Raw genomic sequence first — 111452 nt, forward strand, 5'->3', positions numbered from 1 at the left:
GTGTCGGTGGTCGCGTCGGACTTCTTCTTCGGTGCCGCCGGTGTCTGCCCACCCTGCGAGCCGCCTTCCAGCTGCTGGAAGCGGAACTCGTTGTCCTCCTGCTGCTTTCGGATCTGCTCCTGCATCTGCAGGACCTGGAAATTGAGTTCCTCGATCTTGCCGTTCATCTGCCGCAGTTGGTCTTCCAGGCTGGTGACGGCGGTGCCATCGGACTGCGCCATCCGAACCTGATCCGGTTTCTTCTTTTCCCCGAAAAGCTTGGGCAATTCGATGCTGGGCAGATGGAAGGAAAAGCCGCTGTCGGTTGATTGCCCTGTGCTGCTCGCCCCCACGCCGCTCGCCAGAGCGGTGAAGCCTGATAGGAGCAGCGCCGCAAGCGTGCCGCTCAGAACCGATCTCAAATGCATGTGCCTCTCGCCGTGTGTCGTTAGTCTGTTCGCGCCTTCCAACCAGAGTGGGACCAGCCAAGCGCCCTCGGCTCATAGCAGGGCGCGAGACTTCGGCCAAATTTTGTTTCGGGCATCCGGATATGAAAAAGGCGGCCCGAAGGCCGCCTTTCGCAAAGCTGTGTTGTATTTTTGTCGCTCGACTGTGGCGCGTTCTTGCAACGCGCCGGTCGGCTGTATCCGACTTAGGAACCAGCGCCGCTGAGCGTGGTGACGGCGCGGCGGTTCTGCGACCAGCAGGAGATGTCGTCGCAGACCGCGACCGGACGTTCCTTGCCGTAGGAGATGGTCTTCAGGCGGCTGGAGGCGACGCCCTTGGAAACCAGGAAGTCGCGGGCGGCGGCGGCGCGGCGGGCACCAAGCGCCAGATTGTATTCGCGCGTGCCGCGTTCGTCGGCGTGACCTTCGACGACGATGGCATACTGCTTGTATTGGTTCAGCCACTGCGCCTGGCGGGCAAGCGTCTGCTGTGCGTCAGCCCGGATCGAGGTCGAGTCCGTATCGAAGAAGATGCGGTCACCGATGTTGACGGTAAAGTCCTGTGCCGAGCCAGGTGTTGCGGCACCCGCGCCGTTGAGGCCAAGGTCAGCAGCGTTGTTCGGGGTCTTCTTGGAGGCGCAACCGGTGATGGCGAGCATCGCCACCAGCGCGATCATGACCGGGTTTGTGGTAAGTGCTGCGATACGGCCCATGCCGCCTCTCCTTCGTATTGCGAGTGATCATATTCGAGTGATTTCGTTGATCACCCAGTAACCACGTTTGGGTTAACCGGCATTCAAGAAACACGGTTAAAAATTGGTTTAGCTGCCCGTCCGCAACCTGTTTGATCCGGGCCACAGTTGGCGCGGACCCTAGGCGGAAATGCGGCCAAAACGCGACCAATGCATGGAAAAGGGGCCGAAACGGCCCCTTTCCATCATGTGTGGCAATTCAGCCGACTCTTATTCCAGCAGCGGCGACCAGGCCGGGTCGGACGCGAAGTTCGCGGTCGGGATAGGCTGTTCGTTGCGGCCGGTAAGATCGACCGAAACCAGTTTCGGTCCGCCATTGGCGTCGCGGAAGAACATCAAGACGCGGCCATTCGGCGCCCAGGTCGGCCCTTCCTGCTGGAAGCCGGACGACAGGATGCGCTCGCCCGAACCATCGGTCTTCATGACACCGATCTGGAACTCGCCGCCGGTCTGCTTGGTGAAGGCGATGAGATCGCCGCGCGGCGACCACACCGGCGTCGAGTAGACGCCATCGCCGAAGGAGATGCGGGTCTGGCCCGAGCCATCGGCACCCATCACATAGATCTGCGCGCGACCGCCACGGTCGGAGGTGAACACCACCTTGCTGCCGTCGGGCGAATAGGAGGGTGAGGTGTCGATGGCGGTCGAGTTGGTCAGCCGCGTCGTCGAGCGGCTGCGCAGGTCCATGGCGAAGATGTTGGAATTGCCGTCGTCGCGCAGCAGGCTCATGATCACCTTCTGGCCGTCGGGCGAGAAGCGCGGCGCAAACGTCATGCCGGGGAAATTGCCGACCAGTTCGCGCTGCCCGGTCTCTATCTGCAGGAGATAGACGCGAGGCTGGCCGCTTTCGTAGGACATATAGGTGATTTCCTGCCGGTTCGGCGAGAAACGCGGCGTCAGCACGATCGACTTGCCATCCGAGAGATAGCGGACATTGGCGCCGTCCTGGTCCATGATGGCGAGGCGCTTCTTGCGCGCGTTCTTGGCGCCGGATTCGTCGATGAACACCACACGCGTGTCGAAATAGCCCTTCTCGCCGGTCAGCCGCTCGTAGATGGCGTCGGCGATGATGTGGGCGACGCGGCGCTGGTTGGCGTCATTGGCGAAGAACTGCTCGCCTGCCATCTGCTGGCCGGCGAAAGTGTCCCAAAGCCGGTACTGGGCGCGAATACGGCCGTCGGCTTCCTTGCTGACGCTGCCGGTGACCAGCGCCTGCGCGTTGATCACCTTCCAGTCATCGAAGCGGGGGGCGGCATCCGGGTTGGTGATCTTCTCGATGAAGGCGCTCTTGTCGATCGGCGCGAACAGGCCGGAACGCTTCAGGTCGGCGGTAACGATCTGGGAGATCTGGGCGCCAAGCGCATCGCCGCCCTGGAAATCGGTGATCGCGATCGGCAGCGGCTCGACATTGCCCTTGTTGACGTTGAGCTCGACGAGCGCCAGCGCCGGCAGCGTGCCGGCTGCCGTCATGCCGATGGCCATGGCTGCTATCATCAGGAGCGGCTTGAGGATTGATTTCATGTCTTCTCGCTTCTCATACTGATTTTTTCGGATGTCAGGGCCTAAAGGCCCAGCATCTCCCTTGGATCGAACGTGACGCGGATGTCGTTCCAGATGTCTTGCTTGCCGGCGGGAACCTGCAGGCCGGCCACGTCGCATTTCTGAACCGCGCGAACCGCGCTTTCATCGAACTGCCGGTTGCCGCTCGACTTCTCGACCGATGGGCGACCGTCAAGCTTGCCGGAGTTGTCCAGGGTGAAGCGCACGACGACGACGAAATTCTCCGAGCCTTCCAGCCCGACCGGCAATGTCCAGCAACCACCCAACTGGCTTTCCAGGGCGCCTTGCTCCGACTTCGACAGCTTCTGGCCCTGATCCTTGTCGCCGCCGAGCGAGGCCTGCTGCGTCGAGCGCTTGGCGCCGCCGCCGGATGGCTTCTGCTTGTCGAGCAGGGCGGAGATCTCGTTGGCATTGAACTGCTTGTCGTCGGATTTCGGTTTCGACGAGGCTTCCTTGACCGGCTTGTCGGCATTCTTGCGATCTGGCGCCTTGGCGCTTTCAGCCGGTGCCGGCTGCGGCTTCGGCCGCGCTTCCGGCGCCGGCGCCGAGCTCGGCAATTGCGTCTCTTCGGTGGGCGGATCCTTGGCTATGGCCTCGGCGACGGCATCCGGCTTGACCACGGGCGTCGGGTCGATGGCGGCGGTCTTGTCCTGCGGCGGCGGGGTCGGTGCCGGCTTGGCCGGCGTCGGCTTGGGCTCCGTCTGCTTGACCGGCTCGGGCTTCACCTCTTCCTTGGGCTGCGGCGCCGGCGCCACTTCCGTCGCCGGAGTGGGTTTGGGCTTTTCCTGCGGCTTCGGCACGTCCTCGGTCTTCGGGATTTCCTTCGGCGTCGGCGCGGGCGGCGGAGCCGAGGTCGTGTCGACGGGCTTCGGCTTGGCCTCCGGCGTTATCGGCTTGTCGGTGTCGACGCTGTTTTCGCCGACTTTCTGCGAAGCCGGCACGATGTCCGGACGCTGCGTCGGCAGCGGCGCCGGCTTTTCATGCATCACGGCCTTCTTGTCGCCCTGCAAGGTCTGCGCAATGGCTTCCATCGGCACGATGTCGACCGCGACCGACTCGACATCGGCGGACGGCAGCGCGGCCGGCGCCGACAGGGTGAACAGGCCGAAGGCCAGCACCGCCGTATGCAAGATCACCGATGTGGTGAGGCCGGTCTTCATCTTGCGTCTATTGATCCTGTTCCTGCAGCGAAACCAGGCCGATATTCTTGTAGCCGGCAGCCGAAATACGGGCCATCACCTTCATCGCCGTGCCATAGTCGGTGGCCTTGTCGCCACGGATGAAGATGCGTTCCTCGTAGCCGGTCTTGGAGATCGCCTGCAGCTTGGCCACCAGTTCCTCGATCGGGATCTCGGTTTCCTGGAGATAGATCTGGCCGGCGGCATTGATCGAGACGGTGATCGGCTGCGTGTCGGCATTCATGGCCTTGGCCTGGGTGTCGGGCAGGTCGATCGGCACGCCGACCGTCAGCATCGGCGCCGCGACCATGAAGATGATCAGAAGCACCAGCATGACGTCCACCATCGGCGTGACGTTGATCTCCGACATCAGCCCATGGTGACGGCCGCGCCGCCTGTGGCCGCGCCCGCCGCGTCCCGACATGCCTACGGACATACCCATCAGTTACTCCTCAGGCCTTCGGCGCGACTTTTTCATCGATTTGGCGCGAGAGTATGGCGGAGAACTCATCGGAGAACCCTTCCATGCGCACCGCGAGCTTGCTCGCGTCGGATGACAGCTTGTTGTAGGCGATGACCGCCGGGATGGCGGCGAGCAGGCCGATCGCCGTCGCCAGCAGCGCCTCGGCGATGCCGGGCGCAACCACCGCAAGGCTGGTGTTCTTGGAGCCGGCAATGGCCTGGAACGAGGTCATGATGCCGATGACGGTACCGAACAGGCCGATGAAGGGGGCGGCCGAACCGGTGGTGGCGAGGAAGCCGAGGCGGCCCTCCAGCTTCTCCATCTCGCGGGTCAGTGCCAGGTCCATCGCCTTGTCGATGCGGGTCTGCAGGCCGAGCGGCGTCTTGGCGCCCTTCTCGAAGCTCTTCTTCCACTCGCGCATGGCGGCGACGAAAATGGCGCCCATGCCTGACGTCTTGCGGTCGGCGAGCGTGCGGTAGAGTTCCTCCAGCGACTGCCCGGACCAGAAGACCTGCTCGAAGCGGTTCAGCGCCAGCCGCATGCGGCCATAGGCAACCAGCTTGTCGATGATGATCGCCCAGGTCCAGACCGAGGCGCAAAGCAGGCCGATCATGACCAGCTTGACCACCCAGCTGGCCTGCATGAACAGCGCCCAAATCGACAATTGCGCGCCCGGATCGGCGAGTGCGATATTTTCCATCGTTACGTCCTTAAGATTTTCCGGGCGAAGCTGGCGGCTGGCCCATGGCATCCCTTGTGGTCGGTTCGCACGCAGCTACCGGACACCCCAAACCGTGCCGTTGTCGGCCTTTTCAGGGCAAATATTGGTGAAAGGAAGGCGCCGGATTGCGCCAATCTTCACCAATCTCTTCATGAACCGTTATGGTTAAGGATGGGTTAGTGAATAAGGCGCGGCGCATTGCCGCGCCCAGCGGCGCAGCCGACGCACTTCCACAGGCTAGGAGTCCGTTTCGTCCACGTGGGTGGGATAATCCTGCCCGCCATAGAGGACACGCAGGATGAGAACCTGCTCTTCGTGAACCCGGAACAGGATCGACGCGCGCCTTTCAAAGCCGACGACGCGGATTCCGGGTCCGATGGCGTCGCGAACGATGCCACGTTCCGGGAACGTGGACAGCGCCATGCACGCCGCCTCGATGCGGTCGATATAGCCACCGGCACGCGCGGCACCGCTTTCCTTTTCGATGTAGTTGTAAATGGCAAAGAGGTCGGAGCGCGCCGAGGGTCTGAAAACGACCCTATGCGTCACGCTTGGCAACCTTCATGCGGTCTGCATGGTGCTCGCGCAATGCCTTGAACACATCCTCGGCGGGGATATCCGGGCGCGGATCGTCGAGAGCTTCCTGCACCTTGGCTCGCATGATGGCGGTGATGACCTGCTCCTCGCGGTCAAGGGCGCGAAGCGCGGCACGCATGACTTCGCTCGCAGAATCGTACGCTCCCGACGCCAGGCGGGCGTCGAGGCTGCTCTGCTGGCGTCCGAGCGTCACGCTTATGGGTTTGCTGGTTCTCATGGCGAATGTCTTCCTTGTGTTACCCTTGTAGCACAATGTGTGACACTGTCATACTATTCAATCAGCCGAAGCAGGGGACCTGGGCATGAAGGCCGCTACCCATTCCTTGGGAAAGCGCCGCGGCCGGCCATTCTCGCCGATGATCGCTGCCTCGACCTTGGCTTCGACCAGCACCTCGTCGCCGCGCTTGAGCTGCTGCGCCATGAAGATGCGCGCGCCGGAAATGGTGTCGGTGCGAGTGTCGACGGTCAGGATGTCGTCGATGCGGGCGGGGATGCGGAAGTCGATCTCCATGCGACGCACCACCCAGACGATCTTCTCGCCATGCTTGCCGTCGGCGAGTTCCGTGTGATGCACGCCGGTGAGCCTGAGATAGTCGGAGCGGCCGCGCTCGAGGAATTCGAGATAGCGCGCGTGATAGACGACGCCCGAGAAATCGGTGTCGGCATAATAGACCCGCGCCATCAGCCGGTGGCCAAACGCCGTCAGCGCGCCGGAAAGGCCGGCCAGCAGCGTCGCCGATTCACCATGATCGCCCATTGCGCTTCCTTTTTCAGTCGCGGCGAGGCACCAGTTTCGCGCGTGACCTCGGACAAACGGTTTCCGTTTGTCCAGAGACCATGCTCCAGAAAGAAATGGAACAGGAAGACGGTTCAACCAAACGTCATCCTGATCTGACATCGGATGGCACTGTTGACGGCGATGATCAAGAGTTTGATGGCGGCGCTGCTGGTGCTGGCGGCCTTGGCGGTGCCCGGCCAGGCCGCGACCTTCTCGATGAAGCGCGGCATTAATCTCGACCAGTGGGTCGCCTGGCCGGGCGAGGACCAGTGGAGCGAGGCCAAGGCCATACTGCCCTATCCGGAATGGCGCAAATTCCTTCAGGAGGACGATCTCAAGGCGCTCAAGGAGGCGGGCTTCGATTTCCTGCGCATGCCGGTCGACCCGTCGCCTTTCCTGTCCGACCAGACAACGGCGCTGCGCGACGACCTCTATGCCAGCGTGCTGGACTCGGTGCGCATGATCAATCGAGCCGGCCTCAAGGTGATCGTCGACATGCACCTGATCCCGGCCGGCGGCAGCCGCAAGATAGGCATGGCCGAGGTGATGGACGATCCGCGGACCTTCGACCGCTACGTCGATATGATACGCAAGATGGGCCGCACCTTGGCCGGGGAGGATCCTGAAAAGGTTGCCTTCGAGCTGATGAACGAACCGATCGTCGATTGCGACAGCGACGGCACCAGCCTGTGGCCGGACCGCCAACAGAAACTGTTCGCCGCGGCGCGATCGTCGGCGACGAAGCTGACCCTGGTGCTGACCGGCTCTTGCTATTCCGCCGCCTCGTCCCTGGAGAAGATCGATCCGAAGGCGATTCCCGACGACAACGTCATCTGGACCTTCCATTCCTATGATCCATTCCTGCTCACCCACCAGGGCGCGACCTGGGCCGGCGACTTCATCCCCTATGTGACCGGCCTGCCCTATCCGCTGACGTCAGTGCCCAAGGCGCAGCTCGACGTTACGCTGGACACGATCCGCGCCCGGATCAAGGCCGAGGCGCCGTGGACACGGCAAAGCGGCCTGCTTGCCTATCTCGACGAGCAGGTCGCCAGCATGGACAGTCCCGCTAAGCTGCTTGGCCTGATGGACGCGCCCTTCAACAAGGTCGAGGCGTGGGCCAAGGCCAACGGCATCAAGCCGGAAAACATCACGATGGGCGAGTTCGGCATGATCCGCCAGGAATACGGCAATGCCTATGTGATGCCGGCCGAATACCGCGCCGCCTATGTCAAGGACATGATCGCGCGCGCCGAGGCGCATGGCTTCTCATGGTCGGTGTGGAGTTATGGCGGCGCCTTCGGCATCGTCGACGCCTTCAACGGCGACAAGGCCGAGCCGGACGTGATGGATGTGATCCGGTCGCTTCACTAAAGGTGTGAAACGGTTTCCCTTGGGAATTGCGTCAAAACAAAGAGCTGTATTCAAATCAACCGAGGTCGATCTGCAGGATTTCCGGCCTCATGCCGAAACGCACCGGCAGGATGCTGAAGCCGAGCCCGCCCGAGACGATCAGATTGCGGTCGTTCTCGACGACGTGGCCATAGGCATAGCGATTGCCGAAGCGCGAGGGCACGACGGGTGAATAGCCGAACAGCCGCACCTGCCCGCCATGGGTATGGCCCGAAAGGGTCAGCGAAACGCGCCATGGCACGGTCGGAAAAATATCAGGCTCATGGGCGAGCAGGATGATCGGCGCGCTGTCACCGACCTTGGCCAGCGTGCCGTCGAGATCGTCGAGCCCCTTGCACGGGTCACCCCTCCTGGCCGGCAACAGCGCCAGCTGGTCGGCCAGGCCGGCGATCCAGACGCCATGGCCATCCTTCTCCAGGCGCACGGCATCATTCTCCAGCACCGGGATGCCGACCTTCTCCAGGGCCTTGCGTGCTATGATCGGCCCGGCTCCGGCGCGCTGTGCGAAGCCATCGCTCCACCAATCGTGATTGCCAAGGATCGACAGCACCCCGAGCGGCGCCTTGAGGCCCGACAGCGCGGATGCCCATTGCGACGGCGTAACCGGCCCCGTCACCAGCGGCATGCCCGCAATATAGTCGCCAAGCAGCACGATCAGGTCGGGCTGCAAAGCGTTCGCATCGTCGACGAGCGAGGCAATTCGTTCCTGCGTCATCCATGGCCGGCAGGCATGGATGTCTGCAAATGCCACGACCCGCAGCTTCAGGCCATCAGGCCAGTGCGGCGGCGTCAGCGCGTAGCGCTTCACATGCGCCAGCAGCATCGGCTCGATGCCGACCGCATAGGCACCAAGCGCGACAGCCGTCAGGAAAGACCCGCCGATGAAGCGCAGGAACCCGCGTCTGCTTATCATTCCGTGGCTCCGGCACATGGATCGCGGCGGCATGCCGCGAGACAGTGCCGATAAAATCCACGATTGCGCCGGCAAATCGGCAAAGGCGAGCAGATTTTGCGCATTCACGCATGCTTGATCACTGGTCCGGTAACCAGCGCCCGATCACCTGCGTCCCTATTCTTCCTGGAACAGGTTGATCTGCTGCTGCGCCAGGTCCTTCGGCGCGTCGAGGCCGAGATGGCGCCAGGCATTGGCCGTCAGCATGCGGCCGCGCGGCGTGCGCTGGATGAAGCCCTGCTGGATCAGATAGGGCTCGATGATGTCCTCGATGGCGTCGCGCGGCTCCGACAGGCCGGCCGCGATCGTCTCGATGCCGACCGGCCCGCCGCCGAAATTGCGTGCGATCATGGAGAGGTAGCGGCGGTCGAGCGCGTCGAGGCCGAGCGCGTCGACTTCCAGCCGTGTCAGCGCCTCGTCGGCGATCAGGCGATCGACGTGACCATCACCGGCGACCGAGGCGAAATCGCGCACGCGGCGCAACAGCCGGCCGGCGATGCGGGGCGTGCCGCGCGCACGCCGCGCGATCTCAAGCGCGCCATCGTCGCCGAGCGGCATCTGCAGGATGCGGGCGCCGCGCCGCACGATCTGCTCCAGCTCTTCGACCGTGTAGAAGTTGAGCCGCACCGGAATGCCGAACCGGTCGCGCAGCGGATTGGTGAGCAGGCCAAGCCGGGTGGTGGCGGCGACCAGGGTGAAACGGGCAAGGTCGATCTTGACCGAACGCGCCGCCGGGCCCTCGCCGATGATCAGGTCGAGCTGGAAATCCTCCATCGCCGGATAGAGGATTTCCTCCACCGCCGGGTTCAGCCGGTGGATCTCGTCGATGAACAGCACGTCGCCTTCCTCGAGATTGGTAAGCAGCGCGGCAAGATCGCCGGCCTTGGCGATGACCGGACCGGAGGTCGAGCGGAAATTGACGCCGAGTTCGCGCGCCATGATCTGTGCCAGCGTCGTCTTGCCCAGCCCCGGCGGCCCGACGAACAACACATGGTCAAGCGCCTCGTTGCGGCCCTTGGCGGCCTCGATGAAGACCTTGAGATTGGCCCGCACCGCCGCCTGGCCGACAAAGTCGGCAAGCGTTTGCGGCCGCAAGGTCTGGTCGGCATCCTCGCCGCGTTTTTCCGGAGCAATGAGACGAGGCGACAGGCTCATGCTGCCTTCCTCGCATAAGGCAGAGGACCGGACAAGCGAGCCCTCACCGCGCCAGTTCCTTCAGCCCAAAGCGGATCAGCTTCGAGGCGTCTGCGTCCTCGCCCGCCGTCTTCAGCGCCGCGGCAACCGCATTGGCAGCGGTGTCGCGCGAGTAGCCGAGATTGACCAGTGCCGAAACCGCGTCGGTGATCGGCGCGGCTGCCACACCTTCGCCGAGCTCCTGCTTCAGGCCGATCGTCCCGGAAGCCGAACCCGCATAGGCCGGCGCCTTGTTCTTCAATTCGGTGACGATGCGCTCGGCCACCTTCTTGCCGACGCCTGGGGCGCGGGAAACCATGGCGATGTCGCGCAGCGCGATCGCATTGGCGAGGTCGGCCGGCGCCAATGTCGACAGGATGGCCAGCGCCACCTTGGCTCCTACGCCCTGCACATTGCTCATCAAAAGCCGGAACCATTCGCGCTCCAGCGCCGACTGGAAGCCGTAAAGCCGGATCATGTCCTCGCGCACATAGGTCTCGATGAACAGCACCACCGCCTCGCCGGGCGAAGGCAGCGCGGCCAGCGTGCGCGCCGAGCAATAGGCGACGTAGCCGACGCCATGCACATCGACGATGCAATGATCCTCATCGATCTCGTCCAGCGTGCCCTTGAGCTTGCCGATCATTTCCAACAGCCTCTCATGACGCAAGCGCCATCCGATAGGCGGCGCTCTGCCGGTGATGTGCGTGGCAAATCGCGATGGCCAGCGCGTCGGCGGCATGTTCGGTATCGAAGGTCGCCTTCGGCAGCAGCACCTTCACCATCATGTGGATCTGCTTCTTGTCGCCATGGCCGACACCGATCACCGCCTTCTTGACAGCATTGGGCGCGTATTCGGCGACGACGAGGCCGGCCCGTGCCGGCACCAGCATGGCGATGCCGCGCGCCTGGCCGAGCTTCAGCGTCGCCACGGCATCCTTGTTGACGAAGGTCTGTTCGACGGCCGCCTCATGCGGCATTGCCGCATGCAGGACTTCGGCGAGCCCGTCATGCAATTGGCAGAGCCGCGTCGCCAGCGCCGCCTTGTCCTCGGAGCGCACGGTGCCCGAGGCGACGAAGCGCAACGAATTGCCGAGGCTCTCGACGATGCCCCAGCCGGTGCGCCTGAGCCCCGGATCGATGCCAATGATGCGAATCGCGTCCCCCATACGGTAACTTTACCCCCTGGGCGGACAGCGATGCCAGCGAAATGTGAACAAACCGGAAACAGTGACCTGTCGAGCCGGAAATTTCCGAAGTCGCCTAGTTGCGGGCGAACGCCGTATTGAGCAGGCTGATCTGATCCGAAACCGGATTGGGTCGGCGGCTCAACGGCTGCATGTCGACCACGGCGCCGTCGCCGTAGATTTCGTCATCCATGCGGCGCACCAGTGCCTGCAGGCGAAGCGAGCGGTTGACGAGGTCGAGGAAATCCTCGGGCAGTTCGGCCCAGCCGGCGGCTTCGTCATGCGCGGAAGCGGTATCGAGGCGCACCTTGGACTTTTCCGACGCGACCTGGTCGCGGGTCATTTCGCCGGAATTGGCCGCGCGCTGCAAAAGCAGCCAGGACGCAACCTGCATCAGCCTGGTGGTCAGCCGCATCGATTCGGCCGCGTAGAGCGTGGCCGCCAGCCGAGACAGTTTCTTGGCCTCGGCGCGGCCCTTGCCATCGAGATATTCCGCCGCCTGTTCGACCAGCCCCATGCCTTCCTGGTAAAGCGGTTTGAAGGAGTGCGAAAAAACCCGGCGTTCCGCCAGCTTCACGGTTTTCGCACTGCCCTTCGAAGGCTCGTTCATTGATACGCCCCTGCACTTGCGACCGGCCGATTCGGTTCACTGCCGATACACCCGGCACCCTATATAACTGAAGCTTGAAAATGCGCTTCGGCGGGAGTGAAGGCAAGCACATGTTTAACAGAAGGTTAACAGCCATCCGCCGCGCGGGGTGCCGCCGGAATGCGGACAAAAAAAGAGCCGCGGATAAGGCGGCTCTCAGGAGTTTAACAGGGAGGCGTCAAACAAAGTGGCTCCAACCACTCGGTAAGAATCCAGATCACTGGATGCACATAGTAAACGCCTGTAAAGCTTAATGAACCTTTAATGGCACCGAAGTTTTTTGATCGAACACCCCATTCCTGTGCCGTAACAGCACAGGCCGGAAGTCAGTTTCCCGCTCTGCTCAGGCCTTCTTCCAGACCACCGGCAAGGAGATGAAGGCAAACAGAAGCATGCCTGCATAGAAGCCGATCGAAGCGATCCCCAGCAGCGGTTCGATTGCCGGATTGCCGGCAAGCAGGATGTAGAGGCCGATCATGAGCCCGATCCCGCTGATTGCCGTCAGCCAGAAGTGAACGACGGCGATCATCTTTTGCCCGACAGCCGGAAACAGATGATAGAAGAAGGCAAAGACCGCCGACATCAGCCAGCCGGCCACCATCGTATGGGCATGGGTCGGCATCTGGCCGTGGTCTTCGCTGATGGCCATGTGAATGCCGAGCGCCATGCCGAACAGCGAATAGATGACGGCCAGCGTAAAGAAATTCCGTGCTACCCCTTGCATGCTTGTCCCCTCGAATTGCCTTTTCCCGTTTTCGGGAATGGGTTGATCGTCAGGCGATTTCTGTCGCCACCGGGCTTCCGGCTCGGCGCACTAGCATCGGCAAATGTTTCTGGACGATGTCGCGCCGCCCCCTTCCCGCACTTCTCACGATAGCAGAAAATGCAGCCGCGCATCGGTAGATGTTGAGAACCGGCGCAAGCCGAAAACCGCCGAAACAAAGGCTGTTTTTTCGCGACATCGTTCCGAAACAGGCGCCACGCTAAACGCCCGCTCCTCTGACGGCTGGCGCATCTCCGCTCCGCCGCAAAACCACCAGAAATACCCAGGAGCTACCGATGGATTGGTATTCGATCGTCAAATTTCTCCACATCGTCTCGGCCATTTTGTGGGTCGGAGGCGGCTTCGTGCTGTTCCTGCTCGGCGTGCTTGCCGAGCGCGCCGGCAACATCGCGGACAAGCTTCAGGCGATGCGCGCCAGCGGGCAGTTGGGCGGGTGTTTCTTCGCGCCGATGTCGATGCTCACCCTGATCTTCGGCCTCATCATGTGCGGCTTCTGGGTCGGCTTCTCCGACCTGTGGATCGTCATCGGCCTGGTCGGCTACGCCACGACCTTCTCGATCGGCATGTTCATCTTCAAGCCAACCGGCGAGCGCATGGGCGCGATGATCGCCAAGGAGGGCGTCACGCCGGCTGTGCTTGCCATTGGTCAGCGCATGATGAGCGCGGCGCGCTTCGACTATGCGGTGATGCTGGTGATCGTGGCCGACATGGTGCTCAAGCCGACCACGCATGACATCGGCATCCTCGCCGGCATGGCGCTGGTCATCGCGGTGGGCGCCACGCTGGCCCTTGGCGGCAACCGTCGCCTCGTGCCCAGCGCCGCCTGATCCCTCTGACGGTGAGCGGCTGGGCAGCCGCCTCGCCCGCTACATCAGGCCGGCAAGGCCGTCCCACAGCAGCTTGACCGCCACGACGGCCACGGTCGCGTAGGTGAAGGGATAAAAGACCTCCGGCCGCATGCGCCGCACCAGCCAGGCGCCGGCGATGGTCGACAGTGGCGCGAGCGGCATCAGCACGGCGGATGCCGTCAGATTGGCGGTGTCGAACTGGCCGAGCGCGAAATAGGGGATGAGCTTCAACGCATTGGTCGCGGCAAAGAAGATCGCGGCCGTGCCCGACAGCACCTTGGGGTCGAGGCGGATCGGCAGCGCATAAACCTGGAAAGGCGGGCCACCGACATGGGCGACGAAGCTGGTGAAACCGGCGACCGTGCCCCAGATGGCGGCGGCCACGCGGTTGGGTTCGGCGGCGTGGTCGGAGCCGTGGCGGAACTGCAGGTAAAGCCAGCGCAGCACGAAGATGATGGCGACGGCGCCGACGATGAGCCGCACCGCCTCCTCGGTGACAAGTGCCGCCGTCAGCCAGCCGAGGCCGATGCCGATGACGGCGCCCGGCATCATGTCGACCAGCATCTTGCGGTCGTAAACGCCCCACCATGTCCACACCGAGACGATGTCCATCAGGCACAGGATCGGCAGCAGGATGGCGGCCGCCTGCACAGGCGGTATGGTCAGCGCCATCAGCGGCACGCCGACGAAACCGACAGCGCCGCCGAAACCGCCCTTGGACAGGCCGACCAGAATGACCGCCGGAACGGCGGCCGCGTAGAACCACGGATCGAGAAGCAGGCCTGACATGGGAGGGACTGGTCTGGAGGGAAAGTGCGTCACCGCCTGAATAGCCCAGAATTCTGAGCGGAGCGACAGCAAATCCAGGCAGGGCGCGTCTGGCCAATGACGCCCTTGTCGTCTCGACTATCCTATCGACGCGCCGAGACCAGCAGGAACATCGGCCGCTCGAGTTCTTCAGCCAGTTCGGGCTTGGCCGCGACCTGCGCATCCGTGGGACGGAATTCCTCGACATGCCCGATCGTGAAGCCGGACTTGATCAGCGCGTTGAGCGTCGTGCCGATGGTGCGGTGGTGTTTCACCACGCCCTTGGCCAGCCAGTCTGTTTTGCGCGGACCTTCCACCAGATAGCGATCGACAGGCCATGTCCGGCGGCCTTCGGCATCGACCACCCAGCCCGGCCTGGTCGGGGACATGTAGATCGGATGTTCGGTGGAGAAGACGAAATGCCCGCCGGGCGACAGGGCCTGATGCACCGTCCTGAACAGGCGCGCGACATCCTCGACATAGTGCAGGGCAAGCGAGCTGTAGGCGAGATCGAATCCGCCCGCCGGCAGGCTGAGATGGTCGAGGTCGGCCCGCCCATAGGTGATGCCGGTGTCCGGGCCGGCGGCTCTTGCCCGGGCCAGCATCTTCTCCGACAGGTCCAGCCCAAGGACGTGGCTCGCTCCATTGTCATGCGCCCAGCGGCAGAACCAGCCGAAACCGCAGCCGAGGTCGACGATCCGCAGGCCGCCGACATCGGGCAGCATCGCGCGCAGCGCCGGCCATTCGGCGGCACCGTCCAGGCCTTCGATCGACCGGCCAAGCTGGCTGTAGCCCGCGAAGAACTCCGGCTGGTCGTAGATATTTTGCGCCATGTTTTCTTCCTCGTCTCTCAGCCAATCCTCTGGCGGGAGACCGACATTCGGTGGACAGGCCGCGCATTTCCACCCCAGCCCTTGCGGAGTCAAGACGATCAGGCCGGCGCCCCGAGCGGTGGCGGCCGCCGCCGGATCGGCTGCGCCTTGATGATGGCGGTGCTGGTCTCGGCCTTGTCGGCAATGCGGTCGAGAATGCCGTCGAGGTCGCCGATCGAGCGCACGAACAGACGGGCGACGAAACAGTCGTCGCCCGTCACCTTGTCGCATTCCGCGAACTCGGCAATCTCTTCGATCAGCTTCTGGACGATGTGCAGCTTGCCCGGCAACGGCTTGATGCGCACGATCGCCTGCAGCGTATAGCCGAGCGCCAGGGGATCGATCTCGACGGTGAACGCCCGGATGACACCGCGCTCCTCGAGCCGCCGTAGCCGCTCCGAAACGCTCGGCGACGACAGCCCGACCTGGGCGGCCAGCTCCTTCAGCGAGGTCCGTGCATCCCTCACCAGGATTTCGAGGAGATTTCGGTCGAGATCATCAAGCATTTCAGATTTCTCACAGATTCGCAGCAGTAGCCTAATATAATTAGGCTATCCTTGAATATGACCTTTTCCGCAAGATGGAAAGCCGACACCTCGCATGAGAATATGACGCCTCAACGGGTTAGAGGCTCATCATGAACGATACGGTACGCGGCACGGTCGAGATGTCGGCCGCAATGGCGATCCTGGGCACGATCGGATGGTTCGTCATCATGTCCGGCCAGCCGATCATGGATGTCGTATTCTGGCGCTGCGCGTTCGGCGCGGCGACACTGCTTGTCATCTGCACATCGCTCGGCTTGCTGCGCGACAAGCTGCCCCTGCGCGTCATCGGCCTGGCCGCGCTTGGCGGCGCGGCCATCGTCATCAACTGGCTGCTTCTGTTCAGCGCCTTCTCGCGCGCGTCGATCTCGATCGCCACCGCCGTCTACAACACCCAGCCCTTCATGCTGGTCGGGTTCGGCGCGCTCTTCTTCGCCGAACGGCTGACACTGACCAAGCTGACCTGGCTGGCAATAGCCTTCGCCGGCATGGTGCTGATCGTCGAGGCCGCCCCAGACGCCGGCGATGTCGGCACCAACTATTTTGCCGGCATCCTGATGGCGCTGGCCGCGGCCTTCTTCTGGGCCGTCGCGGCCATCGTCACCAAGAAGCTCAAGGGCACGCCGCCGCATCTGATCGCGCTGATCCAGGTCTGCGTCGGCGTCGTCATGCTGGCCCCCTTCGCTGATCTTTCGCATCTTCCCGCCGACCCGTGGAGCTGGGCCATGCTGGCGACGCTCGGCATCGTCCACACCGGCCTGATGTACATCCTGATGTATGGTGCCATCCAGAAGCTGCCGACGCATCTGCAGGGATCGCTGTCCTTCATCTATCCGGTCGTCGCCATCCTGGTCGATGTCGTGGCCTTCGGCCACCGGCTGCATCTGAGCCAGGTCGTCGGCGCCGCCGCCATCCTGATCGCCGCGGCCGGCATGAATCTCGGCTGGTCCTTGTGGAAGCCGAAACCGTCCGTCACGAGCCCCCAGCCGATCGAGTAGGATCCGCCCGCCGGCAGCCCGCCGGCAAAAATCGCCATCCCGGCTGCCCGCCTGTTCAAAGCGGGCAGTTTGCTCTATGCCGCAATCCAACCATCTTCGCCCGGCATAGGCGAAACCCGGGATCGAAGAACCATGAACGACGCCACACCCCCAAATCGTTGCCGCATCGTGTTGATCGCGCCGCCCGGCGTGCCGGCCGCCCGCATCGCCAACGCATTCGACGGCGGCGACGTCGCCTCGCTGATCCTGCCCGAGAACGGCATGGACGAGGCCTCCTTCCAGGCTTTTGCCGAACAGATCGTGCCGACGGCCCAGGCCGCGGGCGTGGCCGTGATCATCGCCGGCGACACCCGCATCGCGGGCCGTGTCCAGGCCGACGGCATCCATGTCGAGGCGTCCAAGGCCGAACTCGCCGAAACGATCGAACATTTCCAGGCGAAGATGATGGTCGGCGCCGGGGGCGCCAAGAAGCGGGACGACGCACTCGAACTCGGTGAGGTCAGGCCGGACTACATCTTCTTCGGCCGCTTCGGCTACGACAACAAGCCGGAGCCGCATCCGCGCAATCTGTCACTGGGCGAGTGGTGGGCGCAAATGATCCAGATCCCCTGCATCGTCATGGCCGGATCCGATCTGGCTTCCGTCGTGGAAGTGGCCGCCACCGGTGCCGAGTTCGTCGCGCTGTCGAGCGCGGTGTTCGCCGATGGCGTCGATCCGCAAGCGGCAATAGGCCGGGCCAATGCGCTGCTCGACGAAACCGCGCCGCGCTTCGAGGACTGATGTGGCTCCGGTGAGGCTTCCCCTTCAGGCCTTGCTTGCAGCGGTCATGATCCAGGCCGCCGCCGCCGAAACGATTCCCTTGCCGCAGCCCAAGCCCGAAGTCGGCGTGCACACCGACAAGCCGATCGAAAAGCAGCTGCCGCAACCCGCCACCACGGCGGAGCCGGCGCCACTGCCCTCGGCCGACAGCATCAATCCCGACCGCTTCGGGGCCAAGCCGGCGGACGCGGCCTACGGCGCCTTCCAGCGCGGGCTCTACAAGACGGCCTACAACCTTGCGCTGGTCCGCGCGAAAAATGGCGACCCGGCGGCGCAGACATTGGTGGCCGAGATCCTGTCGCGCGGGCTGGGCGTACCCCTCAATACAGCCGAGGCCGCCAAATGGTACGCCGCCGCCGCCGAACAGGGCGTGCCGGAATCACAGTTCCAGTACGCGCTGATGCTACTTGACGGCCGCTACGTCAAGAAGGACACGAAAGAGGCCTATGCCTTGATGCAGGCCGCGGCTGAAGCCGGCAACCAGCTGGCGCAGTTCAATTTCGCGCAGATGCTGGTCCAGCAGGATCCCGGTGACGCCGGCCTGGCCAAAGCGGTCTCCTATTATGAGCGCGCCGCCGCGACCGGCCTCCCCGACGCGCAGTACGCCATGTCCCAGATCTATGCCAATGGCGTCGGCGGCAAGCCGCGCGACGATGCGCAGGCAAGGCGCTTCCTGGCGCAGGCCGCACGGCAGAACTATGACACCGCGCAGATCGATCTCGCCGCCTGGATGATCGAGGGGCGCGGCGGCGCCCGTGACCTGAAATCGGCTTTCGGCTGGACGAAGCAGGCCGCCGAGGGCGGCAATGTCGCCGCCCAGAACCGCTTGGCGAAACTCTATATGCAAGGCATCGGCACCGACCCGGACCTCGTGCTCGCCGGCGCCTGGTACATCGTCGCCCGCCGCGCCGGTCTCATCGACCCCGACATGGACGACTTCCTGCAAGGGCTGAGCGACGACCAGACCAAGCAGGCCCTGCAGAAGGCAAACCGCCTGCCGTGATGGCGCTCGTGCAATCGCCCGGCGCCGGCCCATTGCTGATCGCTCCCTTGCCTCTCCGGACGATTTGTGGTCTTGGGAGCCCCTAAATCGCTTGTCCCGGCGAAAATCTCATTCCGGATCCCATCATCATGGCCAAGATCAATGGCAACGAAATCCGTCCCGGCTACGTCATCGAGCACGATGGCGGCCTGTGGGTGGCGGTCAGGACCAACACCGTCAAGCCCGGCAAAGGCGGCGCCTACAACCAGGTCGAACTGAAGAACCTGATCAACGGCACAAAGCTCAACGAGCGCTTCCGCTCGGCCGAGACGGTCGAACAGATCCGCCTCGACCTGAAGGATTTTTCCTTCCTCTATGAGCAGGACGACGCGCTGGTGTTCATGGACACCCAGAGCTACGAACAGCTCGAACTGAACAAGGATTTCGTCGGCGACCGCGCCGCGTTCCTGCAGGACGGCATGATGGTGACGGTCCAGCTCTATGAGGAGAGGCCGATCGGCATCTCGCTACCCGACTATGTGACCTTGACCATCACCGAGGCCGATCCGGTGGTGAAGGGCCAGACGGCGGCATCCTCGTACAAGCCGGCGGTGCTGGAGAACGGCATTCGCGTGCTGGTGCCGCCCTTCATCGGCGCCGGCGAACGCATCATCGTCGACACCAACGAAATCACGTACGTGCGCCGCGCCGACTAGAGCATGATCCCGAAAAGTTGCAAACTTTTCGGACAAGATCATGCGTGCAAAGACAAGCAGATGAAGCGGGGTCGCGATCCAATTTGAGTTGATCCGCCCCAGGCTTTTGGAGTTTCAACGATATGGCACGCTCAGCCCTTCTCAACGTCATGGTCCAGGCCGCAATGAAGGCCGGCCGCTCGCTGTCGCGCGACTTCGGCGAAGTCCAGAACCTGCAGGTCTCGATGAAGGGTCCGGGCGACTATGTCAGCCAGGCCGACCGCAAGGCCGAGGACATCGTCTTCGCCGAATTGTCGAAGGCGCGCCCGGGCTACGGCTTCCTGATGGAAGAGCGCGGCGCGGTCGCCGGCGACGACAGCCAGCACCGCTGGATCATCGATCCGCTCGACGGCACCACCAATTTCCTGCACGGCATTCCGCTTTTCGCCGTCTCGATCGCGCTGGAGCGTCAGGGCCAGATCGTTGCCGGCGTGATCTACAATCCGGCCATGGACGAGCTCTATACGACCGAGCGCGGCGGTGGCGCCTTCCTGAACGACCGCCGCCTGCGCGTCGCCGGCCGCACCAAGCTCGTCGACGCCGTCATCGGTTGCGGCGTACCGCATCTGGGGCGCGGCCAGCACGGTAATTTCCTGATCGAGTTGCGCCATGTCATGGCCGAGGTTTCCGGCATCAGGCGCCTTGGCTCGGCCTCGCTCGACCTTGCCTATGTCGCCGCCGGCCGCATGGACGGTTTCTGGGAAATCGGCCTGTCGGCCTGGGACATCGCCGCCGGCCTGCTGCTGATCCGCGAAGCCGGCGGTTTCGTCTCGGACATGGATGGCGGGCAGGACATGCTGGACAACGGCTCCGTCGTCGCCGGCAACGAGGTCATCCAGCGCGCGCTGCTGAAGACGGTGAAGAAGCCCCTCGCACCCCGGTAAGGCCTTCCGCCGCGCTGAACGGCCGCAGTCGCAAAACCGCCATCTAAGCTTGAAATACTGTCCGGCGGTTGCCCAGATATGGGGTGACGCAGGACGATCGATGGCAGACACACCGCCGCAACTCGAAATCCCCTTTGTCGGGCGCTGGCACTACTCCCGCGCGGAGATGATCGCCGACGGCATTGTCCATGCTGTCGGCATCGTGCTGGCGATCGCGGCCGGTTCGGCGCTGCTGGCGCTGGCGGCGTTTCGGGTCGGACCCGGCGAGTACGTTGCCGCCGCCTTCTATGTCGTTTCGCTGCTCACCGTGCTCTCGGTCTCGCTGGCCTACAATTTGTGGCCGGTATCGTCACCGGCCAAATGGGTTTTGCGACGCTTCGATCACGCCGCGATCTATCTTCTCATCGCCGCCACCTACACGCCTTTTCTGGCCCAGCTCGACGGCTCACCGCTGGCCCACTGGATGATCGCGCTGGTCTGGATCGCGGCGGCGACAGGCATCGCCATCAAGGTCTTCTTTCCCGGCCGTTTCGACCGGCTGGCGATCGTCTTCTATCTCGCCATCGGCTGGAGCGGCATTATCCTGGTCAAGCCGCTCGTCGCGACACTGCCGACGACCTCGATCGTGCTCATCGTCGCCGGTGGCGTCGTCTATTCCTGCGGCGTCATCTTCTTCGCCTGGAAGGGGCTGCGTTTCCACAACGCGCTGTGGCACGGCTTCGTGGTCACTGGAGCGGGCCTGCATCTGGCGGCCATGGTCGACTGCCTGGTGATTAACCGCTTCTGATCCCCTCGCGGCAATATTGCCAAGCGCCATTCAATTTGGTCACAATTCCGTTTAGAGTCGCCAACTACGTGATCGGCGGCGCTGGACCAATTCCAGGGAAAGTGTGAGCGGTTTCCCGTTCGGAATTGCGTAAAGGCAAATAGAGCATCGGAAACGGGGCACGGATGGCTTTTCTCAGATCCTTCGGCATGGGCAGGCGCTCCGACGTACTGATCTACGATCCGCATAAACTGTCGAGTCCGCAGGTGTTCCTGCTGACCATGGTCATCTTCCTGGCCATCGTCGCCTTCATTGCCGCCATCCTGACCCGCCAGATCTCGACGGCTTTCGTCACCAATCCCGGCCTCAACGGCCTGATCATCGGCGTGCTGGTGGTCGGCATCCTGCTCGCCTTCGCCCAGGTCGGAAGGCTGTTTCGCGAGGTGCGCTGGGTCAACTCCTTCCGCGCCGGCTCGGAAACCATCGAACCGGTGCTGCTGGCGCCGATGAAAGCCATGATCGGCCGTTCCTCGACCATGGCCTTCTCGACCTCTTCGATGCGCACAATGCTGGATTCCATCGCCACGCGCCTCGACGAAAGCCGCGACACCTCGCGCTACCTGGTCGGCCTTCTGGTGTTCCTCGGCCTGCTCGGCACCTTCTGGGGCTTGTTGAACACGATCGGCTCGATCCGCGAGACCATCGAATCGCTCGACCCCGGCACGGGTGATGCCGCCGCGGTGCTCGATTCCCTGAAGCAGGGCCTGTCGGCACCGCTGGCCGGCATGGGCACGGCCTTCTCATCCTCGCTGTTCGGCCTGTCCGGCTCGCTGGTGCTTGGCTTCCTCGATTTGCAGGCGGGCCGCGCCCAGACGCGCTTCTACACCGAGCTTGAAAACTGGCTGTCCTCGGTCACTGATCTCTCTTCCGACATCGTCGTCTCCGATCCGGCCAAGTCCGAACCGTCGGACGAAATCCGACTGTTGTCGGAGCGGCTGCGCAGCATGCAGGAGAATGGCGGCGGCTCCAATCCTCGTGTCGCCACCGCCATGGCCAATCTCGCCGACGGCATTTCCGGCCTGGTCAAGAACATGCGCTCCGAGCAGCAGATCATGCGCGACTGGGTCGAGGCCCAGTCCGATGAACAGAAGGCGATGCGCAACACGCTGGAAAAGATCGCCGACGCCCTGAAGAAGCCCGGGGTGCACTGACATGGCGCTTGCCAGGGGCCGGCGTACCGATCGCCGCATCGACTACTGGCCGGGCTTTGTCGACGCTTTGTCGACGCTGCTGCTCGCCATCATGTTCCTGCTCACCGTTTTCGTGTTGGCGCAGTTCCTGCTCGGCCGTGAAATCTCCGGCAAGGACACGGTGCTCAATCGCCTCAACTCGCAGATCAACGAACTGACCCAGCTTCTGGCCCTGGAGCGCTCGACGGCGCAGGACAAGGAGGATTCGCTCGCCAACCTGCAGGCGTCGCTGTCGGCGGCGGAGGCGGAAAAGAGCCGGCTCGAACAATTGCTGGCGCAAGGAGCCGGCGCCGGCGACGCGGCCAACCAGCGTGCCGCGGAACTGGGCGGCGAACTCGACAGCCAGCGCCAGATCAGCCAGCAGGCACTGAGCCAGGTCGAGATCCTCAACCAGCAGATCGCCGCACTTCGCAAGCAGATCGGAGCACTCGAGGACGCGCTCAACGTTTCGGAGGCCCGCGACCGCGATTCCAACACCAAGATCGCCGATCTCGGCCGCCGCCTCAACGTCGCCCTGGCGCAGCGCGTGCAGGAATTGAACCGCTACCGCTCCGACTTCTTCGGACGTCTGCGCGAGATCCTCGCCGACCGCGAGAACATCCGCATTGTCGGCGACCGTTTTGTCTTCCAGTCGGAAGTGCTGTTCCCGACCGGCTCCGAGGTCATCAACGATGCCGGCAAGGTCGAGATGAAGAAGCTCGCCGACGCCATCATCGAGTTGCAGAAGGAGATTCCGCCGGAGATCAACTGGGTGCTGCGTGTCGATGGCCACACCGACAACAAGCCGCTCTCCGGCACCGGCCGCTACCGCGACAATTGGGAGCTGTCGACGGCGCGTTCGACTTCGGTGGTCAAGTTCCTGATCGAGAACGGCGTGCCGGCCAACCGGCTGGTCGCCGCCGGCTTTGGCGAGTTCCAGCCGCTGGACCCCGCCGATACCGACGAGGCGCGCAACAAGAACCGCCGCATTGAACTGAAGCTCACCGAACGTTGAACCATCATCACGCGATGTCACGCGAATTTGTTCGACGGCTCAACTCTAGGGCGCAGACGGGTGCCGGCAAGGCCTGAAAAGATTATCTTTTTTTAATTACACTTCCCGCCGGAGCGCTCCTAGCCTGCCGCCCAGGGCCGAGAACCGCCGGCGATGCCTCCCATCGCGACGCGACGGAACCCGACGGCCCGCGGCTGGAAGGTAGACGAAAGAACCGCTGCCTTCCTCTTCTGGAGGAGACGCGACGATGCGCTCTTTTAACCCCACGCTCAGAACTGCAGCATTGACCGCATTCTTTATCGCCATTCCGCTCGCCGGCGCCTATGCCGCGGGCCATCACAAGGGTGCTCTCGACGCGACCGCCCCGACCGACTTGACGGGTCCGCGTGTCGAAGCCCTCATTGAGCAGGCTCAAGGCGTCCGCCAGGGCATCATCGACGCCAGGCAAGCCAACAACATCACCCCGGCCGTGGCGGAACACCTGGAAATGCGCACCAACCAGATCAGCCAGGCCGCCGAGAAGATAGCCGCATCGGATCATGGCAGGATACCGGCCGCGCAGTATCGTGATCTGCTGCATCATCTCGACAATGTCGACCAGCGGCTGAGGGTCGACACCGGCAGCGGCTTCCTGATGGGCGATGGTTCCGACGGCGGAAACTATCCGAACGGCTGAGCCCTCCGGAACGGTCCAAGAGGAAGGGACCACCTGGCGCCTTCGGGACCCCAATCCCGCGGGCGTCCTTTTTCCTCGCCGGCCCAGTCTACCTACCAACCAAGCCTGCCTACCAACCAAGCCAGAGCGCGACCAGGGCGACCACCGCCGGCACGGTCTGGATGAACAGTATCTTGCGGCCGACCGTCGCCGCGCCGTAGAGGCCGGCAATGGCCACGCACAACAGGAAGAAGACCTTGACCTGAAACCCGGCGGCGCCGAGGTAAAGCCCCCAGATCAGACCGGCGGCGAGAAATCCGTTGTAGAGGCCCTGATTGGCGGCGAGCACCTTCGAGGCCTTGGCGAATTCGGGCGTCAGGCGGAATGTCTTGTGCCCGCTCGGCGTGTCCCAAAGCACCATCTCGAGATAGACGATGTAGACATGGATCAAGGCCACCAGCCCGACCAGGATGTTGCCGACCATTTGCTCCCCCTGCACGCGTCGCCCGCAGCATTTCATGTGTGGCATCGCCTGCGCAAGGTGCATCTGCCGGGAGGTATCTGAGGGTTGCCAACGCTTTTGCGTTGGTGTCTTTTCGCGCCGTCCTCAATCACGGAAGTCGCCATGTCCTTTCAGAAACTCGACGACCTCGGCCACAAGCTCGAAGCGCTTGAGCATGCACTGGCCATCCTCGGCGCTGACGAAGCGACGCATATGGCCGTCGGCGGCGGCGAGAAGCGTGCCGAGGCGATGGCGGCACTGGCCGGCATGTACCACACCAGGGCGACAGCACCGGAGATATCGGACTGGATCGCCGCCGCCGAAGCCGAGGCGCTCGACGACGAGCAGCGCGCGGCGCTCGGCGAATTGCGGCGGCAATACACCAACCTGACCTGCCTGCCTGTCGAATTCGTCGAACGCCAGACGACGGCGCGCATGCGTTGCGAGCAGCTGTGGCGCGACCTGCGCGCCAAGAACGATTGGGCCGGTTTCCAGCCGGCGCTCGAGGGCGTGGTGGCGCTGGTGCGCGAAGAGGCGGCTCTGCGCTCCGACGTGCTGGACCTCGCCCCCTACGATGCGCTGATGGAGCAATTCGACCCAGGCAACCGCACCGCGGACATCACCCCGGTCTTCGCCGACCTGAAAGCCTTCCTCAAGGGATTCGTACCGGAGGCACTGGCGATCCAGGAGGCGCGGCTGCGCAAGCATCCGCTGAAGCCGCTTTCGGGTACCTATGCGATCGACAAGCAGCGCGAACTCGGTCTTGCCATGATGGCCGCGGTCGGTTTCGACCTGACGCACGGCTCGCTGTCGGTGTCGCACCATCCCTTCTGCGGCGGCGTGCCCAGCGACGTGCGCATCACCACCCGCTACAAGACATCCGATTTCCTGTCGGCGCTGATGGGTGTGCTGCACGAGACCGGCCACGCGCTCTATGAACAGAACCTGCCGAAGGCATGGTCGCACTGGCCGCTGGGCAAGGCGCGCGGCATGGCCGTGCATGAAAGCCAGAGCCTGTTCGTCGAAAAGCAGATCGGCCGCAATCCCTCCTTCTGGCGCTGGGCGCTGCCGGTGGTGGAGAAGCATCTCGGCGAGGCCTGGTCGCTCGACGATCTCCTGCCGCATGTGCATCGCGTCGAGCGCGGCCTGATCCGCGTCGACGCCGACGAGGTGACCTATCCCCTGCATGTCATCCTGCGCTACGAGTTGGAGCAGGAGCTGGTCTCGGGCAGGCTTGAGGTGGCTGACCTCCCCGAAGCCTGGGATGCCAAGATGCGCGACTATCTCGGCCTCTCCACGATTGACAATCCGGCCGACGGGCCGATGCAGGACGTGCATTGGCCGGGCGCCGCCTTCGGCTACTTCCCGTCCTACACGCTGGGCGCGATGATGGCGGCGCAGCAATGGGCCACGCTGACCCGGGAACACCCTTCCGCCGATGACGACCTGGCGAAAGGGAATTTCGCTGCCATCAACGACTGGCGCCGCGAGAAGATATGGTCGCAGGGGTCGCGCTGGTCGACACCGGACCTGCTCGAGCGCGCCACCGGCGAAAAGCTCAATGCCGTGTATTTCGTCAATCACCTGAAGCAGCGCTACGGCGGATGAAATCGGCCATCGTGGCATCCGGATTCGGCAGACGGTAACAGTCCGCCGTAACCTACTCCGCCGCGCCCCTGAAGGCGCTGGCGCCGGTCTCGAACTGCAGCTTGGCCAGCCTGGCATAAATGCCGCCCTTGGCCACCAGACTCTGATGCGTGCCTTCCTCGACGATACGGCCGCCATCCATGACCAGGATCCTGTCGGCCTTCAGCACAGTTGCCAGCCGGTGGGCGATGACGATGGTGGTGCGGCCCTGCATCAGCCGCTCCAGCGCCGTCTGCACCAGCGTCTCGCTTTCGGCGTCGAGCGCCGACGTCGCTTCGTCGAGCAGCAGGATCGGTGCGTCGCGCAGGATGGCGCGGGCGATCGCCACGCGTTGGCGCTGGCCGCCGGACAGCGTGACGCCGCGCTCGCCGACCTGGCTGTCATAGCCGTTCTCAAGCTTGAGGATGAATTCATCGGCCAGCGCGTCCTTTGCGGCCGCCTCGATTTCGGCATTGCCCGCGCCCGGCCGGCCGAAGCCGATATTTTCGCGCGCGCTCGCCGCGAAGATGGTGACGTCCTGCGGCACGATGGCGATGCGCTCGCGAACAGCGACTGGATCGGCCTCGCGCACGTCGACGCCGTCGATCAGGATCTTGCCGGTTTCGGGATCGTAGAAACGCAGGATCAGCGAAAACACCGTGCTCTTGCCGGCCCCCGAAGGACCGACGATGGCCACCGTCTCGCCGGGCATGACCTGAAAACTCAAGCCATGGACGGCGGCGCGGTCGGGCCTTGCCGGATAGGAGAAGGAGACGTCGTCGAAGACGATCGCGCCCTTGGCAACCGACGGCAGCGGCTTCGGATCGGCCGGCGCCTGGATCGCCGGCTTCTCGGCGAGGATCTCGGTCAGCCGTTCGGCCGCACCAGCAGCCTGGGCAAGTTCGCCCCAGACTTCCGACAGCGCGCCGAGCGCACCGGCGGCGAACACCGAATAGAGCAGGAACTGGCCGAGCGTGCCTGGCGACAGATTGCCGTCGAGCACATCGCGCGAGCCGAACCACAGCACCGCCACGACAGACGAGAAGATGGTGAAGATGGCAAAGAAGGTGAGGAAGGAGCGTGCGAAGATCGAGGCGCGTGCAGCCTCGAAGGCAGCCTCCACCGCGCCCGAAAACCGCCCGGTGACCAGCTTCTCATTGGTGAAGGCCTGCAGCGTGCGCACCGCGCCGATCTGCTCGCTGGCATAGGCTGTCGCCTCGGCAAGCGTGTCCTGCGCCTGCCTTGACTTGCGCCGCACCGAGCGGCCGAAGGCGACCAGGGGCAGCACGATGATGGGAATGGCTGCGATGACCAGGCCGGACAGTTTCGGGCTGGTGATGACCATCATTCCCACCGCGCCGAGGCCGAGGATGACGTTGCGCAGCGCGACCGAGGCCGTGGCGCCGACCGCCGATTTGACCTGCGTGGTATCGGCGGCGAGCCGCGAGACGATCTCGCCCGACTGCGCGGTGTCGAAGAAGGCAGGCGACAGCGTCGTCACATGGGCAAAGACATCGCGCCTGATATTGGCGACGACGCGTTCACCCAGCGTGATGACGAAATAATAGCGGCAGGCCGATGCCGCCGCCAGCATGGCGGCCATCGCCACCAGCGCGGCAAAGTATTCGGCGATGAAGGTGGTGCTGGATGACGAAAAACCGTGGTCGATCATGCGCCGTACGGCCAGCGGCAGCGCCAATGTCGTTGCCGCCGCGATGGCCAGCGAGATGAGGGCGCCGACGACCAGCGTGCGATATTGCGTGATATAGGGGAACAGGCGTCGGAGCGGCTTGAGCGAGCGTCGGCGCTCGTCTGCGCTGCTTGATTGCGCCATCTCGGTGTTTCCTCTAGCCGCTTCAACTCTAGGCGTCGCAATATGCGCTTGCCGCGGCCTTGTGATTCAATTCCGCCTGATGTATAGGCTCGCCGACCGTTTTAGAAGCCGTGGCTCCTCAATAGCTGCGGCTTCGAGTTTTAAAAAGAGGCGCATCGACGCAGGCTTATGCCCGTCAGCCGCGCCGGCAAGCCAGGAACCGAGCCATGAAGAGCGCTATCCATCCCGACTACCACACCATCAAGGTCGTCATGACCGACGGCACCGAATACACGACCCGTTCGACCTGGGGCAAGGAAGGCGATACGATGAACCTCGATATCGACCCGACCACCCACCCGGCCTGGACCGGCGGCCAGCAGACCCTGCTCGACCGCGGCGGCCGCCTGTCGAAGTTCAAGAAGCGCTTCGAAGGTTTCGGCCTCTAAGCCAAGCAAGGCTTGCAGATCAAAAACCCGCCCTTGTGGCGGGTTTTTTGTTGTCGCTGGCGGTTTCGCTACCTGTCAACGATGCAGCAAAACGCCAAGGTCGTCTCTCTATTCGCTCAGCAGTTCCCTGAGCGCCATGCACTTGTAGGCGGCGACCAGCCTGTCGCCCTCCTGTCGCTCGACCGAGATGGCCAGCCGCACCGCGGCCTCGCCCATTTGCCAGACTAGAAACGCCGTGGTTTCCAGGGCGACAGGGTCGGCGCCGGGACGCAAGCGCTTCAGCACCGCCACAAGGAACTCCGCATTGGCCCGGCTGTCGGCGAGTTCGAGTTGGCGCAGCGCCTTGTCGGCCTGCGTGCCCGACCAGATGTCGCGCATCACCGGTTCGGCCAGGAACAGCCCGTAGTAGATATCGACCAGGTCCGAGAAAGCCCGCCGCAGGCCTTCGGCATCACCGACATTGGCGAGTGCCGCTGAAATGCAGGCCTGGCTTTCGGCCGTGTAGCGCTCGGCCAGCGCCCAGATGATCGCCCGCTTGTCGGGAAAGAACTGGTAGAGCGAGCCGATCGACACCCCTGCCCGCTCCGCCACCTCGCCCATGCGCATGGCGTCGCTGCCTTGCTCGGTGATCAGCGCCGAGGCCGCGGCCAGCATGCGCTCCACCCGCTCGCGGCTGCGCTGCTGGCTTGGCGCCCGCCGTGGCGAAGCGATCTGCTCGTTGGCCGGCGTGCCTTCCATGGACTGTCTCCAATAACGCATTCGGCACAATCGCCGGGGAAATGGCTTGACTCGCAAAATACGAGGGTTTATCACGTTTTGCAAATGTGAGGATTACTCATGTTTTGAAACGGAGGAAAACCACCATGACCGACACCAAACCAATCCTGATCCTCGGCGGCACCGGCAAGACCGGCCGCCGTCTTGCCGAACGGCTGACGGCGCGCGGCATTCCGGTACGGATCGGCTCCCGTTCCGGCACGCCGCGCTTCGACTGGGAAGCTCCGGCAAGCTGGGCTCCCGCACTCGAGGGCGTCAGCGCGGTCTACATCAGCTACTATCCCGACATTGCCGTGCCGGGTGCCGCCGAAGTGATCGGTGCCTTCACCCGCCTTGCCGTGGAGCATGGCGTTCGCCGGCTGGTGCTGTTGTCGGGCCGCGGCGAAACGGAAGCCCAGCGCGCCGAAGAGATGCTGAAGGCTTCCGGGGCTGATTGGACGATCCTGCGCTGCGCCTGGTTCTCGCAGAATTTCAGCGAAGGCTTTCTCGTCGAGCCGCTGCTGGCGGGCGAGGTGGCACTGCCGGTCGGACCTGTCGGCGAACCCTTTGTCGATGTCGACGACATCGCCGACGCCGCCGAAGCGGTGCTGACCAAGCCCGGTCATATCGGCCAGCTCTATGAGCTCACGGGGCCGCGGCTTTTGAGCTTCGCCGACGCGGTCGCCGAAATTGCCAAGGCGGCGGGACGCGACATCCGCTTTGTCAGAATTTCGCATGACGAGTTCACCACCGCTGTCGCCTCGCATGAACTGCCACCCGAATTCGTCTGGCTGCTCGATGAACTGTTCACCCAGGTGCTCGATGGCCGCAACGAGTCGCTCACCGACGGTATCCAGCGCGTGCTCGGCCGCGCGCCGAAAGACTTTTCCGCCTACGCAACCGAAACCGCCGCTAGCCTGGTCTGGAGCAACTGAGATGATCAAGCTTCTTCCCGCCCTCACCATCATTGCCGCGATCGGCTCGGGCCTCGTCGCTGGCGTGTTCTTCGCCTTCTCCAATTTCGTCATGGCAGCACTTGCCCGGCTGCCTGTCCCGCAAGGCATCGCGGCGATGAATTCGATCAACGTCACGGTGATCACGCCGACTTTCATGACGGCGCTTTTCGGTACCGGCCTGCTTTGTCTGGTGCTTATCGCTGCCGCCATCATGGGCTGGGCCCAGTCCGGCTCGTACTGGCTGTTCGCCGGCGCGGTGATCTACGTGATCGGCAACCCGATCGTGACCATGGTCTTCAACGTGCCGCTCAACGATGCGCTTGCCGCCGTCGACCCGGCCAGCAGCAACGGCGCCGCCGTGTGGGCGAACCATCTGAGCCAATGGGTGATGTGGAACCACGTCCGCACCATCACCGCCATCGTGGCGATGGCCTGCTTTATCTTCGCATTGCTCTGAACGAGACGCTTACGAAACACACTCGGACCCCGTCTCAGGCGGGGCCTTTTTGCGCATGTCCCTTCGACGTGTGGCCCTTGCGATCGGAATGACCGAGATCGCGATCCGGGTCGATCACGTCGCGCACCAGCTGCTTGAGCTTTGCCGCATCCGGAAAACCGCCATCGCGCTTGCGGTCCCAGACCAGCACGTCGTTGCAGGAGACGGTGAAGACGCCGCCTGTGCCGGGCACCAGCGTCACCTCGCCGAGATCGGTGCCGAAGGTGGAGAGCAGCTCCTGCGCCATCCAGCCGGCGCGCAGCAGCCACTGGCACTGCGTGCAATAGGTGATGCGGATGGCGGGCAACGGCTTCTCGCTCCCGCCGCTCACGCCGCGCTGAGCTTGGCCAAGGTCTCGTCGTCGACCTCGAAGTTGGCGTAGACGCTTTGCACGTCGTCGTCGTCCTCGAGCGTGGCGACCAGCTTCATCAGCGACTGTGCCCGTTCCTCATCGACCGGGACATTGGTCTGCGGCCGCCAGATCAGCTTCACCGATTCCGCCTCGCCGAGCGCGGTTTCCAGCGCCTTCGACACCTCGCCGAGATTCTCGAAGGCGCAATAGATCGTGTGGCCTTCCTCGTCCGACTCGACATCGTCGGCGCCGGCTTCGATCGCCGCTTCCATGACCTTGTCGGCGCTGCCGGCCGATGCCGGATAGTAGATCTCGCCGACACGGTCCCACATGAAGGACACCGAGCCGGTTTCGCCCATCGCGCCGCCGGCCTTGGTGAAGGCAGCGCGCACATTCGACGCAGAGCGGTTGCGGTTGTCGGTCAAGGCCTCGACGATGACGGCGACGCCACCTGGGCCATAGCCTTCATAGCGCACAGCCTCGTAGTTCTCGGCATCGCCCATCGAGGCCTTGTTGATGGCGCGCTGGATATTGTCCTTCGGCATCGACACGGCCTTGGCGTTCTGGATCGCCAGCCGCAGGCGTGGATTCATCGATGGATCAGGCGTGCCGCTCTTGGCGGCAACGGTTATTTCGCGTGCCAGCTTGGAAAACATTTTCGAGCGCACCGCGTCCTGACGGCCCTTGCGGTGCATGATGTTCTTGAACTGTGAATGGCCAGCCATGGCACCCCTGTCGTCTTCTCGGCTAGAGCATCCTGCAGCCAGGTGGATCACCTTGCCCTTCGCAAAAATGCTCGAATTCAAAATTTCAGAGCGTCCCAGGTGCAACCCACGGAAGCACGGCGTTCTCTGTCGGAATGGCCGGCTTATAGATAAATCGGCTCAATTCGTCCAGCGCGCCGTGTTGCGGCGATCCCCTGCAACGCCTTATGCCTCCAGATCGGACTTCAGCCGGTCGATGATGCTGAGTGCATGGCCGGCATACTGGCTGATCCAGCGGTCATGGATCTGCTTGATCGGCAGGGAATTGAGATGGTTCCAGCGTTCGCGTCCGTCACGGCGCGCAACGATCAGCCCGGCCTCCTCCAGCACCTTGAGATGCAGCATGACGGTACAGCGGTCGATGTCGGGAAAGGCATCGCACAGCATGCCGGTGGTCTTCGGCTCGTCCTTCAGCTGATCCAGCATTTCGCGCCGGCGTGGATGCGCCAGCGCCTTGAAAACATTGTCATCTTGCGATCGGCTTGACATGTTATGTTTATATAACATATCCTTGAACCGATCAAGCAAGGAGCTGTGGATATGTCCCTTGGATTCCGGGTTTCAGGACGCATTGGCAGGCCGGTCGCCGAAGTCTTCGACGCTGTCGTCAATCCGAAGAAGCTGAGCGGCTATTTCACCACCATCGGCGGCGCCAGCGCGCCGCTGGAAACCGGCATTGGCGTCGTCTGGTGGGGCAAGGTGCCAGTCGAGGTCGACGAGGTGGTCAAGGACAGCCGCATCGTGCTGCGCTGGGACGCCACCGATGCCGACGGCAAGCCGGCCTACAAGACCCGCATCGAGATGAATTTCGAACCGCTGGACGATGGCGGCACCTTCGTCACCATTGCCGAGAGCGGCTGGCAGGAAGGCGCGGTCGGCTTGAAGAAATCCTACCTCAACTGCGAGGGCTGGTCGCAAATGCTGGCCTGCATGAAGGCCTATGTCGAATACGGCATCAATCTGCGTGACGGCTACTACCGCAGCGAGATGAAGGGCGAACCCGCCAACGAGACCAATGTTTGAGCAACGGAGCCAGCAATGACTGCAAAAATCAGCGGAGGCATCAACATCGCCATGAAGGTGCCGCCGCACCAGTACCAGGCAACAATCGCCTTCTACCGCGACGTCATCGGCCTGACGCCGTTTACCGCCAAGACACCGGCCATCGGCTTCGAGCTCGGTCCGAACCGGCTGTGGATCGATGAAGCGCCAATGTCGAGTCAGGCCGAGGTCTGGCTGGAACTGTTCACCAGTGACTTTTCAGTCGCCGCCGCCCAGCTCGCCGAGGCTGGTGTCGTGCGGTGCGATGCCATCGAGCCCCTGGGCGAGGGCTTTCGTGGCGGCTGGATCACCAATCCTGCCAACATCGTTCACATGGTTCGCGAACCCGACGCCTGGTAAGCGCAAAGCCCACGGCGGACCAGCCTCAATGCCCGTCGCCGGATTTCGCTTTCCTGCGCCGCCGTGCCAGCATGTTGAGCCCCTCGACCAGCGCCGAGAAACCCATCGCCGCGTAGATGTAGCCCTTCGGCACATGGTAGCCCATGCCGTCGGCGATCAGCGTCATGCCGATCATCAACAGGAAGCCCAGCGCCAGCATGACGATGCTGGGGTTCCGGGCGATGAAGTTGGCCAGCGGCCCCGCCGCCAGCATCATCACGGTGACGGCCACGATCACCGCGATGTACATGATGGCGATCTCGTCGGTCATGCCGACGGCGGTGATGATGGAATCGATCGAGAAGACCAGGTCGAGCAGCAGGATCTGGAAGATCGCGCCGGCCAGCGAGATCTTGAGCGTCTCGCCCAGCATCGTGTCCTGATGGTCGTCCGGATCGACGGTATGATGGATTTCCTTCGTCGCCTTCCACACCAGGAACAGGCCGCCGGCAATCAGGATCAGGTCGCGCCAGGAGAAGCCATGGTCGAATGCCGTGAACACCGGCGTCGTCAGCTGGACGATGACCGAAATGGTGGCCAGCAGCACCAGCCGCATGACCAGTGCCGCCGAGATGCCGAGCCGGCGGGCGCGGGCCCGTTGCGCCTCAGGCAGCTTGTTGGTCAGGATCGAGATGAAGATCAGATTGTCGATGCCGAGCACGATCTCCAGCACCACCAGCGTCAGCAACGCGACCCAGGCCGTTGGATCGGATACAAAGTGAAAATGCGGCGCCAGGAACTCAATGAGCTGCATGGAGGTCGTCCCCTCTACGATCTAGAGCAGTGTCGCCGGCAGTTAGGTACTACAAACCTCTATATCAATGTCACGACCAGAAAGACGGAGCCGTTTCTTCAAGTCTCGGCCCGCGACGAAACGGCGCGATCTTTTCGGTCAGGCCCGTGCGGTCGGAAATAGTCACGCCGACACCGCACAATGTTGCAGGTCCAGTCGCAGCCTCGAAGCGGCCTTTCGGCACTTTCGACAGGAACCGGTTGAGCGGCTCCTCCTTGTCCATGCCGAGCGAGGAATCATAATCGCCGCACATGCCGGCGTCGGAAATGTAACCCGTGCCCCCGTTGAGGATCTGATGATCGCCGGTCGGCTGGTGGGTATGGGTGCCGACGACGAGGCTGGCGCGGCCGTCGACGAAATGCGCGAAGCACATCTTCTCCGAGGTCGCTTCGGCGTGGAAGTCGATGACCACCGCATCGGCCTGCTCGCCGAGCGGACAGGCGGCCAGCTCGCGCTCACCAGCCTGGAACGGATCGTCGAGCTCCGGATGCATGAACACCCGGCCCATGATGTTGGCGACCAGGACCCTGGCCCCGCTCCTGGCGATATAAACGCCCGATCCGCGCCCGGGCGTGCCCCTGGGAAAATTGGAGGGGCGAAGGAAGCGCTCCTCACGCGGCGCGAAGGCGAGCGCGTCGCGCTGGTCCCAGACATGGTTGCCCGTGGTCACGACGTCGGCGCCCGCCGCGATCGTCTCGCGAAAGATCTCCTCGGTGATGCCGAAACCGCCGGCGGCGTTCTCGCCATTGACGATGACGAAGTCGAGTTTGAAATCCGAGATCAGGCCAGGCAGTTGTTCCCACACCGCCGTGCGTCCCGTTTTTCCAACCATGTCTCCGAGGAAGAGAAGTCTCATATGATCCCGCACCGAAAGTCAGCGAAGCAAAAGCTGCATGACTCCAGCGAAAAGATCATGCCTCCATTATCTACAATTTCGGCGTGAAGCGGCGCAACCCGTTCTCTGTGAGTATTTCCGGGATGACGACGTCGTGGGGCTCATCCGGAACCTGCGGAACTTCCTGGCAGTCGAAGGCGATGCCGATCAGCCGGGGCGCATGCCCCTTGTCGACGAGCTTCGCGATGGCGCGGTCGTAATAGCCGGCGCCATAGCCGATGCGGTGGCCGCGCGCATCGAACGCGGCGAGCGGCACCAGCATCACCTCGGGATCAAGCACCTCGGCCTCTTCATGGGGCCCAACCGTGCCGAAACCCATGTCCACCATCGGCGCCCCGCGAACCAGCTCGCGAAAGACGATCGTGGTCTTGTCGAGAATGGCCGGCAGGCAAAGTCTCGCGCCCTTTTCGCGCAGGGCGAACATCAACGGCCTGACGTCGACTTCCGAACGCATCGGCCAGAAGCCGGATACGATCTGACCGGGCTCGATAGCGAGATGATCGCGCGCCGTCTCGGCCATTTCGAGCGCGGCCTCGACCCGCCAGAATTCATCGAGCGCATCACGGCGTCCAAGCGCTTCGCGCCGCAGCTGTTTTTTCAGGTCTTTGAGAGATGTCATGCGCGGACGATAGAAAAGGCCGGATAGGGATGGCGTTTTAGGAGCGACGTTTTCTACCGCACCATCCACCGGAATGCATGGGCGCATGCAAGAAGTGACGATCCACGCGACCGGTGGAGAGAGCGATCCCGGGAACCTACAAAGTAGGTGGGCGCCGTGTGAGAAAACCCACGGGTCTTCCCAGGGACAGCTCCCTAAGGATCGTTAAGGCCCCGGGGAAAATGTTCTCCTGCCGGGAAGCGCAGACCGTCTCCCCCAATATAGGCCGATGGTCCCCCGAGCGCCAGAGAGTTGCCATTCTTTCCGTGCCGGGCTCGCGACGTCGCATCGCCGCCCCACTCTTGCGCCGGCCGGGCCGCCTCCTTACGGTCGCCCGGAATGAATGAAGGAGCAAAAATGCGTTTCGAAGGCACGGCGGCCTATGTCGCCGACAAGGACCTGATGGTGGCCGTCAACGCGGCGATCGCGCTGGAACGGCCCCTGCTGGTCAAGGGCGAGCCCGGCACCGGCAAGACCGAGCTTGCGCGCCAGGTGGCGGCGGCCCTCGGCCTCGAGCTCATCGAATGGCACGTCAAATCGACGACGCGGGCGCAGCAAGGCCTTTACGAATATGACGCCGTGTCGCGGCTGCGCGACAGCCAGCTCGGCGATGCCAGGTTCAACGACATCAAGAACTACATCAAGCGCGGCAAGCTGTGGGAGGCGTTCGCGGCCGGCAAGAAGGTCGTGCTTTTGATCGACGAGATCGACAAGGCCGACATCGAATTCCCCAACGACCTCCTGCAGGAACTCGATCGAATGGAGTTCTTCGTCTACGAGACCGGCGAGACCATACGCGCCGCCGTGCGCCCCATCGTCATCATCACCTCCAACAACGAGAAGGAGCTGCCGGACGCTTTCCTGCGCCGCTGCTTCTTCCACTACATCCGTTTTCCCGACGTCGACACGCTGCACAGAATTGTCGACGTCCACTATCCCGGCATCAAGCAGAACCTGGTGCGGGCGGCCCTCACCCAGTTCTACGAAATCCGTGACGTACCCGGGCTGAAGAAGAAGCCTTCGACCTCCGAGGCGCTCGACTGGATCCGCCTGCTGGTCGCCGACGACATCGCGCCCGAGGATCTGCGCGCCGACCCCAAGAACGCGCTGCCCAAGCTGCACGGCGCGCTGCTGAAGAACGAACAGGACGTCCATCTGTTCGAGCGGCTGGCCTTCATGGCGCGGCGGCAGCAATAGGCAGGCAGCGATAGCGCTTTCCCCTTCTGTGGACCGTTGCTGCCGGCAAGACAGGAAGGCAGCTTCGGCCAGAACCCTTCGGAGGAATGAAATGTCTGAGATTATCGTCCGCCCGCTCGCGCAGTCCGACCACGCTGACTGGAAACGTCTGTGGACCGACTACCTCACCTTCTACGAAACCAAGCTGCCGGAAGAGGTCTACGCCGTCACCTGGAAACGGCTGTTCACGGAAGGCGAGTTCGAGCCGAAGGGCTTTATCGCCACGCTCGACGGCAAGGCGGTCGGCCTCACCCACTATCTCTACCATCGCTCAGGCTGGTCGGAGAAAAACAACTGCTATCTGCAGGACCTGTTCGCCGACCCGGACGTGCGCGGCAAGGGCATCGGCGCGGCGCTTATCAAGGCAGTGAAGGACACGGCGGAAAAAATCGGCGTCAAGAATGTCTACTGGATGACGCACGAAACCAACACCACCGCGCGCAAGCTCTACGACCATGTCGCGCGTCGCACCGGCTTCATCGAGTATGATCTGCTATAGATAGAAGATGTTCATACCCTTCTTCCTCGAACTGAAGGCAGCACGCGTTCCCGTCTCGCTGCGGGAATATCTGTCGCTGCTGGAAGGATTGGAAGCCGGGCTGGTCGACTATGACGTCGAGGGTTTTTATTACCTTGCCCGCGCCGCTCTGGTGAAGGACGAACGCCACATCGACCGCTTCGACCAGGTGTTCGCGCATGTCTTCAAGGGCATCGAGGCGCTGGGCGGACCGGATGCGGTCGACGTCGCCAACATTCCCGAGGAATGGCTGCGCCGGCTCGCCGAAAAACACCTGACCGAGGAAGAGAAAAAGCTGGTCGAGGCGCTCGGGGGATTCGAAAAGCTGATGGAGACCTTGAAGCAAAGGCTCGAGGAGCAGAAGGGCCGCCACCAGGGCGGCTCGAAATGGATCGGCACCGGCGGCACCTCACCCTTCGGCGCCGATGGCTATAATCCCGAGGGCGTGCGCATCGGCCAGCACGAAAGCCGCAACCGCCGCGCGGTGAAGGTGTGGGACAAGCGCGAGTTCCGCAATTTCGACGATGCCGTCGAACTCGGCACCCGCAACATCAAGATCGCGCTGAAGCGGCTGCGCCGCTGGGTGCGCGAGGGCGCAGAGGAGGAGTTCGACCTGCCCGGCACCATCCACGCCACCGCCGAGCACGGCTATCTCGACGTGCAGACGCGGCCCGAGCGGCGCAATGCCGTGAAACTGCTGATGTTCTTCGATGTCGGCGGCTCGATGGACGACCATATCAAGAGCGTGGAGGAGCTGTTTTCGGCGGCACGAGCCGAATTCCGCCAGCTCGAATATTTCTATTTCCACAACTGCCTCTACGAAGGCGTGTGGAAGGACAACCGGCGCCGCCATGCCGAGGTGATTTCGACCTTCGACCTCCTCCACAAATACGGCCCTGACTACAAGGTGATCGTCGTCGGCGACGCCTCGATGAGCCCTTATGAAATCGCCCACCCCGGCGGTTCGGTCGAGCACTGGAACCCGGAGGCCGGAGCCGTCTGGCTCGGCCGCGTGCTGCAGCAATGGCCGAACGCGGTATGGCTCAATCCGGAAAACCAGAAGAACTGGGGCTATACCCATTCGATCGCGATGATCCGCGACATCTTCGGCGGCCGCATGTTCCCGCTGACGCTGGCCGGGCTTGAAGCCGCCACGAAGCAGCTTTCTCGGAAACATTGATCTTGTCGAAGGTCCGCCGCTGGGCGAACCTGTAACAAATGCCTATGTTCATGCGAATATGAGTTGCAACCAATAACGAGCCGCCAAGGCTGAGGAGATCAAATGGACACCCACACCTACCCCGTCACCCGCACCGATGCCGAATGGCGTGCCCGGCTGACGCCGGAGCAGTATGCGGTCATGCGCGGCCACGGCACCGAGCGGCCGGGAAGCTGCGCCCTGCTCTATGAGAAGCGCGCAGGCACCTTTTCCTGCGTCGGCTGCGACCAGCCGCTGTTCGAATCCAAGCTGAAGTTCGAGAGCGGCACCGGCTGGCCGAGCTTCAACGATCCGGTGCCGGGTTCGATCGAGACCACGGTCGACCGCAGCTACGGCATGGTCCGCACCGAATGCCACTGTGCTCGCTGCGGCAGCCATCTCGGCCATGTCTTCGAGGACGGCCCGCCGCCGACCGGCCTGCGCTACTGCATCAACGGCGTGGCGCTGACATTCGAGCCCGCGGCCTGATCGGTATCCTTTAGCTTTCGGCAAAGGGCGGCTTCGGCCGCCCTTTTTCGTACGCGCTCAACTGACTATCGCCTCAGACGACAACGGTCGCGATGAGCCAGAGCGCCGAGCCCAGCATCATCAACAATGCCTTGGCGCCTGATGTCTCGGCCGTCCGCCAGACCGCGATGGTGAGAAAGATGTTGTAGGGCACCGGTGCGAAATGCACCGCCAGCACGAGGCCGAGCGGCATCTTCAGCCCAAGCAGGATCAGCGCTGCCACGGACGATGCGATGCTGATCCCCGTCCCGACCAGCAGCATGTCGCGCCAGAACAGCCGATCGATCGGCGCCAAGCCAAGCCAACGCGAGCGGAAGAAGGACCTGACGCCTTCCCGGGACACCGGCGCCCTACCCCTGCCCGAGCACTTCGGTGACGGCGCGCTCGACACGCGAGCATTCGGTCACCAGCCAGTCGGTCATCGCCGGCCAGTTATCCTCGGCAAAGCAATTGACCCGCCACATCGAATTGATGCCGAGGCCCTCGCAGCTTTGTTCCGGCCGGAGCTTGAGCCGGTCCTCTATCTCTGGCTGGAACGGCTTCAGGCGCGACCAGCTTTGCGTCGCGCCGAACTTCTCGTTGCGGCCGAAGAAGACGCCGACATGGTTCTGCGCCGGCGCGACATACATGGAGATGACCAGGGCGAAGTCAGGCAACCCGCGCTGCCAGAACCAGGGTCCGCGCCGTGCCAGCCGGGCTCTTTCTTCCGGATGCCGCTCAGCGAACAGCGTCCAGAAACCGCGATGGCGGAATTCCGAGGCGCGACGGCCGCCGAAGTCGAATTCGCTCATGGTTCAAACCGTATCTCCCGCAACCGTATCGGGCACCGGGCGGTCAAAGCAATTCCAGGAAATGTGTGAAACGCTTTCCCTTGGGAATTGCGTCAACAAAGAGATAGGGCAGTTCGCCGTTTGCGTGAAACGGAGAACGCTCTGGTCCTACTCCATGCCGAGCGCGGCCATGTACAGATCGAGGATGGCGTCCTCTTCCTGGCGTTCGGCCTGGTCCTTCTTGCGCAGACGGATGATGGTGCGTATCGCCTTGGTGTCGAAGCCGGTGCCCTTGGCCTCGGCGAACACTTCCTTGATGTCGTCGGCGATCGTCTTCTTTTCTTCCTCGAGCCGCTCGATGCGCTCGATGAGGGCACGCAGCTGGCCGGCGGCAACAGTCTGGCTGGTCTCGGTGATATCGTCGGCCATGTTCTTCTCCAAGGATTGTTTCTGCGCCGCGACTCGCAAAGTTGCCGGCAGCGAATTTCAGCGGTTCGATGCCCGACCGGGCGCGGCGGGTCAAGCCGTTATCGAACAGCTCACCAAGGGCTGCCGACAGAAGCCGACAGCCTGCCCGCGCTTTCAGTTGAAGGCGATCAGCAGATCCTTGGCATCGATCTGGTCGCCGGCCTTGACCAGCACCTCGGCGACGGTACCGTCGCGCTCTGCATGCAGAGCCGTCTCCATCTTCATGGCTTCGATGGAGAGCAGCACGTCACCCGCCTTCACCGCCTGGCCGGTCGTGACGGAAAGGGCGGAGACCACGCCCGGCATCGGCGCGCCGACATGTGCCTCGTTGCCCGGCTCGGCCTTGCGGCGGGCCTTGGCGGCGGAAGCGCCATGCGCCCGGTCAGGCACCTTCACGCGACGCGGCTGGCCGTTGAGTTCGAAGAACACGGTGACCATGCCCTTCTCGTCGACATCGCCGATGGCGAGGCAACGCACGACCAGCGTCTTGCCTTTCTCGATGTCGATGAAGATCTCGTCTTCGGACTTCATGCCGTAGAAATAGGTCGGCGTCGGCAGGACGCTGACCGGGCCGTAGGTCTCTTGCGCACTGGCAAAGTCGGTGAACACCTTCGGATACATCAGCCATGAGGCGAACTCGTATTCCGAGAGTTTGCGCTCGAGCTTCTCCTCGATTTCCTTGCGGTTGGCCTGGAGGTCGGCCGGCTTGAGCAGCGATCCGGGCCGCGCCGTGATCGGCTTGTCGCCCTTCAGCGCCTTCTTCTGTAGCGCCGCCGGCCAGCCGCCCGGCGATTGGCCGAGATCGCCGCGCAGCATCGAGACGACCGAGTCCGGAAAGGCGATGTCCCTGCCCGGATTCTCGACATCGGCGACAGTCAGGTCCTGGCTCACCATCATCAGCGCCATGTCGCCGACGACCTTGGACGACGGCGTCACCTTGACGATGTCGCCGAACATCAGGTTGACGTCATGATAGGTCTGCGCCACCTCGTGCCAGCGCGTCTCCAGCCCGAGCGAGCGCGCCTGTTCCTTGAGATTGGTGAACTGTCCACCCGGCATTTCGTGCAGGTAGACTTCCGAAGCAGGCCCTTTCAGGTCGCTTTCGAAAGCGGCGTACTGGTTGCGCACCGCTTCCCAATAGAACGAGATCTTGCGGATCCATTGCGGGTCGAGGCCCGGGTCACGTTCGGTGCCCTTCAGCGCCTCGACGATCGACCCCAGGCAAGGCTGCGATGTGTTGCCGGAGAAAGCGTCCATCGCCGCGTCGATGGCGTCGACGCCGCTCTCCACCGCCGCCAGCACGGTCGCCGCCGACAGGCCCGACGTGTCATGGGTGTGGAAATGGATCGGCAGGTCGGTCGCCTCGCGCAGCGCCTTGAACAGCACGCGCGCCGCCGCCGGCTTCAGCAGCCCGGCCATGTCCTTGACGGCGATGATGTGGGCGCCGGCGGCCTGCAGTTCGCTCGCCAGCCCGACATAATATTTCAGATCGTACTTGGCCCGCGCCGGGTCGAGAATATCGCCGGTGTAGCACATCGCCGCTTCGATCAGCTTGCCCTCGGCGCCGACGGCGTCCATGGCGACGCGCATGTTCTCGACCCAGTTCAAGCAATCGAAGACGCGGAACAGATCGATACCGCCGCTCGCCGCCTGCTTGACGAAATGCTGCACGACATTGTCGGGATAGTTGGTGTAGCCGACGCCGTTGGCGCCGCGCAGCAGCATCTGCAGCAACAAATTGGGGGCCGCCTCGCGCACCAGCGAGAGCCGCTCCCACGGATCCTCGGTGAGAAAGCGCATGGCGACGTCGAAGGTCGCACCGCCCCAGCATTCGAGCGACAGAAGCTGCGGCAGGGCGCGTGCATAGGTGCCGGCGATGCCGGCGATGTCGTGTGTGCGCACGCGCGTGGCCAGCAGCGACTGGTGGCCGTCACGCATCGTCGTGTCGGTGACCAGAACCTCTTTCTGTTCGCGCATCCAGGCGGCGAATTTCTCCGGCCCGAGCACGTCGAGCTTCTGCTTGCTGCCGCCGGGCACATTGCCGTTGAGGTAGGGCACGACCGGTGCGGCCGCATCGGCCTTCGGCATCGGCCGGCCGCGCGTCTCGGGATGGCCATTGACGCTGACATCGGCCAGGTAGTTGAGCAGCTTGGTCGCGCGGTCCTGGCGCTTGACCTGTTGGAACAGTTCCGGCGTCGTGTCGATGAACTTGGTCGTATAGGAATTGTCCGCGAAGCTCGGGTGGTTGATGATCGCTTCGAGGAAGGTGAGGTTGGTGGCGACGCCGCGGATGCGGAATTCGCGCAGCGCGCGGTTCATGCGGGCAATCGTCTCGGCCGGTGTTGGCGCCCACGCCGTCACCTTTTCCAGCAGCGGATCGTAGAAGCGGGTGATGACCGCGCCTGAATAGGCGGTGCCGCCATCGAGGCGGATGCCGAAGCCGGTGGCGCCGCGATAGGCGGTGATGCGGCCATAGTCCGGAATGAAATTGTGCTCGGGATCCTCGGTGGTGATGCGGCACTGCAAGGCATGGCCATTCAGCCTGATGTCCCTCTGCGCCGGCACGCCCGACTGCGGCGTGCCGATGGCGAAGCCGTCGAGGATATGGATCTGCGCCTTGACGATGTCGATGCCGGTCACCTGCTCGGTGACGGTATGCTCGACCTGGATGCGCGGATTGACCTCGATGAAATAGAATTTTCCGGTATCGGCATCCTGCAGGAACTCGACCGTGCCGGCACCTATATAACTGGTTTCGCGCGCGATCTTCAGCGCATGGCCGCAAAGCTCCTCGCGCTGCGACATTTCGAGATAGGGAGCGGGCGCACGTTCGACGACCTTCTGGTTGCGGCGCTGGATCGAGCAGTCGCGCTCGAACAGGTGCACGACATTGCCGTGCGTGTCGCCAAGCACCTGCACCTCGACATGGCGGGCGCGCTCGATCAGCTTTTCGAGATAGACCTCGTCCTTGCCGAAGGCGGCCTTGGCCTCGCGCTTGCCTTCCGTGACTTCGCGGGCCAGATCGGCCTCGGACCGGATGGCGCGCATGCCGCGTCCACCGCCGCCCCAAGAGGCCTTCAGCATCACCGGATAGCCAATCTCCTTGGCCAGTGTCTTGACCACCTCCATATCGTCCGGCAACGGGTCCGTGGCTGGGATCACCGGCACGCCGACCTCGATGGCGAGGTTGCGCGCCGCGACCTTGTTGCCAAGGCGGCGCATCGTGTCCGGCTTCGGGCCGATGAAGGTGATGCCGGCTTGCGCGCAGGCTTCGGCGAATTCGGGGCTTTCGGACAGCAGCCCGTAGCCCGGATGGATGGCATCGGCGCCTGAAAGCCTGGCGACGCGGATCACTTCCTCGATCGACAGATAACTCTCGATCGGCCCCATGTCCTTGTTGAGATGCGGGCCGCGCCCGACCTGGTAGCTTTCGTCGGCCTTGAAGCGGTGCAGCGAATATTTGTCTTCCTCGGCCCAGATCGCCACGGTTTTGAGGCCCAGTTCGTTGGCCGCGCGAAAGACGCGGATGGCGATTTCTGACCGGTTGGCGACGAGGATCTTCGTGATTGCCAAGGACTGGGCTCCAGCAGCGGAAGGGACGGGAAATCGGTGCAATGATTAGCGTGAAAATGCTGCAGTGCAAACAAAATCAATACTGCTTTAAACCGATTTAAATCAATTATCCGGCCAACACTCGCACGCCTTGGCCCGAACCGGCGGAACAAGGGCGACAATTCCAATCCTGGATGCGCTCTTGCCCGGCCAGGAAGAAGGTCATCGGCCGCCGCGGAACGCCAAAGAAAATGCCCGGCGCAACGCGCCGGGCATCATGGATATCAGACCTGCTGGAGCAGCTTATTTCGGGAACCAGGAATACTTTCCGTCGTCCTTCTTCTTCCACTCGTACATGATGTAGCCCGGCAGCTTCGGGTCGCCCTTGGCGTCATAGGCGAGATCGCCCAGAACGGTCGGGTACGGTCCGTTTTCATGCAGTGCCTTGGCAACAGCCTGCGGGTCGTTCGACTTGGCGTTGGTGGCCGCCTCGGCGATCGCCTGCACGGCGGCATAGGCGTAGAGCGTGTAGGCTTCGGGCTCGAAGCCCTGCGCGCGGAACTTCTCGACGAGTTCCTTGTTGGCAGGGATCAGGCGCGGGTCGGGACCGAACGTGTTGAGCGTGCCGGCGACAGCGTCGCCCGCGATCGCGGCAAGTTCGTCGGTGACGATGCCGTCACCCGACATCAGCGTTGCCTTGAGGCCCTGGTCCGCCGACTGGCGGATGATCAGGCCGGCTTCGGTGTGCAGGCCGCCCCAGTAGATCAGGGTGACGCCGGCTTCCTTCATCTTGGCGATCAGCGCCGAGAAGTCCTTGTCGCCGACATTGACGCCTTCATACATCACTTCCGTGACGCCGGCGGCATTCATCGCCTTCTTGGTTTCATCGGCAAGGCCCTGGCCGTAAGGCGTCTTGTCGTGCACGACGGCGACCTTGGCATCCTTGAAATTCGCGGCGATATAGGCGCCGGCGATGCCGCCCTGCTGGTCGTCGCGTCCGCAGGTACGGAACACGTTCCACAGGCCACGCTCGGTGAACTTCGGATTGGTCGCGGCCGGCGTGACTTCGACGATGTTGTTTTCAGCGTAGACTTCCGAGGCCGGGATCGACACGCCCGAGTTGAAGTGGCCGACCACGAACTTGACGCCGTCGCCGACGAACTTGTTGGCGACCGAGATGCCCTGCTTCGGATCGGAGACGTCGTCGCCGACTTCGAGCTTGATCTGCTCGCCGTTGATGCCGCCCTTGGCATTGATCTCGGCGACGGCCGCCTCGGCGCCCTTCTGCAGCTGTGCGCCGAACGCCGCGTTCGGGCCGGTGATCGGGCCGGCAACGCCGAACATTACATCAGCCCACGCGTTGCCGCCGAACGCGACGAGCGCGGTCAGGGCCACGGCGGACAAAAGTGACTTTTTCATTTAAACGCTCCCATTAACGGAGTGGGCGTGGATGAAGCTTTCATGCGATGCCCACCCTTATCGCAGAAAGCATAGTTTGCCGATTTTCAGGCACTTGTCACGCCGATTCATCCCTGACGCGGCGTTAATGATGAGCCTCAACCTTTGGGTTTCCAGCTCAAGATTGAAGCTCTTTCGTAGAGCCAATTATACTGTGTGACCATCTGGTTGGTTCGTGTGTATTGATAGCCGACGAAGCCCAGTATCATCAGTACGATGGTGTCGACGATATAGTAATGCAGCGAGAACATCGTGCCGTTGAACAGCGCATGGTGGATGAAGCGGATGCCGATGCCGAGCCCGATCAGATAAGCGAACAGCTGGATGAAGCTGCGCCATGTCTGGGCGCTGGCCTTGCCGGTCATCCAGGCTGCCCAGCCGCCGAGCAGGCAGGTGACGAAGAAGAACTGCCAGATTGACGGTTCTTCGTAGAGAATGCCTTGCATGGTGAGGACTCCTGAACTCAGTGATGTCCGCCTTCGAGATAGGCGGCGCGCACTTCCGGATTGGCGAGCAGTTCCTTGCCGGTGCCGCTCATCGTCACATTGCCGTTGACCATGACATAGCCGCGCGTGGCGAGCTTCAGCGCGCCGAAGGCGTTCTGCTCGACCAGGAACACGGTCAGCCCTTGCGTGCGGTTCAATTCGCGGATGGCATCGAAGATCTGCTTGACGATCAGCGGCGCCAGCCCCAGCGACGGCTCGTCGAGCAGAAGCAGTTTCGGCCGCGCCATCAGCGCGCGTCCGATCGACAGCATTTGCTGCTCGCCGCCCGACAGCGTGCCGCCGCGCTGGGCGATGCGCTCCTTCAGCCGAGGGAACAGCGTGAACACCTTCTCGACGTCCTCGTCATAGTGCTTGAGGTTGTCGAGGCTGGCGCCCATCTGCAGGTTTTCCATCACCGTCATGCGCGGGAAGATGCGCCGGCCTTCGGGTGATTGCGCGATGCGCATGCGCGCGATTTCGTGCGTCGGCAATTGGGTGATGTCGGTGCCGGCGAAGGTGATGGTGCCCGTGCGGGCGCGCGGAGCCCCGAAAATGGTCATCATCAGCGTCGACTTGCCGGCGCCGTTGGCGCCGATCAGCGCCACGATCTCGCCCTCGTTGACGGAGACATCGACGCCGTTCAGCGCCCGGATGTTGCCGTAGTAGGTCTCAACGCCCTTGATATCGAGCAGCCTTGTCCCGGCCATTATTTGCCCCCTCCACGCTTGCTCGACACAGGTTTGGCCGCAGCCTTCCCCGAAGCCGCACTTGCGGTCTTCGATGCCGCACTGGCACTCTTTGCCGAAGCATGGCTGGTCGCCACCTTGCCCGCGTCGACACGGCGCGAGAATTCCGTATCCTTGCCCTGACCGAGCAGCTTGGCCTGCTTGACCCACTCCTCGCGCGCGATGCGCCCGTCGAAGGCGAGATAGGCTTCGGCCGCCTCGACATCGGCCTTCTTCCAGGCGCCGATCTGGTCGAAGTGGAAGATGCCGTGTTCGTTGAGCTTCTTCTCGTTGACCGTGCCGATGCCCTTGATGCGGGTCAGATTGTCCGCCTTGCCGCCACGAGGAGCGGCGAGGCGGTTCGAAACGCCTTCGGCCTTTGCCGCGGGCGCCTTGGTGGCGGTTTTCTTCGGTGCGGCCTTCGCCGCTCCGACCTTCGCGGCCGGCCTTGATGGTGTCCCGACGGGTTTGCTCGCCACGGTGGCCGCGCGGGCATCGACCTGCGCCGCTTTCGAGGCGCCCTTCGACACAGTAACGCGCTCGCCATCGCTGTGTCCGACGGTGTCGGTCACCGGTCCTGCCAGGTAGGACGACGATGTCCCCGGGCCATGCGCGGCATCCGGCCCGATGTCGAGCTGTTCAATGACGTCCTCATCGCCGACCTCGGTCAGCACGGTCTCGACCTCCTCGTCGTCGACGCCGAGATAGGCGGCGATGACGCGCGGATCGGTGCGCACCGACTGCGGATTGCCGTCGGAGATCTTGCGGCCGTATTCCAGCACCACGACGTGGTCGGAAATCTGCATGACCACCGACATGTCGTGCTCGATCAGGAGGATTGAGGTGCCGGTCGTATGCTTGATGTCCATCAAGAGTTCGTTGAGTGCAGCCGATTCCTTCGGATTGAGGCCGGCCGCCGGCTCGTCGAGGCACAGAAGCTCGGGCCCGGTGCACATGGCACGCGCGATCTCGAGACGCCGCTGCGCGCCATAGGGCAGGTCGCCGGCCGGATCGTCGGCCCGGTCGACGAGATCGGCCTTCTCGAGCCAGTGCCTGGCCAGGTCCACCGATTCAGCCGAGGCCTTGCGGTAGCCGCTGAAGCCGAACAGACCCAGGATCGTATAGCCCGATGCCTTCATCAGCTTGTTGTGCTGGGCTACCAAAAGGTTCTCCAGCAGCGTCATGCCCGAGAACAGGCGGATGTTCTGGAAGGTACGCGCCACCTTGGCGCGCGCCGGGATCTCATGGTTGGGCAACCGTTCGAGCAGATAGCTCGAACCGTCGGCACGGTTGAGCGTGATCATGCCTTCCGACGGCTTGTAGAAGCCGGTGATGCAGTTGAACACGGTGGTCTTGCCGGCGCCGTTGGGGCCGATCAGCGCCGTGATCTCGCCGCGCCTGGCGGTGAAGGACAGGTCGCCGATGGCGACCAGGCCGCCGAACTTCATCGACAGATGATCGACCTGCAGGATGGATTCTTTCATTTGCGTGGTCGCATTCATCAGCCGTGGCCCTCCTTGGTGAAGGAGCTTGAGACAGCTCTTCGCTCCTTGAGGAAGGCGGTTGGTTCACGACTGCCGACGAAACCGCGCGGCTTCCACAGCATGACGATGACCATGGCCATGCCGAACAGAAGCATGCGGTAGAGTTCCGGCGTGAAATCAGGCCCGAAGACCTGCTTGAGGAAGTCGAGTTCGCGCAGCGCCTCGGTGCCCCCGATCATCACCATCGCGGCGACCGCGATGCCGACCAGCGACCCCATGCCGCCGAGCACGACGATGGCCAGGATGATGGCCGATTCCAGGAAGACGAAGGATTCGGGGCTGACGAAACCCTGCCGCGCGGCGAAGAACGAGCCGGCGAACCCGCCGAACATGGCGCCGGTGGCAAACGCCGTCAGCTTGGTCGTCGTCGTGTTGATGCCGAGCGAGCGGCAGGCGATCTCGTCCTCGCGCAGCGCTTCCCATGCACGGCCGACTGGCATGCGCCGCAGCCGGATCGTGACGAAGGCGGTGAGCAGCGCCAGCCCCAGGATCAGGTAGTAGAGGAAGATCTTGTAGTAGGCGCTCGAGGTCGCGAGGTGCAGAACCTTGGCAATGTAGTTGGGGTCCGAAACGTTGAAGGTCATCAGGCCGAAGAAGGTGACTTTCGGAATGCCTGAGATGCCGGCCGAGCCGTTGGTCACGTCGCGCCAGTTGATCAGCACCAGGCGGATGATCTCACCGAAGGCCAGCGTCACGATCGCCAGGTAGTCGCCGCGCAGGCGCAGCACGGGGAAGCCGAGCAGCACCCCCCACAGCGCCGCCATGGCGCCCGCGGCCGGCAGCAGGATCCAGAACGACAGGCCGAAATGGGTGGCGAGAAGCGCGTAGGCGTAGGCGCCGACTGCGTAGAAGGCGACGTAGCCGAGGTCGAGCAGGCCGGCGAGGCCGACGACGATGTTCAGTCCCCAGGCCAGCATCACATAGATCAGGATCTGGATGCCGAAATTGTCGACCCATTTCAGCGAGCCCTGCAGCCCGGTGGCGACAGACCACGACATGAGCGACAGCACGACGACGACAAGAATCGGATAGAGCACCAGCGCGGCAATGCCTAGCTTGGTGAAGTTGGCATGGATGAAGCCACGGAAATAGTAGATCACGCAGGCCAGCGCATAGATCACCGCCAGGGCGCGCAGGAATTGCAGGTAGCCGGCCGGTTCCGCTCCCACCCATCCGGCGAGCGAGCTGTTGAACACGAACAACAGCACCGCCGCGACAATGGCCCCGATGAAGGCCGGCAGCGTGAAGAAACGCGACGCCACACTGGCCGGCAAAAGGCCGGTGGCTACGTTGGCGACCTTCTGGTTGGCCATGAAGGGTTGGCCGTAGGCGACGTAGAGGAAGCGTCCGACCGCGGTCGCGATGACCACGGCGGCGAGCAGGCCCCAGCGCTGCACGACGACCAGTTCGTTGGACATGTTCTGGTCGGTTCTGAGCCCGATGAACAGCACGAACAGGCCAAGCGCGATGGCGCCGGCATAGAACGCCTCGCGCAATGCGCGCGAAAAGGGGTTGGCGACGGTGTCGCGGTCGGGAGAAACGGTCACGGCCATGGTCTCATACCTTTTCGACTTCTGGCCGGCCCAATATGCCGGAAGGCAGGAAGATCAGCACGATGGCCAGGATCGAGAATGCCGCCACGTCCTTGTAGTCGATCGAGAAATAGGCCGACCACATGCTCTCGATGAAGCCGATCAGCAGCCCGCCGAGCACGGCACCGGGAAGCGAGCCGATGCCGCCAAGCACCGCCGCGGTGAACGCCTTCACCCCTGGGACGAAGCCGTCGGAGAAGGCGATGACGCCGTAATACATCAGGAACAGCGTGCCGGCGACGGCGGCAAGGGCCGCGCCCATGATGAAGGTGATCGAGATTGTCCGGTCGACATCGATGCCGAGCAGCGCGGCCATCTTGCGGTCCTGCTCGCAGGCGCGCTGGGCGCGGCCAAGCGAGGTCCTGTTGACCAGGTACCAGAACAGCGCCAGAAGCAGCGCCGTGACGACGACGATGATGATCTGCTTGAGCGACACGCTGACGCCGTTGATGTTGTAGACTTGGCTGACCATCGGCGGGATCGGCTTGTTGCGCGGGCCTTGCGTGACCTGGACGAAGTTCGACAGCGCGATCGACATGCCGATGGCTGTGATCAGCGGCGCCAGCCGGAACGAACCGCGCAGCGGCCTGTAGGCCACCTTCTCGATCGTCCAGTTATAAAGGCTGGTGAGCAGCATCGCCACGATCATCATGACCAGCAGCGCGATGACCACGGGCACGGAATAAAACAGCGCGCCGAGGATGAGGAAGACGATCAGCGCCGTGAAGGCGCCCACCATGAAAATGTCGCCATGGGCGAAGTTGATCATGCCAATGATGCCGTAGACCATCGTGTAGCCGATCGCGATCAGCCCATAGATCGATCCCAGCGTCAGCCCGTTGATAAGCTGCTGGACAAAGTACTGCATGTGTACATGGCTCCCCTGGAATGTCGCCCATGCAGACGCATCCCTTTTCGTATTTCCCCTAGTCGTAAAGTTTCGAGCCCGGATTGCAACGTGATTTTTTTGATCGCCCCGCGTGTTTCCGATTCACGTCGTTCCGACCGCCCATTCTTTGCACCCGACCCTGGACTATCGCGGACCCTATCATTGGCATAACGCAATGTCCTTGATGATTCAGACGTATAATGCGCTCCGTTTCGAAGAAACTGCCGTCAAAATTAGGTGATGGGACGAATCGTTGCGTTCCCGGCAGGGTTCATTCTTTTGCCGCATACCTTTCCGCAAGGGCAGGATTCCTCCTACTTGACAACAAAACCATGCGCGAACGGATCGCGGTCATCGATGAAGATCGTGTTCAGTCCGGTCATCCGTGCCCAGCCTCCGATCGAGGGAATGATCGCCGGCTTGCCAGCCACGGTGACCTCCTTTTCGACCTTGCCCTTGAACAGCGAACCGATGATCGATTCATGCACGAAGGCATCGCCGGCCTTCAGCTTGCCCTTGGCATGAAGCTGCGCCATGCGCGCCGAGGTGCCGGTGCCGCACGGTGAGCGATCGATCGCCTTTTCGCCGTAGAAGACGGCATTGCGGGCATCGGCCCCTTCCACTGTCGGCTCGCCCGTCCACAGCATGTGCGAGAGTCGGTTGATGCCGGGGTTTTCCGGATGCACGAAGGTGTATTTCTCGTTGAGCCGCTGCCGCACCACCGGGCTCCAGGCGATAAGGTCGCCGGCCGAATAATCCGCCATGTCGCGAAAGTTCTTCTGCGGCTCCACGATGGCGTAGAAATTGCCGCCATAGGCGACATCGACGGTGATCTCGCCGAGCCCGGGGCATTCGACCGTCAGGCCTTCGGCATGGAGGAACGACGGTACGTTGGTGATGCGCACCTCTTCGACATATTCGCCGACCTGTTTGTATTCGGCGATGACCAGGCCGGCTGGCGTGTCGAGCCTCAGCACACCTGGCGTCTTCGGCTTGATCAGCCCGTGTTCGATCGCCATCGTGACCGTGCCTATGGTGCCGTGGCCGCACATCGGCAGGCAGCCGGAGGTTTCGATGAACAGGATCGCGATGTCGCAATCCTCGCGCGTCGGCGGATAGAGGATCGAACCCGACATCACGTCATGGCCGCGCGGCTCGAACATCAGGCCGGTGCGGATCCAGTCATATTCAGCGAGGAAGTGCGCGCGCCTTTCCATCATGGTCGAGCCGGCAAGCAGCGGGCCGCCGCCGGCGACCAGCCGCACCGGATTGCCGCAAGTGTGGCCGTCGATGCAGAAGAAGGATTTCTTGGCCATGTCGCTCCTCGAAAATCAAAACCGTTGTGGGCTGAAAGGGGCCAGATCAACCGGCGGAGTCTGCCCCAGGACGAGTTCCCGGATCAACCGCCCGGTCGCCGCCGCCTGGGTCAGGCCGAGATGGCCATGGCCGAAAGCATAGACAACCGACCGGCTTGCCGGTGCCTTGCCGATGACAGGCACCGAATCCGGCAGTGAGGGCCGGAACCCCATCCATTCGCGGCCGCCGGACGGGTCGAGCCCCGGCAGGAATTGCTGCGCCTTCCGCAACAGCGCCTTCGACCGGTTGAAATTGGGCGGCCGCTCGATACCGCCGAGTTCGACCGCACCGCCGACGCGCAGGCCGGTTTCGAGCGGCGTGATGACGAAGCCATGGCCTGAGAAGATCAGTTGCCGCCTCACGTCGAAGGCGCTCCGCGGCAAGGTCGTATTGTAGCCGCGCTCGGTCTCCAGCGGGATGCGGTCGCCGAGCTGCCGCGCCAAGAGATGCGACCAGGCGCCGGCCGCGACCACGAGCTGCCTGGCTTGCCGGCTCGTGCCGTCGGCCAGTGTCAGCGTCGCGCCATTCTGGTCCGTCGCCACCCGGTCGATGCGGGCCATTTCAAAGCGGGCACCCTTGGCCTCGGCGTAAGCCCATATCGCCTTGCCGAGCAGCTTGGGATCGGCGACCGTCTTCCAGCCCGGCACGAAGGTGCCCTTGATGAAGCGCGGTGAAAGGCCCGGCTGCAGATCCGCCAGACTTTCGCCCTCGACATGGCGGAAGCCGATGCCGAAACGTTCGCGCGCCGCCCAGCCCGGCAACGAGGCGCGGAACTCGGCTTCGCTTTCATAGAATTCGAGCGAGCCGTCCTCGCGCAGCATGCGCCTTGTACCGGAACGATCGAGCAGGCCCATCCATTCCGCTTCGGCGAGCTTCATCATGCCGGCCTGGGCGGCGAGGCTGGCCTCGTATTTCGCCGGTGCGCCGGCGCGCCAGAAGCGGATCAGCCAAGGCAGCAGCTTCGGCAGGTAGGCGGGTGGAATGCTGAGTGGGCCGAGCGGATCGGCCAGCCATTTCGGCAGATTCTTGATCATGCCCTTGTGCGCCAGCGGCAGCACGTCGGAGAAGGCAAAGGCGGCGGCATTGCCGGAGCTCGTTTCCTCGCAGATGCCGGTTCGGTCGAAGACCGTTACGTTTCGCCCCGCCTCGGCAAGGAAGGCCGCCGCGCAGATACCGATGATGCCGCCGCCGATGATGGCGATGTCTTCCCCTTCCCCCCGTTCACGGGGAGAAGGTGCCCGAAGGGCCGATGAGGGGCGGCGCCCCCCGTCTGGAGATTTGGAATTTCCCTGCACGTCGATGCTGCCTCTCCCCTGACCGCGACCATGTTCTCCCGGTGAACAGGGAGAAGAAAGCCCTCAGAACTGCGGCAGCTTCGGACGAACCGCCAGAGCGTCCTTGACGATCTTCTCGACCGCCTTGCGGCGCTCGCCCGACAGGGGCTGGCGCGGCATGCGCACACGGTCGTTGGTGTTGATGGCGAAGACTTCCGCGAGCTTGATGTTCTGCACCAGATAGGTCGAGACGTCGAGGTCGAGCAGCGGCCGGAACCAGCGGTAGATTGCGAGTGCCTCCTCGCGGCGGCCCTGCTTCATCAGCTGATAGATGGCGACGGTCTCGCGCGGGAAGGCGGTGACCAGGCCGGCCACCCAGCCGATGGCGCCGACCGACAGCGCCTCGAAGGCCAGATTGTCGACACCGGTGAACAGGTCGTAGCGGCTGCCCAGACGGTTGATGATCTCGGTCGAGCGGCGGATGTCGTCGGAGGATTCCTTGATGGCGACGAAGCGCTTGTCCGACGCCAGCTCCTCCATCTGATCGACGGTGACGTCGACACGGTAGGCAAGCCGGTTGGAATAGATCATGACCGGCAGGTCGCCGGCTTCGGCGACGGCGCGCAGCGCCGCGACCGTCTCTTCCGCGTTGGTGTGGTAGATCGGGCTTGGCACCACCATGAGGCCGTTGGCGCCTTCCTTGGCGGCGCGCTTGGCGATGCTGGCCGCCTCGCGGGTACCCGCCTCGTTGACCGTCAGCAGCACCGGCTTCTTGCCGGCGACTTTCTGCGCGGTCTTCAGCACCTCGATCTTCTCGTCATGCGACAGCATCGGCCCTTCGCCGAGCGAGCCGCAGACGATGATGCCGTCGCAGCCGGCCTCCATCTGCAGGTTGAAGCAGCGCTCCATCTCGGCGTGATCAAGGCGATCGTCGGCGGTGAACTTGGTCGTGACTGCAGGGAAAACTCCGGTCCACATAGCTATCTCTCCATCTGATATATCAGTCGTATATCTATTAAGAAAGCCGCTGTCAATGCGGAATCTGTTATGATATATTCTAGATATATCAGGAGACCGCCTTTGATATCCATCGAACCAGGATCGACATCCGAGCCGGCCGCGACCAAGGCCTACCGCGTGCTCGAGCACATGATCGTCACATTGGAGCTGGCGCCGGCGAGCTTTGTCACCGAGGGTGCGCTCATCGAAAGGCTGGCGCTCGGCCGCACGCCGGTGCGCGAGGCGATCCAGCGGCTGGCCTGGGAAGGGCTGCTCGACGTCAGGCCACGCGCCGGCATCGCGATCGCGCCGCTGCATCCCGGCGACTGGCTGCGCGTTCTCGACGCCCGGCGCGGCGTCGAGGTGGTGCTTGCCCGCTCGGCCGCCCGCTTCGTCACCCGCGAGGCCGCCGACCTGTTTCACGAGGCGGCGCTGGCCATGCAGAAGGCGGTCATCTCAGGCAATGTGCTTGCCTTCATCCAGGCCGACAAGGCGCTCGACGAAGCCCTGGCGCTGGCCGCCGACAACCCGTTCGCCGCCCGGCTGGCAGCGCCCCTGCAGACCCACAGCCGACGCTTCTGGTTCCGCTACAAGGCCGATACGGGCCTGGCCGAGTCAGCCGAGCATCACGTCGCGCTGATCCGCTCGATCCTGGACGGCGACGAGGAGGCCGCGGCCAAGGATGCCAAGCGGCTGATGGCGCTGCTGCGCGGTCATGCCGAGACGGCAGCGACGCGCTGAACGGGCGATCAGATCCCTTGCGCGGCGGCGATGGCGGTGTTCTCCCATCCATCACCGGTCGCGAAGATGCAGCTTCGGCCCTTCACATCGGTCACCAGCATGGACCAGGTCCCGCTCGCCGAAACATAGATCTCGACAATGGCGGCTTGGCCGACAACACCGTAGCCGATCTGCTTCTGTTGAAAGGCCCGCTCCAGTCCCGCGACGATGTCGCTGCGGCCGCCGCAGATAAACTGCGCCTGCGCCGATAGCGTCGACAGCGCCAGCGCGGCGCCGATCACAGCTATCCTGATCCATCGAAACGAAAATTTGTGTGCCATTTGGCACCTCCTTCGCCTTGGCGTTCCGGCAAAGGGAGGCACATGGGGCAGCCTCAATACACCGGAACGCTCCAGGCCGGGTTCGACGTCTTCATCACGTCACTCCTTCTGGTTTCCGGTCTGTCGTCAGGGAACTTTATCATTCCCTGGAATCGATATGGTGAGGTCCCGATCCGAAAACAAGCGTCATTTCTGAGCTCGCGGCGCGATGCAGACGACGACCCCCGTCAAGCTTCCTCGGGGTCGCGGAGTGCCGCCCATTTCAACAAGGCGTCGAGGGCCGGGCACAGGGCCTGGCCCCAATCGGTCAGGCAGTACTCGACCTTGGGCGGCACCTGGTGATGCACGATACGGCGCACGATGCCGTCGCTCTCCATCTGCCGCAGCTGCTGGATCAGCATTTTCTGCGAGATCGCCGGGATCGCCCGTTCGAGGTCGGAAAAGCGCAGTACCTTGCCGCCGAACAGGTGAAACAGGATCACCAGCTTCCAGCGGCCCTCGAGGATACGCAGCACATTCTCGACGCCGCTCGCCGCCGACAACGGCGTCAGTGTCTCGGACTTGCTTTCGGGTCCAACCTTACTTTCGGGTAAGTACCTTACTTTTTCGTCGGTTCTTGTCATTTCACCAGCATATCTCATTTTAGAAGCCGGACAAGCGCCGCCGGCCTCCGCCGGCGGCGACAACCCGCACCGGAGACGACACCATGACCGCAAACCTTCCGCAGCCGCTGGCCAACTATTTCGCCGCCAAGAACAGGCATGACATCGACGCCATGCTGGCGCCCTTCGCGTCGGACGCCACGGTCAAGGACGAAGGCAAAACCCATCGGGGTCCGGCCGCCATCCGCGGCTGGATGGAGGAGACGACACGCAAATACCGGGTGACCGTCGAGGTCGCCGACGCGACGGTCCATGGCGATGCATGGCGGATCGCCGGCATCGTGTCAGGGAATTTCCCCGGCAGCCCCGCGACGCTCCACTACGTCTTCACGCTGGCCGGCGACCGGATCGCGCGGCTGGAGATCGGCGCATGACCATCGTCCAGAAATTTGCGTTCGACGACCGGGAATTTGCCGGCAAGCGCGTTCTGGTCACCGGCGGCACCAAGGGCGCCGGCGAAGCCATCGTGCGCAGGCTTTCGGCGGCAGGCGCGATCGTTCTCACCACTGCCCGTTCAGCGACCGAAGCATCATCGCAAGAGCTGTTCGTGCAGGCCGATGTGAGCACTTTGGCGGGTACCGAGACAGTGGCCGCGGCCATAATGAAGCAGCTTGGTGGCATCGACATCGTCGTACACAGCGTCGGCGGTTCGAAAAGCCCCGGCGGCGGATTTGCCGGACTGACCGATCAGCTCTGGCAGGACGAACTCAGCCTCAATCTGCTGGCGGCGGTGCGGCTCGATCGCTTGCTGATTCCCGGCATGATCGAGCAGGGCGCAGGCGTGATCATCCACATATCGTCGATCCAGCGCCGCCTGCCGCTGCACGAATCCACCATCGCCTATGCGGCGGCCAAGGCAGCCCTTTCAACCTACAGCAAGGCGCTGTCCAAGGAACTTGGCCCGAAGGGCATCCGGGTCAACAGCGTGGCGCCGGGCTGGATCCACACCAGCGCATCGGAAGCCATGGTGAAGCGGCTGGCATCCCACTCGGGCTCGGATGAGGCAACCGCCCGCCAGGGCATCATGGATGCGCTGGGCGGCATCCCGATCGGCCGGCCGGCATGGCCGCAAGAGGTCGCGGAACTTGTGGCATTTCTTGTCTCGGACCGCGCTGCGGCAATCCACGGCGCCGAATACGTCATCGACGGCGGCACGATTCCAACGGTGTGACGTCATGCAAAAGAAAAGGGCACGACAAAAGCCGCGCCCTGATCGTGAAACAGATATCGGACTTAGTTCATCGTCGGGATGACGAATTCCACACCGTCCTTGATGCCCGCCGCGCGCCCCGCAGCCGAAGGCGAGGACGCGCAAACAAAAAACCGTCCGGCTAGTTCATCGTCGGGATGACGAACTCCGCACCGTCCTTGATGCCCGCCGCGCGCCCCGGAGCCGAAGGCGAGGACGCGCAAACGAAAAACCGTCCGGCTAGTTCATCGTCGGGATGACGAACTCGGCACCGTCCTTGATGCCGGACGGCCAGCGCGAGGTCACCGTCTTGGTCTTGGTGTAGAAACGGAAGGCATCGGCACCATGCTGATTGAGGTCGCCGAAGGAAGACGCCTTCCAGCCGCCGAACGTGTAATAGGCGATCGGCACCGGGATCGGCACGTTGACGCCGACCATGCCGACCTGGACACGGCTTGCGAAGTCACGCGCGGCGTCGCCGTCGCGGGTGAAGATGGCGACGCCATTGCCCATTTCGTGGTCGTTGGCGAGCTTGATCGCGCTCTCATAGGTCGGGGCGCGCACCACCGAGAGCACCGGCCCGAAGATCTCTTCCTTGTAGATGCGCATGTCTGCCGTGACGTTGTCGAACAGGCAGCCGCCCATATAGTAGCCGTTCTCGTAGCCCTGCATCTTGAAGCCGCGGCCGTCGACGACCAGCTTGGCGCCTTCCTTGACGCCGGTGTCGACGTAACCCTTCACGCGCTCCAGCGCCTGCGCCGTCACCAGCGGGCCGAAATCGGCGGCCGAATCCGTCGACGGGCCGACCTTCAGGCTCTCGACACGCGGAACCAGCTTCTCCATCAGCCGGTTGGCGGTGTCGTTGCCGACCGGAACCGCCACCGAGATCGCCATGCAGCGTTCGCCGGCCGAGCCGTAGCCGGCGCCGATCAGCGCGTCGACGGTCTGGTCCATGTCGGCGTCGGGCATGATGATCATGTGATTCTTGGCGCCGCCGAAGCACTGCACGCGCTTGCCGGCGGCCGTGCCGCGCGAATAGATGTAGTGGGCGATCGGCGTCGAGCCGACGAAGCCGACGGCCTTGATGTCGGGATCGTCGAGGATGGCGTCAACGACTTCCTTGTCGCCGTTGACGACGTTGAGGATGCCTGCCGGCAGGCCAGCCTCGAGGAACAATTCGGCGATGCGGATCGGCACGCCCGGGTCACGCTCGGACGGCTTCAGGATGAAGGCATTGCCGCATGCAATCGCAGGCGCGATCTTCCACAGCGGGATCATCGCCGGGAAGTTGAACGGCGTGATGCCGGCGACGACGCCGAGCGGCTGGCGCATTGAGTAGACATCGATGCCGGGACCGGCGCCGTCGGTGAACTCGCCCTTCATCATATGCGGGGCGCCGATGCAGACCTCCACCACTTCGAGGCCGCGCTGGATGTCGCCCTTGGCGTCGGCGATCGTCTTGCCGTGCTCGCGCGCCAGTATGTCGGCCAGTTCGTCATAGTCGCGGGCGACCAGTTCGAGGAATTTCATCAGTACGCGCACGCGGCGCTGCGGGTTGGTGGCGGCCCATTTCGGTTGCGCCGCCTTGGCATTCTCTACCGCCGCGCGCAGTTCCGCCTGCGAGGCCAGCGCCACCGTGCCGCGCACGGAACCATCCATCGGCTGCATGACATCTTGCTTGCGGCCGCTGGTGCCGGCGACACGCTTGCCGCCGATGAAATGACCGTATTCGATCATGATTTCTCTCCCTGGGTTTGTGATGCTGCATTGTCCGCCTTTGCGGGGTCGAAGGCAACGCGAGGGAGAACGCAACCGTTGTGCGAAAATTAGATATCGATTGACGAGCGCGCATCAATTCTCGCAAATAGCGGCCACAACATATCTCCTGGGGGATTCCCATGAACTGGGATGACGTCCGCATCTTCCTCGCCGTCGCCCGCGCCGGCCAGATCCTTGGCGCCGCCAGGCGGCTGGAGCTCAACCACGCCACCGTGTCGCGCCGCATCGCCGCGCTCGAAGACGCGCTGCGTACGAAACTCTTTCGCCGGCTGACCACCGGCAGCGAACTGACGCCCGCCGGCGAGCGCTTCCTCGATATTGCCGAGCGCATGGAGGGCGACATGATCGCCGCGCGTTCGACCATTGCCGGCGAGGACGACGTTTCGGGCACGGTGCGCATCGGAGCACCCGACGGCTTCGGCGTCGCCTTCCTGGCCAGGCGTCTCGGCGAACTGACCGCACTGCATCGCGAGCTGACGATCCAGCTCGTGCCGGTGCCGCGCTCCTTCTCCCTGTCCCGGCGCGAGGCCGATATCGCCATCACCGTCGAGCGGCCGACGGAAGGCCGGCTGGTGGCCGGAAAGCTGGTCGACTATTCGCTCGGCCTGTTTGCGTCGCGGACCTATGCCGATGCCAATGGTCTGCCCAAGACCGCCGCCGAACTCGGCCAGCACACGCTCATCGGTTATGTTCCGGATCTTATCGTCAGCCCATCGCTCGACTACGCGGCCGAGTTCAGCACCGACTGGCGCACCAGCTTCGCCATTTCCTCCGCGCTCGGCCAGGCCGAAGCGGTGCGCGCGGGCGCCGGCATCGGCATCCTGCACACCTTCGTCGCGCGTTCGATGCCGGAACTGGTCGCGGTCGACGTGGTAGCGCCCATCCGCCGCGCCTACTGGCTGGTCTATCACGAATCGGTCAGGCCGCTGCGCCGCATCCAGATTGTCGCCAGCTTCATCACCAAGGCGGTTGAGCGGGAAAGAAGCCTCTTCCTGTGAAACAATTCCAGGGAAAGCGTGAAACGGTTTTCCCGGGAAAAGCGCGTAGCGCTTTCCCTGGGGAATTGCGTCAAATCAGAAATCCGCAGCGGCTCGGCGTTTCCCTGAAACGATGAACGCCGTGGAAGCGCCGTCAGGGGCCATCGAGAATGAATGAGCCCGCCACCCGTTCGGCCTCATCGGCCAGCGGTGCCCATTTCTGCTTGGTTTGCTCGACCGTGTCGCCTGTGAGCCCACACGTCACGAGGCCGAAGCGCATACCGCGGATCGAAAGCACGACCTTGGCATGGCCAGGGAAACCGGCGTTGCCGTCGTCGATCCGGAAATCCATGTCGGCCATGCGTGCCGGATAGCCATCCGGGAACCGTATCAGCTTGTCGCTGCTGAAAACGGCAGAGGCGAAGGCGGCTCCGACCATCTCCTGCCAGGCTTCCACTGACCAGTCCGTTTCCATGAATGCCTTGGGATCGGCCGGCGAACCGGACGCCCGCGGGTCGTAGCGGCCGACCGATACCCGGCAGGTAAGGCCCTGGTCGCCGGATTTTACCTTCAGACGCATCGTCTCGCCGGAAGGCGGCTCGTTGGTCCATTCCTCCGGAAAGGTCAGCGAGAACCCGTTGTCGTGGTCGTGGACGGTCTTGTCGGCGGCATTGGCCGCCGAGGCGCAGAACAGCAACGCGATAGCCATGGCCGGAAAGCCGATACGCATCACTGGTGCTCGCTGGATACCATGACGAGATTTGTGCCCTGACAAAGGCAGCTATGCCGCCGCGACGATAACACGGCAAGGTGAAACACGCCGCCTTTTCCTTGCCATAAAACCGGCCAGTGTGGCATCAGGCATGCGGTCGCCGGCCACGAGGCAGGGCCACCGGGTGGGGAAAATCGTTCAGAAAGCTGGCGCGGATAAAAATGCGAGCCGTTCTTGCCATCCTGCCGCTGCTTTTGGTTTCCGCATGCGCCAATCCGTGGGCGAAGGTGCCGGAAGCCGAATTGCCCAAACCGATCCGCTACGCCATGGCCCGCCCCTCGCCTTTCGTCATCGGCAATTACTGCGGCCCCGGCACCCGCACCGGCGATCTGTCGGCCCGGCCGGTCGACCGCCTCGATGCGGTGTGCCAGACCCATGACGCCTGCTACATCGCCCGCCACAATCATTGCGACTGCGACGGCGCGCTTGTCGCCTCGGCCAGGGCAATCCGCGATGACAAGACGGCGCCGCGAAAAATGCGAGGCGAGGCGGAACTGCTGATCGCCACTTTCGCCATCCCGGTCTGCAAGGTTTTTCCGCAAGGCTTCATGCCGCCGCGCGACCCGGCGCAGTTGAGCGCCATGAAGGCCGGGGCCACCGGGTGAACCGCCGCGCATCCGCCATCCCTGCCGTGTTCGGACTGGTGCTCATCGCCCTTGCCGGCTGCGCCGGCGCAAGCCGCGATGCCTGCGACCTCCTGCCTGGCCAGCAGGCCTGCACACGGCCCTCGCTGTCGGCCAGCACGCCCGGGCCGCAGGTGGCAGCGTCGCAGTATTTTGGCGATACCGGCACCAACGACTATGAAAGACGGTTCCTGGCACTGCTCGCCCACAACCAGCTTGGCGCCATGGATCGGGCCAACGGCACCGGCCCTTTTGGGCGCGACCGCCGCGATGTCCAAAATAGCAACTTCCAGGCGACCTATTCGACGCTGCAGCAGCTGGCCGGACCGGTCGCCAAGGCGCATCTGCCCCCAGCCGGTGGCGGCAGCGGCGAGGGCCATTTCGCCGCACGCTGGCGGGTCTCGCGGCAGACGCTCTACATCGATGCGGCCGCGCGCGCCTCGGCACCCAAGACTTTCGATTTCTCCGGCCTGCAGGCACGCAGCACCGAGATCGTCGTGCGCCAGGCCGGCAGGCAGCCTGCCGACATCGAGGGCACCTGCGACGGCGCATTGGCGATCCGGGCCGCCGGAGCGTCCCGCACCATCGCCGCCGGCACAACATTCCGCTTTCGCCTGTCGGGCGAGAACGATGCGGTCAGCCTGTTTCCCGGCGACAGCCTGAGCCGCTGCACGGCGAGGATCCGTTCCAGCCTTGACCCGGCAGGCGCTCCGCTAACCATCCGGCGCGAAGAGACCGCCGATCCGGCACTCGCCAGCTTCGACAGCCGCTACCAGCGTTGCCCGGTTCCCGACGGCGCCGGCCTCGATGCGCTTGAGCGCGCCTTCTATGCCAGCCGCTGGCTGTCGCAGACCTGCGCCATGCCGATCGGCGCGCCCAGGCTCCTGCGCAAGTCGCGCGAGGGCTTCAACGCCAAGGTCGAGGCGCTGATGGGCGCGCCGCTGTCCGATGCGGCAATAGACAAGGGCGACCCGGAACTGCCGCTCGATTTCTCCCGGGCGCCAAGGCTGAAGCTGATCTATCTGTCCTCGCTGGAATTCAAGGCGGACTTTTCCGGCCGCATCATCGAACGGCTGATCCGCCATCATGCGGCCCTTGGCACCGAGGTGCGCATCATGGTCACCGATGTGCTGGAGCGCGACAAGGACGACGCCATGCTGCACCGGCTGGCGGCCGAGTTCCCCAATGTCCAGTTGCAGGAATACCGCTGGCGCGCCGATCATGGCGCGCCGATCGACGAGCAGATATCGCAACTGCACAAGACCCATCATATCAAGATGCTGGCGACGCTGGCGCAGGATCCCGCGCGCTCGCGCGTCATCATCGGCGGCCGCAACATCCATGACGGCTTCCTGTTCCACCAGCCGATCGATCTGTCGCGCTATCCGGACCTGCAGCAATACGGCAAGACCGACGGCTTTTCGCTGAACTACTATTCGAACTGGAGCGACTTCGACATCGAGTTCGCCGACAGGCCGACGGTCGAGACGCTCGCCGCACATCTGTCGACAATATGGCTGCGCGACGCCGACACCAATCTGGCGCGCCCCTTCTCCATCCCGGTTCGCGCCGATGGCCGCCCCTTGGGTAACGCCCGGCACTTCATTTCCGTGCCCTACGAGGACGACCATGCGCTGGAAGGCTATTTCGTCGAGCTGGTCGACGCCGCCCAGCACCATATCCAGATCGTCAATCCCTATCTCAATCTGACACCGAGCCTCGCCCAGGCCTTTGACCGGGCGCTCGCACGCGGCGTCAAGATCGACATTGTCGGCCGCATCGATCTCAAGGGCGATATCGGCGGCAAGTTCCTCACCGCGCTCAACAAGCTGTTCGTCGAGAAATATGGCGACCGCATCGACATCCGCGAGTTCAAGGCGCCCGACGTAGTGCTGCATTCCAAGATCATGATGATCGACGAAAGGCTGGTCGCCATCTCCTCGGTCAACCTCAACAACCGCAGTTTCTTCCACGATTCAGAGAACGGCATGATGGTGCTGGATCCCGCCTTCTATGTCAGGATGAAGCCCATCTATGACGACTATTTCGCCCACTCGAACCCGGTTTCCACCGAGGTGACGATCCCCTGGGCCTACCGGTTGCTGTTCGATGAGACCTGGGTCAGGCAGGCGTTCTGATGCAATTCCAGGAAAAGTGTGAAGCGGTTTTCCGTCCGGAATTGCATCCACCCAAGGAAGCCCGTCCCTATTTCAGGTAGCGTTCCTGCGCCAGGGCACGGGCGTCGATATCGGGCACCCGGTTCGACATGATGTCGGCAAGCACCTTGGCCGAGCCGCAGGCCATGGTCCAGCCGAGCGTGCCATGGCCGGTGTTGAGAAAGAGATTGGAAAGCTCGGTGCGGCCGATCAGCGGTGGCCCATCCGGCGTCATCGGTCGCAGGCCGCACCAGAAGGTCGCCTCGCGCATGGCGCCGGCGCCTGGAAAGAGATCGCCGACCGAATGTTCGAGCGTGCGGCGCCGCGATTCATGCAGCCTGAGGTCGAAGCCGGAGATCTCGGCCGTGCCGCCGACGCGGATGCGGTCGCCAAGCCGAGTGATCGCCACCTTGTAGGTTTCGTCCATCACCGTCGACACGGGTGCGAGGGCCGCATCCTTGATCGGCACGGTGATCGAATAGCCCTTGACCGGATAGACCGGGATCGACCGCTTCATGCGGCGCATGAAGCCCGCCGAGTAGCTGCCCAGCGCCATCACATAGGCGTCGGAGGCCTTGAACCCCTTGCTCGTGCTGAGGTTGGCGATGCGGTTACGGCTGCGGATGACGCGGTATATCGTCGTGTCGTACTCGAACTTCACGCCCCGCGCCACGCAGAGTTCCGTCAATTTGTCGGTGAACATCTTGCAGTCGCCGGTCTCGTCATGCGGCAGCCGCAGCCCTCCGACGAATTTCTCGCGCACGCCGGCCAGCGCCGGTTCCGCCGCGATGCAGCCGGCCGGGTCGAGGATCTCGTAGGGCACGGCATATTTCTTCAGCACATCGACATCGCCAGCGGTGCCATCAAGCTGCTTTTGCGTGCGGAACAGTTGCAGCGTGCCCTGGGTCCGCTCGTCGTAAGTGATGCCGGTCGCCTCGCGCAGCGCCTTCAGCGTGTCGCGGCTGTATTCGGCCAGCGGCACCATGCGCGACTTGTTGACCGCATAGCGCTGCGCCGTGCAGTTGCGCAGCATCTTGACCAGCCATGTCCACATATGCGGATCGAAAGCCGGCCGGACCACCAGCGGACCATGCTTCATCAACAGCCATTTGATTGCCTTGAGCGGAATGCCGGGCCCGGCCCAGGGCGAGGCATAGCCGGGCGAAATCTCGCCGGCATTGGCAAAGCTGGTTTCCAGTGCCGGGCCCTTCTGGCGATCGATCACCGTCACCTCATGGCCGGCCTCGGCGAGATAGTAGGCCGTGGTCACCCCGATGACGCCACTGCCCAGCACCATGATCTTCATCGTTCACTCCTTGCGCGCCGCGCGTCCCCAGGACGCCCGTGGTCGCGACCGCATTTCTCGATTTGCGCATGATCCCGTGTGAAAATCGATGCCGATTTTCGAGTATCATGCGCTGTGGCCCATTCACGCCGCCGAGGGACCGGGGTCGTCGTCTTCTGTCTGCCGCATTCGGGCCGTCTCGCCAAGAGGCCGCCAGTCGGCTTCGGCGCTATAGACGAGAGTGAGCCCGTGCGGTCGCCGCCCTTCAGCCCGGTCTTTCTGCCTGACCGCGCGTCGGGCAGCCTCCGGCTGGTAAAGCACGGCCTTGATCAGGATCGACTCCCGTCGGCCATCGGCGTGTTCGATCGAAGCCGTTTGGCCCTGCGTCATGCCAAGCATGCAGAGACCGCGCCTGGTTGCCACCGACAGGCTCGAGCCGACCGGTCCGCGCACCTCGTTCTGCACCAGGGTGCGCGTCTCGGCGTGACCGGCATCAATGCTGAACACCACCCTGCTGTTCAGCGTAACGATATCGGGGCCGACCGAATCGATCGGGACGACATCGGCGCTTGAAAGCTTGTGTTCGAGTATGTGCGCGATCGGATCCGCGAATGCCCGCCGGCGTTCCAGCATGACTTCGAGGACGGCGAAGTCCTTCGTCGTCAGGCAGCAATTCGTGCTCGTCATCACCGCCTCCACGATCAGCGCCGCTGCTGGCCAGAGGCCGGCGAGTCGACGGCTTCGATGGTCACCGACAGTTCCCGGCCGCCACGACTGCTCCAGCACACCGTCTGCCCGATCGCCGCTCCGATGAGCGCCGTTCCCATCGGCGTCAGCACCGAAATCCTGTTTTCGGCAATGTCGGCTTCGCCGGGATAGACCAGCATGATGCGCTGGGTATCGCCGCCCTCGGCGCGGACCGTCACGATCGAACCCATGCGCACCACGCCGGCCGGCATCGCCGCCGCGTCCGTGATGACGGCCCGGTCCATTTCCGAAAGCAGTTCCTCGGCCGTCTCGGGGGCACGGTCGAGCGAGGCTCTCGCCAGGCCGGTCAACCTGTCATGGTCGGTGTCGCTGATCAGTATCTGGCTGCTTGGGCGCAGTCCTGTTGCATGTTGCATGGCAAACCTCATGGATCGGCGCGTCGAACGAATGCGCGCTTGCCGCCGCACTGGCGGCGCTACGAAAAGCCGCCAGCGGCAAAAGGCTGGACGGCTTGATGGCGATTTTGGATGTATGGATGCCCCGGTACGGACGGACGCCAAAAGGCGGCCGCGCCGGGGCTACGATCCCGCGATCGGGCAGACCCTGAACAAGGTTCTGATGTAAGCGAGGTTGCTCATGCCCCGAACCTTGCCGACAGGCGCCCGCTTGTCAAGCGTGGCCAAACCGCTCAACCGCCGACATAGTGCCGATGAAAGCGGGGACCAAGACTGGCCAGGATTTCATAGCCGATGGTGCCGGCATGGCCGGCGGCATCGTCGACGCTCTGCGAAGGACCCAGCAACTCGACGAGATCACCCTCGCGCAATCTGCCGGGCGGCAGGGCGGAAATGTCGAGAATGATCGAATCCATCGACACGCGCCCAAGGAAAGGCAGGCGTATTCCTTCGAACCAGGCTGCCGAAGCGGAACGTCGCAGCCAGCCATCCGCATAGCCGAACGAAATCGTCGCCAGGCTCAACGGACCGTCCGCGTAGTAGGTGTGACCATAGCCGATACCGGTGCCTTTTTCGACCCGGCGCGTCTGCGCCACCTTGGCCCGCAGCCGCACCACGGGCAGCATTGGATTGGGCGCGCCTGGCGTCGGGTTGATGCCGTAGAGCGCCGCCCCCGGCCGGGCGAGACCATAGTGATAGCTCTGACCAAGAAAGATGCCGGAGGAGTTGGCAAGCGAAGCAGGCACCTCGGGCAGCATGGCGCGCAGCCGCTCGAAAGCCAGCCGCTGCTCTTCGTTGGCCGGATGGCGCGGTTCGTCGGCGCAAGCCAGATGGCTCATCACATATCTGACGTCGATTCCATCGAGCGCGCTGGTATCCTTTGCGAGCGCCTCGACCTCGGCTGGTGCCATGCCAAGCCGTGACATGCCGCTGTCGACCTGGATGGCGGCCGGGAGCCGGCGCCTGGCGTCACGCGCCGCCGCGCTCCAGGCTTTCAGCTGCGCACCGCTGTTGATCACCGCGCACAGGCCGGCCACCACCGCTTCCGGCTCGGAACCCGGCGGCAACCCATTAAGCACGTAGATTTCCGGTTCGCTCCCAACCACCTCGCGAAGCGCAATGCCTTCGGCCAGCAGCGCGACGAAGAAGATGTCGCAGCCTTCCTTCATCAAGGCCGATGCCACCCGCGCGGCACCGAGGCCATAGGCGTCGGCCTTGGCCACGCCGGCGCAGCGCACGCCGCCCAGCCTTGTCTTCAGTCGCCGGTAGTTTTCGCGGATCGCATCGAGATCGATGGTCAGGATTGCTCCGGCCGCCGCTTCACTTATGGCAACAACGTCCTCGGGCAGCAATTTTATGGGGGCGTCGTTCATGGCGACCCTCCTTGTGGCGCATAAGCATCAATAGGACCGCTGGGCCGGCGCGGCAACTGCGGCCCTTCGAACCACGGCCGCCACCCGTCCAGCTATGGCACGAGGTGCTGGAATGCCGCCACCACGTCTTCATAGACCTTGCGCTTGAACGGCACGATCAGGTCGGGCAGGTCCCGCATCGGCCGCCACGACCATTTGTCGAATTCGGCGGTGTGGCCGCCCGGCGGCGGATTGATCTGGATCTCGCTGACATCGCCATGGAAGCGGAAGGCGAACCATTTCTGCGTCTGGCCGCGATAGCGCCCTTTGAAGGCGATGCCGACCAGGTGGTCCGGCAGATCATAATTGATCCATCCCGGGGCCTCGGCGAGCAGCGAGACGCCGCGCATGCCGGTTTCCTCATAGAGCTCCCGCTCCGCTGCCTGCAGCGGCTCCTCGCCCTTGTCGATGCCGCCTTGAGGCATCTGCCAGAGCTGCGTCGTGCCGGCAAACTCGCTGTCGGGCTCAGCGATGCGATGCCCGACCCAGACCAGGCCCTCGCCATTGAGGATCATCAGCCCGACACAGGGACGGTAGGGTAGCGTTTCGCGGTCGACCTTTTTCGTCTTCGCCATTATCTGTGCTCCGAGGGGTTCGCGGCCAGGCGTGGCTAGCCTTTTTGCGGGTCTATGGCCACCGCCGAAATCGGCACGATCTCGATGCCGCGCTTCTTGGCCTCGGCAATCCATGACGAAACGGTGTCGACGGTCAGGTCGAAGGCCGAGCCGATGCCGACTGCGGTGCCCTTGGCCCGCGCGGTGGCTTCGAGACTGTCCAGCTTCTTCAGGATGGCGCCGCGATCCTGCACCGCGTCGATCGCGGTGTCGCCGGCGACGAAGGGCACGCCGTCCTTCAGCGCGAGGTCGGGCGCCAGGCTGCGCGCCGACGAGCCATCGTCGACATAGGCAAGCCCCCGTTTGCCGAGTTCGGCCATGAACGGCTCCATCGCCGTCGAGTCAGCGGAAAAGCGGGCGCCCATATAGTTCATGACACCGGTATAGTTCGTCGTCCGCGACAGCGCCCAGTGCAGGTTCTTCAGGTTCTCCTCGGCGCTCGCCGCCACCGTCAGCGTGTTGCGCCCGGGGTTGACGTTGGGATAGTCGAACGGTTCGAGCGGCACCTGCATGACAATCTCGTGGCCGCTCTGTCGGGCGGCCTGCATCCAGCGGCCGATGCTGTTGCCCTGCGGCGCGAAGGCCAGCGTCACTTCCGGCGGCAGCTTGGCGATCGCCGCCTGGGTGCCGGTCTGCGACACAGCAAGTCCGCCGATGACGATGGCCACCCGCGCTCCGCGTGCGCCGGACCATGGCCGCGCATAGACATCGAACGGCCGCCTTCCATCGGTGGAGCGTATCGGCAAGGGTCCGGTATCGCTGGCTTCGATCAGCGCCTTGTCGGGAAGGTGCGCGATCTTCAGGTTCTGCCCGATGCTCGAAGGGTCGCGAATGACGATGGCTGCCTGCGGAGGACCATCGCCCTCCTCCTTCTGCACATGGATGATCTGCGGTCCACCGGTCTTGGCCGGCGTTTCAACCTTTGGCGCCGCGACCGGGGCCAAGGCGGATGGCGCGGCGGCGGGCTCGGCCGCCGTCACTTTCGGCGTCGAAACGGCGACCTCTTGCGGCTTGCGAAACGGCTTTTCCCGCAGCGCGATCGCGGCCGAAACGCCGACCACCGCCAGCACGACAACACTCGCCGCGACAATGCCCGCGCTGACCTTGCCGGCGGCGCGCGGCGCCCGGACGGTCTGTCCAAGCGGGCGTTCGATGTCCTTGCCGATATCAGCCAAGCCCTGTCCCCGGAGCGCACGGCGCCGAAGGCGACCCCTTCGGCAGGACATGCGCAAATTCATCAACCCCGGCGCACCCCTGGCGCCATATCTGGAGGCCTCGCCTTGCCCCCGAATCAAACTGCCGGAACCTTTCGGCCCCGGCAGCATCGCATTGCTTGGTTCAGGCGGCCAGACCGTTGCTGGCCGCGAATTTTACTGGTTGAGCACGGCCTTTTCCGGATTGGGCGGGAAGGCCGGATCGGTCTTCTCGCCGCGCAGCAGCTGCTCGGCGAAGATCAGCTGCAGATCGTCCTTCGGATCCGGCGGCACATAGGCCGCCGAGCCCGAGCCAGTCGAGCTCTCGTCGGCGCCCTTGATATGGCCCTTGAGGTCGGACTCGCCGCGCGTCAGGTCCCTGCCCTGCAGTTCCGGCGGCAGAGGCTGGTCGACCTTGATGTCGGGCGTGATGCCCTTGCCCTGGATCGACTTGCCCGACGGCGTGTAATAGAGCGCTGTCGTCAGCCGGAGCGCGCCATTCTCGCCGAGCGGAATGATGGTCTGCACCGAACCCTTGCCGAAGGACTGCGTGCCGACCACGGTGACGCGGCGCAGATCCTGCAGCGCGCCGGCAACGATTTCGGAAGCGCTGGCCGAGCCGCCATTGACGAGCACGATCATCGGCTTGCCGTTGATGTCGTCGGTCTGCTTCGGCTTGGCGTCGAAGCGGGTGACGTCCTTGGGATCGCGACCCCGCGTCGAGACGATCTCGCCGCGCTTCAGGAAGGCGTCGGATACGCTCACCGCCTGGTCGAGCAGACCACCCGGATTGAGGCGCAGGTCGAGCACATAGCCCTTCAGCTTGTCGTCCGGCACCTGCTTCTTGATGGTGTCGATGGCGTTCTCGAGGTCGTCATAGGTCTTTTCGGTGAAGGAGGTGATCTTCATGTAGCCGATGTCGTTCTCGACCCGGAACTTGACCGCCTTGACCTTGATGATGTCGCGCACCACCGTCAGCTCGATCGGCTTGTCGGCGCCCTGGCGCAGGATGGTGAGCTTGATCGGCGTGTTGACCAGGCCGCGCATCTTCTCGACCGCGTCGTTGAGCGTCAGGCCGCGGACTTCTTCGCCGTCGATCTTGGCGATGTAGTCACCGGCCAGCACGCCGGCCTTGGCGGCAGGCGTGTCGTCGATCGGCGTGATCACCTTGACCAGGTCGTTCTCCATGGTGACCTCGATGCCGAGGCCGCCGAACTCGCCCTTAGTCTGCACGCGCATATCCTGCGCCTGTTCGGCGTTCATGTAGGAAGAGTGCGGATCGAGCGAGGAAAGCATGCCGTTGATGGCGTTCTCGACCAGCGACTTGTCGTCGGGCGGCGTGACATATTGCGCCCGCACCCGCTCGAAGATGTCGCCGAAGATCGCCAGCTGCTTGTAGGTCTCCGATCCCGCAGCGTTCGCCGACGAGCCAGGAGCACCATAGACAAGGCTCATGGCGGACGCGCCCATCAGCGCACCGGCAAACAGAAGCGACAGTTTCCGCATCATTTCACGTCCTTCCAGAAAAACGGTCCGCCCACCATGGGGCCGGATCGACGGGTTTTCCATCCTTGCGGAACTCGACATAGAGTTCCGGCGTGGCATTTACATTCTTCGAAACCGAGGTGCTTGCCACCCGGGCCTCTCCCATCGCGCCGACCGGCTCTCCTGCGAGCACCGACTGGCCAGTCACGACGCTGATTCTGCTCATCCCCGCCAGAACGACATGATAACCGTCGCCGGCATTGAGGATCAAGAGTTGACCATAGGAGCGAAACGGCCCCGCATAAAGCACATTCCCATCCGCCGGCGCGGTAACGATGGCTCCCGATTGTGTCGCAAGCATGTCGCCAAGCATCACTGCGCCGTTACCGTCATCGGCGCCGAAACGGCGCTTGATGCGGCCGGTGACCGGCAGCGCGATCTGCCCCTGCAGCGCCGAGAACGGGGCCGTCGCGGTGAGCCGGTTGCCTTCGGGGACAGGAATTGCCGCCAGCGATGCCGTTGTGTCGCCGCCCGTCTTATCGTCCCCCGCCTGGCCCGCGGCGGCCGCCTTGGCGGCATCAGCGGCCTTGCGGGTCTTGTCGGCCTGCGCTTCGAGCGAGGCGATCAGGTCCTTCAGGCTGGAGGCCTTAGCCGCCAGTTGCTCTGAACGCTGCTGTTCGGCCGCCATTTGCGCCTGCGTATCGGCCTCGAGCTTCTGCTTGGCTTCGAGCAACATGCCGAGCCGCTTCTTTTCCGCCGCCTGCTCGCCGACCGCTTCCGTCAGCCGCGCCCGTTCGGCCTCGATCGAGGCCGTCACCCGGGTCTGTTCCTTGAGGTCGGCCAGCAGGCTGTCGGTCTGCTGGCGCAATTCCGGCACCACGGCGCCAAGCAGGATGGCGCTGCGCACCGACGACAGCGCGTCCTCCGGCTTGACCAGGATCGCCGGCGGCGGGTTGAGCCCCATGCGCTGCAACGCGCCCAGCACTTCGGCCAGCACGTCGCGCCGCGCCACAAGCGAGGCGCGGATCTTCTGTTGCTGGCCCTTCAGCCCCTCCAGCTTGGCCCCGATATCCTCGATATCCTGGCCAAGCTTCTGCTCGGTCATCGCCGACTGGATCAGCGCGGCGGTGATGGAGGCATGGTCCTTCTTGACCGCGGCGATATCGGCGGCGAGCTTGGCCAGCCGTTCCGACGACAGCGTTATTTCCTTGGAAACCTGCTCGTACTCGGCGCGGCTCTGGTCCGGATCGGGCGCCATGTCGAGCGTGTTTTCGGCCCGCGCCGCGTGGAACGACAAAAGGATAGCCATCGCCGCGACGCCGCAACGCGCGCGCCCGAAGCGCCCGGTTGATGAGCCCCTTGTTAAGCCCGGTGTCGATTTCCAGCCTTCAGACATTCCCGGTCGATTCTATCCGCGGCTTCGTTAACGAACCATCAACCATGTTAACGCCTGTCGCCCAGAACCGCTCGGTTGTCCCGGGATAGCGGCATGCACATGGAAAAATAGTCTCCCAGCCCGATCTCGCGCGGGATTGGGGCGGAATTCGGTGCGATCCGGGAGCTATCAGGATCGGTGATAGGGGTGGCCGGACAGGATCGTCGCCACCCTGTAGAGCTGCTCCCCCACCATCACCCGCACCAGCTGATGCGGCCAGGTCAGCGCACCGAACGACAGCACCAGATCGGCTTGGCCGCGCAGCGACGGGTCGTGACCATCGGCGCCGCCTATGGCGAGCACCACCGCCTTGCGCCCGCCATCGCGTAACTGTCCGATGCGATCGGCGAAATCCTGCGAGGAAAGGCTCTTGCCGCGTTCATCGAGCAGGACAAGGGCAGTGCCCGGCTGCAATTGCGCCTGCAGCCTGGAGCCCTCGTCGCGCTGGCGTTCGCTGGCGCTTTGCGCGCGGCCCTCGGCAATCTCGGTGACCCCGGAGAATTCGAGCCCGACCGCGGGACCGCTCTTGGCGAAGCGCTCGAAATAGCGGTCGGCCAATTCCCTCTCGGGGCCGGCTTTCATTCGGCCCACGGCATGAACTGAAATCTTCATCCCGCCTCTATAAGCCGTTAATGCATGTCACCCAAAGGCGAAATCCGACGTCCGGGCAACGACACAACGCAGCTTAGTGAAGGGTCTCTTCCTCGAGATCCGGCGCCTGCCACATCTTTTCGAGATTGTAGAATTCGCGGACTTCGGGGCGGAAGACGTGGACGATGATATCGCCCGAATCGATCAGGACCCAGTCGGCGCCGGAGAGCCCCTCGACGCGCGCCGTGCCGAGGCCGGCATCCTTGAGCGCCTTGAGGAGATGGTCGGCGACAGCCGAGACATGACGGTGCGATCGGCCCGACGCGACAACCATATAGTCGCCGAGGCTCGATTTCCCCTGAATGTCGATTGAGACAATATTTTCGGCCTTGGAGTCTTCCAGACTGGCAAGGACTGTCTTGATGGCGCGGGACACGGCGTCGTCTACGCTGATCCCGGCCGGCGAAGGCATGATATCGGCCTTCTTCCGCAGTGCTGTTCTCAGTGTATTTCCTTTCGCAGCAAGAACAACCAAATCACCCCCAAAAGCAGGTGACACCACTTAGATAGGCAGAGTTCCCTGACAGTTTCAAGACGCAGCCCCGACTCACGCGAACTCACCGATTGCCCGCTTGTTCCATGCGGCACGCAAAAAAGATCGGAACCCAGGCGTCGCGCAGCGGTTATCGGCTGACCGACCAACCGGAATCCCGCCATGCCGATCGACCCGCAAGACACCCTTCTCACCGTTCAGGCCGGCCTCGCGCAGCTCAGCACGCTGATCGTCTCCTATTCCTTCTCCGCCATCGGCGCCGTCATCCTGCTGGTGGTCGGCTACATCGTCGCCGGCCTCGCCGAGCGTTCGATCTTTGCCGGCCTGGGTCATATCCACGGTTTCGATGCGACGTTGCGGCATTTCTTTTCCAAGATCGTCCGCTACGCCATCCTGATCCTCGTCGTCATCATGGTGCTCGGCCAGTTCGGCGTGCAGACCGCCTCGATCATCGCCGCCATCGGCGCCATCGGCCTCGCCATCGGGCTGGCGCTGCAAGGTACGCTGCAGAACATCGCCGCCGGCATCATGCTCCTGGCGCTGCGGCCTTTCCGCATCGGCGAATCCGTCGAGGTCGGCTCCATTGCCGGTTCGGTCGAGGAAATCGGCCTGTTCGCCACCAGGCTCAGGACCGCCGACGGCCTCTACATCCTGGCGCCCAATTCGACGCTGTGGAACCAGCCGGTGCGCAATTTCTCGCGCAATGGCGTGCGCCGCGCCGACATCAGCCTGAGCGTCGGCTCGTGGAACGATATCGACGGCGCCCAGAAGACGTTGCTCGCCATTGCCGGCACCGAGAAACGCATTCGTCGCGAACCGGCGCCGATCGCCTTCGTGGCCAGCCTCGGCGACACGACCGTTTCGCTCACCTTGCGCTACTGGACCTCGGCGGCCGACTATTTCTCCACGAACATCGACATGACGAAACGCGCCAAGCAGGCTTTCGACAGCGAGGGCATCTCCATTCCGCTGCCGCCACCGGAAGCGCCGGCGCCCGAAGCTCGCAAGCAATAGGGCAATTCAGCCCGGACCGTGTGCGAAAGGACCTCAGCCCCTGGCCCGGTCTTGCGGCTCGTCGGTGGCGAAGGCGAGTTCGACGGGCAAGGGCGCTTGCGCCGACATCGGCGTGAAACTGCCCGTGGCGGCTGCCGGGACCGGCCGAGCCGCTATCACCCGCCACAGCACGAACAAGCAAAACAGCGCGGCGATGACGATTCCGACATAGATGAACGTCGCGGTGCCGAAAACCACCGAAAGTGCCGTGACGATGCCCGGGACGACGAAGCCGGCCAGCGACCAGGCAAACAGCATCGAACTCGACAGGGCAAGAAGCTCATCCTTCCTGGCGCGATCGGCGGCATGCGCGCTTGAGAGGGAATAGATCGATTCCGCCGCACCGTCCCAGACCAGGTAGATCACCACCAGGACCATCAGCGCACCGCCGTCGAACACGATGGCGAGCACGCTGGCCACGATCGCCAGCATGGCAGTGCCAGCCAGCACGAAGCGCCGATCCGTGCGGTCCGAAATCCAGCCAAGGGGGATCTGCAGGATCAGCGTTCCAACGGGCATCGCCGACAGAAGCAGCGCGACATCGCCTTGCGTATAGCCCTTGGCGGTGGCGTGTATGGGCGCAAAGCCCGAGATGATCATCGACAAGCCGCCGACCGCCAGCATACCGGCGACCCCGACCGGCGAAATGCGCCATGCTTGCCGCAACGCGACCGAAGCCGCCTGCGGCGCTGGCGGCTGGGCAAGGCGGGTCATGCCGACGGGCAGGATCGACAAGGCCGTAAAGGTGATGCCGATCAGAGAGGCCGCGGCGGTGTGGATGTCGACAATTGCAAGTGTCGCATAGCCTACACCCAACCCGGCAACATAGGAGACGTAGAACACCGCCATGACGCGCCCACGTATGGCATTGGGCAGCGCGTAATTGAGCCAGCTCTGCGCGACGATGAACAGGCCGCATATGGCAAAGCCGTAGAGGGCGCGCGCGCCGATCCACAGCAGGGGATGCGGCCCGGCGCCGATCGCGACATTGGAAAGCGCGATCAGCGCTGAAAGCACCATGAAGGCGCGGGCATGGCCGACCCTGCGCACCAGTGGTCCGGTCAGGATGCATCCGGCGAGGCCGCCGGCCGACAGGCCGGTGACGATCAGCCCGGCCCAGATCGGATCGAAACCCTCGACGCCGAGCCGAACCGGGATGTAAGCGAACATCAGGCCGTTGCCGATGGCGATCAGCGCCATCGACATGATTACGCTTGCAATCGCGATCAGCGGCGTGGGCGCACTGCTATGCTCGCGGTCGGTTTCGGTGCGGTTTTCATCGAGAATCGGCATGTCCGCTCAGGATTGCCTGGGAAACCCTGCCAAGGGAGCAATAAAAGCGACATGGCAGCGGCGGCGGCCACTTGCGGTGGAGAGAAACACATCAAGCGTTAGGTGCGGGTGGCCTTCACGGTGCTTGAAACGGACGCTTTGCCGGCCAACCTCCTGCGCAACACGTCGATTGGGTATCCAGGCGTACCTCTACGGCACGGCTGCGATCAAAAGGAACATGACGAATATTCCAAGGTGGATCGCACCGTGCAGCGTGGTCGTTCGGCCCGTGCCGAGCGTGAGAGTGCTCACGAACAAAGTGAGTATCAGCAGAACCATGGAAGACGGCTCGAGCCCCAGCGTCAGCGGTCGTGCGGTCAATACCGCCAGGGCGGCGACCACCGGGATCGTCATACCTATGCTCGCCAGGGCGGAACCGAGGACCAGGTTGACGCTGTTCTGGAGGCGGTTGAGAAGCGCGGCGCGGACGGATGCAATTCCTTCCGGGAGGAGCACGACGGCCGCGATGACGACACCAACAACTGCATGGGGCAAACCGGCGGCTTCGACCGCGTCGTCCAGCGGATGCGAGAGCACCTTTGCGAGCAGAATGACCAAAAGAAGCGACAGCGGCAGCAGCACGATGCTGGCCACGGTTTCCCTGGAGGATGGAACGCGGTGCGGATGGTCGTTGCCGTCGGATTCGGCTGACGCCACCTCCATGAAATAGTCTCGGTGCTTGATGGTTTGTACAAACACGAAGATGGCGTAGAGCGCCAGGCATACGATCCCCACACCCATGACCTGTACGGTCGAGAACTGCAGGCTCGCGCCGGCCTTTACGAAAGCCGGAAGGATGAAAACAATCGTTGTGAGTGTACCGAGCACACCGAGCGCCGCCGAGGTCGCATTGACCTGGAATGCCTGCTCGTGATGTCTGCGCGCCCCGAGCACCAGAGATAGGCCGATCACACCGTTGAGTACGATCATGATCGCGGAAAACACCGTGTCTCGAGCGACCATCTCGCTGCCGTTCGCGCCGGAAAGCATTATGGACACAATGAGCCCGACTTCGAGGACGGTCACCGCGACCGCGAGGATGATGGAACCCATCGGCTCACCAACCTTCAGCGCCAGCATCTCCGCGTGATGCACGGCTGCAAAGACGCATGTCCCCAGTGCAATCGCCGCAAGGGCTAGTACCGGCACGGATTCAGGCAGGATGTGCGCAAAAATCAGCCCAGCCAGCGCCGCCGCGATTGCTGGGGCCGCTATCGACCAGAGCGGAATCTTGTCGGCATTATTGGTGCTCATGATCGACAGGCACGGCCTTCAGACAATCCATCGGACTGGATCGCACTCATCGGGATCCTGCCATCGTCATCGGTTGGGGACAGATCATCAGAATCGCCAGGTCACCCCCAGCACCGGCCCGGACAATCGGGAATCGAAGACGTGACCGCCGGACTCGTAGTCGACACTGAGCACCTTGTAGCCGCCCGAGACGGAAAGATGGTCGTTTATGATGTAGTTGGCGGTTGCCAGCACCTGCCAGGTGGTTCTGGACCCGACGTCGAAGCCCCCGACATCCGCCTGAACCTGCGCCGAGAGTTTGTCCGTCATCCTGAGAAAGGCGCGCGCGCCAACGACCGGATCAGCCCATCCAAAGCTTTCCTTGTAGCTGCCCGACAACCCTGCCGCCTGCACGGTCACCCGGTTGGAGATATGCCAGAAGCGGACACCGCCCAGCGCATCCAGGGTGAAGGCTGGACTGTCATAGACCCGATAGCCGGCCTGCAGCGTCGATGTGAATTCCTTGGTGTCCACGCTGCCGCTGACGCTGGGGATTTGCGGCAATGGCGGGGGCAGGGGCGGAAGCGGACCAGTTGCTTTCTCGTCTGTCGTGTCGACATACATGGCGTCGGCCGAGAAGACGAAACGGTCGTAGCGCCCCCATACATTGATGAAGCCGCCAATGTTCAAATCATTCATGACGTCCGAGAATGATTTGTCGACACCAATGGTCGGGGCCCTGCGGAAAGGCGATATGTCGCCGCTGATGCCCGCCGCCCAGAGATAGGGCGTGACCTGCAGGGCCCAGTTCTTTTCGCCATCCGCGGTCGTGTCGGAGCTTCCCGCAAGCACGTCGGCCGCCCTTGCTTCCATGGAAACGAAGGCGGAGACGGCAAGCATGCCTATCCCAAGGATTGCTCTCAAGATCATTCCCCCAGCGTGTTCTTGTGGATGTGCCCATCCTTCATGATGAGCTTCAACGTCCGATCCGGATTTGCGATGAGGGAAATGTCCTCAAGCGGATTGCCGTCGACGATGAGCACGTCGGCATAGGCGCCGGGTTCGATGTGTCCGAGTTTTCCAGGATACGGATTGCGTGGGCCGGAAAGGCCGGCAAGCTCGGCATTGCCGCTGGTCAGCAGCCGCAACACATCGACATTTTCATACCACCGGCTGAACTTGGCGAGTTGCTTTCCCTGTGTCGAGGTGCCTTTCGGGTTGAACAGGATATCAGTGCCCAGGGCCATCTTGATTTTGTATTTGCGCCCGAGCTCGACGGCCCGCGCCGTACCTTCGGCGATTGTCTGCTGCTGCGCACGCTGTTCCGGCAAGGCGTAGGTGTTGGCATCCTCGTCGGCAAGGAAGGGCTGGATGCTCCACCATGCGTCCGCACCGGCTATGCGTTTGGCGGTCTCCTCGTCGGCGAGTTGGCCATGCTCGATCGACTTCACACCGCTGGCGATCGCACGCTGCACGGCCGCGGGCGTATAGGCGTGGATGCACACATAGGTGCCCCAGTCTGCCGCCGCGGATACGGCAGCCTTCATCTCGGCTTCGGTGTATTGCACAGCATCGATCGGGTCGTAGGGCGAGGCGACGCCTCCCCCGCCCATGATCTTGATCTGGCTCGCCCCCAGCATGAGCTGCTCGCGTACACGGCGCAGCACTTCCGCCTCGCCATCGGCGATCTCGGCGATGCCAGCCTGTTCCGCCAGGCTTGCATTGCTTTGCGGCGTGCGCGGCAAATCCGTGCGCATGCGGAAGTCGCCATGCCCCGAAGTTTGCGAGATCATGGCGCCAGAAGGATAGATGCGGGGACCCACCAATCGACCTTCATCGATGGCGCGCTTCAATGCGAATGACGGACCACCGACATCACGAACCGTCGTGAAGCCGCGCAACACTGTCCGCTCGGCCTCTTGCGCGGCGACGAGATGAACATACGGGACGTCGGCCGTCATGGCCGCGACCTGCGAGATACCGGCGAGCAAGGCATGCCAGTGGGCATCTATCATGCCCGGCATCAGCGTGCCGCCCGCGCAGTCGATCACCTCGGCATCGGCAACCGTTTCGCTGGCGCCAGGCAGTGCCTTGATCGTCTTCCCGTCGATAAGGACAGACTTGCCTTCGATGAGCTTGCTTGCCTGGCCGTCGAAAATCGTGGCATTGCTGAGCAGGATCGGCTTACCCGCGGCCTGCGCGAAGGATGGAGATGCAAGGCCGAGCGCCGAAGCACCGAACATCCCGGCGATGCCGGAAAGAACAGAGCGGCGTGAAATGTCCTTGCTCACTCGATCGAAGAGGTTGAGTGCGAGCGGACTATGACAAGGGCAGTCCAACCCGTGCGCCAAGCCCCCATACCTGTTGCCGAAACTAATTCTCACGACAACCTCCCCCGCCGAAAAGAGGTAAAAATTGATGTAGGCAACGCTCGCACGCGATCAACTGTATCGCCGACGAACTCGTCTTTGATGACAGAGGCACCGTAGCCCGTCAATATAAGCTTGCGATAGCAGCGAACACTGCCGGATCGCTCACTTACTGTTGAGCGCTGTCGGTGATGCTGGACCAATTACCGCTTTGCCATCTTCCGGATCGCACTCGACGACAGCGACGAGCGCGGGCCGTGGATGAAGGTCCAGGCCGGCGCCTTCATGCGGGCGAGCCGCGGCGCGTCGCCTTCATCGATGCGGGCATAGTCGAAGGTCTTGGCGACGACCGACGACAGGAACGACAGCGTCGCGCCCGGCCGGTCGATGACCGCGATCGGGAAGGTCAGCACGATTTCGCGCCAGCGCTGCCAGCGGTGGAAGTCGCGCAAACTGTCCGCGCCCATGATCCAGACGAAGTCGACGCCGGGATTGCGCGCCTTGACCAAGGCCAGCGTGTCGGCGGTATAGCGCACATGATGCGCCGCCTCGAAGGCGGTGACCTTGATTTTCGGGTTCTTGGCGATCCGCTCCGACAGTTGCAGCCGCTCGGCCAGCGGCGCCAGCTCGCGCGTGCTCTTCAACGGATTGCCCGGCGTGACCATCCACCATAACTGGTCGAGCGCTAGGCGCCTGAGCGCAATCTCGGCGACCAGTGCATGACCGGCATGCGGCGGGTTGAACGAACCGCCGAACAGGCCGACGGCCAGGCCTTTTTCGGCATGCGGCATTTTCAGGTAGCGGGAAGAAACGGCGTCCTCGCCCTCCCCCTTGTGGGGGTCCACAGGACGGGCAAGACCCGTGGCTTGCCCAGGTCGGTCGATCCGCGAAGCGGAGTGGGGTGGGGGTGTCGTGGAATTCAGCGTCGTCCCCCCACCCGGCTCGCTGCGCTCGCCACCCTCCCCACAAGGGGGAGGGTAAGACCAGCGCTCAAGGCCTCACCTGTCCCGACCCGCGCACGCGGTATTTGAAGGAGGTCAGTTGCTCGACGCCGACCGGCCCGCGCGCATGCATCTTGCCGGTGGCGATGCCGATCTCGGCGCCCATGCCGAACTCGCCGCCATCGGCGAACTGCGTCGAGGCATTGTGCAGCAGGATGGCCGAGTCGATCTCGTTGAAGAACCGCTCCACCGCTCGGGCGTCCTCGGCGATGATCGCCTCGGTGTGATGCGAGGAAAAGGTCTCGATATGCTCGATGGCACTACCGATGCCGTCGACCAGCTTCACCGCGATGATGGCGTCGAGATATTCCGTCACCCAATCGGCATCGGTCGCCGGCTTGGCGTCGAAAAACACCTTCAACACCTCGGCATCGGCATGGATTTCGCAGCCGGCGGCGCGGAGCGCGTCGAGGATCGGCACCAGATGGGTTGATGCCACCGCGCGGTCGACCAGCAGTGTCTCGGCCGCGCCACAGACGCCGGTGCGCCGCATCTTGGCGTTGACGGCGATCTTGACCGCCATGTCGAGATCGGCCGAGCGGTCGATGTAGAGATGGCAGATGCCTTCGAGATGGGCAAAGACCGGCACGCGCGCCTCGCTCTGCACCCGCCCGACCAAGCTTTTTCCGCCGCGCGGAATGATGACGTCGAGCGCACCATCGAGGCCCTTGAGCATCTCGCCGACGGCGGCGCGATCGGTGGTCGGCACCAGTTGGATGGCGTCTTCAGGCAAGCCAGCAGCCTTCAGCCCCTCGACCAGGCAAGCATGGATGGCGGAGGACGAATTGAGCGAATCCGAGCCGCCGCGCAGGATCACCGGATTGCCGGCCTTGAGACAGAGCGCACCGGCATCGGCCGTGACGTTGGGCCGGCTCTCATAGATGACGCCGACGACGCCGAGCGGCGTGCGCACGCGCTCGATATGCAGGCCGTTCGGCCGGTCCCACTCGGCGATGACGTCGCCGACCGGATCGCGCAACGCGGCGATCTCGCGGATACCATCCGCCATGGCGCGGATGCGCGCCGGATTGAGCTTCAGCCGATCCATGAAGGATGCGGAGAGCCCCGATTCCTCGCCATTCGAAATGTCGATGGCGTTGGCGTCGAGAATGTCCTGTTCACGCGCAACGATCGCGTCCGCCATGGCAAGCAGCGCGGCATTCTTGGTGGCGGTGGTCGCGATGGCCAACGGTCGGGCGGCAGCGCGGGCTCGGCGGCCGATATCGGCCATCAGCGCCACGGTATCATCCCCGGATTTTTCATGCAGCTTCAGCATGGCTCATCCTCCGCTTATGTCGCCACCGGCCCGTACTTGTTCATCAGAATGACTCACCACGAGGTCGTCGCGGTGGATCATCGCCGAACGCGCTTCGTAACCGAGCACGGTTTCGATCTCGGCCGTCTTCAGGCCAGCGATCCTTACGGCATCGGCGGCATCGTAGGCAACCAGGCCGCGCGCGATCTCGCGGCCCTCGGGCGACAGGATCGCCACCGTGTCGCCGCGCGAGAAATTGCCGCTAACCAGCTTGACGCCGGCGGGCAGCAGCGATTTGCCCGATGTGAGCGCGCCGACGGCGCCGGCATCGACCGTGAGCCGGCCGGCCGGCTCGAGCTGGCCGGCGATCCAGGTCTTGTAGCCCTTGACCGGATTGGCGCTCGGTCGGAAGAAGGTCGCCCGCTCGCCGCGCTCGATCGCCATCAGCGGCGACAGCCGCGTGCCCGAAGTGATGATCATGGCGGTGCCGGCGGCGGTGGCGATCTTGCCGGCATCGAGCTTGGTGCGCATGCCGCCGCGCGACAGCTCGGACGCGGCCGCTCCCGCCATCGCCTCGATGTCAGGCGTGATGCGGTCGACCACCGGAATGAATTTGGCCAGGGGATCGCGCGCCGGCGGTGCGGTGTAGAGGCCGTCTATATCCGAGAGCAGCACCAGCAGGTCCGCGCCCATCATTGTCGCCACCCGCGCGGCCAGCCGGTCATTGTCGCCATAGCGGATTTCGGACGTGGCGACCGTGTCGTTCTCGTTGATGACCGGCACCGCCTTCATCTTGAGCAGCGTCGAGATCGTCGCCCGCGCATTGAGATAACGCCGGCGTTCCTCGGTGTCGCCAAGGGTCAAAAGAATCTGGCCCGACCTCAGGCTGCCCTTGCCGAGCGCATCCGACCAGGCGCCGGCGAGCGCGATCTGGCCGACGGCGGCAGCCGCCTGGCTCTCCTCGAGCTTCAGCGCGCGCTTGCCAAGGCCAAGGATGGTGCGGCCAAGCGCGATGGCACCGGACGACACGACCAGGATTTCGGCGCCGCCCTCGGCGAGCACGGCGATGTCGTCGGCGAGCGAAGCCAGCCAGTCGCGCTTCAGGCCGCTTGCGCGGTCAACCAGCAACGCTGAGCCGATCTTGACGGTGATGCGCCGGTATTTTTTCAGCGACTGCATGGCACTACTTTTCCCAGCGCGTCTCGACCACGGGAGCAGCCTCCGCGCGCGCCTCGGCAATCACCGTCATCAGCGCCCGCAGCACCGCCTCGACACCTTCGCCGGTGACGGCGGACAGAAGCATCGGCGCGCGGCCAGCGGCGCGCTTCAGCGAGGCGACCTTCTTCTTGCGCCCGTCCGCATCGAGCGTGTCGACCTGGCTGAGTGCCAGGATCTCGACCTTGTCGGTCAGCCCCTGGCCATAGGCTTCCAATTCGGCGCGCACGGTCTTGTAGGCCTTGCCCGGATTTTCCTCCTGCGCCGAGACCAGATGTAAGAGCACGCGCGTGCGCTCGACATGGCCGAGGAAACGGTCGCCGATGCCGACGCCCTCATGCGCGCCTTCGATGAGGCCGGGAATATCGGCGATGACGAATTCGCGGGCATCGATGCGCGCGACGCCCAGACCCGGATGCAGCGTCGTGAACGGATAATCGGCGATCTTCGGCTTGGCCGCGGTTACGGCGGCGAGAAACGTCGACTTGCCGGCATTGGGCAGCCCGACCAGCCCGGCATCGGCGATCAGCTTCAGCCGCAGCCAGATGTTGAGCTCCTCGCCCGGCAGGCCTGGATTGGCGCGGCGCGGCGCCTGGTTGGTCGAGGTCTTGAAATGCTGGTTGCCGAAGCCGCCATTGCCACCCTTGGCAAGCAGGAAGCGCTGGCCGACCACGGTCAGGTCGCAGATCAGCGTCTCATTGTCTTCCTCGAACACCTGGGTTCCGGCCGGCACTTTCAGCGTGACGTCGGCACCCTTGGCGCCGGTCATGTTGCGGCCCATGCCGTGGACGCCGGTCTTGGCCTTGAAATGCTGCTGGTAGCGGTAGTCGATCAGCGTGTTCAGCCCGTCGACCGCTTCCAGCCAGACATCGCCGCCACGGCCGCCATCGCCGCCGTCCGGCCCGCCGAACTCGATGAACTTCTCGCGCCGGAACGACACCGAACCGGCGCCCCCGTCACCGGAGCGGACATAGACCTTGGCTTGATCGAGAAATTTCATGGGATTGCAGTTTCTTTTATTGGCCTTGCGGCATTGCTCTAAACCTTGGGCCTTGCTCTAAACCAAGGCGCGGCGAAGGGCGAGGCCGTTTTGTGACAATGGCCGCGTGGGGTCGGCCGGAGAGATGTCGGTATGAAGCTTGTAACCTACAACATCCAGTACGGCATCGGTCTTGATGGGCACTACGATGTCGCGCGTATTGCCGACGCGGTACGCGGCGCCGACGTGATCGCGCTGCAGGAGGTCACTCGCAACAACCCCAGGAACGGCAGCCGCGACATGGTCGCCGAGATCGGCGAGGCGCTGCCCGACTATTTCGCCGTCTACGGCAGCAATTTCGAGGCCAATATCGGTTCGCGCATCGAAAACGGCCGCGCCATCACCACGACCTTCCAGCTCGGCAATATGGTGCTGTCCAAGACGCCCATTCATCTGTCGCGCAACCTGCTTTTGCCGCGCAGCCGCAGCTTCGAGATGATGAACTTCCAGCGCGGCGCGCTGGAGGCGCTGATCGAGACGTCGCTTGGTTTCATCCGTTTCTATTCCATCCATCTCGATCATCGCAGCCCCGTGGAACGCGCAAGCCAGATCCAGTTCCTGCGCCGGCGCCTGTTGAACTACGCGCTCGAAGGCGGCGCGCTGTCCGGCGTCGCCGAGATCGGCCTGCCGGAACTGCCGCATCCCGAGGCCTTTGTGGCCATGGGCGATTTCAACATGCTGGCCGCCTCGCCCGAATATGTCGAACTCGCCGGCCGGCCGGATCATGAATTCGGCATGCCGCTGACCGCCGACTTCGCCGTCGATGCCGCCGTGCGCCTTGATGTCGCCGGCGAGGATCTCGTCAGCTGGGTCGACCCCAAGGACCCTGCCAATGCCAGCCGCCACAAGCGCATCGACTATGTCTTCACCAGCGCCTCGCTTGCCCGGTCGCTGAAGCGTCTGTGGGTCGACCGGAAAGCAACGGGTTCGGACCACCTGCCCGTGTGGGTCGAACTGGACTGACGACTCTTCATCCGGCTGCGTTTTCGCGTTCGACGATCGCCATCATGATCGTATCGCCGTATTGCCCGTCGATACAGATAGCGTCGCGCTGCACACCCTCCCTGACAAACCCGACCTTGTCATAAAGAGCGATGGCGCGGGCATTGTCGGCGTGTACGGACAGCTCGACGCGGACAAAGCCCGTCTTGCGTGCCTGCGCCAAGGTGGCATTGATAAGCCGCAATCCGAGCCCACGCCCGCGATGGGAGGCAACAATTCCCATTCCGAGGCTGCCACGATGGGCATGGATGAGCCGGTCATGGCGGGTGATGTCGCACCAACCGACGACCTCGCCACGAATGACGGCCACGAACCCCGGATCGCCTTTCGCGATACGGTCCAATGCGAATCGGCGGGTTTGATCCAGCGGTGGCGCCTCGAGGAAGGACAGGTACTTCCGCTCGCGCGCAACGAGATCAAGCGCACGATGAAAGCTTTCGATGTCACCCGGCGTTATCGGCGCGATCGTTTCGATACCGTTGCTGTCATCGACCATTGGCTCGACCGCGCCATCCTTCAAAAGTGCACCCAGTTGCGCAGACTCGTCCACGTCTTGCGGTCCAGCCTGTAGCGCTCGACCGGCACCTGGCCGGCGACGATCGAGTTCAGCATGCCCTGGCCGGCATACTGGAAACCGCACTTGTGGATCACCCGGCGCGAGGCCGGATTGATGACCCGCGTCGAGGCATGCAGCACCTGGATCGAGGTATTCTGGAAGGCGAGGTCGACCAGCGCGTGGGCGGCTTCGGTCGCATAGCCCCGCTTCCAGTAGGGTTCGCCGATCCAGTAGCCGAGTTCCAACCCGCGATCGGTGGTGTTCAAGCCCGCGCAGCCGACGAAAGTGTCGGTGCCGGCCAGCGTCAGGGCATAGGCGATGCCGGCCCGGCGCGACCTGGTCATGGCGAGGAAGGCGCGCGCCTCGTCCTCGCCATAGGGATGCGGCATGCGCGCCAGCATCTCGGCGACATGACGGTTGTCGGCAAGCTCGACCAGTTGCGCGATGTCCTCTTCGCGCGGCGCCCGCATCACCAGCCGCTCGGTGCCCAGCACCGGGCAGTCTATCGCGTAACTTTCGTCTTCACTGTCTTCCGCTTCGGCAACCATTTGAACGTCCTCCAGGCACAAGAAAAAGGGGAGATGGAAACCCATCTCCCCTGATCCTTTTCCTGGTTTTGCCAGACACCGGTTCCCGAGATGGGCGCCGGTGTTCTAGTGCGGAACCGGCTACTCCGCGGCTTTGGTAATCGGGTTGACCGATACGTAGGTTCGGCCGTTGGCTTTTTTGTTGAACGTCACGGCGCCGGATTCGAGCGCAAAAAGGGTATGGTCCGTGCCCATGCCGACATTGACGCCGGGATGCCAGGTGGTGCCGCGTTGACGAATGATGATGTTGCCCGGGATGACGGCTTCGCCGCCGAACTTCTTCACGCCCAGACGCTTGGAATGCGAGTCGCGACCGTTGCGCGACGAGCCGCCAGCTTTCTTGTGTGCCATCTAACTAACTCCGTTGCGCCGCAAGGCGCCTAAAAGGCCTTATGAACGCGTTCGCGTTCCGTTTCAAGTCCGATCCGGCGACCTAATCGCCGGAAAAATTACTTCTTCGCCAGTTCCTTGGCCTGTTCGCGCCAGTCCTTGATCTGGTCGGCGCTGAACGGCATGTGCTCGTCGATCTTGGCGACATCCTTGTCGGTCAGCTTGGCCAGCTGCGCGAAGGTGATGATGCCCTGCTCGTTGAGATCCTTGGCGGCGACCGGGCCGATGCCCTTGATCACGGTCAGGTCGTCCGGCTCGCCCTTCGGCGCCTTGAACAGCGGCGCGGCGGCGGTCTCGGCCGTCACTTCTGCCTTGGGGGCGGCTTCCTTCTTGGCCTTGGCTTCCTTCGGCGCGGCCTCGGCGGCGACTTCGGCCTTGGCTTCCGCCTTCACGGCCGCCTTCTTGGTCGGCTTGGCGCCACCCAGCAGGATCTCGGAGATCCGCACGGTGGTCAAAAGCTGGCGATGGCCGATCTTGCGGCGCGAATTCTGGCGGCGGCGCTTCTTGAAAGCGATGACCGTGCGGTTCTTGCCCTGCTCGACGACTTCGGCGGTAACCAGGGCGCCGTCGACGAACGGCGCGCCGAACGTGACATTCTCGCCCTCGCCATGCGCGAGCACGTGACCGATCTCGACGATATCGCCGACATTGGCTTCGACTTTTTCGATCTTCAGGAGATCATTGGCGGCGACGCGATACTGCTTGCCGCCCGTTTTAATGACTGCGAACATTTTTTGCCTTTCGCTGTTCGGTCGGCCTTGATGAACCGCGTCTGGCGGTTCGGCCGTCTTTTTGTCAGTCTGCGGGTTCAAAAAACAAGCGGCGCGGAAGAACCCTCCACGCCGATTGCGCGCTGTCCCTAACCGAAGGTTGAGCGGGAGTCAAGGCAACACCCGTTGCCAGGACTGCTATTGGCCGGCCGGCCAGCAATCTTTTGCGGCAAGGCCTGTGGCACGCTGGAGAAATCGGTGGTGACCGCGATGACGTCAAGATCGCTATGCCCTGCCGGGCCAATGCGCAGCGGATGCCGCCCGTGAATCCCATGCTTGTCCGGCAAGCCAAATATCGGTGGATTTGGCCTTGTAACCTGCCCGTTCAGCCGTTATCTAGTGCGCCGCGCCGGCAACGGCCGACCATGACCGCGGAGAGGTGGCAGAGTGGTCGAATGCACCGCACTCGAAATGCGGCATGGGTGCAAGCCCATCGGGGGTTCGAATCCCTCCCTCTCCGCCAATCCATTCACGCCGGCCGATCCGGCCTGGCGGCACAATCTGCCCAACCCCCTGTCGGTGGCGTATCCGGGCAATGCGTATCCCGCCAATACGGCTCGGTCGACGGCATCGTCAGGCACCGGCACCAAAGACAATCGCCTGCCGTCCTTCGGCGGTGCCCGCTTTCAACCGGCGCAGCGCGCTGGTCACGTCTGCGAGCGAGACGCGCTCGACCTGAGCCTCGAACGGCAGCGCCTCGTGCAGTTGCATCAGTTCACGCATCTGCGCGCGCGTGCCCACGCTGGTGCCGGTTATCCAGACACCGGTGGCGGTGAGCCATTCCTGGCTGAGGGGTACCGGTTGCGAGACCATGGCCGCGGCGATGATCCTGCCGCGCGGACGGATGGCCGCGGTCATCGCATCCCAGCTCGCCGGTGTCGGCGCAAAATTGATGCAGACATGGGCACGCAGCTTCGCCGGCCAATCACCGGCCAGACGAGGCGAGGCAAGAAGCGTGTGTTCGGCGCCAAGTGACGCCGCGAGGCGGAGCTTGGCCTCATCCGTGTCGACGGCGATGACCACAGCACCGAGCCGCCGGGCGATCTGGATCGCATACAGGCCCAGGCCGCCGCAGCCGAATACGGCACAGACCTCGCCGGCAACGATCCCTGCCCGCTTCAGCGCCCCGAAAGCGGTCAGGCCCGCGCACATCAACGGCGCCAGCATGGCCGCATCGCCTCGGTCCGGCACGCGCGCGGCGAAACGCGCATCGGCCACGACATATTCGGCAAAAGTGCCCGCGACATCGAAGCCATGGGCGCGCTGGTGCTGGCAGAAGGATTCCATGTCGGCGTGGCATTCATCGCAGCAGCCGCAGGTGTCATGCAGCCAGGCGACGCCCGCCCGCTCGCCAATGTTCCAGCCCGTGACGTCGGCGCCAACCTGCACCACCCTGCCTATGCCCTCATGGCCAAGAATCGCCGCCGCTTGCCCCGAAGCCGGCCGCAGATGCCCTTGCCACACATGCACATCGGTATGGCATATGCCGCTGGCCTCCAGACGGACCAGTATTTCTCCGGGACCCGGTTCCGGCCGCGGCACGCTGATGATGCGCAACGGCTGGCCGGCGTGTTCCAGCACGGCTGCAAGCATGCTTTGCGTCATCTAAAGGCCGAGAGCGCTTTTCACGGCCGGCAAGGCCGGCTGACCGTCAAGGGTCGAGACGCCGTCCAGCCATTTCGCCAGCTTGTCGGGATTGCGCTTGATCATCTCGCGAGCGGCTTCGTCGGCGGATTTGCCATCCCCCAGGATCATCCGCATGCCATGGTTCTCATAGTCGAGATCGAATGCCAGATTGGCGAACAGCCTGGCGGCGTTGGGGCACTGCGCCGAAAATCCCTTACGAGCGATGGTGCGCACCGTGGCGCCGCCGAAATTCGGTCCAAACTCGACGTCCCCTCCCGACAAATAGGTGATCTTGTAGTCGAGGTTCATCGGATGCGGTTCCCAGCCAAGGAAGACGACCCAGCCCTTGTCGGCCACGGAATTGGCGACCTGCGTCAGCATCGCTGCCTCGCTGGACTCGATAATCTGCCAATCGCCCAGCCCGTGCCGATTGGCGGCCACCATGTCGAGCAGCGGCTTGTTCGAGCCTGCCTCGATTCCGTAGATCTTGCGGCCGAACTGGTCGGCATGGGAAGCAAGATCATCGAAGCTTTTGATCCCCTGGTCCGCGACATATTGCGGTACGGCCAGCGTGTATTTGGCGCCCTCCAGGTTCACGCCCAGCACTTCGACCGATCCCTCGTCGAAGTAGGACTTGTATTCCTCGTCCTGGACCGGCCGCCAATTGCCCAGGAAGACGTCCATGTCGTTCTCCTTCAGCGCTGAGTAGGCGACCCCCAGGCCGAGCAGCGTTTGAGAGGCGTCATATCCCAAGGCATCGAGGATGACCTCGGCGGTGGTGTTGGTCAGGGCGATGTCGGTCCAGCCCAGATCCGCCATGCGGACCTTCCGACATTGTGATGCGTCGGCGGCCATGACCGGCGAGGCGACGAGTGCTGAAAGCAAGGCCAGAACGAGTGTCGTGCGCATTGTGGCTCCCCATTTTTCTTCGTGAGACGAATTGCCCGCCAACGCTATGACCTCTGCATTATATGTCAATATAGAATCTTGTATGAGCATACAAAAATCTTCTTTGCTAGAAAGAGCAATGGCGACTCAGGGCAAGCGAACGAAAATCGAGGACATACGGCGCGTCGAGCTGATTGCCGCCGCCCGCCGCGTATTCCTCGAGCATGGGTTGCAAGGCATGACCTCGGCCCGCATATGCCGCGAAGCCGGCATGTCGCCGGGCATCCTTGCCTATTATTTCAAGGGTAAGGACGAGGTTCTGTTCGGCATGGTGCGCTACAACAATCGCCTGCTGATGGAAGACGTCATAGCGCGACTGGGGGCGGCGCGGACCGGTTGGGCACGGTTGGAAGCGATCGTTGAAGGAAACTTTCCCGCCTCGGCGTTCACCCGCCCCATCGCCAATGCGTGGCTGTCAGTCTGTGCCGAGGCGGGCGTAAATCCGCAATATGCCCGGCTCCAGCGGCTGTTTTACCGCCGATTGCGCTCAAACCTGGCTTCGGTGTTTGCAGGGATGTTCGATGCGACACGCCTTCGCGAGGCGAGTTTTGTCATCGCTGCCCTGATCGATGGACTTTGGCTACGCAAGGCAGCCGCCGACGATGTCGGGCGCGACGAAGCCATAACGCTGGTGTTCAGAGCGATCCGGTCGCTGCTGAGCAATGGGGAGGAGCAGCTGCTGCGCCACCCGACGGTTTGAAGGGCACATAGCTCCCAGCCTCTCCGCCATTTTCATCCGTCTCTTGTCACACTGCGGATGCCGGGGTTCCGCGCACGGTCACGCCGGGCTGGACGCTGCGCGTGACCACCGAGGCGGCGCCCACCGTTGCGCCGGCACCAATTTCCACACCGGGCATCAATTGGACGGCGCTGCCGATACGGGCACCCTGCCGAACGATAACGGGACCATCAGGTGTCCTCCCGTTGGGACTGAACGTGGTGGCCAGCGCGACGACGTAGGGCCCGATGGCGCAGTCGCTTTCGATAATGGTCCCTGCCGGAAATCCGCAAAACCCCTGAATTCTCGTGTTTTCTCCGATGACGCACTTGCTCCCCACCGTACAGGAGAAACCAACGCTGGTTCTTTCCCCGAGACGCGCGCCTTCGCGGATCAGGGTATGGTCACCGATATAGGCGTCGGGGCCGGTTATCGCCCCGGAGCAGACGATGGCGTAGGCGCCAACAATGGTTCTCTCGCCTATATCGGTCGGCTGCTGAACTGTTGGCTGGGCAACCGAACCGGGATTGGAATGGCTTGGCCTGCCTATTATGGCGCCATGCTCGATACGGGCCCCGCGGCCCAATCGTGTTCCGGGATAGAGGACGACATAGGCGCCTATGTAGACGTCGTCCGCGATTTGAACATCGTCCGCGCACATAAGGTAGGGCGCGCGATCGGACTTCTTCAACTCGTTCATTCTGTCGGCCTTCGATAGTGCTTGCGTATCAGGCGCTTTATCTTCGCAATGACGACGCGACGATTGATCTGGGACATGTGGATTTTCACGCCCGGTTCATCCCAGGTGTTTTCGGACAACTGGCCCTGATCAGCCTTGAGGTCCCGGTCGACTTTCGCCGCCATCCGGCGCCGAAATTCGTTTCGCTCTTCGCCTGCTGTCGGGATGTTGAGCTCCCTCGTCAGTTGCTCGATCGTGCGGCGGTATTGTTCGTTCTCGCCGCGAAGCCGGCTAACTTCATCCTCGGCTCTTTTGGCACGCTCGGCCACCGGTCCAAATGCTATCCGGGCGGACAGCAACTTGGATTCAGACCTCCAGTTCGACGCCACCAATCTCGACAGCTCAAGCTTCGGCGTGGTCCGGCTTGCCGTCGGCTTTGCCAGATCCGAACACAGATCGATCATCTGCTGGGCATGGATTCGAGCGTGGTGATGCATCATGACCAGTTTCCGATTCGCCATTCCCATGAGGGGATCATAGGCACCTAGATCGGTGACCAATTGTGAGGGCTCAAAGGGGCGCGACAAAGCGAGCCCCGCGAACGCGTCGGCCTCCATCGTCTCATAGACCTGTGGGGTTACCCAGCCGTCCATCCCAAAGACGTCGTACACATAGGCGGGCCGGCCGCAGGACATGGCATCCAGGATCGCCCGGGCCTTCCCCACGACGATATCGGCCTCCGCGATGGCTTGGACGATGTCGGCCGAATTGGTGCCGGCAGGGCTGCCGACCTGCATGAACTCGACCCCGGCGCCACTCCACGCGTCGACCAGGAAGCGCTTTGCTTCGCCTTGCAGATAATTCCCCAGCAAAAGCGCTTTCTTCGGCTGTTTGCGGGCTGCGCCACGGGGCGCCAGCCTGTCCACATCGATCGGTTGGCGAAAGCGAACAATCCGGTGCTTCGTGGCCAGGGCGCGAAGCCGATCTTCAAATCGCTCGCTCATGACAACAACCGCGCCGACCACGCCAGGAACAGCCGGAGGCGTCTGCAATTCGAAAAGCGGACTGTGGCAGATAAAAGCGTGAGGAACCTCTGGCCACCTGGCCGACATCTCATAGGCGACAACGCCGTCCTGGCTGAGCACGACATCGGGCGTTGGCAGCTCGAGATCCGTTGCAATCCTGATCGCGCGATCCCTGGCCACCTGAGCCATCTTCCCAGGTGCCTTCACATAGATCGTGATGTCGTGGCCAAGCTTCAGGAACTGTTCGGCAATCGTTATTGCATAGGTCTCACTGCCGCCGACATCATCGAACTGATAGGTTCCTAGAACTATTCTCACAGATGGATCCTGGCACAATTTTTCGGCAGCGAGCGAAGCCAGTCGGCACTGCAGCCCGCCGGCAAACGATCTCACGACCATGGCAATTCGAGTCGGCGAGGGAGGATATATCCGTGATCGTCATATCAGCCCCCTTTCAAAGCCAGCATGACGTATTTTGGCAAAGCATGTCAAAACCGGAGTCGTCTCCGCGCCGTGAGCCGTGACCGCTATTCCCTGGCCAATGCCGGCGGAATGCGACACAAAACGCGGCAGGCGGAACAAATGAGGACGCAGCACCTTGCGGAACATCGATTTCAGCTCCTGGCAGAGCCTGCTTGCCACCCTTATCGGCCTGGCGCTGTTCACGCTGATCAGCATCGGCATTCGCTTGCTGATGATGTTCACCATTCAGCAGCGCCGCGAACGCACGAACCGCCAGATCAACGAGCGGCTGCGTACCTTGATTGCCGCCTACAAGACGCTTGGCGGATCGTTCACCGGCAACCTCGCTGTCGATCCAGCCCATCTGCGCGACTTTCGCGAGCGGCCTGCCGTCGAAAGCGACACGGTCGTCGACCTCGGTGGCGAACGCGTCTCGGGATCGGAACGGGGGCGACGCATCCGCGACGCGGTCGAGGCATGCCTGTCGGACATCCTGCTGCTCGGCACCGAAGAGCAGGTCCGGCTGGCCGAGCACGCCATCCGGGAGATGGTGGCCGGGCGTCCCGTGCACACGCACGACCTAGTGGTTTCGCTACGCAACTTCATTCGCGAGGCCCTCGATCTGGCCCCGATCCCGGCCGATCTCACGATCCCGCAACAAGGTCCGGCAAGGCCATCGGCCTCGACCGCGCGCGGCAAGAACGAGCGTGGCAATGACACGTCAGGCGGTGGGAAAGGTGGTAGCGGTGGCATGGGCGGTGGCGGCATGGGCGGCGGTTCCGGCGGTGGTGGCGGCATCGCAACCGACGATCCGTCCGATGACCATCCCGCGTCGGGCCACCACCCCTAAGAGCCACCGTTCAAGCGCCGCGCCGCGCGAAACGGACGCCTCACTGCGCCGTAGCGCGATCGATGGTCACCGTTGCGGAGGTCCCGGCAACCAGCCTTGCCTTCGTGGCCGCGTCGCTGTCGAGCACGATATGCACGGGAACGCGCTGCGCGAGCCGCACCCAGGTGAAGGTCGGATTGATGTCGGCCAGCAGCGTGCCCGAGCTGCGTTCGCGGTCCGCGATTCCCGCGGCGATGCTTGCGACATGGCCGGACAGGGAGTTTGGCCATCCCATCAGCCTGATGGATGCCTTGGCGCCGATCCTGATGCGCGGAAGTTTCGTCTCCTCGAAATAGCCCTCGATGCGCATCGTGTCGGTGTCGACGAGCGCCATGGTGGCCGTGCCGGGGGCGACATAGTCTCCCGGGCGAAGGCTGAGATTGGTGATGATGCCATTCACCGGCGCCCGGACTTCGGAACGGTCCAGATTGAGCTGCGCCAGGTCGCGCGACGCGCTGGCCTGCAGGCTTTCCGATTCCGCCTCGGCGACCGTCGACCGCGCTTCCTCGATCTGCTGGATGCTGACCGCCGAAGCGGTCAGGCGCTGAAGGCGGTCGAGATTTCTCTTGGCCTGGTCGAGCGTTGCCTGCTTCCCCTCCACCATCGCCTGCGCCTGCGTGAGCGCCACGGCGAAGCGCTGGCGGTCGACCTGGAAAAGAGCATCGCCCTTCTTCACCGCCTGGTTGTCCTTGACCATGACCTCGGCCACCAGGCCCGACACGTCAGGTGTGACGCCGACGACGTCGGCGCGGACATGCGCATCACGCGTCCATGGGGCATTCATGTTGTCGTCCCACAGCTTCCAGGCGACGGCGCCAGCGACGGCAACGACTGTAGCGGTGACGAGGATCCTGCCGGTAAGGCGCAGAAAGCGGTACTTCATGACAACAGCCGATTTGAAAGCGAGGACAACGCCCCGAGGATGAGGATGTAGAGCGCGAAATTGAAGAGCGCCCTGTGCCAGACGAAGGAATAGAGCCCCGTCCACGACAGCACTTGCCAGACCATCCGCGCCACGACGAAGGCCGCCAGCATCAGGACAAGAAGACCCGGCAGATAGACGCCGGCTATGCTGATATCGCTTTGCATGATCGATCTACTCCGCCACCAGCAGCATGGGCTCCGGCATTGTCGAATAGATCGGTGGCGCGGCGTTCCGGTACAGCGCCCGTCGCACCCCGACCAGCGCGTCCGCCGACCGCCGCGCCGGCGTGGCCTGACGGCCCGCGACCGTGGCGAGGGCGCGATCGATGCGCGCCAGCAGCCGCGGCGGCGCGGTGACGGCAGCGCCGAGGCGCAGACGCTCCTTGAACAACTCGGCGACGGCCGACAGGACGGTGCCGACCTCGCGCCTCTCGTCGGGCGTGAGACGGTTGCGCATCCGCTGCAGTTCCACGATGTTCAGGCCGAGCCTGATTTCCGCATAGCCATCGATCGTCGACAGCGCCTTGTTCTCCGTTCCCGCGAGCCTGGGCACGAGCTGGCCGAGACGATCGAGCATGCGGCCGGCGAGCCGGCGCTGGTCCTCGACGCGGTCGCCGGCGGCGAGTTGGGCAAGATCCGACCAGCCGGCATGCACCAGTCGCCGGGCTGCGATCTCTCCGCCGAACGGCCGCAGCACCAGTGTCCACACCAGCGCGAAGCCCACACCCGCCAGGGCGGCGAGGCCGCCACCGGCGAACGAAACGAAATCGGCGGAAAACCGGTCGCTAAGGGCGATGAAGGATGCGGTGTTCACGGTGAGCAGCATCGCCAGCATGCTGAGCTGAGGCCTGGGAATGAGCGTGCCGAGCACTAGGAAAGGCGGCGCCAGCACGAGAACCAGCAAGGGGAAGCTTTGAACCATCGGCAGGATGGCGAACTGGTAGAGGGCGGTGACCGCCAGGCTGAGCGTGCACCAGACGAACATCGACAGGAGAAGCGGCGCCGGCCGATCGGCGGCGGCGAAAAACGAACTGCCGACCGCCACCATGAGCACGAAGCCGGCGCCTTCCGCCCAGCCCGAATAAATCCACAGAGCACTTGCCGCCAGCACGGCGAGGATCACGGAACCGGCATAGAAGAACAACATGCCGTAGTCGTGATGGCGGGTGCGCGAGAAGGTGCGGCGACGGCGGAAGGCGAGCCTCTCGCCCCGGGAATCGCCTGTCGCAATCTGCTTTTTCAGCACCAGGCAGTCGTGCCAGGCGTCGACGATCTCCCTAAGCCTGGCCAAGGCGCTGTCAAGGATGAGGCTGTCCCAATCGACCGCGTGCGCGGGCGGCCGCAAATCGGCAATACGGGATCGGAATAGAACGGCGCGGTCCGGACCGTCCACCGCCTGGAGCCAGGTTCCGACATCACCGAGCAGGGTGAAGAACTCCTCGTGGATCGCCCGGTCCTGCGACTTCAGGCCATGGATGCGATCATCGAGCGACGACAACAGCGGAAGCAGCAACATCAGCCGTCCGCGCAATTGTCGCGCCTGTCGCGTGACGCCGCGCGTGTGGGCATCGTATCCGAGCTGGCTGATGAGGATGTCGAGCCCTGAAATGTCCGATGCCAGCTTCTGCCGGGCCTGCAAGGTTACCCCAAGCGCGCCCTCGCCGCGCAGGATCTCGCCCGCCCATGCCGCGGCATCGCCAAGCCAGTTGGAAATGCGCGAGGACAAGAGCGAAGACAGCCCTATCGGGAACAGCAATTGCGCGACCACGCTGGCGCAAACGATGCCAAGGATGATCTCCTGGCTGCGGGCCGAGGCGATATCGAAGATCGTCTGGGGCGCATCGACCGCCGGCAGCGCGATCAGCGGAAGCGAATAGCCGGCCAGCATGAAGACATAGCTGCGCGGCGTGCGGTCCAGCATCGAAATATAAAGCAGCCCGCCAGTCCACAACGCCACGACCATGCTCAACAGCAGAGGCGAATTGACGAACATCGGCAAGAAAAGGACGGACGCCGACGCGCCGATCAGTGTGCCGAGCGCGCGATAGAGCCCCTTGGAGGAGGTCGCGCCGGCAAGCGGATTGGCCACGACGTAGACGGCGGCCATGGCCCAGTAAGGGCGCGGCAGGTCGAACGACAGCGCGATATAGAGCGCCAGCATCGAGGCGATGAACGCCTTGATCGAAAACAGCCAGTCTTGCCAGGAAGGGAGCGTCATTGTGCTTCAGCTCTTTGGCCCGCTCCTCCCAGGCGGGGTCCGGAAAGCTCCTTGAACCTAATTGTTGATGTCGACATCCTTCGTCTCATTCCCGATCAACAAGGCAATCAGGGTGAGCACCGCCATGGCCGACAGATAAACGCCGACCCAGAAAGGTCCGCCTCCGAAGCTCCAGAGGGCTACCGCGATGAATGGCGCCACGGCCGCGCCGAGGATCGAGGATACATTGTAGGAGATGCCCGAGCCGGTGTAGCGAACATTGGCTGGAAACAGCTCGGGCAGCAGCGCTCCCATCGGGCCGAAGGTCATGCCCATCAGGCTGAAGCCGATGATGAGCCACGCCATGACGCCAACGGTACCGGCATGAAGCATCGGCACCCACAGCAGGCCGAAAGCCACGATCGCCAGGGTGATCCAGATCAGCGTGCGGCGGCGGCCCCAGCGGTCGGCCCACGGGCCGGAAACCATGGTGAAGACGCCGAAGAAGACAACGCCGATGATCATCATCAGCACGAAGGTCGTGTAGCTGTAGCCGAGGCCCGGCACCGCCGCCGAGGGCGCCGCGCGGCCATAGCTCAACGAAAACGTCGTCATCAGGTAGAACAGCACATAGGTGGCGAGCATGTAGAATGTGCCGAGTATGAGCTCTTTCGAATGCGTCCTGACCGCCGAAGCCAGCGGGAGCTTTCTGACCTGGCCCGTGCGCACCGTATTGTCGAATGCGGCGCTCTCGACCAGGTTGAGGCGGACCCACAGACCGATGGCCACCATGACCACCGAAAACAGGAACGGGATGCGCCATCCCCACGAAAGGAACGCCATCGACGGCCGCGAAGGGTCGTCCGAGGGCATCGCTGCGGCAATGATCAGGAACAGGCCGTTGGCGATAATGAAGCCGATCGGCGCGCCGAGCTGCGGGAAAGTGCCGTAGACCCCGCGCTTTCCCTTCGGCGCGTTCTCCGTCGCCACCAGTGCGGCACCGCTCCACTCTCCGCCGAGCGCAAAACCCTGAGCGAGGCGCAACACCACCAGCAGGGCCGGCGCCAGCCATCCGGCGCTCGAGTAGGTTGGGAGCAGGCCGATCAGGAATGTCGCCAGCCCCATGGTGAGCAGCGCGCCAACCAGCGTGATCTTGCGGCCGCGCCGGTCGCCCAGATGGCCGAAGAAGATCGCGCCGAGCGGGCGCGCAATCATCGCCGCGCCGAACACCGCAAAGGAAGCGAGAAGCGCCGTCGTGTCGTTGCCGGCCGGGAAGAACAGGTGAGGAAACACCAGCACGGCAGCCGTGGCGTAGACATAGAAGTCGTAGAATTCGATCGTGGTGCCTATCAGGCTCGCCAGGATAACGCGCGAACGCGGATTTGCGGGAGTGGAAGCTGAGGGCACTGTGCTGAAAGCAACGGACATCGGAAACACCTAAAAGGGCCGGCGAACGCCGATCCCTCACACTGAGAACGGATACCTGGCGGACAGATGGAAGGATCGGCTTCGTCATCTCGCTGGTATCAATTGCATTCAAATAGATTGTATGCGAACGATTGGCAATGGAAAATGAACGATCCAGAAGCCGCGAAACGATCGGCCAGGTGATAACCAATGTTGCGCGCCTTTGGCGTCGCACCGCCAACGAGCGATTGGATCGTTACGGACTTTCACATGCCGTGGCCATGCCGCTGCTGGCATTGTGGCAACTGGGCGGTGAGGCCCGCCAGGGAGCGGTCGCGGAACAGGCCGGCCTCGAAGGGCCTTCGCTGGTGCGTCTCGTCGATCTCCTGGTGGCCGAAGGCCTGATCACAAGGCGTGAGGATCCCAGCGACCGCAGGGCCAAGATACTGTCCTTGACCAAGGACGGTGAGGCGCGGATGAGTTCGATCAACACGGTGCTGGCCGAGCTCCGCCACGAACTGGTCTCTCTCATTGGCGACGACGAGCTCGAGACCGCCTCGGCGGTGCTGCGGCAAATCCAGGCCGAACTCGCCACCAGGCTCGGGAGCTGAGTTGCAAACGCCGGCCTTGCCGGCACTCGCCGCCAGGCCGATCGTCTTCCAGGTCCCGGCGAATGAAATCTGCCCCGTAGGCTGCCGCCTGGCGCGCCGCCGGAAACTGTCAGCGTCACGCCGCTGACAGATGCGCCGCGATCGCGCCCAGGAATATCTCGCCGAACTCCTTGAGCTTCGCCCCTCCCACACCGTTCACTTCGGCGAAAGCGTCGAGGTCGCGCGGGCAGCGCTCGGCCATGTCGATCAGCGTGCGGTCGGAGAACACCACATAGGCCGGCACCTGGCGCTCCTTGGCCAGCCGCAGCCGTAGGGATTTGAGCATGGCCAGCAGCGAAGCATCGATGCCTTCGGCATTCATGGCCGAACCGTCGACCGCTCGCATCTTGCGCAAGGCGCGGCCGCGCACCTCGACGCGATAGTGGAACGGGACCTCGCCACGGCCGAGCGCGCGACCCTTATCGGCGATGGCGAGGCCGCCATGACCACTCGGATCCGGCTCCAGGAAGCCGCCGGCGACGAGCTGCCGGATCAGCGACTGCCAGAAATCCTTCTTGTGCGCCACCCCGCCGCCGAAGCTGGCCAGCCTCTCATGGCCCCTGGCCAGCACCTTTTCGGTCTCATGGCCGAGCAGGATGTCGATGACATGGGCGGCGCCGAAGCGCTCGCCGCTCTGGGCGACGGCCGCCAGGATGATGCGCGCCTCGGCAGCGCCATCGGCGCGCGGCACCTGGTCGAGGCAGTTGTCGCAATTGCCGCAGGGCTCGGCTTCCTCGCCGAAATAGCCGAGCAGCACCTGACGCCGGCACTGCGCCGTCTCGCAATAGCCGATCAGCGTATCGAGCCGGCGATGCGCGCGCTTCTTGTGCTCGGTGGACGCGTCCTCGTCGTCGATGAACAGCCGTCGCATGCGGATGTCACCAAGGCCGTAAAGCATGTGCGCCTCGGCCTTGCGCCCATCACGGCCGGCGCGGCCGATCTCCTGGTAATACGCCTCCAGGCTGCCCGGCATGTCGGTGTGGAAGACATAGGCGACGTCGGGCTTGTCGATGCCCATGCCGAAGGCGATGGTCGCCACCATGACGACGCCGGACAGTGTCATGAAAGCGTTTTGATTGGCCTCGCGCGCCTCCTTGCTCATGCCTGCATGATAGGCGAGTGCGGTGACGCCGTTCTTCTCGAGGAAGGCCGCCATCTCCTCCGTCTTCTTGCGCGACAGGCAGTAGACGATGCCGCTCTTGCCGGCGTGACGCTCGATGAAACGCAGCAATTGTCGTTTGCTGTCCTGCTTGGATTCGATCGCCAGCTTGATGTTGGGCCGGTCGAAACCCAGCACCAGCGTTTCGACCCGCTCGGCGAACAGCCGCGCCTCGATGTCGCTGCGCGTGCTCTCGTCCGCCGTCGCCGTCACCGCGATGATCGGCACGTTGGGGAAGATGTGCCGCAGCCGCGACAGGTCCTCATACTCGGGCCGGAACGCCGGTCCCCATTGCGAGATGCAATGCGCCTCGTCGATGGCGATTAGGCTGACGTCGAGCCTCGATAGCGCCTCGAGCATGCGCTCGGTCATCAGCCGCTCCGGCGCCAGATAGAGCAGCCGCGTCTGGCCGGACGCCACGCGGCGCCAGGCCGCGACATTGGCTTCGCGATCGAGCGAGGAATTGATCGTATCGGCGCCAACGCCCGCCAGCCGCAAGGCGGCGACCTGATCCTGCATCAGCGCCACCAGTGGCGAAATGACGAGGGTGAGCCCGCCCATGACCAGCGCCGGTACCTGGTAGCAAAGCGATTTGCCCGCACCTGTCGGCATGACGGCAAGCACATGGCGCCCGCCGAGCAGCGCATCCATGACATCGGCCTGGCCGGGGCGGAAATCGTCGAAACCGAACACGTCCTTCAGCACGCGCCGCTTGCGATCCTCGGCCAGGATGCCGGTTGCCTGCGTCATTCAGCCGATTCCGTCGTCAATATGCCGGCCGAATTGTCATAGCCGAACTCCCGGCAGAAGCTGTCCACGCGCTCGAGAAACGACGGCGGCAGGCCGCGCAGATAGGTCCTGAACGCTTCATTGCGCTCCCATTTTCTCAGCGAGGTGGACCTGATGGGATGGTTTGCATCGCGACTGAAGAGCGTAGCCGGCGCCAAGCCGAAGGATCGGGCAATCCTCGCCTGCACGATGTCCGGTTCGGCGATCAGGTCCTCATAGCGCAAATAGGTGATGTCTCTCTCCGGCTGGACCTGTCGCAGCCGCATCAAACCATCATACTCAGCCTCCCAACGCTCCATGGTCACGTGAAAGGGCCGCAGATCGACGGTCTCCGGGTGAGAGCTGGTCAGCACGTCGAAAGGATGCCGCACGCAATAGATCAGGCCGACCGAGGCGGGCAAATCCTCGAGATCCCTATAGCTCACGAAAGTGCGTTTTACGACCAGGTTGGCTTGGTAGCGATCCAGTTCGATCAGTGTCTGGTAAGGCGCTTCGCTGGGATGGACATAGATATCCTCGAAACAGCCCATCAGATCGAGGCTGAGCGTGGTGCCGCTGCGCGCGCAGCCGGCGATGAAAATTCTATTTTGGGATCTTATTGCCGAAGGCAGCATTGGCACTTTCTGTCGAAGGTGCCAGAAAAGCCGCCTTGCAAGGCGGCGTAACGCCGCGATCGGCTTTCGGGGCGCCGCGGCTGACACCTCGGAAAAGCCAAGCTCGGCCAGGGCGATTCCGCTTTCTCCGGCGACCGCATAGAGCAGCCAGGTCTGATTATCCTGCTCAAAAATGGCCGGATCGCGTAGCGCATTTTCCCTGCCCGGGGCCAGACCGATCCGACTGGGGCGGATCGGCAAGTCGGCCCCTTCGAACTCCGTCAGCGGCCGCAACACTTCGCTGTCGCCTCGCACGGTCCAATCCCGCCAATCCTCGGCGAGATCGATTGTGCCGTAAAGGATCCGTTCCGGCGCGTCGCCCCGACGCGTGTAATAGACGCGCAGCCAGCGGCCGGATTTCTGCAGTGCGACATGCCGTGGGGCGAGGTCCTGCCGCATGGCAGGCAGCACGACCGGACCGCGTTCGAAATCCGAAATGCCGTTTCTCGATCGGTAGACGGTGATCGTTCCCGTTCCAAGCAAACCGTACCACCAGCCATCGTAACGGAAGATGCGCGCGTAGAACGGCCCGAGCGGCTCGGAAAGCGGAGTGAAACCAAGCCCGTCGACGGATGTCGCGGCGAAGGTAATCTGGCCTTCGCCGGATTCTGCCGGGCCGTGAAAATACATCACGAAATGGCGAAGCTTCTGGTCGATGTGAATATCGGGCGAGGCGATATGCCCGACGATGAATGGACATTGATCGAGAGACAGCACACCGCCGGGGTGGATGCGCCAAGGCCCATGCAGCGAATCGGAGTAGGCGAGGCGGATATAGGTCCCCGTGTGGTCGGCGAAGTAGAGATAGTAGGCACCAAGCCGACCGGGCACCCAGTCAGGCATGCTGATAAGCGACGGCCCGTTGATGTTGACCCCGTCATCGCCGGGCAGCATGTCCGGCGTAATGACGGGTCCGTGTCGCATGGCGGTGACACGAATTTGCGGAATCATGCGCCACGCGCCCTTGTCGGAGATTTCAGCTTGCCGCATTCGATACAACGGCATGGATGCAAACGGAAGGTCAAACAGCCATGTGAGCCTCGCCTGTCCTTGCGGCATGTGCTCCTAGCTGGATTCAGGCTGGCCCTGATGTAAGCTGGGCAGGAGCAAGGAGCGCGCGCAATGCTGCAGGTGAGACAGGACGTTCTCGGCGAGCGGTTCGGCTTGCAGCGCGCCGCTTTCGAGAAACAGCCCTTCCCGGACCTGGGCGTGCGGAAGGATCGCCTGAAGCGCCTGCTGGCGCTGACCGAGCGGCACGAAGCCGACATTTGCGCCGCGATCAACGCTGATTTCGGCAGCCGCTCGACTCACGAGACCCGGCTCGCCGAATTGTTTGTCGTGCGTGCCGGCATCCGTCACGCGCTGTCTCACCTGAAAGGCTGGATGCGGGAGCGTCGCGTCGCCACCACCTTGCCGTTCCTGCCGGGCAACAATCGCCTCGTGCCGCAGCCGCTCGGCGTCGTTGGCATAGTCTCGCCATGGAACTACCCCTTCCAGCTCGCCGTCGCGCCGGTCACGGCAGCGCTTGCCGCCGGCAATCGCGTGCTGGTCAAGCCGTCCGAACTGACGCCGGCTTTCTCGGAGTTGTTGGCCGGATTGGCCGCCGAGCATTTTTCACCCGACGAGTTGAGCGTCATCACCGGCGATGCGGAGATGGGCAAGGCCTTCGTGTCGATGCCGTTCGATCATCTGCTGTTCACCGGCTCGACCGCGGTCGGTCGCCAGGTCGCGATCGCCGCTGCCGCCAACCTGACCCCGGTGACGCTCGAGCTCGGTGGCAAGTCGCCGGCGATCTTCGATCCCTCCTGCGATCTCGATGCGGCAACAGCCAGCATTGCCTATGGCAAGCTGCTCAATGCCGGTCAGACCTGCATCGCGCCGGACTACCTGCTGGTGCCCAAGGGGCAGGCAGGCACGGTCACGGCCAAGCTGGCAGCCGCGATGGCGCGGCTCTACCCCACGCTGCGCGACAACCCCGACTACACCGCCATCATCAGCGACCGGCACTTCCAGCGCCTGCGCGCCATGATCGCGGAAGCCCGCGATGCCGGCGCCGCCATCACCGAAATCAACCCGGCCGGCGAAGACCTCGCCACGACAAGCCGGAAATTCGTGCCGACCCTGGTCAGCAATGCCGGCCCGGATCTGCGGCTGATGCGCGAGGAGATTTTCGGTCCGGTGCTGCCGATCGTCGAATACGCCACGGTCGACGAGGCGATCAGCCATGTGAACCAAGCCGATCGGCCGCTGGCGCTCTACTGGTTCGGCAATGACAGCGCCAACCGCCAACGCATCCTTCGCGAGACAGTCGCCGGCGGTGTCACCATCAACGACTGCATGTTGCATCTGGTGCAGGAGAACCAGCCCTTCGGCGGCGTCGGCGCCAGCGGCATGGGGGCCTATCACGGCCATTGGGGCTTCCGCACCTTCAGCAAGGAGAAGCCGGTTTTCCTGCAGTCGCGGCTGAGCGCCGGCGCCCTGCTGCGCGCGCCCTATGGCAAGACGTTCGAGCGGCTTTTCGGCCTGCTCAGGCATATCACCTGACCAATCTCGCCGCTTCCATGACGGATTGGTAGGGCGAACGGCGGCAATACCAGCCAACACGGCCCTATTATTACGTTTGACGCATATTCCCTCTGGATTCAGCCGGGATTTGCTGTCTTTCTGCAAAGTCGTTTCCGAAACTTGTCTCCCTCTCCAAATCACACCTGACGGACTCGCCTGGTCATGGATTTGCCCGCGCCGCTGTTGATTTTTTATGTCCGCAACGACGCCCTCGGAGATGGGCTGCTGAGGATACCAGCCTTGCGGGCGGCAAGAACGGCCTTTCCGCGAAGCCATATCGTCTATGGCTGCCAGGGTAAGTCTTCGCTCACGGGCATGTTGCGCAAGCATGCCACTCCCCTCGTCGACGACTTCAGGATGAAGCCGCTCTCCGACATTCTCGCTGAATTCGCACAGCCGGGCAGACAGAAGACGGTCGTCGACTTCCGCACAGGCGTCCCCGGACTGATGGTGACCGGATTGCAACTTCTCGGCCGCGGTGTTCACTACGAGCCCAATTTCGCCGGCTATCTCCTGTCGCTGCGCCGGGGCACCAGATGGACCTTGCGGCCCGAACACAATGCCTGGCGCTATCACCGGCTGATCGAGCGCCTCGCCGGCCGACACCTGCCATTCGACCACAGGCTCGATGTTCCGCAGTCCGCCCGGACCATGGCGCGCCGGCTCGTCGGCGCGGACAACCGTCCGCTGGTCCTGCTTGGCGGCAACGCCAGGAGCAACAAGTTCATGAGCGAGGACCAGATATCAGCCATTTCAGGCAATCTCATCGATGCCGGCTACCACGTGCTGTATCTGGTGACACCCGGTGACGGACCGACGCCGCAGGCCCTGGTAGCCAGGGAGAGCCGTCTCTCGGTGGTTGGTCCGGAACTTGGGCTCGATGTCGAAGCGTTCGGCGACCTCCTGCTGGCGCTTGGCGAGATGGCTGCCGTCTATGTCGGCATGGAAGGCGGCCTTGGACACCTGTTCGCCACGGTCATGACGCCGACGGTGATCGTCAACAACGGCGCCAATCTGGAGCGGTGGCGGCCGCTGTCGAACATGGTCGAGGTGGTGACGGCGCCGAGACGCGGACGAAGGGCTAACGTCGCCGACGCACCGGTCGAAGCCATTCTCGAGGCCACGCATCGCTTGCTTGCCGCCAGCCGTCGCGACCACCCGGCGCCGGCATTAAGTTTATCTTCACTATGATCCGGCAGGTTTCCAATCCTGCGGTGATGTTCTTGAGTACCGCGGCGCCACTGGCGCCCAGGCAACAAACCCGCGCCTTGTCCGAGGCGCGGGTTCCCTATCGAGGAGCCGGTTGGCCGGCAACGGCAGGTTCCTGCCCACGATGTGACCTTCCATCATCGGCTGTCGGGCGGCGCGTGGGTCGGCGATTCTCCTCCGACGGCGGAACACGTTTCATCCGCCGACGGCCGACCGTTTGCCTGGGCACGACCAAGCTTTGCCGGACAATACGCGGCGCATGCGCCGCAGCCTCCACGGCGGGCAGCAGCCCGGCCGGTTGAAATCGTGCAGCCCAAGGCTGCCGCATGGCGGTCGTGCATGGTTCTGATTCCCTGTCGAATTCGTTGCGCTCGAACGCGAACTGCCTCCGAGAGCGTCTCCGGTGCGAATTTCAGGCAGCGAGCCCAAGTCTGCTGGAGAGGTCGCAGAAATCCTCACGCGACAGATGTGGCCGCGCCGCGAACTCGATGACGGCGGTGAACGCCTCGGCAGGCGCCGAGACCTTCATGCCTCCCAGAAGCGCGGCACGCTCGCTGCGGTTCATGGCGGGAATCATCAGGCGCATGAAGGCGAGGTTCTTTTCCGGCGTGAGCGACCCGATGATCGCCATTTCGATGCCTTGCAGTTCGGCATCCGTGAAGTTCGCCCAAAGTTGCGGCGCGGTTACCGTCTCCTCCTCATGCATATGTTCGAGATCGTGTCCGACAAAGACCGTGAAAGCGATGTAGAGCCGACGACCAAGGCTGGCTCGGGCATCAAGGGGTGCCTCCTCGATCGCCCGGATCATGTCCTCGAGTTCGGCAAAGGCAAGCCGATGATCGTCGTGCTGGTGCTCGAGGCGATCGGTCGAAGCCTGCACGCGCGCTTCGAGTGGCTGGTGGATGTACCGGTCCTCATGGGCAAGATGGCTGGCCCCAAGCATAAGGATCGTACGAAGGTCGGCCAGCAATGGTGCGGTCGCCGCGGCATCGTCGAAATCCGCGCCGCCCAGGCGCGCAAGCAATTCGCATTGGGCCTTGCGAAGACCTTTGTGGATCAGGCCATAAAGATCATAGCGGCCATTGAGGTCTGGTATTCTTGCATGCGTCATTGAAGGTCTCCCGTCTGTGCGGCGTCCCGATTGTCACGATGACTGATCGCGCCGGCTTCGCGAGGCCTTCTATTCAAGGGCTGAAGAACATGCTTCCTAAATGCTTCCTAAACGAGCATGCCTGTTCCTAAAACTTTCCTATCCGATTAGACTGTTTGCACGTAGGCAGTGGGGCGGCCTTGATCAGCAAGGAAATAGACGACCTGCTCGCAGGTCCGGTGATGATACTCGTATCCACACGCAATGCCGCGTTTCGCCCAGCCATCGGCCGCGGCACCGGCGCCGCGCATGTCGCGAGCCTCGGATGTATCGACGTGCTTGTATCGCGGACCCAATGGCCCGAAGTTGTCGAGAACGCCGCCTTGGGTGCGCCGGTGGCGGTCACGATGGTACGCCCGCACGACTATCGCGCCTTCCAGGTCAAGGGCAGCATCCTGGCGGTGTCGCCGGCCGACGATGCCGACAGGGCGAGAGCGCAAAACTACATTTCCGAGATGCTGGTGGTGATGGAGGCGCTTGGCGTGACCCCGCATCAACTCTCTCATACCCTCGTCGACAGTGATCTGCTTCGCATCCGTTTTCAGCCCACCGATGTCTTTTCGCAGTCACCCGGCCCCGGTGCGGGCGAGAGGCTCCGGACGAACTCGCCATGATCTCCCTCAGCGACATCCGCGACAGTTTTGAAGGTGTCATCCCGTCGGTGATCGCGACCAGCGATGGCGATGGCATACCCAACATCTCGTACCTGTCTCATGTCTATTACGTCGATGAGAGCCATGTTGCGCTTTCGAACCAGTTCTTTTCCAAGACGGCCGCCAATGTCCGCGCCAGCGGCGTTGCCACGCTGATGGTTGTCGATGGACGAAGCGGCGTCCATCACATGCTCGATCTGGAATTCCTGCACGCGCTCGATCATGGCGAACTGTTCGAACGCATAAAGTCACATCTTTCGGTGATGAGTGCGCAACAGGGAATGGCGGGGGTCATGAAACTGCGCTCCGCCGACCTGTACTTCGTGCGCGATTGCCGCGCGGTGGTCGGCGTCGTCCCGCCTGAACATCGCAATCCGGCCCCCGCGACAACGAACCACCTGCCCAAGGCCGCGCTTCTTGCCGCCGCCATCGGCTCGGAAGCCGATGCCGATGTGATGCTGGACAAGGCCCTGGCCGGACTTGAGAGCAGCTTCGACTATCGGCATGCGATGGTTCTGGTGCCCGACGAGACCGCTCAGCGGCTAAGCGCTCTGGCGAGTCGCGGATACAGCAGCCTTGGTGTCGGCGCGGAGATCGCGTTTGGTGAAGGGGTGATCGGCATCGCGGCCGCTACGCGCCAGCCGGTTCGTATCTGTGACCTGCGGCGTTCCCAACGCTATGCCTCAGCCATATTTTCGGCGTCTGACCGCACACGCCATATCCCGCTTCCCGGACTTGCCGGTCCGCGCAGCCAGATGGCGGTGCCAATGCTTGCCCAGGGAAAATTGCGAGGCGTGCTGTTTATCGAGTCCGAGGCCAGTTTCGCTTTCGGCCATCAGGATGAAGACGCCCTGATGCTGGTTGCGAGCCAATTGGCCGCAGGATTGCGGCTTGCCGAACTGGAAGGTGGCCACCAGGCCAATGCCTTCGCGAAGTCGACGCAAGGCGGATATGCCTCGGATCAAGCCGGAGCACCCTCGTTCAAGATAAGATACTTCGCTTTCGACGACAGCGTCTTTATCGACGACGACTATCTGATCAAAGGCGTCCCCGGGCGGCTCCTGATCCACCTCGTCCGCACCTTCCTCGCCACGGGACGCCGCGACTTCTCCAATCGCGAGATCAGGCGGGACGCAACGCTCCGGCTGCCTGATATCAAGGACAATCTTGAAACCAGGCTCATCCTTCTGCGTCGGCGCCTTGACGAGAAAAGCGCACCGATCCGGCTGCTGCGGCCCGAGCGTGGGCATATCAGGCTGGACCTTGCCGGCGTGCCGCTGCGGGAAGCCGAGGCGTGATCCTTCCCGGTTAGCGCCCTCAGGCGAGGAAGTCAGCCCTGTGCGGCGCAAAGCTGTCGACAAGCCGCCCCGCTTCGAGCGCCTTGACGCCATGCACGAGGCCGGATGGCACGATGAAACTGCCACCGGCCTCAAGGATCTCCGTCAGCCCGTCGATGGTCACCTCGAAACGACCCTCGGCGACGTAACTTGACTGGACATGCGGATGCGAATGCAGCGCACCGACACCGCCCTTGTCGAAGCCGAACTCGACCAGCATCAGTTCATCGGTGGAGAGGAGAACGCGCCGCCTGTTGCCGTCGGGCGTCGGCGTCCAGGGGGCCTCCCCGGCATGGGCGAATATCTTCGTCATCGTCATCTCCTTGCCGTGAGTGGCCGGCCAACGCCGATCAGGCACGTTCCGTCAGAGCCGATAGGCTTTCTTGGCAAGCGTATAGGCCAATTCCCCGGCGAGTTCATGCGCCTCGTCCTCGCGTAGCCGGTGCTCGGCAACGAGCCGCGCCAGGAATGCGCAGTCGACCCGCCGCGCCACATCGTGACGGGCCGGGATCGAGGGAAAGGCGCGGGTGTCGTCGTTGAAGCCGACAGTGTTGTAGAAGCCTGCCGTCTCCGTGGTCATCTCGCGAAACCTGCGCATACCTTCCGGACTGTCGTGGAACCACCAGGCCGGACCGAGCCTGAGCGCCGGGTAGACGCCGGCCAGCGGCGCCAGCTCGCGCGCATAGCTGCTTTCGTCAAGCGTGAAGACAACCACGGTAAGATCACGCTCCAGCCCGACGCAGTCGAGAAGCGGCTTCAGCGCCGTCACATAGTCCGTCCGTGTCGGTATATCGAAGCCCTTGTCGCGGCCGAACCTCTGGAAGACAGAAGCCGAATGGTTGCGCTGGGAGCCAGGATGGATCTGCAGCACCAGCCCGTCATCCCTGCTCATCTTGGCCATCTCGGTCAGCATCTGGGCGCGAAACAGCTTTCGCTCGCGCTCGTCATCCGAGCCACGGCGAATGCGGTTGAACAGCTCCTCGGCCGCCGCATCGGAAAGGTTGGCGGTCTCGGCTGTCGGATGGCCGTGATCGGACGAAGTCGCGCCGAAGCCTTTGAAGAAGGCGCGCCGCTGGCGATGCGCGTCGAGATAGCCGGCCCAACTGCCGGTGTCGCAGCCGGTGATCTCGCCCAACCGGTCGAGATTGGCCGCAAACCCTTCGAAATCGGGATCGACAACCGAATCCGGCCGGTAGGCGGTGACGACACGGCCCGCCCAGCCGCTGTCGCGGATCATCTGGTGCCATTTGAGGTCGTCGAGCGCGCCTTCCGTCGTGGCGATCACCTCGATGTTGAAGCGCTCGAACAGAGCGCGCGGACGGAAATTCTCCCACTGCAGCACCGTCGCGATCGTGTCGTAATGGCGGTCGGCGGTCTCGGCGCTCAGCGGCTCTTCGATGCCGAACAGATGCGCCAGCACATGGTCGAACCACAGCCGGGTCGGCGTGCCCCGGAACAGGTAATAGTGCTCGGCAAAGCGCCGCCAGATCGTCCTGCCGTCGGTCTCGACCGGAGCGCCGTCCAGGGTCGCCACGCCGAGATCCTCCAGCCGCACGCCCTGGCTGAACAGCATGCGGAAGATGTAGTGGTCGGGCACGATGAGCAATTGTGCCGGATCCGGGAACGGCTCGTTCAGCGCATACCAGCGCGGATCGGTGTGACCGTGCGGGCTGACGATGGGCAGGTTCTTGACGCCGGCATAGAGGTCGCGGGCAAGCGAGCGCGAATGCGCTTCAGGCGGAAAAAGCAGGTCCGGATCGATCAGCGCGACCATGGGAAAGCAGCTCCTTCCAGTTGGGTATCGGTACGTTCGGGCTAAAGCGATGTCAACGTGCCCCGGCAAAGCGGCATCCTTGCGGCAGGCGGACGTAGGTGTTACGCCGCCTCTCATCCGCCGCGTCCCCAAAGCCCTCAGCCCCGGTATCGTGATGACCAGAAGCCATCTGTCCAACGCAACGCTGCAACGGCTGCCCGCAGCCGCCGGAATCCCCACATATGACCGCAGCCGCGTTGCTCCCGGCATCGTGCATCTCGGCGTCGGTGCCTTCCACCGAGCCCATCAGGCCGCCTATGTCGACGATTGCCTGGCGGCCGGCGAAACGGACTGGGGCATCATCGGCGTCTCCTTGCGCAGCACCGACACGCGCGACGCGCTGGCGCCGCAGGACGGGCTCTACACGCTGGCGGTTCGCAGCAGCGGTGAGGAGGAGCTGCGCGTCATCGGCTCGATCCAGTCGATGCTTTTGGCGCCGGAAGATCCGGCCGCGGTACTGGCCGCGCTGATCGATCCGCGCACCCGCATCGTCACTCTGACAATCACCGAGAAGGCCTATCTCAGGGCCGCGGGCGGCGGGCTGGACGCCGCTCACCCCGACATCGCCCACGATCTGGCCAATCCGCGAATGCCGAAGACGGCGCATGGTTTTCTCGCCGAGGCGCTTGCTCAACGACAGGCAGCCGGCACCCCGCCCTTCACCGTGCTCTGCTGCGACAACCTGCCTGCCAATGGCGCCACCTTGCATCGGCTGCTGACCGAATTCGCCGCGCTGCGCGATGCCAAGCTTGCCACAGCGGACGGTACCGGTCTCTTCGACCATATCGCAGGCCAGGTCGCGTTTCCGTCGAGCATGGTCGACCGGATCGTGCCGGCAACGACCGACGCCGACCGGGCACGCGTCGCTGGCGAACTCGGTGTCGACGATGCCTGGCCCGTGATGACCGAGCCCTTCCGCCAATGGGTGATCGAAGACAATTTTTCCGCCGGCCGGCCGGCCTGGGAAAAGTTCGGCGTCACCATGGTCGGCGATGTCGGCCCCTTCGAGGACATGAAGCTCAGGCTTCTCAACGGTGCGCATTCGGGCATCGCCTATCTCGGCCTGCTCAGCGGCCACGCCACGGTCGACCGGGCTTTTGCCGATCCGGCGATCCGGCAATTTGTCGACGGGCTCTGGGCCGAAGCCATCCCGACATTGCCGGAGGATGCCGGGCTCGACACGACAACCTACACAGCCGAGCTTGCCGAGCGTTTTTCCAACACCGCGCTCGCCCATCGCACGGCGCAGATCGCCAATGACGGCAGCCAGAAACTGCCGCAGCGCATCATCGCGTCCGCCATCGAGTGCCTCGAAGCAGGTACCGAGTTCGTGCATCTCACGCTGGTGGTGGCGGCCTGGATCGCCGCCTGCGCCGCGCGTGGCAAAACCTTGCCCGAAACCCATTTCACCGATCCGCTCGACGCGGCACTGACGGCGCTTTTGAACCAGCAGCTACCGGCGAACGAAACCGTGACAGCAGTATTCGACCTGGCCGGCTTTGCCGGGGATCACGCCGAGCGCCAAACGCTGATTGAACTCACGGCGGTGCATCTGGTGCACCTGCAACGCGATGGTCCGACTTTGGCCTTCGCCGCGCTTGGTATCGGGGACAGATAAGGCAGGTTATGCTTTATGCGCAGCATATACGGCGACGGACTAAGCTGGATACTGACCCGCGATCCCCATCGACGTCGGTGACTATCTATACAGTCGCCTCACCCTTCTGAGGCAATTCACTTTCTCGTTCCTTGCTTTTAACAATCCGAACGGCAGTCATCATAGATCGCCCGTGCTCGGTTAAACTCCAGAAAACACCCATACCACCTTGAACAGTTTTTACGTAGCTTACGTCCACCAGATTCAACGCCATAAGTTGAACCTTGATAGTTCCGAATGATTCCTCATCAATATGTGTAGTTCCGGTCGTATTTGTCTGCTTCTTCCTGGA

The 111452-nt window shown here is 63.5% G+C and carries 117 protein-coding genes, 1 tRNA gene, 1 other RNA gene and 1 pseudogene (1 of these 120 running past the window's edge); 38 read left to right on the plus strand and 82 right to left on the minus strand.

Annotated elements, in window-relative coordinates; all coding sequences use genetic code 11:
- The 9 genes and pseudogenes from FJ977_RS32610 to ybgC all read right to left on the minus strand — a co-directional run.
- A pseudogene (locus FJ977_RS32610) lies at window positions 1-407 on the minus strand (tol-pal system protein YbgF); the annotation flags it as partial.
- A 224-nt stretch (window positions 408-631) separates the two neighbouring features.
- On the minus strand, window positions 632-1138 hold the full coding sequence (gene pal, locus FJ977_RS32615) for a peptidoglycan-associated lipoprotein Pal (protein ID WP_140776460.1): 507 nt from the start codon (window positions 1136-1138) through the stop codon (window positions 632-634).
- 249 nt (window positions 1139-1387) lie between these two features.
- Window positions 1388-2698, minus strand: coding sequence for a Tol-Pal system beta propeller repeat protein TolB (gene tolB / locus FJ977_RS32620; protein WP_140776462.1), 1311 nt, complete (start codon window positions 2696-2698; stop codon window positions 1388-1390).
- Between the two features lie 41 nt (window positions 2699-2739).
- Window positions 2740-3897: an energy transducer TonB gene (locus FJ977_RS32625; RefSeq protein WP_140776464.1), complete on the minus strand. Its 1158-nt coding sequence runs from the start codon at window positions 3895-3897 to the stop codon at window positions 2740-2742.
- 7 nt (window positions 3898-3904) lie between these two features.
- Window positions 3905-4357, minus strand: coding sequence for a protein TolR (tolR, locus tag FJ977_RS32630; protein WP_140776466.1), 453 nt, complete (start codon window positions 4355-4357; stop codon window positions 3905-3907).
- A gap of 10 nt (window positions 4358-4367) precedes the next feature.
- Complete coding sequence (tolQ, locus tag FJ977_RS32635; RefSeq protein ID WP_010912029.1) at window positions 4368-5078, minus strand: protein TolQ; 711 nt, start codon at window positions 5076-5078, stop codon at window positions 4368-4370.
- 258 nt (window positions 5079-5336) lie between these two features.
- Window positions 5337-5648: a type II toxin-antitoxin system RelE/ParE family toxin gene (locus FJ977_RS32640; protein WP_140776468.1), complete on the minus strand. Its 312-nt coding sequence runs from the start codon at window positions 5646-5648 to the stop codon at window positions 5337-5339.
- Window positions 5638-5913, minus strand: coding sequence for a type II toxin-antitoxin system ParD family antitoxin (locus FJ977_RS32645; protein WP_140776470.1), 276 nt, complete (start codon window positions 5911-5913; stop codon window positions 5638-5640). The genes FJ977_RS32640 and FJ977_RS32645 overlap by 11 nt, the downstream gene beginning before the upstream one ends.
- Before the next feature lie 57 nt (window positions 5914-5970).
- Window positions 5971-6453, minus strand: a complete 483-nt coding sequence (ybgC, locus tag FJ977_RS32650) for a tol-pal system-associated acyl-CoA thioesterase (RefSeq protein ID WP_140776472.1) — start codon at window positions 6451-6453, stop codon at window positions 5971-5973.
- 144 nt (window positions 6454-6597) lie between these two features.
- Between ybgC and FJ977_RS32655 the strand changes: the two genes are divergently transcribed.
- A complete protein-coding gene (locus FJ977_RS32655) occupies window positions 6598-7848 on the plus strand; it encodes a cellulase family glycosylhydrolase (RefSeq protein ID WP_140776474.1) in 1251 nt (416 codons plus the stop codon).
- 55 nt (window positions 7849-7903) lie between these two features.
- Here FJ977_RS32655 and FJ977_RS32660 read toward each other — a convergent pair whose 3' ends face one another.
- From FJ977_RS32660 to FJ977_RS32685, 6 genes are all read right to left on the minus strand, one after another.
- Window positions 7904-8800 carry a metallophosphoesterase gene (locus FJ977_RS32660; RefSeq protein WP_140776476.1) on the minus strand — a complete coding sequence of 299 codons (897 nt, stop codon included), beginning with the start codon at window positions 8798-8800 and terminating at the stop codon, window positions 7904-7906.
- 156 nt (window positions 8801-8956) lie between these two features.
- On the minus strand, window positions 8957-9994 hold the full coding sequence (gene ruvB, locus FJ977_RS32665) for a Holliday junction branch migration DNA helicase RuvB (RefSeq protein ID WP_010912034.1): 1038 nt from the start codon (window positions 9992-9994) through the stop codon (window positions 8957-8959).
- A gap of 43 nt (window positions 9995-10037) precedes the next feature.
- Window positions 10038-10658 carry a Holliday junction branch migration protein RuvA gene (ruvA, locus tag FJ977_RS32670; RefSeq protein WP_140776711.1) on the minus strand — a complete coding sequence of 207 codons (621 nt, stop codon included), beginning with the start codon at window positions 10656-10658 and terminating at the stop codon, window positions 10038-10040.
- Between the two features lie 13 nt (window positions 10659-10671).
- The gene (ruvC, locus tag FJ977_RS32675; RefSeq protein WP_056575418.1) at window positions 10672-11181 is read right to left on the minus strand and encodes a crossover junction endodeoxyribonuclease RuvC; all 510 of its coding nucleotides are present in this window, start codon (window positions 11179-11181) and stop codon (window positions 10672-10674) included.
- 94 nt (window positions 11182-11275) lie between these two features.
- Window positions 11276-11809, minus strand: a complete 534-nt coding sequence (locus FJ977_RS32680) for a DUF1465 family protein (protein ID WP_140776478.1) — start codon at window positions 11807-11809, stop codon at window positions 11276-11278.
- Between the two features lie 382 nt (window positions 11810-12191).
- Window positions 12192-12572 carry a hypothetical protein gene (locus FJ977_RS32685; RefSeq protein WP_140776480.1) on the minus strand — a complete coding sequence of 127 codons (381 nt, stop codon included), beginning with the start codon at window positions 12570-12572 and terminating at the stop codon, window positions 12192-12194.
- A 335-nt stretch (window positions 12573-12907) separates the two neighbouring features.
- Here FJ977_RS32685 and FJ977_RS32690 point away from each other — a divergent pair, with 335 nt between their 5' ends.
- Complete coding sequence (locus FJ977_RS32690; protein ID WP_140776482.1) at window positions 12908-13459, plus strand: DUF2269 family protein; 552 nt, start codon at window positions 12908-12910, stop codon at window positions 13457-13459.
- Window positions 13460-13498: 39 nt separating this feature from the next.
- Here the strand turns inward: FJ977_RS32690 and FJ977_RS32695 are convergent, their stop codons facing one another.
- From FJ977_RS32695 to FJ977_RS32705, 3 genes are all read right to left on the minus strand, one after another.
- Window positions 13499-14269: a sulfite exporter TauE/SafE family protein gene (locus FJ977_RS32695; RefSeq protein WP_140776484.1), complete on the minus strand. Its 771-nt coding sequence runs from the start codon at window positions 14267-14269 to the stop codon at window positions 13499-13501.
- A gap of 122 nt (window positions 14270-14391) precedes the next feature.
- A complete protein-coding gene (locus tag FJ977_RS32700; RefSeq protein ID WP_140776486.1) occupies window positions 14392-15120 on the minus strand; it encodes a class I SAM-dependent methyltransferase in 729 nt (242 codons plus the stop codon).
- A 98-nt stretch (window positions 15121-15218) separates the two neighbouring features.
- Window positions 15219-15665: an Lrp/AsnC family transcriptional regulator gene (locus tag FJ977_RS32705; protein WP_140776488.1), complete on the minus strand. Its 447-nt coding sequence runs from the start codon at window positions 15663-15665 to the stop codon at window positions 15219-15221.
- Between the two features lie 131 nt (window positions 15666-15796).
- Here FJ977_RS32705 and FJ977_RS32710 point away from each other — a divergent pair, with 131 nt between their 5' ends.
- From FJ977_RS32710 to FJ977_RS32750, 9 genes are all read left to right on the plus strand, one after another.
- A complete protein-coding gene (locus FJ977_RS32710; protein ID WP_140776489.1) occupies window positions 15797-16702 on the plus strand; it encodes a DMT family transporter in 906 nt (301 codons plus the stop codon).
- Window positions 16703-16834: 132 nt separating this feature from the next.
- Complete coding sequence (locus FJ977_RS32715; RefSeq protein ID WP_140776491.1) at window positions 16835-17482, plus strand: thiamine phosphate synthase; 648 nt, start codon at window positions 16835-16837, stop codon at window positions 17480-17482.
- A gap of 1 nt (window position 17483) precedes the next feature.
- Complete coding sequence (locus FJ977_RS32720) at window positions 17484-18524, plus strand: tetratricopeptide repeat protein (protein ID WP_140776493.1); 1041 nt, start codon at window positions 17484-17486, stop codon at window positions 18522-18524.
- Window positions 18525-18652: 128 nt separating this feature from the next.
- Entirely contained in the window at window positions 18653-19219 is a 567-nt protein-coding gene (gene efp, locus FJ977_RS32725; protein WP_019861758.1) for an elongation factor P, read from the plus strand.
- A 122-nt stretch (window positions 19220-19341) separates the two neighbouring features.
- Complete coding sequence (locus FJ977_RS32730) at window positions 19342-20142, plus strand: inositol monophosphatase family protein (protein WP_140776495.1); 801 nt, start codon at window positions 19342-19344, stop codon at window positions 20140-20142.
- 100 nt (window positions 20143-20242) lie between these two features.
- Complete coding sequence (locus FJ977_RS32735; RefSeq protein ID WP_140776497.1) at window positions 20243-20929, plus strand: hemolysin III family protein; 687 nt, start codon at window positions 20243-20245, stop codon at window positions 20927-20929.
- Window positions 20930-21093: 164 nt separating this feature from the next.
- A complete protein-coding gene (locus FJ977_RS32740) occupies window positions 21094-22119 on the plus strand; it encodes a MotA/TolQ/ExbB proton channel family protein (protein ID WP_140776499.1) in 1026 nt (341 codons plus the stop codon).
- Between the two features lies 1 nt (window position 22120).
- Window positions 22121-23152, plus strand: a complete 1032-nt coding sequence (locus FJ977_RS32745) for a peptidoglycan -binding protein (RefSeq protein ID WP_140776501.1) — start codon at window positions 22121-22123, stop codon at window positions 23150-23152.
- A gap of 247 nt (window positions 23153-23399) precedes the next feature.
- Window positions 23400-23828 (plus strand): hypothetical protein, encoded by a 429-nt coding sequence (locus tag FJ977_RS32750; protein WP_140776503.1) that lies wholly within the window; start codon window positions 23400-23402, stop codon window positions 23826-23828.
- A 109-nt stretch (window positions 23829-23937) separates the two neighbouring features.
- Here the strand turns inward: FJ977_RS32750 and FJ977_RS32755 are convergent, their stop codons facing one another.
- The gene (locus tag FJ977_RS32755; RefSeq protein ID WP_140776505.1) at window positions 23938-24291 is read right to left on the minus strand and encodes a DUF1304 domain-containing protein; all 354 of its coding nucleotides are present in this window, start codon (window positions 24289-24291) and stop codon (window positions 23938-23940) included.
- Between the two features lie 141 nt (window positions 24292-24432).
- Between FJ977_RS32755 and FJ977_RS32760 the strand changes: the two genes are divergently transcribed.
- Window positions 24433-25917, plus strand: a complete 1485-nt coding sequence (locus FJ977_RS32760) for a carboxypeptidase M32 (protein ID WP_140776507.1) — start codon at window positions 24433-24435, stop codon at window positions 25915-25917.
- Between the two features lie 52 nt (window positions 25918-25969).
- On the opposite strand, the gene FJ977_RS32765 is transcribed toward FJ977_RS32760, so the two are convergent.
- Window positions 25970-27769 carry an ABC transporter transmembrane domain-containing protein gene (locus FJ977_RS32765; RefSeq protein ID WP_140776509.1) on the minus strand — a complete coding sequence of 600 codons (1800 nt, stop codon included), beginning with the start codon at window positions 27767-27769 and terminating at the stop codon, window positions 25970-25972.
- Between the two features lie 206 nt (window positions 27770-27975).
- Between FJ977_RS32765 and rpmE the strand changes: the two genes are divergently transcribed.
- The gene (gene rpmE / locus FJ977_RS32770) at window positions 27976-28197 is read left to right on the plus strand and encodes a 50S ribosomal protein L31 (RefSeq protein WP_010912060.1); all 222 of its coding nucleotides are present in this window, start codon (window positions 27976-27978) and stop codon (window positions 28195-28197) included.
- A 108-nt stretch (window positions 28198-28305) separates the two neighbouring features.
- On the opposite strand, the gene FJ977_RS32775 is transcribed toward rpmE, so the two are convergent.
- Window positions 28306-28935, minus strand: coding sequence for a TetR/AcrR family transcriptional regulator (locus FJ977_RS32775; RefSeq protein ID WP_140776511.1), 630 nt, complete (start codon window positions 28933-28935; stop codon window positions 28306-28308).
- 125 nt (window positions 28936-29060) lie between these two features.
- Between FJ977_RS32775 and FJ977_RS32780 the strand changes: the two genes are divergently transcribed.
- Both FJ977_RS32780 and FJ977_RS32785 read left to right on the plus strand, forming a co-directional pair.
- Complete coding sequence (locus tag FJ977_RS32780; protein WP_140776513.1) at window positions 29061-29888, plus strand: NAD(P)H-binding protein; 828 nt, start codon at window positions 29061-29063, stop codon at window positions 29886-29888.
- Between the two features lies 1 nt (window position 29889).
- Window positions 29890-30366, plus strand: a complete 477-nt coding sequence (locus FJ977_RS32785; RefSeq protein WP_140776515.1) for a DUF1772 domain-containing protein — start codon at window positions 29890-29892, stop codon at window positions 30364-30366.
- A 34-nt stretch (window positions 30367-30400) separates the two neighbouring features.
- Here the strand turns inward: FJ977_RS32785 and FJ977_RS32790 are convergent, their stop codons facing one another.
- From FJ977_RS32790 to FJ977_RS32800, 3 genes are all read right to left on the minus strand, one after another.
- Window positions 30401-30712, minus strand: coding sequence for a SelT/SelW/SelH family protein (locus FJ977_RS32790; RefSeq protein ID WP_281406844.1), 312 nt, complete (start codon window positions 30710-30712; stop codon window positions 30401-30403).
- Between the two features lie 20 nt (window positions 30713-30732).
- Window positions 30733-31482: a YebC/PmpR family DNA-binding transcriptional regulator gene (locus FJ977_RS32795; protein WP_140776519.1), complete on the minus strand. Its 750-nt coding sequence runs from the start codon at window positions 31480-31482 to the stop codon at window positions 30733-30735.
- A gap of 204 nt (window positions 31483-31686) precedes the next feature.
- Window positions 31687-32010 carry a helix-turn-helix domain-containing protein gene (locus tag FJ977_RS32800; RefSeq protein ID WP_140776521.1) on the minus strand — a complete coding sequence of 108 codons (324 nt, stop codon included), beginning with the start codon at window positions 32008-32010 and terminating at the stop codon, window positions 31687-31689.
- A 51-nt stretch (window positions 32011-32061) separates the two neighbouring features.
- On the opposite strand from FJ977_RS32800, the gene FJ977_RS32805 reads away from it, so the two are divergent.
- On the plus strand, window positions 32062-32544 hold the full coding sequence (locus FJ977_RS32805) for an SRPBCC domain-containing protein (protein WP_140776523.1): 483 nt from the start codon (window positions 32062-32064) through the stop codon (window positions 32542-32544).
- Window positions 32545-32559: 15 nt separating this feature from the next.
- Window positions 32560-32922 (plus strand): hypothetical protein, encoded by a 363-nt coding sequence (locus FJ977_RS32810; protein ID WP_140776525.1) that lies wholly within the window; start codon window positions 32560-32562, stop codon window positions 32920-32922.
- Window positions 32923-32947: 25 nt separating this feature from the next.
- Here the strand turns inward: FJ977_RS32810 and FJ977_RS32815 are convergent, their stop codons facing one another.
- From FJ977_RS32815 to ssrS, 4 genes are all read right to left on the minus strand, one after another.
- Window positions 32948-33715, minus strand: a complete 768-nt coding sequence (locus FJ977_RS32815) for a TerC family protein (RefSeq protein WP_140776527.1) — start codon at window positions 33713-33715, stop codon at window positions 32948-32950.
- 70 nt (window positions 33716-33785) lie between these two features.
- Entirely contained in the window at window positions 33786-34610 is an 825-nt protein-coding gene (locus FJ977_RS32820) for a YmdB family metallophosphoesterase (RefSeq protein ID WP_056575335.1), read from the minus strand.
- Between the two features lie 70 nt (window positions 34611-34680).
- Entirely contained in the window at window positions 34681-35268 is a 588-nt protein-coding gene (locus tag FJ977_RS32825) for a 5-formyltetrahydrofolate cyclo-ligase (protein WP_140776529.1), read from the minus strand.
- 95 nt (window positions 35269-35363) lie between these two features.
- A non-coding RNA gene (ssrS, locus tag FJ977_RS32830) (6S RNA) lies at window positions 35364-35519 on the minus strand.
- 145 nt (window positions 35520-35664) lie between these two features.
- On the opposite strand from ssrS, the gene FJ977_RS32835 reads away from it, so the two are divergent.
- The 4 genes from FJ977_RS32835 (at window position 35665) to msrB (ending at window position 38747) form a co-directional block, all read left to right on the plus strand.
- On the plus strand, window positions 35665-36504 hold the full coding sequence (locus tag FJ977_RS32835) for a MoxR family ATPase (protein WP_140776531.1): 840 nt from the start codon (window positions 35665-35667) through the stop codon (window positions 36502-36504).
- A 91-nt stretch (window positions 36505-36595) separates the two neighbouring features.
- Window positions 36596-37042: a GNAT family N-acetyltransferase gene (locus tag FJ977_RS32840; protein WP_140776534.1), complete on the plus strand. Its 447-nt coding sequence runs from the start codon at window positions 36596-36598 to the stop codon at window positions 37040-37042.
- 7 nt (window positions 37043-37049) lie between these two features.
- Window positions 37050-38240 carry a VWA domain-containing protein gene (locus tag FJ977_RS32845; protein ID WP_140776536.1) on the plus strand — a complete coding sequence of 397 codons (1191 nt, stop codon included), beginning with the start codon at window positions 37050-37052 and terminating at the stop codon, window positions 38238-38240.
- 102 nt (window positions 38241-38342) lie between these two features.
- Window positions 38343-38747: a peptide-methionine (R)-S-oxide reductase MsrB gene (msrB, locus tag FJ977_RS32850; protein ID WP_140776538.1), complete on the plus strand. Its 405-nt coding sequence runs from the start codon at window positions 38343-38345 to the stop codon at window positions 38745-38747.
- 73 nt (window positions 38748-38820) lie between these two features.
- Here the strand turns inward: msrB and FJ977_RS32855 are convergent, their stop codons facing one another.
- The 13 genes from FJ977_RS32855 to FJ977_RS32915 all read right to left on the minus strand — a co-directional run bounded on the left by FJ977_RS32855 (window position 38821) and on the right by FJ977_RS32915 (window position 53877).
- Window positions 38821-39129, minus strand: coding sequence for a hypothetical protein (locus FJ977_RS32855; protein ID WP_140776540.1), 309 nt, complete (start codon window positions 39127-39129; stop codon window positions 38821-38823).
- 7 nt (window positions 39130-39136) lie between these two features.
- Window positions 39137-39577, minus strand: coding sequence for a hypothetical protein (locus FJ977_RS32860; RefSeq protein WP_140776542.1), 441 nt, complete (start codon window positions 39575-39577; stop codon window positions 39137-39139).
- A 147-nt stretch (window positions 39578-39724) separates the two neighbouring features.
- Window positions 39725-39985, minus strand: coding sequence for a DUF2312 domain-containing protein (locus tag FJ977_RS32865; protein WP_027053014.1), 261 nt, complete (start codon window positions 39983-39985; stop codon window positions 39725-39727).
- Between the two features lie 153 nt (window positions 39986-40138).
- Window positions 40139-43597, minus strand: coding sequence for a pyruvate carboxylase (pyc, locus tag FJ977_RS32870; protein WP_140776544.1), 3459 nt, complete (start codon window positions 43595-43597; stop codon window positions 40139-40141).
- 282 nt (window positions 43598-43879) lie between these two features.
- Entirely contained in the window at window positions 43880-44995 is a 1116-nt protein-coding gene (locus FJ977_RS32875; protein WP_140776546.1) for a branched-chain amino acid ABC transporter substrate-binding protein, read from the minus strand.
- Between the two features lie 137 nt (window positions 44996-45132).
- Entirely contained in the window at window positions 45133-45480 is a 348-nt protein-coding gene (locus tag FJ977_RS32880; protein ID WP_140776548.1) for a DUF6867 family protein, read from the minus strand.
- Between the two features lie 17 nt (window positions 45481-45497).
- Window positions 45498-46226 carry an ABC transporter ATP-binding protein gene (locus FJ977_RS32885; RefSeq protein WP_140776550.1) on the minus strand — a complete coding sequence of 243 codons (729 nt, stop codon included), beginning with the start codon at window positions 46224-46226 and terminating at the stop codon, window positions 45498-45500.
- Window positions 46226-47746 carry an ATP-binding cassette domain-containing protein gene (locus tag FJ977_RS32890; protein ID WP_140776552.1) on the minus strand — a complete coding sequence of 507 codons (1521 nt, stop codon included), beginning with the start codon at window positions 47744-47746 and terminating at the stop codon, window positions 46226-46228. The genes FJ977_RS32885 and FJ977_RS32890 overlap by 1 nt, the downstream gene beginning before the upstream one ends.
- Window positions 47746-49341, minus strand: coding sequence for a high-affinity branched-chain amino acid ABC transporter permease LivM (gene livM / locus FJ977_RS32895; protein ID WP_140776554.1), 1596 nt, complete (start codon window positions 49339-49341; stop codon window positions 47746-47748). The genes FJ977_RS32890 and livM overlap by 1 nt, the downstream gene beginning before the upstream one ends.
- Before the next feature lie 4 nt (window positions 49342-49345).
- Complete coding sequence (locus FJ977_RS32900) at window positions 49346-50248, minus strand: branched-chain amino acid ABC transporter permease LivH (protein ID WP_140776556.1); 903 nt, start codon at window positions 50246-50248, stop codon at window positions 49346-49348.
- A 335-nt stretch (window positions 50249-50583) separates the two neighbouring features.
- Window positions 50584-51585 carry a 4-hydroxyproline epimerase gene (locus FJ977_RS32905; RefSeq protein WP_140776558.1) on the minus strand — a complete coding sequence of 334 codons (1002 nt, stop codon included), beginning with the start codon at window positions 51583-51585 and terminating at the stop codon, window positions 50584-50586.
- Between the two features lie 15 nt (window positions 51586-51600).
- Entirely contained in the window at window positions 51601-52920 is a 1320-nt protein-coding gene (locus tag FJ977_RS32910; protein ID WP_181180141.1) for an FAD-binding oxidoreductase, read from the minus strand.
- Window positions 52921-52983: 63 nt separating this feature from the next.
- Window positions 52984-53877, minus strand: coding sequence for a dihydrodipicolinate synthase family protein (locus tag FJ977_RS32915; protein ID WP_140776560.1), 894 nt, complete (start codon window positions 53875-53877; stop codon window positions 52984-52986).
- 69 nt (window positions 53878-53946) lie between these two features.
- Here FJ977_RS32915 and FJ977_RS32920 point away from each other — a divergent pair, with 69 nt between their 5' ends.
- Complete coding sequence (locus FJ977_RS32920; protein WP_140776562.1) at window positions 53947-54639, plus strand: GntR family transcriptional regulator; 693 nt, start codon at window positions 53947-53949, stop codon at window positions 54637-54639.
- A gap of 8 nt (window positions 54640-54647) precedes the next feature.
- On the opposite strand, the gene FJ977_RS32925 is transcribed toward FJ977_RS32920, so the two are convergent.
- Window positions 54648-54959 carry a hypothetical protein gene (locus tag FJ977_RS32925; protein ID WP_246683388.1) on the minus strand — a complete coding sequence of 104 codons (312 nt, stop codon included), beginning with the start codon at window positions 54957-54959 and terminating at the stop codon, window positions 54648-54650.
- Between the two features lie 227 nt (window positions 54960-55186).
- On the minus strand, window positions 55187-55510 hold the full coding sequence (locus FJ977_RS32930) for a helix-turn-helix domain-containing protein (RefSeq protein ID WP_181180148.1): 324 nt from the start codon (window positions 55508-55510) through the stop codon (window positions 55187-55189).
- A 155-nt stretch (window positions 55511-55665) separates the two neighbouring features.
- On the opposite strand from FJ977_RS32930, the gene FJ977_RS32935 reads away from it, so the two are divergent.
- Window positions 55666-55995, plus strand: a complete 330-nt coding sequence (locus FJ977_RS32935; RefSeq protein ID WP_140776566.1) for a nuclear transport factor 2 family protein — start codon at window positions 55666-55668, stop codon at window positions 55993-55995.
- Window positions 55992-56792 carry an SDR family oxidoreductase gene (locus FJ977_RS32940; RefSeq protein WP_140776568.1) on the plus strand — a complete coding sequence of 267 codons (801 nt, stop codon included), beginning with the start codon at window positions 55992-55994 and terminating at the stop codon, window positions 56790-56792. Before FJ977_RS32935 ends, FJ977_RS32940 begins: the two co-directional genes overlap by 4 nt.
- Before the next feature lie 258 nt (window positions 56793-57050).
- Here FJ977_RS32940 and FJ977_RS32945 read toward each other — a convergent pair whose 3' ends face one another.
- Window positions 57051-58547, minus strand: coding sequence for a CoA-acylating methylmalonate-semialdehyde dehydrogenase (locus FJ977_RS32945; protein ID WP_140776570.1), 1497 nt, complete (start codon window positions 58545-58547; stop codon window positions 57051-57053).
- A gap of 161 nt (window positions 58548-58708) precedes the next feature.
- Between FJ977_RS32945 and FJ977_RS32950 the strand changes: the two genes are divergently transcribed.
- Window positions 58709-59587, plus strand: a complete 879-nt coding sequence (locus FJ977_RS32950) for a LysR family transcriptional regulator (RefSeq protein ID WP_140776572.1) — start codon at window positions 58709-58711, stop codon at window positions 59585-59587.
- A 133-nt stretch (window positions 59588-59720) separates the two neighbouring features.
- Here FJ977_RS32950 and FJ977_RS32955 read toward each other — a convergent pair whose 3' ends face one another.
- Complete coding sequence (locus FJ977_RS32955; protein WP_140776574.1) at window positions 59721-60296, minus strand: hypothetical protein; 576 nt, start codon at window positions 60294-60296, stop codon at window positions 59721-59723.
- 203 nt (window positions 60297-60499) lie between these two features.
- Here FJ977_RS32955 and FJ977_RS32960 point away from each other — a divergent pair, with 203 nt between their 5' ends.
- Both FJ977_RS32960 and FJ977_RS32965 read left to right on the plus strand, forming a co-directional pair.
- Window positions 60500-60943: a hypothetical protein gene (locus FJ977_RS32960; protein ID WP_140776576.1), complete on the plus strand. Its 444-nt coding sequence runs from the start codon at window positions 60500-60502 to the stop codon at window positions 60941-60943.
- On the plus strand, window positions 60940-63099 hold the full coding sequence (locus tag FJ977_RS32965) for a phosphatidylserine/phosphatidylglycerophosphate/cardiolipin synthase family protein (RefSeq protein WP_140776578.1): 2160 nt from the start codon (window positions 60940-60942) through the stop codon (window positions 63097-63099). The genes FJ977_RS32960 and FJ977_RS32965 overlap by 4 nt, the downstream gene beginning before the upstream one ends.
- 67 nt (window positions 63100-63166) lie before the next feature.
- On the opposite strand, the gene FJ977_RS32970 is transcribed toward FJ977_RS32965, so the two are convergent.
- The 10 genes from FJ977_RS32970 to rsfS all read right to left on the minus strand — a co-directional run bounded on the left by FJ977_RS32970 (window position 63167) and on the right by rsfS (window position 72767).
- Window positions 63167-64423, minus strand: coding sequence for a D-amino acid dehydrogenase (locus FJ977_RS32970; RefSeq protein ID WP_140776580.1), 1257 nt, complete (start codon window positions 64421-64423; stop codon window positions 63167-63169).
- A 123-nt stretch (window positions 64424-64546) separates the two neighbouring features.
- Complete coding sequence (locus FJ977_RS32975; RefSeq protein WP_181180142.1) at window positions 64547-65089, minus strand: nucleoside-diphosphate kinase; 543 nt, start codon at window positions 65087-65089, stop codon at window positions 64547-64549.
- Window positions 65090-65103: 14 nt separating this feature from the next.
- Window positions 65104-65526, minus strand: a complete 423-nt coding sequence (rnk, locus tag FJ977_RS32980) for a nucleoside diphosphate kinase regulator (RefSeq protein WP_140776584.1) — start codon at window positions 65524-65526, stop codon at window positions 65104-65106.
- Between the two features lie 272 nt (window positions 65527-65798).
- Complete coding sequence (gene alr, locus FJ977_RS32985) at window positions 65799-66938, minus strand: alanine racemase (protein ID WP_140776586.1); 1140 nt, start codon at window positions 66936-66938, stop codon at window positions 65799-65801.
- 92 nt (window positions 66939-67030) lie between these two features.
- Window positions 67031-67552: an RNA pyrophosphohydrolase gene (locus FJ977_RS32990; RefSeq protein ID WP_140776588.1), complete on the minus strand. Its 522-nt coding sequence runs from the start codon at window positions 67550-67552 to the stop codon at window positions 67031-67033.
- A 35-nt stretch (window positions 67553-67587) separates the two neighbouring features.
- Window positions 67588-68766: a divergent polysaccharide deacetylase family protein gene (locus tag FJ977_RS32995; protein WP_140776590.1), complete on the minus strand. Its 1179-nt coding sequence runs from the start codon at window positions 68764-68766 to the stop codon at window positions 67588-67590.
- 195 nt (window positions 68767-68961) lie between these two features.
- Entirely contained in the window at window positions 68962-70293 is a 1332-nt protein-coding gene (locus tag FJ977_RS33000; RefSeq protein ID WP_181180143.1) for a S41 family peptidase, read from the minus strand.
- A gap of 1 nt (window position 70294) precedes the next feature.
- Window positions 70295-71665, minus strand: coding sequence for a murein hydrolase activator EnvC (locus FJ977_RS33005; protein WP_140776592.1), 1371 nt, complete (start codon window positions 71663-71665; stop codon window positions 70295-70297).
- A 168-nt stretch (window positions 71666-71833) separates the two neighbouring features.
- Window positions 71834-72316: a 23S rRNA (pseudouridine(1915)-N(3))-methyltransferase RlmH gene (gene rlmH / locus FJ977_RS33010; RefSeq protein ID WP_140776594.1), complete on the minus strand. Its 483-nt coding sequence runs from the start codon at window positions 72314-72316 to the stop codon at window positions 71834-71836.
- Between the two features lie 73 nt (window positions 72317-72389).
- Window positions 72390-72767: a ribosome silencing factor gene (gene rsfS, locus FJ977_RS33015; RefSeq protein WP_023766075.1), complete on the minus strand. Its 378-nt coding sequence runs from the start codon at window positions 72765-72767 to the stop codon at window positions 72390-72392.
- A gap of 243 nt (window positions 72768-73010) precedes the next feature.
- Here rsfS and FJ977_RS33020 point away from each other — a divergent pair, with 243 nt between their 5' ends.
- Entirely contained in the window at window positions 73011-73862 is an 852-nt protein-coding gene (locus tag FJ977_RS33020; protein WP_140776596.1) for a mechanosensitive ion channel domain-containing protein, read from the plus strand.
- A 33-nt stretch (window positions 73863-73895) separates the two neighbouring features.
- On the opposite strand, the gene FJ977_RS33025 is transcribed toward FJ977_RS33020, so the two are convergent.
- From FJ977_RS33025 to obgE, 8 genes are all read right to left on the minus strand, one after another.
- Window positions 73896-75194, minus strand: a complete 1299-nt coding sequence (locus tag FJ977_RS33025; protein WP_140776598.1) for an MFS transporter — start codon at window positions 75192-75194, stop codon at window positions 73896-73898.
- Between the two features lie 189 nt (window positions 75195-75383).
- Window positions 75384-76487 (minus strand): ionic transporter y4hA, encoded by a 1104-nt coding sequence (locus tag FJ977_RS33030; RefSeq protein ID WP_140776600.1) that lies wholly within the window; start codon window positions 76485-76487, stop codon window positions 75384-75386.
- An 87-nt stretch (window positions 76488-76574) separates the two neighbouring features.
- Window positions 76575-77339 carry a hypothetical protein gene (locus tag FJ977_RS33035; RefSeq protein ID WP_140776719.1) on the minus strand — a complete coding sequence of 255 codons (765 nt, stop codon included), beginning with the start codon at window positions 77337-77339 and terminating at the stop codon, window positions 76575-76577.
- Between the two features lie 53 nt (window positions 77340-77392).
- On the minus strand, window positions 77393-78757 hold the full coding sequence (locus FJ977_RS33040) for an amidohydrolase family protein (RefSeq protein ID WP_246683389.1): 1365 nt from the start codon (window positions 78755-78757) through the stop codon (window positions 77393-77395).
- Between the two features lie 281 nt (window positions 78758-79038).
- The gene (locus FJ977_RS33045; RefSeq protein WP_140776602.1) at window positions 79039-79626 is read right to left on the minus strand and encodes a nicotinate-nucleotide adenylyltransferase; all 588 of its coding nucleotides are present in this window, start codon (window positions 79624-79626) and stop codon (window positions 79039-79041) included.
- Window positions 79627-79825: 199 nt separating this feature from the next.
- Window positions 79826-81112: a glutamate-5-semialdehyde dehydrogenase gene (locus FJ977_RS33050; protein ID WP_140776604.1), complete on the minus strand. Its 1287-nt coding sequence runs from the start codon at window positions 81110-81112 to the stop codon at window positions 79826-79828.
- 3 nt (window positions 81113-81115) lie between these two features.
- Window positions 81116-82270 carry a glutamate 5-kinase gene (proB, locus tag FJ977_RS33055; RefSeq protein WP_140776606.1) on the minus strand — a complete coding sequence of 385 codons (1155 nt, stop codon included), beginning with the start codon at window positions 82268-82270 and terminating at the stop codon, window positions 81116-81118.
- Window positions 82271-82274: 4 nt separating this feature from the next.
- On the minus strand, window positions 82275-83306 hold the full coding sequence (gene obgE / locus FJ977_RS33060) for a GTPase ObgE (protein ID WP_140776608.1): 1032 nt from the start codon (window positions 83304-83306) through the stop codon (window positions 82275-82277).
- A gap of 132 nt (window positions 83307-83438) precedes the next feature.
- On the opposite strand from obgE, the gene FJ977_RS33065 reads away from it, so the two are divergent.
- Entirely contained in the window at window positions 83439-84308 is an 870-nt protein-coding gene (locus tag FJ977_RS33065) for an endonuclease/exonuclease/phosphatase family protein (protein WP_140776610.1), read from the plus strand.
- A 7-nt stretch (window positions 84309-84315) separates the two neighbouring features.
- Here the strand turns inward: FJ977_RS33065 and FJ977_RS33070 are convergent, their stop codons facing one another.
- The 4 genes from FJ977_RS33070 to FJ977_RS33085 form a co-directional block, all read right to left on the minus strand.
- Window positions 84316-84843, minus strand: coding sequence for a GNAT family protein (locus tag FJ977_RS33070; protein ID WP_140776723.1), 528 nt, complete (start codon window positions 84841-84843; stop codon window positions 84316-84318).
- Between the two features lie 20 nt (window positions 84844-84863).
- Window positions 84864-85451, minus strand: a complete 588-nt coding sequence (locus FJ977_RS33075; protein ID WP_181180144.1) for a GNAT family protein — start codon at window positions 85449-85451, stop codon at window positions 84864-84866.
- Between the two features lie 120 nt (window positions 85452-85571).
- Complete coding sequence (gene rpmA, locus FJ977_RS33080) at window positions 85572-85841, minus strand: 50S ribosomal protein L27 (protein WP_010912120.1); 270 nt, start codon at window positions 85839-85841, stop codon at window positions 85572-85574.
- Between the two features lie 98 nt (window positions 85842-85939).
- Window positions 85940-86611, minus strand: coding sequence for a 50S ribosomal protein L21 (locus tag FJ977_RS33085; RefSeq protein WP_140776614.1), 672 nt, complete (start codon window positions 86609-86611; stop codon window positions 85940-85942).
- Between the two features lie 412 nt (window positions 86612-87023).
- Here FJ977_RS33085 and FJ977_RS33090 point away from each other — a divergent pair.
- Window positions 87024-87113, plus strand: a tRNA-Ser gene (locus FJ977_RS33090).
- 110 nt (window positions 87114-87223) lie between these two features.
- Here the strand turns inward: FJ977_RS33090 and FJ977_RS33095 are convergent.
- Window positions 87224-88243, minus strand: coding sequence for an alcohol dehydrogenase catalytic domain-containing protein (locus FJ977_RS33095; RefSeq protein ID WP_246683390.1), 1020 nt, complete (start codon window positions 88241-88243; stop codon window positions 87224-87226).
- 12 nt (window positions 88244-88255) lie between these two features.
- The gene (gene choX, locus FJ977_RS33100; RefSeq protein WP_140776618.1) at window positions 88256-89185 is read right to left on the minus strand and encodes a choline ABC transporter substrate-binding protein; all 930 of its coding nucleotides are present in this window, start codon (window positions 89183-89185) and stop codon (window positions 88256-88258) included.
- A gap of 82 nt (window positions 89186-89267) precedes the next feature.
- Here choX and betI point away from each other — a divergent pair, with 82 nt between their 5' ends.
- On the plus strand, window positions 89268-89924 hold the full coding sequence (gene betI, locus FJ977_RS33105; RefSeq protein WP_181180145.1) for a transcriptional regulator BetI: 657 nt from the start codon (window positions 89268-89270) through the stop codon (window positions 89922-89924).
- Between the two features lie 46 nt (window positions 89925-89970).
- Here betI and FJ977_RS36725 read toward each other — a convergent pair whose 3' ends face one another.
- Genes FJ977_RS36725 through FJ977_RS36025 form a run of 3 tightly spaced genes read right to left on the minus strand, consistent with a single transcriptional unit; the run spans window position 89971 to window position 92255 of the window.
- Complete coding sequence (locus FJ977_RS36725) at window positions 89971-90642, minus strand: DapH/DapD/GlmU-related protein (protein WP_140776621.1); 672 nt, start codon at window positions 90640-90642, stop codon at window positions 89971-89973.
- Window positions 90639-92045 carry a hypothetical protein gene (locus tag FJ977_RS33115; protein ID WP_140776623.1) on the minus strand — a complete coding sequence of 469 codons (1407 nt, stop codon included), beginning with the start codon at window positions 92043-92045 and terminating at the stop codon, window positions 90639-90641. Before FJ977_RS33115 ends, FJ977_RS36725 begins: the two co-directional genes overlap by 4 nt.
- A 39-nt stretch (window positions 92046-92084) precedes the next feature.
- Entirely contained in the window at window positions 92085-92255 is a 171-nt protein-coding gene (locus tag FJ977_RS36025; RefSeq protein WP_181180146.1) for a hypothetical protein, read from the minus strand.
- On the opposite strand from FJ977_RS36025, the gene FJ977_RS33120 reads away from it, so the two are divergent.
- Window positions 92245-92958 (plus strand): hypothetical protein, encoded by a 714-nt coding sequence (locus FJ977_RS33120; RefSeq protein WP_140776625.1) that lies wholly within the window; start codon window positions 92245-92247, stop codon window positions 92956-92958. The genes FJ977_RS36025 and FJ977_RS33120 overlap by 11 nt on opposite strands.
- Window positions 92959-92998: 40 nt before the next feature.
- Here the strand turns inward: FJ977_RS33120 and FJ977_RS33125 are convergent, their stop codons facing one another.
- The 4 genes from FJ977_RS33125 to FJ977_RS33140 are packed head-to-tail and all read right to left on the minus strand — an operon-like array spanning window position 92999 to window position 97546.
- Complete coding sequence (locus FJ977_RS33125; protein ID WP_140776627.1) at window positions 92999-93880, minus strand: HlyD family secretion protein; 882 nt, start codon at window positions 93878-93880, stop codon at window positions 92999-93001.
- Complete coding sequence (locus FJ977_RS33130) at window positions 93877-94086, minus strand: DUF1656 domain-containing protein (protein ID WP_140776629.1); 210 nt, start codon at window positions 94084-94086, stop codon at window positions 93877-93879. Before FJ977_RS33130 ends, FJ977_RS33125 begins: the two co-directional genes overlap by 4 nt.
- Before the next feature lie 7 nt (window positions 94087-94093).
- Window positions 94094-96139, minus strand: coding sequence for an FUSC family protein (locus FJ977_RS33135; protein WP_140776630.1), 2046 nt, complete (start codon window positions 96137-96139; stop codon window positions 94094-94096).
- Window positions 96140-96196: 57 nt separating this feature from the next.
- Window positions 96197-97546, minus strand: a complete 1350-nt coding sequence (locus FJ977_RS33140) for an MFS transporter (RefSeq protein ID WP_140776632.1) — start codon at window positions 97544-97546, stop codon at window positions 96197-96199.
- Window positions 97547-97683: 137 nt separating this feature from the next.
- Here FJ977_RS33140 and FJ977_RS33145 point away from each other — a divergent pair, with 137 nt between their 5' ends.
- Window positions 97684-98136 (plus strand): MarR family transcriptional regulator, encoded by a 453-nt coding sequence (locus FJ977_RS33145; RefSeq protein ID WP_140776635.1) that lies wholly within the window; start codon window positions 97684-97686, stop codon window positions 98134-98136.
- Between the two features lie 115 nt (window positions 98137-98251).
- On the opposite strand, the gene recQ is transcribed toward FJ977_RS33145, so the two are convergent.
- Together recQ and FJ977_RS36485 are read right to left on the minus strand one after the other, a co-directional pair.
- Window positions 98252-100084 (minus strand): DNA helicase RecQ, encoded by a 1833-nt coding sequence (recQ, locus tag FJ977_RS33150; RefSeq protein ID WP_140776637.1) that lies wholly within the window; start codon window positions 100082-100084, stop codon window positions 98252-98254.
- Window positions 100081-101727 carry a sulfotransferase gene (locus FJ977_RS36485; protein ID WP_246683391.1) on the minus strand — a complete coding sequence of 549 codons (1647 nt, stop codon included), beginning with the start codon at window positions 101725-101727 and terminating at the stop codon, window positions 100081-100083. The genes recQ and FJ977_RS36485 overlap by 4 nt, the downstream gene beginning before the upstream one ends.
- 171 nt (window positions 101728-101898) lie before the next feature.
- Here FJ977_RS36485 and FJ977_RS33160 point away from each other — a divergent pair, with 171 nt between their 5' ends.
- Window positions 101899-103320 carry a coniferyl aldehyde dehydrogenase gene (locus FJ977_RS33160; RefSeq protein ID WP_140776639.1) on the plus strand — a complete coding sequence of 474 codons (1422 nt, stop codon included), beginning with the start codon at window positions 101899-101901 and terminating at the stop codon, window positions 103318-103320.
- 183 nt (window positions 103321-103503) lie between these two features.
- Window positions 103504-104532: a glycosyltransferase family 9 protein gene (locus FJ977_RS33165; RefSeq protein WP_140776641.1), complete on the plus strand. Its 1029-nt coding sequence runs from the start codon at window positions 103504-103506 to the stop codon at window positions 104530-104532.
- A gap of 430 nt (window positions 104533-104962) precedes the next feature.
- On the opposite strand, the gene FJ977_RS33170 is transcribed toward FJ977_RS33165, so the two are convergent.
- Window positions 104963-105661, minus strand: a complete 699-nt coding sequence (locus FJ977_RS33170; protein WP_140776643.1) for a hemerythrin domain-containing protein — start codon at window positions 105659-105661, stop codon at window positions 104963-104965.
- A 179-nt stretch (window positions 105662-105840) separates the two neighbouring features.
- Between FJ977_RS33170 and FJ977_RS33175 the strand changes: the two genes are divergently transcribed.
- Together FJ977_RS33175 and FJ977_RS33180 are read left to right on the plus strand one after the other, a co-directional pair.
- On the plus strand, window positions 105841-106314 hold the full coding sequence (locus FJ977_RS33175; RefSeq protein ID WP_140776645.1) for a hypothetical protein: 474 nt from the start codon (window positions 105841-105843) through the stop codon (window positions 106312-106314).
- Window positions 106311-107651, plus strand: coding sequence for a GAF domain-containing protein (locus tag FJ977_RS33180; RefSeq protein ID WP_140776647.1), 1341 nt, complete (start codon window positions 106311-106313; stop codon window positions 107649-107651). Before FJ977_RS33175 ends, FJ977_RS33180 begins: the two co-directional genes overlap by 4 nt.
- A 19-nt stretch (window positions 107652-107670) precedes the next feature.
- Here the strand turns inward: FJ977_RS33180 and FJ977_RS33185 are convergent, their stop codons facing one another.
- A complete protein-coding gene (locus tag FJ977_RS33185; RefSeq protein WP_140776649.1) occupies window positions 107671-108009 on the minus strand; it encodes a cupin domain-containing protein in 339 nt (112 codons plus the stop codon).
- A gap of 45 nt (window positions 108010-108054) precedes the next feature.
- Window positions 108055-109464 carry a glucuronate isomerase gene (uxaC, locus tag FJ977_RS33190; RefSeq protein ID WP_140776651.1) on the minus strand — a complete coding sequence of 470 codons (1410 nt, stop codon included), beginning with the start codon at window positions 109462-109464 and terminating at the stop codon, window positions 108055-108057.
- A gap of 154 nt (window positions 109465-109618) precedes the next feature.
- Between uxaC and FJ977_RS33195 the strand changes: the two genes are divergently transcribed.
- The gene (locus FJ977_RS33195) at window positions 109619-111121 is read left to right on the plus strand and encodes a mannitol dehydrogenase family protein (RefSeq protein ID WP_140776653.1); all 1503 of its coding nucleotides are present in this window, start codon (window positions 109619-109621) and stop codon (window positions 111119-111121) included.
- An 85-nt stretch (window positions 111122-111206) separates the two neighbouring features.
- Here the strand turns inward: FJ977_RS33195 and FJ977_RS33200 are convergent, their stop codons facing one another.
- A protein-coding gene (locus FJ977_RS33200) for a DUF4062 domain-containing protein (protein ID WP_140776655.1) crosses the window boundary here: on the minus strand, window positions 111207-111452 show its final stretch. Its footprint extends 795 nt past the window's final position; 246 of the gene's 1041 nt are visible here — the last part of the coding sequence; its start codon lies beyond the right edge, outside the window — the gene reads right to left on this strand; it ends in the stop codon at window positions 111207-111209.

This window comes from Mesorhizobium sp. B2-1-3A (assembly GCF_006442655.1).
Classification (GTDB): Bacteria; Pseudomonadota; Alphaproteobacteria; order Rhizobiales; family Rhizobiaceae; genus Mesorhizobium.

Bases quoted from the DNA above. Each gene is read 5' to 3' on its own strand.
- FJ977_RS33000 (WP_181180143.1), bottom strand. From the start codon at position 70,293: ATGATGCGGAAACTGTCGCTTCTGTTTGCCGGTGCGCTGATGGGCGCG.
- FJ977_RS33050 (WP_140776604.1), bottom strand. From the start codon at position 81,112: ATGCTGAAGCTGCATGAAAAATCCGGGGATGATACCGTGGCGCTGATG.
- FJ977_RS32765 (WP_140776509.1), bottom strand. From the start codon at position 27,769: ATGGCGCAATCAAGCAGCGCAGACGAGCGCCGACGCTCGCTCAAGCCG.
- tolQ (WP_010912029.1), bottom strand. From the start codon at position 5,078: ATGGAAAATATCGCACTCGCCGATCCGGGCGCGCAATTGTCGATTTGG.
- FJ977_RS32880 (WP_140776548.1), bottom strand. From the start codon at position 45,480: ATGCAAGGCATTCTCTACGAAGAACCGTCAATCTGGCAGTTCTTCTTC.
- FJ977_RS32625 (WP_140776464.1), bottom strand. From the start codon at position 3,897: ATGAAGACCGGCCTCACCACATCGGTGATCTTGCATACGGCGGTGCTG.
- efp (WP_019861758.1), top strand. From the start codon at position 18,653: ATGGCCAAGATCAATGGCAACGAAATCCGTCCCGGCTACGTCATCGAG.
- FJ977_RS32865 (WP_027053014.1), bottom strand. From the start codon at position 39,985: ATGGCCGACGATATCACCGAGACCAGCCAGACTGTTGCCGCCGGCCAG.
- FJ977_RS32690 (WP_140776482.1), top strand. From the start codon at position 12,908: ATGGATTGGTATTCGATCGTCAAATTTCTCCACATCGTCTCGGCCATT.
- FJ977_RS32945 (WP_140776570.1), bottom strand. From the start codon at position 58,547: ATGATCGAATACGGTCATTTCATCGGCGGCAAGCGTGTCGCCGGCACC.
- FJ977_RS32920 (WP_140776562.1), top strand. From the start codon at position 53,947: ATGATATATTCTAGATATATCAGGAGACCGCCTTTGATATCCATCGAA.
- FJ977_RS32990 (WP_140776588.1), bottom strand. From the start codon at position 67,552: ATGGCGAAGACGAAAAAGGTCGACCGCGAAACGCTACCCTACCGTCCC.
- FJ977_RS33195 (WP_140776653.1), top strand. From the start codon at position 109,619: ATGACCAGAAGCCATCTGTCCAACGCAACGCTGCAACGGCTGCCCGCA.
- FJ977_RS33065 (WP_140776610.1), top strand. From the start codon at position 83,439: ATGAAGCTTGTAACCTACAACATCCAGTACGGCATCGGTCTTGATGGG.
- FJ977_RS32705 (WP_140776488.1), bottom strand. From the start codon at position 15,665: ATGCTTGATGATCTCGACCGAAATCTCCTCGAAATCCTGGTGAGGGAT.
- FJ977_RS32925 (WP_246683388.1), bottom strand. From the start codon at position 54,959: ATGGCACACAAATTTTCGTTTCGATGGATCAGGATAGCTGTGATCGGC.
- FJ977_RS32840 (WP_140776534.1), top strand. From the start codon at position 36,596: ATGTCTGAGATTATCGTCCGCCCGCTCGCGCAGTCCGACCACGCTGAC.
- FJ977_RS32935 (WP_140776566.1), top strand. From the start codon at position 55,666: ATGACCGCAAACCTTCCGCAGCCGCTGGCCAACTATTTCGCCGCCAAG.
- FJ977_RS32905 (WP_140776558.1), bottom strand. From the start codon at position 51,585: ATGGCCAAGAAATCCTTCTTCTGCATCGACGGCCACACTTGCGGCAAT.
- FJ977_RS33085 (WP_140776614.1), bottom strand. From the start codon at position 86,611: ATGTTCGCAGTCATTAAAACGGGCGGCAAGCAGTATCGCGTCGCCGCC.
- FJ977_RS33115 (WP_140776623.1), bottom strand. From the start codon at position 92,045: ATGGTCGTGAGATCGTTTGCCGGCGGGCTGCAGTGCCGACTGGCTTCG.
- FJ977_RS33180 (WP_140776647.1), top strand. From the start codon at position 106,311: ATGATCTCCCTCAGCGACATCCGCGACAGTTTTGAAGGTGTCATCCCG.
- FJ977_RS32695 (WP_140776484.1), bottom strand. From the start codon at position 14,269: ATGTCAGGCCTGCTTCTCGATCCGTGGTTCTACGCGGCCGCCGTTCCG.
- FJ977_RS32975 (WP_181180142.1), bottom strand. From the start codon at position 65,089: ATGACGAGCACGAATTGCTGCCTGACGACGAAGGACTTCGCCGTCCTC.
- FJ977_RS33045 (WP_140776602.1), bottom strand. From the start codon at position 79,626: ATGCCGCATGCCGAAAAAGGCCTGGCCGTCGGCCTGTTCGGCGGTTCG.
- FJ977_RS32890 (WP_140776552.1), bottom strand. From the start codon at position 47,746: ATGAATGCGACCACGCAAATGAAAGAATCCATCCTGCAGGTCGATCAT.
- FJ977_RS32660 (WP_140776476.1), bottom strand. From the start codon at position 8,800: ATGATAAGCAGACGCGGGTTCCTGCGCTTCATCGGCGGGTCTTTCCTG.
- FJ977_RS33140 (WP_140776632.1), bottom strand. From the start codon at position 97,546: ATGTCCGTTGCTTTCAGCACAGTGCCCTCAGCTTCCACTCCCGCAAAT.
- FJ977_RS32835 (WP_140776531.1), top strand. From the start codon at position 35,665: ATGCGTTTCGAAGGCACGGCGGCCTATGTCGCCGACAAGGACCTGATG.
- FJ977_RS33025 (WP_140776598.1), bottom strand. From the start codon at position 75,194: ATGCCGATTCTCGATGAAAACCGCACCGAAACCGACCGCGAGCATAGC.
- ybgC (WP_140776472.1), bottom strand. From the start codon at position 6,453: ATGGGCGATCATGGTGAATCGGCGACGCTGCTGGCCGGCCTTTCCGGC.
- FJ977_RS32750 (WP_140776503.1), top strand. From the start codon at position 23,400: ATGCGCTCTTTTAACCCCACGCTCAGAACTGCAGCATTGACCGCATTC.
- FJ977_RS32960 (WP_140776576.1), top strand. From the start codon at position 60,500: ATGCGAGCCGTTCTTGCCATCCTGCCGCTGCTTTTGGTTTCCGCATGC.
- FJ977_RS32735 (WP_140776497.1), top strand. From the start codon at position 20,243: ATGGCAGACACACCGCCGCAACTCGAAATCCCCTTTGTCGGGCGCTGG.
- FJ977_RS33075 (WP_181180144.1), bottom strand. From the start codon at position 85,451: ATGGTTGCCGAAGCGGAAGACAGTGAAGACGAAAGTTACGCGATAGAC.
- FJ977_RS32700 (WP_140776486.1), bottom strand. From the start codon at position 15,120: ATGGCGCAAAATATCTACGACCAGCCGGAGTTCTTCGCGGGCTACAGC.
- FJ977_RS32805 (WP_140776523.1), top strand. From the start codon at position 32,062: ATGTCCCTTGGATTCCGGGTTTCAGGACGCATTGGCAGGCCGGTCGCC.
- tolR (WP_140776466.1), bottom strand. From the start codon at position 4,357: ATGGGTATGTCCGTAGGCATGTCGGGACGCGGCGGGCGCGGCCACAGG.
- FJ977_RS32680 (WP_140776478.1), bottom strand. From the start codon at position 11,809: ATGAACGAGCCTTCGAAGGGCAGTGCGAAAACCGTGAAGCTGGCGGAA.
- FJ977_RS32845 (WP_140776536.1), top strand. From the start codon at position 37,050: ATGTTCATACCCTTCTTCCTCGAACTGAAGGCAGCACGCGTTCCCGTC.
- FJ977_RS32775 (WP_140776511.1), bottom strand. From the start codon at position 28,935: ATGGAAGGCACGCCGGCCAACGAGCAGATCGCTTCGCCACGGCGGGCG.
- FJ977_RS33035 (WP_140776719.1), bottom strand. From the start codon at position 77,339: ATGGAAGCAAGGGCGGCCGACGTGCTTGCGGGAAGCTCCGACACGACC.
- FJ977_RS32950 (WP_140776572.1), top strand. From the start codon at position 58,709: ATGAACTGGGATGACGTCCGCATCTTCCTCGCCGTCGCCCGCGCCGGC.
- FJ977_RS33005 (WP_140776592.1), bottom strand. From the start codon at position 71,665: ATGTCTGAAGGCTGGAAATCGACACCGGGCTTAACAAGGGGCTCATCA.
- FJ977_RS32810 (WP_140776525.1), top strand. From the start codon at position 32,560: ATGACTGCAAAAATCAGCGGAGGCATCAACATCGCCATGAAGGTGCCG.
- FJ977_RS32955 (WP_140776574.1), bottom strand. From the start codon at position 60,296: ATGCGTATCGGCTTTCCGGCCATGGCTATCGCGTTGCTGTTCTGCGCC.
- FJ977_RS32915 (WP_140776560.1), bottom strand. From the start codon at position 53,877: ATGTGGACCGGAGTTTTCCCTGCAGTCACGACCAAGTTCACCGCCGAC.
- FJ977_RS33145 (WP_140776635.1), top strand. From the start codon at position 97,684: ATGGAAAATGAACGATCCAGAAGCCGCGAAACGATCGGCCAGGTGATA.
- rpmA (WP_010912120.1), bottom strand. From the start codon at position 85,841: ATGGCACACAAGAAAGCTGGCGGCTCGTCGCGCAACGGTCGCGACTCG.
- obgE (WP_140776608.1), bottom strand. From the start codon at position 83,306: ATGAAATTTCTCGATCAAGCCAAGGTCTATGTCCGCTCCGGTGACGGG.
- FJ977_RS33170 (WP_140776643.1), bottom strand. From the start codon at position 105,661: ATGACGCATGCAAGAATACCAGACCTCAATGGCCGCTATGATCTTTAT.
- livM (WP_140776554.1), bottom strand. From the start codon at position 49,341: ATGGCCGTGACCGTTTCTCCCGACCGCGACACCGTCGCCAACCCCTTT.
- tolB (WP_140776462.1), bottom strand. From the start codon at position 2,698: ATGAAATCAATCCTCAAGCCGCTCCTGATGATAGCAGCCATGGCCATC.
- FJ977_RS32710 (WP_140776489.1), top strand. From the start codon at position 15,797: ATGAACGATACGGTACGCGGCACGGTCGAGATGTCGGCCGCAATGGCG.
- FJ977_RS33135 (WP_140776630.1), bottom strand. From the start codon at position 96,139: ATGACGCTCCCTTCCTGGCAAGACTGGCTGTTTTCGATCAAGGCGTTC.
- FJ977_RS32800 (WP_140776521.1), bottom strand. From the start codon at position 32,010: ATGTCAAGCCGATCGCAAGATGACAATGTTTTCAAGGCGCTGGCGCAT.
- FJ977_RS32820 (WP_056575335.1), bottom strand. From the start codon at position 34,610: ATGAGACTTCTCTTCCTCGGAGACATGGTTGGAAAAACGGGACGCACG.
- FJ977_RS32780 (WP_140776513.1), top strand. From the start codon at position 29,061: ATGACCGACACCAAACCAATCCTGATCCTCGGCGGCACCGGCAAGACC.
- rsfS (WP_023766075.1), bottom strand. From the start codon at position 72,767: ATGCCTTCGCCGGCCGGGATCAGCGTAGACGACGCCGTGTCCCGCGCC.
- rpmE (WP_010912060.1), top strand. From the start codon at position 27,976: ATGAAGAGCGCTATCCATCCCGACTACCACACCATCAAGGTCGTCATG.
- FJ977_RS32860 (WP_140776542.1), bottom strand. From the start codon at position 39,577: ATGAGCGAATTCGACTTCGGCGGCCGTCGCGCCTCGGAATTCCGCCAT.
- FJ977_RS32940 (WP_140776568.1), top strand. From the start codon at position 55,992: ATGACCATCGTCCAGAAATTTGCGTTCGACGACCGGGAATTTGCCGGC.
- FJ977_RS32685 (WP_140776480.1), bottom strand. From the start codon at position 12,572: ATGCAAGGGGTAGCACGGAATTTCTTTACGCTGGCCGTCATCTATTCG.
- proB (WP_140776606.1), bottom strand. From the start codon at position 82,270: ATGCAGTCGCTGAAAAAATACCGGCGCATCACCGTCAAGATCGGCTCA.
- FJ977_RS33020 (WP_140776596.1), top strand. From the start codon at position 73,011: ATGCCGATCGACCCGCAAGACACCCTTCTCACCGTTCAGGCCGGCCTC.
- FJ977_RS32715 (WP_140776491.1), top strand. From the start codon at position 16,835: ATGAACGACGCCACACCCCCAAATCGTTGCCGCATCGTGTTGATCGCG.
- FJ977_RS32745 (WP_140776501.1), top strand. From the start codon at position 22,121: ATGGCGCTTGCCAGGGGCCGGCGTACCGATCGCCGCATCGACTACTGG.
- FJ977_RS33030 (WP_140776600.1), bottom strand. From the start codon at position 76,487: ATGAGCACCAATAATGCCGACAAGATTCCGCTCTGGTCGATAGCGGCC.
- FJ977_RS32785 (WP_140776515.1), top strand. From the start codon at position 29,890: ATGATCAAGCTTCTTCCCGCCCTCACCATCATTGCCGCGATCGGCTCG.
- FJ977_RS32755 (WP_140776505.1), bottom strand. From the start codon at position 24,291: ATGGTCGGCAACATCCTGGTCGGGCTGGTGGCCTTGATCCATGTCTAC.
- choX (WP_140776618.1), bottom strand. From the start codon at position 89,185: ATGCGCACGACACTCGTTCTGGCCTTGCTTTCAGCACTCGTCGCCTCG.
- FJ977_RS32730 (WP_140776495.1), top strand. From the start codon at position 19,342: ATGGCACGCTCAGCCCTTCTCAACGTCATGGTCCAGGCCGCAATGAAG.
- rnk (WP_140776584.1), bottom strand. From the start codon at position 65,526: ATGCAACATGCAACAGGACTGCGCCCAAGCAGCCAGATACTGATCAGC.
- FJ977_RS32875 (WP_140776546.1), bottom strand. From the start codon at position 44,995: ATGAAAAAGTCACTTTTGTCCGCCGTGGCCCTGACCGCGCTCGTCGCG.
- FJ977_RS33125 (WP_140776627.1), bottom strand. From the start codon at position 93,880: ATGAAGTACCGCTTTCTGCGCCTTACCGGCAGGATCCTCGTCACCGCT.
- FJ977_RS32795 (WP_140776519.1), bottom strand. From the start codon at position 31,482: ATGGCTGGCCATTCACAGTTCAAGAACATCATGCACCGCAAGGGCCGT.
- FJ977_RS33185 (WP_140776649.1), bottom strand. From the start codon at position 108,009: ATGACGATGACGAAGATATTCGCCCATGCCGGGGAGGCCCCCTGGACG.
- FJ977_RS32645 (WP_140776470.1), bottom strand. From the start codon at position 5,913: ATGAGAACCAGCAAACCCATAAGCGTGACGCTCGGACGCCAGCAGAGC.
- FJ977_RS33070 (WP_140776723.1), bottom strand. From the start codon at position 84,843: ATGGTCGATGACAGCAACGGTATCGAAACGATCGCGCCGATAACGCCG.
- FJ977_RS32970 (WP_140776580.1), bottom strand. From the start codon at position 64,423: ATGAAGATCATGGTGCTGGGCAGTGGCGTCATCGGGGTGACCACGGCC.
- FJ977_RS32900 (WP_140776556.1), bottom strand. From the start codon at position 50,248: ATGCAGTACTTTGTCCAGCAGCTTATCAACGGGCTGACGCTGGGATCG.
- msrB (WP_140776538.1), top strand. From the start codon at position 38,343: ATGGACACCCACACCTACCCCGTCACCCGCACCGATGCCGAATGGCGT.
- pal (WP_140776460.1), bottom strand. From the start codon at position 1,138: ATGGGCCGTATCGCAGCACTTACCACAAACCCGGTCATGATCGCGCTG.
- FJ977_RS36725 (WP_140776621.1), bottom strand. From the start codon at position 90,642: ATGAACGAGTTGAAGAAGTCCGATCGCGCGCCCTACCTTATGTGCGCG.
- FJ977_RS32885 (WP_140776550.1), bottom strand. From the start codon at position 46,226: ATGGCCGGGACAAGGCTGCTCGATATCAAGGGCGTTGAGACCTACTAC.
- FJ977_RS36025 (WP_181180146.1), bottom strand. From the start codon at position 92,255: ATGTTCCGCAAGGTGCTGCGTCCTCATTTGTTCCGCCTGCCGCGTTTT.
- FJ977_RS32760 (WP_140776507.1), top strand. From the start codon at position 24,433: ATGTCCTTTCAGAAACTCGACGACCTCGGCCACAAGCTCGAAGCGCTT.
- FJ977_RS32740 (WP_140776499.1), top strand. From the start codon at position 21,094: ATGGCTTTTCTCAGATCCTTCGGCATGGGCAGGCGCTCCGACGTACTG.
- uxaC (WP_140776651.1), bottom strand. From the start codon at position 109,464: ATGGTCGCGCTGATCGATCCGGACCTGCTTTTTCCGCCTGAAGCGCAT.
- FJ977_RS33160 (WP_140776639.1), top strand. From the start codon at position 101,899: ATGCTGCAGGTGAGACAGGACGTTCTCGGCGAGCGGTTCGGCTTGCAG.
- ruvB (WP_010912034.1), bottom strand. From the start codon at position 9,994: ATGAGCCTGTCGCCTCGTCTCATTGCTCCGGAAAAACGCGGCGAGGAT.
- ruvA (WP_140776711.1), bottom strand. From the start codon at position 10,658: ATGATCGGCAAGCTCAAGGGCACGCTGGACGAGATCGATGAGGATCAT.
- FJ977_RS33095 (WP_246683390.1), bottom strand. From the start codon at position 88,243: ATGCTTGCAGCCGTGCTGGAACACGCCGGCCAGCCGTTGCGCATCATC.
- recQ (WP_140776637.1), bottom strand. From the start codon at position 100,084: ATGACGCAGGCAACCGGCATCCTGGCCGAGGATCGCAAGCGGCGCGTG.
- ruvC (WP_056575418.1), bottom strand. From the start codon at position 11,181: ATGGGGGACGCGATTCGCATCATTGGCATCGATCCGGGGCTCAGGCGC.
- rlmH (WP_140776594.1), bottom strand. From the start codon at position 72,316: ATGAAGATTTCAGTTCATGCCGTGGGCCGAATGAAAGCCGGCCCCGAG.
- FJ977_RS32825 (WP_140776529.1), bottom strand. From the start codon at position 35,268: ATGACATCTCTCAAAGACCTGAAAAAACAGCTGCGGCGCGAAGCGCTT.
- betI (WP_181180145.1), top strand. From the start codon at position 89,268: ATGAGCATACAAAAATCTTCTTTGCTAGAAAGAGCAATGGCGACTCAG.
- FJ977_RS36485 (WP_246683391.1), bottom strand. From the start codon at position 101,727: ATGATTCCGCAAATTCGTGTCACCGCCATGCGACACGGACCCGTCATT.
- alr (WP_140776586.1), bottom strand. From the start codon at position 66,938: ATGAACGACGCCCCCATAAAATTGCTGCCCGAGGACGTTGTTGCCATA.
- FJ977_RS32655 (WP_140776474.1), top strand. From the start codon at position 6,598: ATGGCACTGTTGACGGCGATGATCAAGAGTTTGATGGCGGCGCTGCTG.
- FJ977_RS32815 (WP_140776527.1), bottom strand. From the start codon at position 33,715: ATGCAGCTCATTGAGTTCCTGGCGCCGCATTTTCACTTTGTATCCGAT.
- FJ977_RS33165 (WP_140776641.1), top strand. From the start codon at position 103,504: ATGGATTTGCCCGCGCCGCTGTTGATTTTTTATGTCCGCAACGACGCC.
- FJ977_RS33130 (WP_140776629.1), bottom strand. From the start codon at position 94,086: ATGCAAAGCGATATCAGCATAGCCGGCGTCTATCTGCCGGGTCTTCTT.